This is a genomic window from Agrobacterium sp. B1(2019) (assembly GCF_008274755.1).
Taxonomy (GTDB): Bacteria; Pseudomonadota; Alphaproteobacteria; order Rhizobiales; family Rhizobiaceae; genus Agrobacterium; species Agrobacterium salinitolerans.
Genome location: NZ_VTPB01000001.1, coordinates 173,015 through 283,171 on the forward strand (window position 1 = coordinate 173,015; position 110,157 = coordinate 283,171).

Here is a 110,157-nt window from a genome sequence, read left to right on the forward strand (position 1 = left end):
TGCGTTACGGCGTGGATTTCGACCGCGACGGCCGGATCGATCTCGTCGGCTCGCGCGCCGACGCGCTGGCTTCCACCGCGAACTTCCTCGTCGGCCATGGCTGGCAGCGCGGCGCCGGCTATCAGCAGGGACAGGCCAATTACGCGGCCATCCAGGGCTGGAACGCCGCAAGCGTCTACCAGCAGGCCATCGCCTTCATCGGCAAGGCGATCGACGGCCAATAAGGCCGTCTCGCTCTTCCAGTCAGAAACCTGTTTTCACAGATCCGGGCGGCGAAAGTCGCCCGTTTTGCCGTCCATCACCCACAATTCGCCGGTTGAAATATCGAACCATGCGCCATGCAGTTTCACCTTGCCGGCGGTTTCCTGCGTCTTGACGAAGGGGAACCCGCGCAGGTTTGCGATGGAATTACGGATCGAGACCCGTTCCAGCGCTGTCTGCCGCTCGGAAGCGGTCATGACGTCGTTGCTCTGGATTTGCGAGGCGGCCGATTTGACCATGTTCATCCATTTGCCGATGAAGTCGCCGGGAGACAGCGGCTCGAGATTGGGATCGAGCGCCGCCTGAATGCCGCCGCAGCGGCCGTGACCCATGACGACGATATCCTTCACCTTCAGAACCTGAACGGCGTATTCGATGGCCGCCGAGGTGGCGTGGTACTGGCCATCGGGCTCGAAAGGCGGCACCATGTTTGCGACGTTGCGGACGACAAAAAGCTCTCCCGGTCCGCAGTCGAAAATGGTTTCCGGCGCGGAGCGGGAGTCACAACAGGCAATGAACAGGGTCTGCGGTTTCTGTCCGGTATCTGCCAGAACGCGGTATCTTTCGCGCTCGTCGGCGTAGCGGCCGCTCATGAAGCTCTTGTAGCCGTTGAGAAGGTTTTCCGGAAAATCTTTCATCTATCGCATTACCGTTGTGGTTGGACCGAGATCAAGAGAGGAACTCGGTGCGTTGAAGACCAATCCTTTGGAGCATTCTCGCTGTTCTTCGAACCGCGATATTGCTCCAACTCCTTTTTTGCCGCATTTCCTGACGGAAAACCGAGGTCCACCAGGGAAATGCTCTAGCCGCTATTTGCGCTTGCTGCGCGAAGGATGCAAGAGATGACGCATCTGCACCATGGCCATGGGTGTGGAGAGGCTTGAAGAATCCGTTTCCAGCGTCAGTTCGTTCATGTCGCGTTTTTTGGTGCGGGCCAGAATTTCGAAGACGCTGGCGGTTGCGAGCTGCAGCGCCTTTTCGTCATCCACGCCTTCCAGCAGACGGGCGAGGAATAGCGCCGACATCAGGTCGCCGAGGCCGTTCGGCGCATTCTCGATGGCGCGATGTTCGGCAAGCAGCGCGTGGCGGCCGCTCAGATAAAGATTTCCGGTGCCGCCCGTCATCATCGGGACGGCTGAGGTGACCAGCATTTTCGGGGGGCCGAGTGCGAGCGCGGCATCCATGATGGCATTGTTGGTCTCAAGTTCCGCGCCGCTCATCCACGCCAGTTCATAACGGTTTGGCGTGGCGACGGTGGCAAGCGGGATGAGGTGATCGCGGATGGCTTCGGCAGTCTCAAGCGGAATGTAAAGCCCGCCAAGATCGCCCATGACCGGGTCACAGGCATAAATCAGCGACGGGTTCTTTTCCTTCAGATTGCGGATCAGCCTTGCGACGGAGCGCACCTGCGCCGCGCTGCCGAAATAACCGGTCAGGACAGCCTTGACCTCGCCGATCCATTTGGCGTTTTCGAGGTCGGTCATCGCCTTGTCGAAATCGTCGTCCTGAAAGCGCATGCGGGTGGAAGGGCCGTGGCCGGGATGCCAGGGCATGACGATGGTGGGCACCGCCCAAACCGGATAACCGAGTGTCTCCAGCGCAAAGACAGCGGCACGATTGCCGACGGAGCCACGCATGACATGGCTGGAAATGACGATGACGGCGCCTTGTGTATTTTCCTGCATCACGGCCTTCTTGCTTTCAAACGAGGCAGAAAGCCCGCAAGTGCACCCCGCCTTGCCACTGCCCAAAGATCAAGATGCGCTCTCATGACATATCGCAAGGCCGGTTTCCACCGTTATTCCCGCAAGGGTCTGTCCCGCAAAAGCATGGCGCTGTCGGGTTCTTGTCTCTGCCAGCGCCGCCTGGCTGTCATTGCGAGATTGCCGAAGTACTCTATAGTTGTACTATGCTCGATCTCGTCATTGCCTATTGGCCGCATATCCTTGCCGTTCTCTCGATTTTGATGGGAACCGTGGCGGCCGTGCATGCCACGATGACGAAGGAGGAGGTCCGCTCCGCGCTCGGTTGGGTCGGCGTTATCGTGCTGTCGCCCATCGTCGGCGCGGTCATCTATGCCATTGCCGGCATCAACCGCATTCGCCGGTCCAACATCACGCAGCAGCGGTCCTTCATGCAGGACGAGATCATGGATCGCGTGGCGCGTCTGGACGCCGACGGCGAGACGATAGCCGCGCGCTTCGGACGCCGTTTCGAGGCGATGAAGACGCTGGGTGACCGGGTGACGCGCCATGCGCTGACGACCGGTAACGGCATCGAGCCGCTGGTCACGGGGGATGCCGCCTATGCCGCCATGCTGGAGGCGATCGGGGAGGCGAAGCGGTCGATCATTCTCGAAACATATATTTTCGACAATGACAGGATCGGTGCCCGCTTTGTCGCCGCACTGGAAAGCGCGAAGTTTCGCGGCGTGGAGGTGCGGGTGCTGGTGGATGCGGTGGGTGCGCGTTATTCCGTGCCGAGCATCCTGCCGACGCTCAGGGAAAAGGACATCGTCTGCGATGTCTTCAACGGCAACGTCATCATGGGGCTGCGGCTGCCCTATGCCAATCTGCGTACCCACCGCAAGATCCTCGTGGTGGACGGGCGCATCGCATTCAGCGGCGGCATGAATATTCGCGAGGGTTTCACAGAGGAATTCGGCGGTGAAAACCGGTCGCACGACACGCATTTCAAGATCACCGGGCCGGTTGTATCGGATTTTTTCTCCATCGCGGCGGAGGACTGGCGGTTCACGACAAGGGAGCTTCTGGATGCGCCGGTCTGGGATATCGCCATTCCCGATGGCGTGCCGGGGTCGCAAATCGTCGCCCGCGTCTGCTCCTCGGGGCCGGACAAAAGCATCGAGACCAGTCACAAGATGCTGATGGGCGCGTTTTCCGTCGCCCGTTCCTCCATTCTGATCATGTCGCCCTATTTTCTCCCCGATAGGGAGCTTATTTCAGCGCTCATAACCGCAGCAAGGCGGGGAGTGGTGGTGGATATCATCGTGCCGAAAAGCAACAATCTGGTGCTTGTGGACAGGGCGATGACGGCGCAGTTCGACCAGATGCTGAGGAACTATTGCCGCATCTGGCGGGCGACGGGGACTTTCAATCACTCCAAGCTTCTGGTGATTGACGGGCGCTGGAGCTACATTGGCTCTTCCAATCTCGATCCGCGTTCGTTGCGATTGAACTTTGAGATCGATCTCGAAGTTATGGATGAGGAATTCGCCGCGACAATTGGCGAGCGTATCCGGGATGCACGGGCAACCGCCTTGCCCGTGCGGCTCAGCGAACTGAATGCGCGGCCATTCGTTGTCCGTTTTGTGGAGCGTGTCCTGTGGCTCGCTTCGCCTTATCTTTAGTGTGCGATGCGTCCGGCAGGGCGCTGCGCGAGACCGGAGGCATAAACGCGTGAAAAAGAAAGGTTTGCTGGATGATGAAAAAGCGGCTTTGGCGAAAAACACCAGCCTGTCCGCCTTCGTCATGCAGTCCCTGCGTGACCGCCGCCAGCGCCAGAATGCGGCGCCAGCGACCAAAGATCATTCCTTCCCCGTCATCGCCTCCTACAATGTGCATAAATGCGTCGGCCGCGACCGCAAGTTCGATCCCGACCGCACCAGCCGCGTCATTCAGGAAATCGGCGCTGACATCATCGCCCTTCAGGAAGCGGACAGCCGTTTCGGCGAGCGCACGGGCCTGCTCGATCTCGCCCGGCTGGAGCGGGAAAGCGGCCTCATTCCCGTGCCTATTCAGGCCGGCGTGAAGGCCCATGGCTGGCACGGCAATGTCGTGCTGTTCAAGGAGGGGGCGGTGAGGGATGTGCATACGCTGAAATTGCCGGGGCTGGAGCCGCGCGGTGCGCTCGTCGTGGAGCTGGATCTGAAAAGCGGCGGCACGCTGAGGGTCATCGCCGCCCATTTCGGGCTTCTCAGACATTCCCGCGCCCAGCAGGCAAAAGCACTGATCGGCCTTCTGGAAGCACGCAACGAATGCGCGACCATCCTCATGGGAGACCTGAACGAATGGCGTCTCGGCAATGGGTCGTCGCTCAATACGTTTCGTGATGCTTTTGGAACCCTGCCGCCGGCTGTGCCGAGCTTTCCGTCCAACCTGCCGGTGCTGGCGCTCGACAGGATCATCGCCAATCGTGAAGGATTGATCGAGCAGGTGGAGGCGCATGACAGCGTGCTGGCGCGCATCGCCTCCGACCATCTGCCGTTGAAGGCGGCGGTGCGGACAGACCTGCTTCCGGCCTGATTCCACTGCGGATGATACGCCGCAAGCATGAGGGCAGACCTGAGAAGTGGGAAACCGTTACGCTGCCGTCAGATGGCTGCGCGAACGGGCTTCCAGCAGCGATGTGCGAATGGCTTCCATCAGCCGCTCACGGTTGTTTCTGGTCTTGCTTCTGTCCAGGTTCTGCGCGGAAAGCGCCAGATCCAGACCTTCATGCATCACGATCGAATAGGCAACGGTCGTTGCCCAGTTTTCGTATTCCTGCTCCATCATGCAGCCCCTGAACTAAATCATTTAGTCCGAATCACCCTGTCCTGAGAATTTACCACAAAATTCAAAGCATAAAATAGAATCGTTTCTTGCTGCTCCGTCATTTCGGTGCGGATATATTGATTTTTGACAGGTTAAATTCGGTGAATACGGGAAATTTCTTGCTTAAGTATTTGAAATTGATTCTATTTCAGCGGGATCGCATAAACATTTCCACCCATAAAAAACGCCGCGCATCTGATGATGCGCGGCGGGCTTGCGTCGAAGGTGGCGGTGGATGGGAGTACTGTCTCAGCCGGCCTTTTCGAGCTTGTAGTCCGAATTGGCCGGTTCTTCTCGGCTGTGCTGGATGAGCGGGCGGTTGCCCGACAGCTTGCGCACCAGCACGTAGAAAACCGGTGTCATGAAGATGCCGAAGAACGTCACGCCGATCATGCCGGAGAAGACGGCGACACCCATGGCGGCGCGCATTTCCGCACCGGCACCTGTCGAGACGACCAGCGGCACCACGCCCATGATGAAGGCGAGCGAGGTCATCAGGATCGGGCGCAGACGAAGCCGGCTTGCCTCGATGGCCGCCTGAAGTGGCGTTCGCCCCTCGAATTCCAGCTCCCGGGCGAATTCCACGATCAGGATCGCGTTCTTCGCCGAGAGACCCACAAGGACGACAAGGCCGATCTGCGTAAAGATGTTGTTGTCCCCTCCCGTCAGCCAGACGCCGGTGAGGGCCGCAAGCACACCGAGCGGGACGATCAGGATGATCGCGATCGGCAAGGTGAGGCTTTCATATTGCGCGGCGAGCACGAGATAGACGAGCAGCAGTGCCAGCGGGAAAACCACGATGCTGGAGTTGCCGGCCAGAATCTGCTGGTAGGTCAGATCCGTCCATTCGTAATCGACGCCCGCAGGCAGAGTTTCGGCGAGGATCTTCTCGATCGCGGCTTGCGCCTGTCCCGAGGAGAAGCCCGGCGCCGGGCCGCCGTTGATATCGGCCGCGAGGAAGCCGTTGTAACGGTTGGTGCGCTCCGGTCCCGTCGTTGCATCCACCTTGAGCAGCGTCGACAGCGGGATCATCTGACCCGTTGCGGAGCGAACCTTCAGGCGGCCAATATCTTCGGCGTGGGCGCGGAATTGCGCATCGGCCTGTACACGCACGCTGTATGTGCGACCGAAAGCATTGAAGTCGTTAACATAGAGCGAGCCCAGATAAATCTGCAGCGTCTGGAAGACGTCGCTGACCGAAACGCCCAGCTGTTCGGCCTTGGCGCGGTCGAGATCGGCGAAGAGCTGCGGCACGTTGATCTGGTAGCTGGAGAAGATGCCTGCCAGCTCCGGGGTCTGATATGCCTTGGCGATCACGGCCTTCGCGGCTTCGTCCAGCGTCTGGTAGCCGTAACCGGCGCGGTCTTCGATCTGCAGCTTGAAGCCGCCTGTCTGGCCGAGACCGTTGACCGGCGGTGGCGGGAACATGGCGATGAAGGCATCCTGAATGCCGGCGAACTTCTGGTTTAGCTGCATGGCGATGGCGCCGCCGGAGAGTTCCGGTGTCTTGCGCTTTTCGAAGTCGTCAAGAACCGCAAAGACGATGCCGGAATTGGAGCCGATGGTGAAGCCGTTGATCGACAGGCCGGGGAAGGCAATGGCGTGGCTGACACCGGGTGTTTCCATGGCGATCGCGCTCATCCGCTTGATGACGCTCTCGGTACGGTCGAGCGTTGCGCCATCAGGAAGCTGGGCAAAACCGATCAGATACTGCTTGTCCTGTGCTGGCACGAAGCCGCTTGGGACAGTCGTGAACATGCCATAGGTGGCAGCCACCAATGCCATATAGACGATCATCACGAGGCTCTTGCGTGTCACCAGCCCGCCAACCGTCTTGCCGTAGCCGTTCGAGGCCGCGCCGAAGGCACGGTTGAAGCCACGGAAGAACCAGCCGAAGATTTTGTCCATGAAGCGGGTGAGCCAGTCTTTCGGTGCACCGTGTTCCTTTAACAGCAGGGCTGCGAGAGCGGGTGACAGCGTCAGCGAATTGATGGCCGAAATGACGGTGGAGATGGCGATGGTCAGTGCGAACTGCCGGTAGAACTGGCCGGACAGGCCGGAGATGAAGGCAAGCGGCACGAAGACGGCGACCAGAACCAGTGCAATGGCGATGATCGGGCCGGAGACTTCGCGCATCGCCTTATAGGTGGCATCTCGCGGTGAGAGCCCGTTTTCGATGTTTCGTTCGACGTTTTCGACGACCACGATGGCGTCATCCACCACGATGCCGATGGCAAGCACAAGGCCGAACAGCGTCAAGGCGTTGATAGAGAAGCCGAAGGCATACATCACGGCGAAGGTGCCGATGATCGAGACCGGAACGGCGATCAGCGGAATGATCGAGGCGCGCCAGGTCTGGAGGAAGAGGATGACCACAAGCACCACGAGGCCAACGGCCTCGAGGAGTGTATCGACAACCTTCTCGATGGAGGAGCGCACGAATTTCGTCGTGTCGTAGACGATCTCGTATTTCACGCCATCGGGCATTGCCAATTGCAGATTATCCATGGTCGCGCGGACATTATCGGCGATTTCGATGGCGTTGGAGCCGGGGGCCTGAAGGACAGCGACAGCCACTGCCGGTTCGCCGTCGAGCAGCGAACGCAGCGTGTAATCGGCAGCGCCAAGCTCGATGCGGGCGACATCGCGCAGACGGGTGATTTCGCCGTTCGCGCCGCTCTTGACGATGATATTGCCGAATTCTTCCGGCGTCGTCAGACGGCCCTGGGCATTGACGTTGAGCTGCAAGTCGACGCCGTTCGGGCTTGGCGAAGCGCCGATGACGCCGGCTGCGGCCTGCACGTTCTGCTGGCGGATGGCGTCGGAAACATCGCTTGCGGCCAGATCATGCTCGGCAACCTTCTGCGGGTCGAGCCAGACGCGCATGGAATAGTCGCCTGCGCCGAAGACCTGCACCTGGCCGACACCTTCGATGCGGGCGAGGCGATCCTTGACGTTCAGCGTCGCATAGTTGCGCAGATAGGTGATGTCATAGTCGTCGGTCTTCGAGACGAGGTTGACGACCATGATGAAGTCTGGCGAACTTTTGACGGTGGTGATGCCGAGTGCGCGCACTTCCGCCGGTAGGCGCGGTTCGGCCTGCGACACGCGGTTCTGCACCAGCTGTTGGGCCTTGTCCGGGTCGGTGCCGAGCTTGAAGGTCACGGTCAGCGTCAGCACGCCGTCCGATGTCGCCTGGCTGCCCATATAGAGCATGTCCTCGACGCCGTTGATCTGTTCTTCCAGCGGTGTCGCGACGGTTTCGGCAATAACGGTCGGGTTCGCACCGGGATAGGTGGCGCGCACGACGACGGATGGCGGAACGACTTCGGGATATTCCGAAATCGGCAGGGCGCGCATGCCAAGAAGGCCTGCCACCACAATCAGGATAGACAACACGCCGGCGAATACCGGCCGGTCGACAAAAAATCTGGAAATATTCATATCCAGTCCCTCTCCGGGTCTTTGGGAATGCGAAGGCCGTTCCGGCGGCAATCCTGCCGCCGGTGAAGGCCGGTTCTGTCTGAAGGGGCGTCTCGTGACAGCGCGGGACGCCTGCTGATCAAAGGGGCGGGTTACTGCGAAGCAGCAACCTTGTCTTCCGTCTGCGGTGCGATGGTTGCGCCGGGGCGAATGCGCTGCAGGCCGTTGACGACGATCGTATCACCGGCGGCAAGGCCGCTTTCGATGATACGCTGACCGTCGGCCGGTGCGCCCGGCTTGATCTGGCGATAGCTCACCTTGTTTTCGGCGTCGACCACGAAGACGAAGCGCTTGTCCTGATCCGTGCCGATGGCCCGGTCGCTGATGACGATGCGGTTTTCCGGCTTCGGTTCGCCCATGCGCACCCGCACGAACTGGCCGGGGATCAGCCTGCCGTCCGGATTTTCAAAGACGGCGCGGACACCGATGGTGCCGCTTGCCGAATCCACCTGGTTGTCGATCAGGTGCAGCGTACCCTTGATCGGCGTACCCTCATCCGAAAGCGTGCCGATTTCCACCGGGATCTGTTCGAGAGCGGGCAGGGCGTCATCGGTTTTCGGCAGTTCGGCAAGCGCCCTGGCTACAACGCCTTCGCTGGCGTTGAAGCTGGCATAGATCGGGTTGACCGATACCAGCGTCGTGAGCGCCGGCGAGGTCGAGCCGGCGGCGACGAGGTTGCCGGCGGTGATTTCGATCCTGCCGACACGGCCGGAAACCGGAGCGCGGATTTCGGTGTAACCGAGATCGAGTTGCGCCGTGGTGAGCGCTGCGCGGGCGGCGCGAAGCTGGGCTTCGGCATCCGCAAACGAGCTTTGCCGCTGGTCGAGATCGCTCTGCGAGATGGTGCGATTGTCGGAAAGCCGGCGGCCACGCTCGAGTTCGGTTTTTGCCAGGCTGACCTTGGCTTCGGCGGAAGCGACCTGTCCTTCAGCACCGGCAACAGCGGCCTGATAGGGGGCGGGGTCGATGGTGAAGAGCGGGTCGCCTTCCTTCACCAGCGCACCTTCGCGGAAATGCACGGCCTTGATCTGGCCTGCGACGCGGGAGCGGATCTGCACCCGGTCGACGGCTTCGAGACGGCCGGAAAATTCCTCCCAGCGCATCACGTCACGGCTTTCCACCTTGGCGACGGTGACCGGGATTGCCGGTGTTTCAGCCGGCGTGGAAGCGGCCGTCGCGTCACGGCTGGTGGGGAGGTCGAAAAACAGTGCTGCGGCTGCAACGGACATGGCAAGCCCGATGCCGGCACCCGTCAGGGCCCGGCGCTTTGTGTTCAGCGTCATGGGTATCTCCTTGGCCCCCGATCGGGAGCAGGTCGTTCATCTATCTTTACTTCGTCGCATGATCCGGACGTAAAACCGCTACGCACTTTTACTGGACATGCTCAAAATGCGAATTTTCAGTGTTTTAACTGGTCAACGAAGGTCTTGAACTCCGAACAGACGGATGAGACCCATCCGCCGCCCTCTCCTTGATAAAGCCCCGTCCAGCCGATGCCGGCGGGGAAAACATGGCTCCGGACGCTGACACCGGAGGCGATGAGCCTGTCGGCATAACCGACCGTTTCGTCGCGCAGAGGGTCGTCCTCGGCGGTAAAGATCAGCGCCGGCGCCACCCGGTTCAGCCGCGTGCACTGGCAGGGCGCGGCATAGGGGTGGAAAAACCCGCACGCCTTGGCAAGGTAATGGCTCCAGCCATCGGCCCAGCGCTGGCGCATGCCGATCCTGTCCGCGTTGCGGAAGGATTCCGTCGTCATCATCGGGTCGATCATGGGCGACAGAAGAATCTGGCCTGCGAGTTTGCCCGGCATGCGGTCACGGGCCTTCAAGGCAAGCCCCGCCGCCACATTGCCGCCTGCCTCTTCGCCGGCCACGAATAGCAGCGATTTCGCGCCGCCATAATGCTTGCGATCCCGGCTCAGATGATCGAGCGCTTCATAGGCACAATCGATGACCATCGGAAACTCGTTGCCGGACGGCTGGCTGTAATCGGCTTCCACGACCACCGCGCCGCTTTCCGCAAGCGCGCGGGCCACCGGAAGCTCGGGGCAATTGCCGCCCGGCTCAAGACCGGGTTGCAGAAACGATCCGCCGCGCAGGTAAAGCACCACGGGCGGCTGGCTGCAAAGCTTTGCACCCTCATATCGGCGCACGGAAAGCTGGGATGCGAGGCCCCCGCAGCTTTTGATGTTTTCCCAGTGCGCGTTCATCTGATCCGGTCCCGTGCGCCACGCTCGGCGGTGCACCATATTTGCAAAATCTGAAATTCATATTATTGTTCGGAGAAAAACGATCAAGTACTCTAAAATGAAAACACTATTCCATAAAGACGGATAATCTCATCATGGATCAGCTCTCCGCCATGCGGGTTTTTACGCGGGTCGTGGAAACCGGCAATTTCAGCCGCGCCGCCACAGCGCTGAATATGCCGAAGACCACCGTCACCAACATGGTGCAGGCGCTCGAGGCGCATTTGCACACCACACTTCTCAACCGCACCACGCGCCGGGTGATGCTGACAACGGACGGCGCTCTCTATTATGAGCGGGCCTCACAGATTTTATCGGAAATCGAAGAACTTGACGGCAGCATGTCCAGCGCGCAGGTGCAGCCATCCGGGCGTTTGCGCGTGGAGATGGCCGGTGTCTTCGCGGACCTGGTGGTTATCCCACATCTTTGCGAATTTTACCAGCGTTACCCGCAAATCCGTCTCGACCTCGGTGTCGGTGACCGTCTGGTCGATTATATCGCGGAGAATGTCGACTGTGCGCTGCGCGTCGGCGTGCTGCGCGATCAGTCGCTGATTGCCCGTAAAGTGGGTGAACTCCGGTTCGAGACATTCGCGTCACCTTCCTACATCGAAAATTTCGGCATGCCGCAAGAGCCGGAGGATCTGGAGAAGGAGCATTATTCGGTGGGCTACCTCAATGCCACCACCGGTCAGATCATGCCGGCCTCCTTCGACAACGGCGTGCGCAGCGTCGAACTGACCCCGAATTATGTCGTTTCGGTCAATGACAGTCGCACCTATCTCAACGCCGCGCTGGCCGGCATGGGCATCGTGCAGCTTCCCGTCTTCATGGTGAAGGATGCGCTTTCGCGGGGAGAACTGGTGCCGGTGCTTTCCGAATGGCGGCGCGAGGCCATGCCGATCTATGTGGTCTATCCCCAGACCCGGCATGTAACCAACAAAGTGCGCGTTTTTGTCGACTGGCTGGCCAAGCTGGTGCACGGCCTGGTGTGAGGCCGCCAGTCACCGGCCGACCCTTGCTGCGACAAAATCGATGAAGGCGCGAACGCGGGCGGCCAGGTGTTCATGACCGGCATAAACCGCGTGGATCACTTCCATCTCCTCGGCATTGTAGTCTTCCAGCACCGGCACGAGCAGGCCGGCCTCAATATCCGGCTCGATATGAAATTCGCCGACCCTTCCCAGCCCCAGGCCCGTCAGGCAGAGTCTGCGCATGGCCATGCCGCTGTTGACCGAGACGTTGCCCTTGACAGGCAGGCGGTAGACTTGCGCAGAGCCGGGGTTGCGAAACGGCCATTCGTTGAGGCTGCGGCTGAAATTGAAGCTGAAGCAATTGTGCCGCGCCAGATCCTGCGGTTTTTCTGGCATGCCGTGTCGTTCGATATAGGCGGGGGAGGCGACGATGACGCGACGGACTTCCTTCAGCTTTCGCGCCTTCAGCGATGAATCTCCCATGGCGCCCGAGCGGATGGCGATATCCGTGCGTTCCTCGATCAGCCTGATGACGCCGTCGGTCAGCGAGATATCCAGCTCGATTTCCGGATAAAGCGACAAAAATTCCGGCGCAAGCGGAAGGAGATAACGTTCGCCGAAGCCCAGAGTGGCGTTGACGCGCAAAAGGCCACGCGGCACCACCTTGCCGCCGCTCGCCACGATCTGCTCGGTCTCGGCTATGTCGGCGAGAATCCGCCTTGCCCGCGCAAGATAGACCTCGCCCTCCTGTGTGAGCGTGACAAGCCGGGTGGAGCGGGCGAGAAGGCGGGTGCCGAGGCGGTCTTCGATACGTGTGACAAGCTTGCTCACCGCCGAGGGTGAAAGCTTCAGCCTGCGCCCGGCGGCGGAAAAGCTGCCGAGCTCCGCCGCCGCCATGAAGACTTCCATTTCTCCGGCCCTGTTGTCCATCGCCGCATCACCTGTGAAATCAATTCAAAGGTATTTATCCGATCTTGCCGATTATCATGCAAGTCCCCTTCGCCCATATTGCGTGCATAGATTTGATCCAACCGGACGGCACCGCTGTCCAAATGATCCAACCGGACAGCGTTGCTGTCCAGAACGCCCGCGATCCCGCTCCGGGCGAAGAGGTATTCGTCATGCCATTGGCCATATTTGCCCTGACGATCGCGGCCTATGCGATCGGCACCACGGAGTTCGTGATTGTCGGCCTTCTGCCGACAGTTGCGACCGATCTTCACATCACCCTGCCGCTTGCTGGTCTCATCGTCAGTGTCTACGCGCTGGGCGTCACCTTCGGCGCGCCGATCCTGACAGCGCTAACCGGCAGGATCGAAAGAAAGCCGCTACTGCTCGGCCTCATGGCCCTGTTCATCATCGGTAACAGCGCGGCGGCCCTGTCACCCAGCTATGAGATGCTGCTTGTTGCCCGCGTCATTGCCGCTTTCGCCCATGGCGTTTTCTTCTCGGTCGGAGCGACCATCGCCGCCGATCTCGTGCCGGAAAACCGCCGTGCATCGGCCATTGCGATGATGTTCATGGGGCTCACGGTCGCTATCGTCACCGGGGTTCCGCTCGGCACCTATATCGGGCAGGTCTTCGGCTGGCGCGCCACCTTCTGGGCGGTTGTCGCACTCGGTATCGTCGCCTTTCTGGGCATCGCGACGCTTCTGCCGAACACGCTAAAAAAGGCTCCGCCGGCGAGCCTTCTCGATCAGGTCCGGGTTCTCGGCTCCGGTCGCCTGCTCATCGTTTTCGCGATGACTGCGCTCGGCTACGGCGGCACCTTCGTCGCCTTCACCTTCCTTGCGCCGATCCTGCAGGATGTCACCGGCTTTTCGGAAAAGAGCGTCAGCCTGATCCTCGTGCTTTATGGCGTCGCCATTGCAGCCGGCAATATCGGCGGCGGCAGGATCGCCAACCATAACCCGGCCAAGGCGCTGATCGGTCTTTTCCTGGCGCAGGCCATCGTGCTGCTCGTCTTTTCCTTCACCGCCTTCTCGCCGGTGCTGACGCTTTTCACGCTTGCCGCGCTCGGCTTCCTGTCCTTCGCCAATGTTCCCGGCCTGCAGCTTTATGTGGTGCAGCTTGCCAAGGAACATCGCCCTGGCGCCGTCGATGTCGCCTCGGCGCTCAACATCGCCGCCTTCAACCTCGGCATCGCCATCGGCGCATGGCTCGGCGGTCTGGTGGTGGAATCGCCGATGGGTCTTGCCGCAACCCCGTGGGTCGGCGCCATTCTCGTCGCCGTGGCCCTGCTACTCACCCTCTGGAGCAGCGCGCTCGACCGCCGCGCCGCGCTGACCCTGAAAACCGCCTGAACTTTCCATAAAATTCCCGGCCGCTCCCAAGTCGGCCGGGCCGCTTCAAAGGAGAAAATATATGTTTGATGTCACTGCAAATGGCGCTTCGATCCCGGCACTGGGTTTCGGCACGTTTCGTATTCCCGGTGAGGATGTGCTGCGCATCGTTCCCCATGCGCTGAAAGCCGGTTTCCGCCATATCGATACCGCCCAGATTTACGGCAACGAAGCGGAAGTCGGTGAAGCCATCGCTGCTTCGGATGTGGCGCGTGGCGAAGTGTTTCTCACCACCAAGGTCTGGGTCGAGAACTATAGGCACGATGCCTTCCTCGCCTCCGTCAATGAGAGCCTGAAGAAGCTGAAAACCGATTATGTCGACCTTCTGCTGCTGCATTGGCCGAATGAGGCGGTTTCGCTTGCCGAACAGATCGGCGCGCTGAACGCGGTGAGGCAAGCCGGCAAGGTTCGCCATATCGGCGTTTCCAATTTCAGCACGGCGCTGATGGCCGAGGCGGTGAAGCTGTCCAGGGCTCCAATCGTGACCAACCAGATCGAATACCACCCCTATATCGATCAGGACGTGGTTATCGCCGCGGCAAAGGCCGCCGGCATGTCGGTAACGGGGTATTACGGGATGGCCGATGGCAAGGTGTTTAACGATCCGGTACTGAAGGAAATCGCCGCAGGCCGTGACAAGTCAGTGGCGCAGGTGGTGCTGCGCTGGCTCGTGCAGCAGCAGGGTGCCGTCGCATTGTCGAAAACGGTCAGCGAAGCCCGCGTCGATGAGAATCTCGCCATCTTCGATTTCGAGCTTTCCGCCGATGAAATGGCGGCGATCCGCGCGCTTGCCAGACCGGATGGCCGCATCGTTTCACCGGAAGGGCTTGCACCCGTCTGGGACAAGGCCGCCTGATAATAAGAGCCGGGGAGGGAACGCCCTTCCCGGTTTGCCCATGCGTGAAAAATCCTTGCGCATTTCGCACGGCGATGCGCGTCACAGCCCATGGAAACGACGCGTCTCACATCGGGTGCAGTGAAGATTTATCTGCTATTCTGGAAATTTGGAGCGGGCGAAGGGATTTGAACCCTCGACCCCAACCTTGGCAAGGTTGTGCTCTACCCCTGAGCTACACCCGCTCAAATCCACCGGTCCGGGGTAGTTCGCTGAACCGTGGCCCGCCAAGCGGCGACGGGTGCTATATCGCTCAATCGTTTTTGGAATGCAATAGTTTCTTTTGCGGTTTCGGTGGAAATCCGCCTGTGTGCGGATTTATCCGAAATCTGGCGGCCATTACGGGGGCAAGCGCAGGGAATTTCCGCTGAAGATGTTGTTTCAGCTGGTTTTTATCTCCCTGTCACGGGGGTGGCGGCCGGCGGGAAGGCCAGAAAATAACCTATTTACATTTGGTTAAAATCTGATTCGACAAGTGATTCGTTCGGGTGTACAAATTGCCTGTCCACGAAAAAATCGAAACGATATTGGGAACGATACTTGGCATATCATCATCGGGAGGATGAGCCTTGTCGTACGCAGCTTTTGAAAGAGTTGGCGCACAATTGTCGCCAGAGCAGATCACCGATCTACAGAATATTTTCGATGGCGTATGTTTCGAGTGCCTTCAAGATCGCAGCAGCCATGTTGCCAATGAGTGCGCAGCGGTTTTGATCCGAAGCGCCCAGCGCGGCATTTTGGACCATGAAATGTTGCGCGATATAGGGCTTGCGGTCTTACGTCGGCATTGATTGCGCCATTCCGTTAAAAAAGCGCCCGGGTATCTCGGGCGCTTTGCTGTTTGGGCAGGCGAGAGCCGTTTTCCGCTCAGCTTTTTTCCTGCACATGCGCTTCGAGAAACCAGAGCGACTTGTCGAGATCGCGCGAGGCGGCGGTGAAGATGTCGGCCGTCGTCGGATCACCGGCCTCGTCGGAATCGTCGATCGCCTTGCGGATCATATTTGCGACCTCGCCATAACGCTCGATCAGGGCGTCCAGATGGTCATGGATTTTGTAGATATCGGTCGGATAGGCCTTGAGCTTGGTCGTCGAGGAGACCGATTGCAGGCTGCCGAGCGCCGTGCCGCCAAGCTGGACCACACGCTCGGCAATCGTGTCGCCGTGATTGTCGAGCTGGGCGCGGAAAGTGTCGAGAAGCTCGTGCACGGCGATGAATTGCGGGCCCTTGAGGTTCCAGTGCGCCTGCTTGGTGACGAGCGCAAGGTCGATGACGGAAGCGAGCGATTCATTGAGAATGCCGATCACGGTCGACTTGGCGTTGGAAGGCAGGTCGTTCTTCGTCTTGTGCGTCTTCATCGATGTCTCCTGAAGTTGCGGACGGAATGCCGCTTTGGAAAAGTCCGTCGTTTAACGTCCGGGCCTGCGACCCTGTTCCATGCCAGGCGCTGGGACAGCAAAAATCCCGAACAATCATCGTGTCATTCGTAAAACAGGCAGATGCGCCGGCCGTCTATCTCATTGACGCGGATGGGCATGTCGTAGATGTCCTTGAGGACGTCCGGGCGGATGATCTCTTCCACCGGCCCCTGATGGCGGATGCGGCCTTCGCGCATGGCGATGATGGTGTCGGAATACCAGGAGGCGAAGTTGATGTCGTGCAGCACCAGAACCACGGTCTTCTTCAGCTCGTCAGCCGCCTTGCGCATGATCTTCATCATGCTGGAGGCGTGTTTCATGTCGAGATTGTTGAGCGGTTCGTCGAGCAGCACGTAATCTGTATCCTGGCACAGAACCATGGCCACGAAGGCGCGCTGGCGCTGACCGCCGGAAAGCTCGTCCAGAAACCGGCCGGCAAGGGCTTCGAGATGCAGATATTCCAGCGCCCGGTCGATATGGGCCTTGTCCTCGATGGTGGGGCGGCCCTTGGAATAGGGGTAACGGCCGAAACCGACGAGGTCTCGCACCGTCAGGCGTGAGGAGATGTGGTTGTCCTGCCGCAATATGGAGAGCCGCTTCGCCAGGGTATCGGACGGGGTTTTGGTCACATCCAGCCCGTCCACCGTCACCGTTCCGGCATCCATCGACATCAGCCTCGCGACGATGGAAAGCAGGGTCGATTTTCCAGCACCGTTCGGCCCGATGATGGAGGTGACGCCGCCTGCCGGAATGGAGACGGAGACGCCATCGACGACGAGGCTGTCGCCATAGGATTTGCTGATCTGACTGGCGATGATCATCGCGCACCTCGTTTCAGAATAAGACCGATAAAGACGATGCCGCCGAGAAATTCGATGATGATCGAGAGCGCCGTATCGAAGGCGAAAACCCGCTCCAGCACCACCTGGCCGCCGACCAGGCAGATCACGGCGATGAGGATTGCCGCTGGCAGCACATAGGCGTGTTTGCCGTTGCCGGTAAGATAATGGGCAAGGGCCGCGACCAGCAGGCCGAAGAACATGACGGGACCGACCAGCGCTGTGGAGACGGCGACGAGCACGGAGACCAGCACGAGGATGATTGTCACCGTTCGCTTGTATTCGAGGCCGAGGCTGATGGCCGTCGCGCGGCCGAGCGAGAGGACGTCGAGCGTGTGCGTTAGCCTGAGCCCGATGATGGTCACCACGCCGATGATGACGGTGGAGACGGCAAGAAGCGTCGGATCGATGGAGTTGAAGCTGGCAAACAGTACATCCTGCAGCACGGTATATTCATTGGGGTCGAGCACGCGCTGCATGAAACCCGAGAGGCTGCGGAAGAAAACGCCGAAAACGATGCCGACCAGCACCAGAAGATGCAGGCTGCGTTCCGCGCCGACGAAAAGCCAGCGATAGAGCAGGGCGGAAAAGGCGACGAGCAGGCTGGTTTCGGCGAGAAACTTCAGTTGCGGATCGATCATGACGACGGTTGCGGAGCCGAAGACGAAGATCAGCCCGGTCTGCATCAGCACGTAAAGCGAATCGAAACCCATCACCGAAGGGGTGAGGATGCGGTTGTTGGTGACCGTCTGGAACAGCACGGTGGAGACCGCGATGGCATAGGCCACCAGCAGCAGCGACAGAAGCTTGATGCCGCGAAACGGCAGCACGAAGCTCCAGCTTCCCTTGGCGCCCAGCGTCATGAAGGCGGCCATGGAGATGAGTGCGAATGCCGTAAGCACGATGAGAACGGTTTTTGCACGCCGGTCGGGATGTCTCTCACGCATGGTGGCGTTTCCGCAGCAGGAGATAGAGGAAGAGCGCGCTGCCGATGACGCCGACCACGGTTCCGATGGGTATTTCGTAAGGCGCTCGTATGGTTCGGCCGATGATGTCGCAGGAAAGTACGAAGACCGCGCCGAGCGTTGCCACCCAGGGCACGGAGCGGCGCATATTGTCGCCGATCATCAGGCTGACGACATTCGGCACGATCAGGCCTAAAAAGGGGATCATGCCGACCGTGACGACGACCACGGCGCTCACCAGCGAGACGATGGTGAGGCCGAGCGCCATGACGCGGCGGTAGTTCAGACCGAGATTGGTGGTGAAATCGCGGCCCATGCCGGCCACGGTGAAACGGTCTGCGGCGAGATAGGCGGCGATGGCGAAAAGGAAGCCGACCCAGAGCAATTCATAACGGCCGCGCAGCACGCCGGAAAAATCCCCTGTCATCCATGCGCCCAGCGATTGCAGGAGATCGAAACGATAGGCAAAGAAGGTGGTGACGGCGGCAATGACGCCGCCCAGCATGATGCCGATCAGCGGCACCAGCAGCACGTCGCGCAAAGGCACCTCTCTCAGGATACGCAGAAACAGCGCGGTGCCGGCGAGCGCGAAAACGGCGGCCACCAGCATCTTGCCGAAGATCGGCGTGTCCGGGGCCAGCAGGGTGACGGTGAGCAGGCCGAGGCCGGCGGATTCGGTGGTGCCCGCCGTCGAAGGCTCCACGAAGCGGTTGCGCACCAGCATCTGCATGATGAGCCCGGCAATCGCCATCGAGCTTCCGGCCAGTATCAGCGCCAGCGTGCGGGGGATGCGGCTGACGAGCAGCACGCGCAGCGCGTCCGCGCTGGTATCGGGCGAAAAGAGCGTCGCGAGCGAGACATTGCTGACGCCGACGAACAGGCTGGTGATGGCGAGCGTCAGAGCTAGCAACAGGGCAAGGATGAGAGACAGGGATTTCAAGTTGGCGGTTTTTCGAAAATGGTGAGAGCTCCCCGTGGTTTGGCAGGTTGCCGAAACAGGTGTCCGACCTCTCCTTGGTCATCCTCGGGCTTGGCCCGAGGATCCACAACCTGACGCGTGATGGATCCTCGGGTCAAGCCCGAGGATGACGTCGAGTATGGAGCGGCCTTCAGAAGCGGATGCCTAGAGGCTTTTACGATTTCTTCTCGGAGACGGCCTTGTAGACCTGATCGAGCAGGGTAGAGAGCGCCGTATAACCACTGCTGACGATATAGGCGGCCTGCGGGTCGAGATAAACGATCTGTTTTTTCTTCCAGGCATTGGTCTGGTGCACCAGTTCGTTGTCCAGCACCTGTGCGGCCGCCTTGCCGGGGTCGGTCGCACGGCCGATACCGGCGTCGCGGTCGATCACGAACAGCCATTCGGGATTGACCTCGGCCAGATATTCGAAGGAGACGACATCGCCGCGGTCAAAACGGTCGTCGATGTCGGCCGCAACCGGCTTGAAGCCGATTTCGGTGTGCAGCCAGCCGGTGCGCGAACTCGGGCCGTAAACGCCGACCTTGCCGGCATTGGTGACGAGGATCATCGCCGTGCCGGAATTGGGCGCGATCTCCTTCAGCTTCGCCACTTTTTCATCAATGGCGGCATCGAGCTTCTTGGCTTCTTCCTGCTTGCCGAAGATATCGCCGAGCTTGGTGATGTTGGCTTTCACGCTGCCGATGAATTCCTTGGAATCCACCGACATGTCGATAGCGGGCGTGATCTTCGCAACGTCCGGGTATTTCGCCCGCGAACGGCCGCCGACAATGACGAGATCGGCCTCGGCCGCATTGATCGCCTCATAATCGGGCTCAAACAGCGTGCCGACCTTCAGATATTTTCCGTCGGCATATTTCTGCAGATAGACAGGCAGGTTGGAGCCGACGACACCTGTTGGCTCAACCCCAAGCGCATCGAGATTGTCGAGCGAGGGAATATCGAGAACCAGAACTTTCTCCGGGGCCGCTTTCAGCACGGTCTCGCCCTGGGCGTGCTTGATCGTCATGTCTTCGGCATTTGCCGTCATCGCGCTGAGGCTGAAGGCCGCTGCCGCCAGCAGCCGAACGGGGAAGGTGAAGTTGATGGCCACTTATATGTCCCTTGCAATATAGTTCTGAACCGTGAGGAAGATTTTTCCGCAGGGTTAACTTGATGTTCGCTGTCAGCTTTATTGGCAAGGTCGGCGGAAATCAAAATTATGTTTTAGAATGGTTCTGAATTGCCGTGAGCGGGAAATGTGTGAGCGGGAGAGATGGGTTGCGATCTCTGCGGACGTCATTACCCGGGCTGTGTCCGCACACCTCAATCCGGCGGCCAGTCGCCGACGATTGCGCGCCTTTCCAGTTTCAGCGACCGGTCCGGTTGCACGCGGTAGGTTTCGATCGCCAGCCGCCCGTCGCCCATCACGAATTCATTGCTGAGCGTACTGCCGATGGGGGACTTGGTCAGTTTGGTGTGCGGCTGTCCGCCATAGGTGATGCTGCCGGGAATGGGCTCGACATCAGGGGCGGTGGTGCAGCCGGCAAGCGCCAGAACCATCGTAATCGCGATCGTGCGCATGTCTTTCTCCTGCGGTTGGCGCAAGTCTATCATGGCTGTGCATGCATCACACATCCCTTTGGCGTGAATAAAAAGCCCCGCATCCGAAGATACGGGGCCAGTTACTTTGGAGGCTCGTTGGTTCTCAGTCCTCGTTGGCGGCAAGCTGCGTCAGCACGTCGCCACGGCCGCGGATACGCATGATGAGCGGGATGATGAAGGCTGCTGCCGCCACGATGAAGAGGCCAATGGCGATCGGCGAGGTGAACAGCACCGTCGGGTCGCCTTGGCCGATGGCGAGCGCGCGGCGCAGCTGCTGTTCGGCGAGCGGACCGAGGATGAGGCCGACGACCGCAGGCGCAATCGGATAACCGAAGATGCGCATAATGTAACCGAGGATGCCGAAGGCGAGCAGCATGCCGAGTTCGAAGACCGATGGGTTGGCGCCGATGGTGCCGAGCGTCGCAAACAGCAGGATGCCGGCGTAAAGCCATGGCTTCGGGATGGTCAGCAGCTTCACCCAGAGACCGACGAGCGGCAGGTTCAGAACCAGCAGCATCAGGTTGGCGATGAACAGGCTGGCGATCAGGCCCCAGACGAGCTGCGGATTGGTGGCGAACAGCAGCGGACCGGGCTGCAGGCCATATTGCTGGAAGCCGGCGAGCATGATGGCGGCGGTTGCCGTGGTCGGCAGGCCGAGCGTCAAAAGCGGCACCAGCGTACCGGCGGCGGAGGCATTGTTGGCGGCTTCCGGACCGGCCACGCCTTCGATGGCGCCTTCACCGAATTCTTCCGGATATTTGGTCAGCTTCTTTTCGGTGGCATAGGAGAGGAAAGTGCCGATTTCGGCACCGCCCGCCGGCATGGCGCCGATGGGGAAGCCGATCAGCGTGCCGCGCAGCCAGGCTTTCCAGGAACGCGCCCAGTCCTGCGCGCTCATCCAGACCGAGCCCTTGACGGCCTCGACCTTGTCGGGGCCGCTCTGACCCTGCGCCACGATGAACAGTGTTTCGCCGATGGCGAACATCGCAACCGCAAGCGTCGTCACTTCCACGCCGTCGAGCAGGTCGGGAATGCCAAAGCTCATGCGGGTCTGGCCGGTCAGCTGGTCGATGCCGACGATGGCAAGGGCAAAGCCGATGAATAGCGAGGTGAGGCCGCGTAGCGCCGAATCTCCGAAAGCGGAGGAAACGGTGACGAAGGCGAGCACCATCAGTGCAAAATATTCACGCGGGCCGAAAACCAGCGCCAACTTGACGATATAGGGCGCGATAAAGGCGAGCGCGATGGTGGCGATGAGGCCGGCGACGAAGGAACCGATGGCGGCGGTGGCCAGCGCCGGACCGCCTCTGCCCTTGCGGGCCATCTTGTTGCCTTCGAGCGCGGTCACGATCGAGGCGCTCTCGCCCGGTGTGTTGAGCAGGATCGAGGTGGTCGAGCCGCCATACATGCCGCCGTAATAGATGCCGGCGAACATGATGAGCGAACCGGCGGGATCGAGCCTATAGGTAACGGGCAGAAGCAGCGCCACGGTCAGCGCAGGGCCGATGCCGGGCAGAACGCCGACGGCGGTGCCGAGCGTGACGCCGATCAGCGCATAGAGCAGGTTCATGGGTTGGGCGGCAACCTCAAGACCGTGCAGCAGGAATTCAAAGGTACTCATGGGCAGATGTCCCCCAAGTCGAGCAAATGAGCGGGCGGAACGGCTGGCTTTTGCGTCATTGCGCGCCGGCTGTTCCCGTGATCTCGAATTTTGGTCGGAATGGCTGTCAGAAGAACAGCCGTTCCAGAGGCCCGGCAGGCAGCGAAAGCTGCAGCAGCCGCGCGAAGATGAACCAGATGAAGAAGCTGAGCGCGATGCCGATGGGGATCGAATACCAGAGCTTGCGTTTGCCGAAGGCACGCGCCGTAAAGGCAAAAAGCAGGCCGGTGGCAATGGAGAACCCCGCGACGTTGAGCAACAACATCTGCGCGGCAAGGCCGGCGACGACCCAGATAACCGGGGCGATTTCCTGTTTGTCGCGTGCGGGAAAATCACCGCGCCAGGCCTCGATGGCTGTCCACAGCGCCAGGCCGACAAGACAGAAACCGATGGCGTAAGGCACCGTCGCCGGGCCGACCGGCGAATAACCGGTGACGCTGGCGAGACGGGCGCTGTCCCAGAAGATCACGCAGGCGATGATGACGAGGAAAACGGCGATCGCCAGCGCCGCCCAGTCAGGGCGGCGCTTTTGATGCTGCGAAGGGTTGGAACCCTGACTCATTTTACCAGTCCGATGTCTTTGAGAATGGTTTCGGTGGCGGCGGTATCCTTGGCGAGCTGTTCCTTGAAGGCGTCACCGGCAAGATAGGTGTCCATCCAGCCCTTGGTCTTCAGGGTTTCCTGCCATTTTTCGGATTTTGCCAGTTTCTCGATGTCGGCATTCACCGCCTTTTCCTGATCGGCGGAAAGGCCGGCAGGAGCCGCCACCATGCGCCAGTTCTGCACGACCACGTCGAGGCCGCTTTCCTTCAGCGTCGGCGCGTCCACGCCTTCCAGACGGTTTTCGCTGGTGACCGCGAGCAGACGCAGCGTGCCGGCCTTGATCTGGCCTTCGAATTCGCCGTAGCCGGAAACGCCGGCCGTCACCTGCGAGCCGAGGATCGAAGCAAGCGCTTCGCCGCCGCCGGAATAGGCGATGTAGTTGATCTTGGTCGGATCGACGCCCGCCGCCTTGGCGATCAGGCCGACGGCGATATGGTCGGTGCCGCCGGCGGAGCCGCCGCCCCAGGACACGCTGCCGGGGTCCTTCTTGAGCTGGTCGACGAGGTCGCCAATGGTCTTCAGCGGCGAGGACGCCGGAACGACGATGGCTTCATATTCGCCGGTCAGACGGGCGATCGGCGTTACTTCCTTGAGGGTGACGGGCGCGTTGTTGGTGAGAATAGCGCCGACCATCACGTAACCGCCGACGATGAGGGCGTTAGGGTTGCCCTTCTGCTGGCTGGCGAACTGCGCGAGACCGATGGTACCGCCGGCGCCCGGTACGTTCTGCACCTGCACGCTCTTGGAAATGCCTTCTTCCTGCAGCACGGTCTGCATGGAGCGCGCGGTCTGGTCCCAGCCGCCGCCGGGGTTGGCCGGCGCGATGATGGTGTAATCCGCTGCCGCCGCCGGAAGGGCGATCACGCCCGCCAGAAATGTGCCGATAAGAAAATGCTTCACTTGAAAACCCTCCTCAGGATGCCCTTTTGGGCGTCGTTTTTCGTTTATGCGGGGGGCTTTTTAGACACGCGTGCGCCAGCGCTGAATGCTCAGCGTGGTGACCTGGCAACCGTCCTGAATTTCCTCCCGCATCCTCTTCCGCCTCCACGGAATGAAGAAGGATTGCAGAGCATCACAAAAAGCTGTCATCTAACTGACGCTACGCAAGTCCTTGCGCATTTACTCTCTATTAATTTGTATCGGACGTCTACTGTGGCGTGTGGGATGGCTTTGCTTTGTGCTTTCGATGCTTGTTCCGGGGAACAGGGATGAAGGAGAGTTACGGCGCCCGCATTGGTTTGCGGGAGCAAACCTACTGCGACCGCAAGGCCTCGTTCCAGCGCTCGATCAGGCGGCTGCGCTTAACCTGATCCAGATAGACCATCAGGCCGGGGCTGACGGGCACGGGGCGCAATTGTGCGCCGTGGATGGCCTGCATGGTGTTGGCGGTGTTTTCGCCCGCCACTTCCGGGCTGACGGCGGGGATCTGCAACTGCCGGGCCATGATCGTCTGGCCTTCCTTCGACATGAAGAATTCCAGATAACGGCGACCGAGCGCCGGGTTGGCGGCGGCTTCCGGCACGAGCCCGATGCGCGACATGACCACGGTATAGTCTTTCGGCAGCATGATGCCGACATCCGGGTGGCGCGAGGCCCAGTCCGCTGCATAGGAGCCGAGAATGTTGTAACCCATCACGAAGCGACCGTCCGAGACACGCTCCAGAATGGCGGACGAGGTGGAATAGACTTTTACGCCCGCCGCGCCCATGGCCTTGATGACGCTCCAGATATCGCCGAACTGCTCTTGGTCGCGCGACATGAACAGGAAGCCAACGCCCGAGCGCTCGATGTCGTAGGTGGCGATGCGGCCATGCACCTCTTTGGCGTGGCCTTCCAGATAATCGACGAATTCCGCGCGGGTTGCAGGCGGTTTTTCGGTGGTGAAGCTCGGCTTGTGATAAACGAAAACCGCCGGCTCGAAGGTCAGCGCATAGGCGGTGTTGCGCCAGTTGGCCCAGGCGGGCCAGCGGGCGCTCATGGCCAGATCCGAGCGCTGGGCGTAACCGTCATTGCTGAGCTTCACCTGCAGGTCCATGGCAGAAGAAAAAGCGAAATCGGCGGTTTTTTTACCGGCGTCGGTTTCCTTGACGATGCGATCATAGATTTCGCCGGTCAGCATATCCTCATAATGGACGGCAATATCCGGATTGGCCTTCTGGAAACCCTCGATCATCGGCGTCGCCAGCGGCTCGTCCAGCGAGGAATAGACGACCAGCGTTTCGGCATCCGCCTTGCCAGACGGCGCCGGAAAGATGGCGACCTGGGCAAGTGCCGGCGAGGCCATGCAAAGACAGAGGCAGAGAGGAAGGCGGATACGCATGAAAAGATCATGCCGCAGGCGGTGGCCATTCACAAGCGCTAAGGGTCTGGTTAAACTCGGCAATGCTGTGGGAGGAAGATTTGCGCATTTTGCTGGTCGAGGACAATCAGGTGCTGTCGGAAGGGTTGTCGGCGCTTCTGCGCGGCAGCGGCTATGCCGTGGATGTGGTATCCGACGGCGCTTCCGCCGATGCGGCGATTGCGGCGGAAAGTTTCGATCTGGTCATTCTCGATCTCAACCTGCCGGAAATGGACGGCATCGAGGTGCTGCGCTCCATGCGTTCGCGCCAGGACAAGGCGGCGGTGCTGATCCTGACGGCGCGCGGCACGCCGGAAGAAAAGGTCAAGGGGCTCGATCTCGGCGCTGACGACTACATGATCAAGCCCTTCGATATCACCGAATTCGAGGCGCGGGTACGGGTGCTGCTGCGCCGCAACGCCGGGCTGCGTTCCTCGGCGCTAAGTTTCGGCAAGGTGCTGTTCGATCTCAATTCCCGCACCTTTTCGGCCGATGGGCGCCCGCTCGATATTCCGGCGCGCGAGGTGGCGCTGCTCGAAGTGCTGTTCATGCGGGCCGGCAAGGTCGTCGCCAAGGAGGCCATCGTGCAGTCGCTGACCGGCTTCGACGACGATATTTCCGCCAATGCCATCGAGCAATATGTCAGTCGCCTGCGCAAGCGGCTCGCCCCCCACGGGCTGACGGTGAAGACGGCACGCGGTATCGGTTATTATCTCGAAAAGCTGCCGGAGATGGCTGAATGAGACAGGCCGGCTATTCGCTCAGGCGGCGACTTTTAGGCTGGCTTCTCATTTCCACCGCCATCATCGGTTGCGTCGCGCTGACCGATACATGGCGGGAGGCGATCAACACCGCCAATGTCGTTTCCGACCGCGTGCTTTCCGGTTCCGCACTTGCCATCGCCGAGCGGGTGGTGGTGGCCGAGGACGGTTCGCTGGAAGTGGACATTCCCTATGTCGCGCTGGAAATGCTGACATCGGCCGCGCAGGACCGGGTGTTTTACCGTGTCGACGGGCCGAACGGGCAATTCCTCACCGGTTACCAGAACCTGCCGACGGTGGAGAACAAAAATGGCGATACGCCCGCCTATCGTGATGCGGTGTTCCGCGACGAGCCGATCCGCGTCGCCGCCATCCGCCGTTTCGCTTCCACCGGCATCAATTCCGTGCCCTTTTCCGTAACGGTTGCCGAAACCACCATTGCCCGCAGCCAGCTGGCGCAGGCGATCATCCTGCGATCTGCACTGCGCCTGCTGCTGATGATCGTGGGGGCGGCGATCATTGTCTGGATCGCGGTGACGATTTCGCTCCGGCCGCTTTACCGGCTGAGCGAAGCCATTGCCGAGCGCAGCCCGAACGATCTGCACCCCATCCGTCAATCCGTGCCGGTGGAGGTGGAAAATCTGGTGGAAACGGTCAATTCCTTCATGGTGCGGCTGCAATCGGCGCTTGACGCGCTCCGGCATTTCACCGGCAATGCCAGCCACCAGCTGCGCACGCCGCTTGCCATCATCAGCACCCAGCTGGCTCTTTCCGCCCGCGCCGCCAGTCTTGAAGAAGCGCAGGCCGCGGCACGGAAGGGCGGGGCATCGGTGGCCCATGCCGAACATATCCTCGCCCAGCTGCTGCGCATGGCCAATATCGACGCCGCGGGCTCCAGCGAAAAACATGATTTTTCAGCGATCGATCTCGCGGCTGTGGCGCAGAACGTGACGGCCGATTTCGTGCCGCGCGCCGCAGAGGCGGGTATCGATCTCGGTTTCGAAGGCGAAGGCGAGGCGACAATTCTGGCTGAGCCGCTGCTCATCGGTGAACTGATTGGCAATCTTGTGTCCAATGCCATCAATTATGCCGGGCGCGGCGCGGAAGTTACCGTGCGCGTTGGCGGGCAAGCGGGCGCCGTCTGGCTGGAAGTGGAAGATAACGGCCCCGGCATCCCACCCGAAAAGCGCGCCATGGTGCGCCAGCGTTTTGCACGCGGCGAAGCCAACGCCGCCCCCGGCGCCGGTCTCGGCCTCGCCATCATCGAGGAGATTGCCGGGCTGTTCGGCGGGCGGCTGACGCTAGAGGATGGCACGGACGGGCGTGGGCTGAGGGCGCGGGTGGTGTTTGGTGGTCCGGAAAGAGCGGCGTAGCAGGGCGGCTTGTCAGGCAGCCGTTATCACCCCATCCGCTCGGAAGCATAACTTCCCGGGCTCGGCGGGAAGACGACCGTGCGGTTGCCGTTGATGAAGGTGCGGTGGTGGATATGGGCGTGGATGGCGCGGGCCAGCACCTGGCTTTCGACATCGCGACCAAGCGAGACATAATCGTCGGCCGATTGCGCATGGGTGATGCGCACCGTGTCCTGCTCGATGATCGGGCCTTCGTCCAGATCGGCGGTGACGTAGTGCGCCGTTGCGCCGATCAGCTTCACGCCACGCTCATAGGCCTGCTTGTAGGGGTTCGCACCCTTGAAGCTCGGCAGGAAGGAGTGGTGGATGTTGATGATTTTGCCAGACATCTTCCGGCACAGGTCATCCGAGAGCACCTGCATGTAACGCGCCAATACCACCAGTTCGGTTCCGCTGGTCTCGATCAGCTCCATCAGCTGCGCTTCGGCCTTTGGTTTATTCTCCTTCGTCACCTTGATGTGGTGGAAGGGAATGTCGTGGTTGACGACGACCTTCTGATAATCGAAGTGGTTGGAGACGACGCCGACGATATCGATTGGCAGCGCGCCGATCTTCCAGCGGTAGAGCAGGTCGTTGAGGCAATGGCCGAAACGCGACACCATCAGCATCGCTTTCATGCGCTGGCCGTCCGGGTAGATATCCGCCTCCATGCCGAACTTTTTCGCCACCGGCTGAAAGCCTTCGGTAATGGCCTCGAGCGAGGCGCCCTCTTCGGAGATGAAGGAGACGCGCATGAAGAACTTGCCGGTCTCGAGGTCGTCGAACTGCGAACTATCGACGATGTTGCAGCCTTTTTCCGCCAGATAACCGGAAATCGCGGCCACAATGCCACGGGTCGATTTGCAGGCTACGGTCAGAACATAGGATGTCATTCGTTTTCCCTCACAGACTTGGCGTCGGCATCAGCCAGCGCAGTTCGGCGCGTTCCATAGCGCAGCTCTGCGGCGGTGCAAAGCGTCAAGACGAACGCAGCCAAAGTCATAGGGCGGGAAAGGGCGGCGCGCCGTGCCGGAAGCGACATGGAATGTTCCATGGCCAGCACAGTTGGGCCAGCACAGTTTGGGCCAGCACGGCGACGCAGGGTGTTTCGGCAGGTTGCCGGCCTCAGGCGCGGCGCAGACGCATCGCCGTGCGGCCGCGGCGGTCGAGCAGCTCCAGCGTACCGCGACGCGGCTCAAGCCTGAAGGAGCGGGCCTCTTCCAGGGCTTCAATGAACTGTCGTTCCTGGCGCATGATGTCCGGCGCGCAGGCCATCTGGGTGGAAATCATCCGGCCGAAATCGACACGGTTGCGGCGGATCTTCACCTCGCCGCCGATGCCGTTGCAGCCGGCATTGCCCGAAACGCGACCCTCGCGGGTAATTTCCAGCGTCGCCTGACGGCGGCCGCGAACCCGTTCGCCGCGGATGTCCTGCACCAGCCAGCGCCCGTCGATGCCGGCTTCCGGCTCGGGTCTGCCGGGACCAGCGCCCACACGCTCCAGCACGAGGTCGGTATCGTCGCGGCCGCCGGTCAGCACGGAGTAACGCTGCGTGGTGGTGAAGAGCAGCCGGTCGCGGTCACGGATTTCGGCGCTCAGCGCATAGGAGCGGCGGCCACGGATGTCGCGGTCATCGTAACGCAGCACAAAGGGCACCGGCACCTGACCGCGCGGGCGGACTGTGATTTCGGTAATCGTCTGCGACGGCGCATCCGCCAGCGAAACGTCGATCAGGCGCACGGTGACGGTTGCGCCCGGCGGCAGGGCGATGCGCTCGCGATAGGAAACGCTGCCGCGCAGGCTTGCCGGTGCGGCAGCCGCGCCGCCCGCTGCAAAAAGCGGCACAAGCGCAACAAGCCCGGCAAAACTGCGGCGCGAAAGAAGAGGTTGGCGGTCGGTCATGGTGCTTGCTCCGTGCTGGTGCCGATCAAATTTCAGCGGATGATAGAAAACGGCACTGAACGGGCGATGAACCGTCGATATTTCAGTCGTGTGCAGAGGCCGAGATCAGCGCGGATGGTGGCGGGCGCGATTGTGAGAGTTGTGTCCGCGCGTCCCCATTGCCCTCATTCCTGCGACAAGCACGGGAATGAGGATGGGAGAGGCCGGGCAGCCTCTCCTCCCAGGGTATCAGCCGCGGAAACCGTCCCGCAGCGCTTCGAACCTCGCCAGCTGCTCCGGGCGCAACTCCTTCTTCTCGTCGCGGCGGACGAAAATCTTGAACATGGCGCTGCCGGCGGCGTTCATGAACCAGACGGAACAGGAGCGGCGGCCGTGGAAGCCGCGATCGACGAAGGTGATGCCGGCGCAATTGTCCTTCTTGATGTGACCGCCTATGGGGCTGTCCCCATGGATGTTGAACCAGCCATGGCTTTCCGTGCCTTCCGGCAGGTGGCCGGGCACTTCCAGCACGATATCGCCGGTCTGCACGATCATCAGGACTTCTCCCCAGCCGCGCATCTCGTTCCAGATTGCGTCGAACTGGTCGGCGGCAGCGGAAACGGCCGCACCCTCAGGCAGAATCGCCAGAATTTCGGCAGGCGTCACTTCTGCCTTGGCGGCAATGGCCTCCACGACGCCGTCAGGCTTTTCGGCAAGCGCAGCGGCGGCGCGGGCCCGCCTGTCGTCGTCGATCTTTTGGGCTGCAATGCTCATCGGGCGGTCTCAGGCCGCAATCGAACGGCGTTCGCCATTCTTGTCTTCATGGATGATGACGTCGAAACCTTCGAAATGCGGGCCGGAAAGATATTCCACCTTGCCGCGGTTTTCGCCGGCCTTGGCGTGGGCGGCGCGGAACTGTTCGGATTTCGTCCAGGCAAGGAAGTCGTCCTTGGTGGCCCAGACGGTGTGCGAGGCATAAAGCGTGTGGTCGTCCGCCTTCGGGCCTTTCAGCATGTGAAATTCGATATAGCCCGGCAGTTCGCTCAGGTGCGATTTGCGCTCGCGCCAGATGGATTCGAAGGTTTCCTCATAGCCCGGCACCACGCGAAAGCGGTTCATTGCGATAAACATGAAAGTCTCCCTTTAAGTTTCCAGTTTGAGTCAGGATATCCAGCCGCAGGGAGGTTGGGAAGGGGGGCGCGACAAAGCTAACAAAAATACTCCACTTATCGATTGCGCGGTGTATAAACATGTGTAAATAACTCAAGATTAGTGGCGCGGGCAAACCGGCGCCGGGTCGTGTTTCAGGATAACGCCATGTTGAATTCCCGCCTTCGTTCCTTCGTTTTCGCCGCCCTCGTGCCCGCTGGAATCACTTTTGCCGCGCCGGCTGCCATGGCTTCGGACAAGGGTAATCCGGAGGCGAAACGCATCGTCGCGGTGGGCGGCACGGTGACGGAAATCCTTTATGTGCTGGGTGCGCAGGACCGCATCGTTGCGCGCGACAGCACCAGCAGCTATCCGGCTGATGCGCTTGCGAAGCCGGATATCGGTTACATGCGGGCGCTCTCGTCCGAAGGCATCCTGTCGCAGAAGCCCGATCTCATCCTCTCCGAAGACGGTTCCGGCCCGGCCGATGTCATCGCCATCCTGAAGGCAAGCGCGGTGCCTTTCGTCACCGTCGACACGCCGCCGAGCGGCGACGCCATTCCCAAAAAGATCGAGGATGTCGGCGCGGCTGTGGGCCTCTCCGACAAGGCGAAGGCGCTGGCGGCAGAAACCAGAGCAGGGCTCGATGCACTCGCCAAGGATGTCTCCGCCATACCGGAGAAGGGCAGAAAGCGCGTTCTCTTCGTGCTTTCCACCGCCGGCGGCCGCATCATGGCGGCGGGCAAGGATACCGAAGCGGCCGCGATCATCGAAATGGCAGGCGGCATCAATGCGGCTCAGGAGATCAATGGTTACAAGCCGCTGACGGATGAGGCGGTCATTGCCGCAGCACCCGATGTGGTGCTGACCATGGCGCGCGGCGACCATGCCGCCAAGGCAGAAGAGATTTTCGCGCTGCCGGCCTTCCAGTCCACGCCTGCCGCCGCCAGCAAGGCCCTCATCAGCATGGACGGGCTTTATCTCATCGGTTTCGGCCCGCGCACGCCGGCTGCCGGTCGTGAGCTGGCAAATAAGCTCTATCCCGACGTGGTGAAGCCGTGAGCCTTGCGGCATTGAGTTCCGCTGAAGGCAGGGTCGCGGGCGACAGATCCCGCCAGGGGGCTGTCACCCTTGCCGTGCTTGTCGCCATCCTGCTGTTTGCCTGTGGCGTATCGCTGGTCAGCGGACCCACGGGTGTCGGCATGTCTGAACTCTGGGCTTATTTTACCGGCGGCGCGGATCAGCTCGATGCGCGCGACAGGATCATTCTCGAGGCGGTGCGCCTGCCGCGCACGGCGCTCGGCATGTTGATCGGCGCGGGGCTTGCCGTTTCGGGGGCGATGATGCAGGGCCTGTTCCGCAATCCGCTGGCCGATCCGGGCATTGTCGGCGTCACCTCGGGTGCGGCGCTGTTTGCGGTTGCCGCCATATCTCTTGGGGAAGGCGCGCTTGCTACGGTGGCCGTGTTTTTCGGACCGCATTTCCTGCCGGTCATGGCATTCTTCGGCGGACTGCTGAACACCTGGGTGCTGTATCTGATCGCCACCAAGGACGGCGCAACCTCCACCACCACGCTCATTCTGGCGGGCATCGCGGTGGCGGCAATCAGCGGCGCGCTGACCGGGCTGATGATCTTCGTCGCCGATGACCGGGCGCTGCGCGACATCACTTTCTGGTCGCTCGGTTCGCTCGGCGGGGCCACGCCTGCCAAGGTGCTCGCCACCCTGCCTTTCATCATCGTCGTGCTTGCCATCATTCCCTTCGTTGCCCGCGGGCTTGATGCGCTGATCCTCGGCGATGCTGCCGCCTTTCACATGGGCATTCCGGTGCAGCGGCTGAAACGGATCGTCATTCTCGCCGTTGCCGCCGCCTGCGGCGCAAGCGTGGCGGCGGCCGGTTCCATCGGTTTTGTCGGCATCGTCGTGCCGCATCTGCTTCGCCTCGCCATTGGCCCGTCGCATCGTTTCCTGCTGCCGGCCTCCGCGCTTGGCGGCGCAGCACTTCTGCTTCTGGCCGATAGTTTCGCCCGCACCGTTGCGTCACCGGCGGAACTGCCCATCGGCGTCGTCACGGCGCTCATCGGCGCGCCGGTCTTCCTGTTCCTGCTCTTGGGACGCGGCGGGTTTTCCATGCGGAACATGTCATGATCCGGGCCGAAAACATCACCCTCATCCGCTCCGGCCGCAGGCTTCTCGATGCGGTCAGCGTCGATCTGAAGCCCGGCAAGGTCAATGTCATCATCGGCCCCAACGGTGCTGGCAAATCCACGCTGATGAAGGTTCTCTCGGGTGAGATGCGCCCTGAGGCCGGGTCGGTGACCTATAACGATGTCGACCTGCCGGCCTTCACGCCGGTCCAGCTCGCCCATCTCAGGGCCGTTCTGCCGCAGAGCACCCAGCTGGCGTTTCCTTTCACGGCGCTCGAAATCGTGCGCATGGGAGCGGTTGCACAGGGGGCTCGTACGCCGGAAGAACAGGCCCGCCGGGCGCTTGCCAAGGCCGGGTTGCGCGGTTTTGAGCAGCGGTCCTACAACATGCTCTCCGGCGGCGAGCAGCAGCGGGTGCAGTTTGCCCGGGCGCTGGCACAGGTGCCGAACCCGATGGAAAACGGCGAGGCGCGGGCGCTCTTTCTCGACGAGCCTACGGCCAGTCTCGATATCGGCCACCAGATCGCCGTGCTGGAAACGGCGCGTGACTTTGCAAGCGGCGGCGGGCTGGTGCTCGCCATTCTGCACGACCTCAATCTTGCGGCGGAATTTGCCGATCAACTCATCGTCATGCATGGCGGCCGGGTGACGGCGAGCGGCCCCTCGCTGGAAACGATCAGCGACGAGACGATTGCGCGTGTCTATGGCATCGGCGGTGTCGTCGGCCGGTTGCCGGCGCGGCATATCCCTTACGTGCTGCCGCAGTCGCGGCACCGTTAAGGACCTGTCCTTCGCCTCAGCTTTCCGGACGGGTGGCGATGAAGAGCGCGGAACCCAGCATGATGACGGCGACGATTGTCGCCCGCAGCGGCGGCGGCTCGCTTAGAAACCAGAAAGCGGCGTAACTGACGGACATGGCAGAAAGTGCTGCGACCTTGGCATTGCGGGCAATTGCGCCGCGTTCACGCCAGCGCCGCAGCGAAGGGCCGAATCGGGGGTGGGCCAGCAGCCACGCCTCGAGTTTTGGCGAGGAGCGCGAAAAACACCAGAGCGCCAGAAGCAGGAACGGCGTGGTGGGTAAAACGGGAAGAAACGCGCCGACAATGCCGGTCGCGACCATCACCCAGCCAAGACAGAGGTATAAAAGGCGCATGCCTAGCCGGTATCATGAGTTCGTCACTCAGGATAGAGCGGCGGGCTCAAAACCATGCGGTCCCGTTGCCGCATGCCCCGGCCACACCACAAAAAATCAGGGGTTTCCGTCATCACATTTGCCGTGATATGGCCGCTAGGTCCTGTCGCAGACCGCCTTTAGGGTTGAAAGCGTGACGCTCAATCCTTATTCCCTTGGGCCGCGATGCACGGAGCATAACCGGGCCGTCAACAGGAAGAAGAAGGAAAACACCATGGCCAAGCTGATCCACTCGATGGTCCGGGTGCTGGACGAAAAGCGTTCGGTGGAATTTTACAGGCAGGCTTTCGACCTTGAGATCGCGGAACGCGCCGAGTTCGAGAATTTCACGTTGATCTATCTCAGCAATGCCGAGGGCGATTTCGAGCTGGAACTGACCGTCAACCGGGGTCGCGAAGTGCCCTATGCGCTGGGGGACGGTTACGGCCACCTTGCCGTCAGCGTTGCCGATGTGGACGCCGAACACCAACGTTTCATCGACTTGGGGCTTTCTCCGGGCAAGATCATCGAAGCCGATTATAAGGGCCAGCCCTTCGCGAAATACTTTTTCATCTGCGATCCGGACGGTTACAAGATCGAAGTGCTGCAGCGCGGCAACCGGTTCAAATAAGCGCGACTACAGGAGAGGCGGGCATGGCGGAGGCAGGCGTGAAACTCGAGGATAGCTGGAAACGCGTTCTTTCCGGTGAATTCGCCAGCCCCTATATGCTCAAGCTGAAGGAGTTCCTGCTTGCCGAAAAGACCGCCGGCAAGCGCATCTTCCCCAAGGGCGCGGACTATTTCCGGGCGCTGGATCTCACGCCTCTCGATGAGGTCAAGGTCGTCATTTTAGGCCAGGACCCCTATCACGGGCTCGGCCAGGCGCATGGGCTGTGCTTTTCCGTTCAGCCCGGCGTGCGCATTCCCCCCTCGCTCGTCAATATCTACAAGGAGCTGCAGAGCGATCTCGGCATTCGCCCGGTCGGTCACGGTTTTCTGGAAAGCTGGGCGAAACAGGGTGTGCTTCTGCTCAACAGCGTGCTGACGGTGGAAGAGTCCCGCGCCGCCTCGCATCAGGGGCAGGGCTGGGAAAAATTCACCGACGCCGTCATCCGCGCCGTCAACGATGAATGCGACCCTGTCGTCTTTCTGCTCTGGGGTTCCTATGCCCAGAAGAAGGCGGCCTTCGTGGACCAGCGCAAGCATCTCGTGCTGCGCTCGCCGCATCCGTCTCCGCTTTCGGCCCATAACGGCTTTTTCGGCAATGGCCATTTTTCCAAGGCAAACGCCTTTCTCGTCTCCCATGGCCGTGCTCCCATCGACTGGCAGTTGCCGGAAACGGCGGGCAGCGACAAAAACCTTCTCTAGACACTCATAAAATACCTTTACGCTTTGCGGTTGTCGGGATTAAAGATAACCGGACTACAAAGTGAAGGATTATGCCCGTGTCTCTCCTGTCTGCCGAAACCTCCGTCTCGCTGTCCGATCCGCTGTCGATCGTCGATGCTTTCGAGGATCATTTTTCCGAGCATATGGAGATGGAACGCGAAGGTGCGACGGTGCGGTTCAAGACCGAATATGGCCATGGCAGCTTCAGCGCCGAGAGCGGCCGTTTCGCCGCAAGGGTCAGCTGCATTTCCGAACATATATTGATGTCGGTAAAGGCGATGGTGGCCGAGCATATCGTCGAATTCTCCGGAGAGACGGGGCTGGATTTCCGCTGGAGCGGCCATGGCGCCGAGCAGCGTGAATTGCCCAATCTCTTCGTCGGCAAGGTCGCCCGCGCCTATAATCTGACGCCGCATATGCGCCGGCTGGTGGTTTCCGTCGAAAACGGCATCGAAAGGCTGCTGACCGGCGGCATGCATGTGCGCCTGCTTCTGGTGCCGGATCAGGCCCGCGCGCCGGTCTGGCCTTATCTTGCGCCCACGGGGGCGATCGTCTGGCCGGCGGGCGACGATCTTCTCACACGGCGTGTCTACACCATCCGTTCCGGGGATATCGCGCGCGGTGAAGTCGATATCGACTTCGTCATGCATGAGGGTGAGAACATGCCGGGGGCGACCTTCGGCGCGACGGCGAAGCCCGGCGATGTTCTCGGCATCATCGGCCCGAGCGGTGTTTGCCCGGAAGCCGAGCGTTATGTCTTTGCCGGTGACGAGACGGCGTTGCCGGTGATGCTGCGCATGGCGGCCGAAATGCCGGCCGGGAAAAAGCTTAGCGTCTATGCCGAAATCGATGACGAAGCCGAACGGCAGGAGATCGTCTGCGCGGCCGATGTCGCATGGACGTGGCTTTATCGCCGCGGCAAGCCCGCCGGCACCGCCGGCCTCATCGAAAAGGCGCTGCGTGATCATGGCTGGAGTGCGGATCATGACGGCCTGCATGTCTTTGTCGCCTGCGAAAAATCCGAGGCGAGGGCGGCAAAATCTTTCCTCACTGATGAGATTGCCTTCCCGAAGGCATCGCTGCGCGCCGTCGGCTACTGGACTTTGGGCGCTGCCGACGATCATTGAGGCTGCCTTATCGGGCTCGTTGAACAGTCGAATTTATCGTTCATCATTCGGGAACAATCCGTTCCCGTTGCCCACTCTATGCGCAAGAGCGCTGTTACCCCATCTTTACGCCATGAACAGGGCAGGCCCCAACCGTGAGGCCCGCCAGGCAAAAGGGGTTTATCATGCTCAACCAGATCAAGGGCCTTCACCACGTCACGTCCATGGCGGCGAGCGCGCGCCAGAACAACAATTTTTTCACCGATACGCTCGGCCTGCGCCGGGTGAAGAAGACGGTCAATTTCGACGCGCCTGACGTCTATCATCTCTATTATGGCGATGAGGTCGGCACGCCCGGCTCCGTCATGACCTATTTCCCGTTCCCGCATATCGCTCGTGGCCGTCCCGGCACCGGTGAGGTGGGCACGACGCTGTTTTCCGTTCCGGAAGGATCGCTCGGCTACTGGCAGGACCGTCTTTCGAAAGCCGGCGTGGATGGCCTGAAGGCGGATGAAGTCTTTGGCAACAAACGCCTGCATTTCGCAGGTCCCGATGGCGACGGTTTTGCGCTGGTCGAGGTCAGGGACGACAACCGTGCGCAATGGATCGGCAACGGTGTCGGCGCGGATCAGGCGATCCATGGTTTTCAGGGTGCGTCGCTGCGTCTTCGTGATGAAGGTGCGACGGCCGAGCTTTTGAAATTCATGGGCTATCAGGAAGTGGATCGTCAGGATGGCGTACTGCGCCTCGGTATTCCCGGCGGCAACGGCGCCGACTTCATCGACATCGAAACCATGCCGAATATTTCTGGCGCGCGGCTGGGTGCGGGGTCTGTGCACCACATCGCCTTTGCGGTCGAAAACCGTGAAAAGCAGCTGGAGGTGCGCAAGGCGCTGATGGATACCGGCTATCAGGTGACACCGGTGATCGACCGCGATTATTTCTGGGCGATCTATTTCCGCACGCCGGGCGGTGTGCTGTTTGAAGTGGCCACCAACGAACCCGGTTTCGACCGCGACGAGGATACCGCCCATCTCGGCGAGGCGCTGAAGTTGCCGACCCAGCACGCCCATCTGCGCTCCGTGCTGGAAGAGCAGCTGGAACCGTTGGGGGATGAGAAGGCGGTTTAATTGTCAGGGACTTGGCCGCCCGTTTCTTCTCCCCGCCGGGGAGAAGGTGGCCCGAAGGGTCGGATGAGGGGGCACCGTTGCCGTATCTCACCGCCCTTGCCCCCTCATCCCGCTGCCGCGGACTTCTCCCCGGCGGGGAGAAGAAACGGGCGCCACCCGCTCGCTCCCCATGATTGCTCCGCTTGGCTGAAGAAGCCGCGTGTATCGTTGAACCTTCTTCCTTTCAGAAAGGATTCTCCCATGACCAGGGACAGCTATTTCCACAAATCCCGCGCCGGCGCTGCCGGTGCACCGCTTTTCGTTTTGCTGCACGGCACCGGCGGTGATGAAAACCAGTTCTTCGATTTCGGCTCGCGCCTGCTGCCTGAGGCGACCATTCTCTCACCCGTCGGCGATGTCTCCGAACATGGCGCGGCGCGGTTTTTCCGGCGCACGGGAGAGGGCGTCTACGACATGGCCGACCTTCAACGGGCGACCGTCAAGATGGCGGATTTCATCAAGGCGAACCGGGAGCATTATCAGGCGGGTCCGGTCATCGGCCTCGGTTTTTCCAATGGCGCGAATATTCTTGCCAATGTACTGATCGAACAGCCCGAGCTTTTCGACGCTGCGGTGCTGATGCATCCGCTCATCCCGTTCGAGCCGAAGATTTCTCCCGCCAAGGCCTCGCGCCGGGTGCTGATTACGGCCGGCGAGCGCGATCCGATCTGCCCGGTGCCGCTGACGAAGGCGCTGGAACAGAGCCTCAAGGCGCAGGGTGGCACGGTGGAAACGGTGTGGCACCCGGGCGGGCATGAAATCCGCGCTGGCGAGATCGATGCGGTCAGGGGTTTTCTGGCGACTTATGGGGAATAGGCGTGTGGCTGCACAGGCGTTCTCCGTCTGGCGCGACCATTCCGGCACCATGCCGCTCCCGACAAAACGTCATCCTCGGGCTGACCCGAGGATCCACCGCCCGCCGTGACCATGGATCCTCGGGTCAAGCCCGAGGATGACGGAGGAGGTTGCTACTCCGTCCCTTGTTCTCAAGTGAACTTGTCCAGTCTCGCCTCAGCGATATCCGCATTTCTGCAACTGCGCCTCGTAACGCAGCGCCATGTTGGCGGAGCGGCGGGCGGCTTTCTGGACCGCGGAATTGTTGCGCCAGCTGCCCCTCGCATACCCGGCATGGCCGGAATAATAGGCGAGGTAGAGATTATAGGGGTCGTTCAGCGAAATGCCGTTTTCGCGGCGGCTCTTGGCATGATACCAGCCGACGAAATGGATGGCATCGGTGAAATCGGTGCGGCTTGCCGACCAGCGGCCGGTTTCACGCTGGTAAACGCTCCATGTGCCGTCCAGCGCCTGTGCATAACCATAGGCGCTCGACTGGCGTTTCCAGGGAATGAAGCCCAAGAGTTTGGTGCGCGGCGGCCGTGCATAGGGGCGGAAGGCGGATTCGGTGTAGATCGTCGCCATCATGACCGGCACGGGCACGCCGAATTCGCGCTCGGCCGCCTTGGCATCGCGCCGCCAGTTGTTGAAGATGCCGTTCCGCTGCTCGAAAATCGCACAGGCATTGGTCACCTGCGACGGTGCGGTGGCGCAGCCGGCCAGGACGAGCATCAGGAAAAAAACGACAGATACGCCACGCATAACGGAACCCTTTCGTTCCGTTATTCTTAAATTGCTAACCATTAACGTCGGGTTTTAAGACAAGGTTAATTCAAATGCCGCCGATCGTGCGGCTGTTAACCCGCTGAAAATTCCTGTGGCGGGGATGGGGCGAAACCGCCTTCCGGGCGCCTTTTTCAAGACGCGTTCATCCCCGCGCGTCCACGGTCCCGCCGGCCCGGCTATACTTGGCTCATTCCGGCCATCAGGCGTGCGCGCGGCGCAAGATGGACGGGGCAGGCGGCCGAAACCGGGGAGTTTCCCGATGTCACGGTTCAGGCAGCCGGCATATGCCCATCCTCCAAACATGAACCGGTTTGGCGGGCGGGTCATATGTTTGAAGCCGGGGCCGCATCGTTTGCAAACCCTGCAATACCCTTTTGATACCCCCGCAGCGATGCGGCCCCCTATATCGCTTTCCAACGTTGCCGCGGAATTCGCGGTGACGGTATCGGCGCATATTCGAAAAAAAGCGTCCGCTGTACAAAAATGAAAACCGATAAAATTGTAGCAATCGGCTTAAAGCGCCTGAAAACAGTGCTGTGCCATTGTGGGATCACAGACGGGGAGCGGCCTTTGAAGGAGACGCTTCCACGAAACAGAAATCGAGACCGGCACAAGCCGGCGGATCGCAAACGGGGTATGAAATGCTGAAGAAGATTATCGCTGCCGCCATCTGCGGCATTGCCGTTGCTTCCATGTCCAACCATGCCGATGCTGCTGGCGCTGCCGGTTTTGCCCGCGGTTTCGCCGCCGTGGAGAAGTCTGCGGTAGCGCAGATCGATGTTTCCGCTCCGGGCGGTTTCGGCTGCGTTCTTTCCGCGGGTCAGTGCGTCTCCACCATCGCTGCGCCGCTGACGGTCGAGCGCCGTGAGGAACTGCTGCGCGTCAACCGCGATGTGAACGCCACAATGGGCGCGCTCGACGATTATTTCTCCGGTTTTGCAACCGATGTCCCGGCAACGCCGTCTTTGAGCCTTGGCGATTGCGGTGACTGCGCCGCCATCAAGCGCGCGGCCCTTGCCGGCGCCGGCTGGTCCTCCAGCGCGCTGCGCCTCGCCTTTTCGCTGAACAATGACGGATCGCTCGAAAAAGTGCTGATCGTTACCACAGACAAGGGCGATATCGTCCTTGGCAACGCCGTCTTTTCTCCGGCAGAGCGCGAAACCGCGCTTTGACCTTTCGTTCGAGCATCGGAAACAGTTTGCGATCCGATGCTCCATTCTTTCATGCCTGCCAGACTGCGCCGGTTTTCCTGACCCTGTTGGTTCAGGAAGCCGGCGATTTTTTTCGTTCCGCGACGGCAATGCCCGCCAGCGCCATGATGAGAGCGGCTATCTGATAGGTATGTAGTGTCTCGCTGAGCACGAAGACGGACAGCAGCGTGCCGAAGACAGGCACGAGGTTGATGAAGAGGCCGGCGCGGTTGGCGCCGATCTGTTCCACGCCCTTGATGTACAGGATCTGCGCGACGAGTGAGGCAAAAATGCCGGCATAGACCACCAGCACCCAACCCTTCTGATCCGGCCAGACGACGCTCTCGCGCGAAATTTCCCAGAAGATCAGCGGCACGGAGGTCACGAGGGCGAAGAAGGCAGGGATGGCCATCAGCGTGCGCCAGTCAACCGCCGGTTTCCAGCGCAGGATGACGGTGTAGATGGCATAGACCAGCACGGCAAGGAGCATGATCGCGTCGCCGACATTCATTTCCAGTTGCAGCAGCGAGACCGGATCGCCATGCGAGGCGAGCAGCGCCACACCGGCGATGGTGAGGCAGAAGCCGGCGATCTGGCCGAACAGCACGCGGGTGCGGAACAGTATGAAGTTCAGGACGAAGATGACCATGGGAATGCCGGCCTGGATGACGGCGGCGTTGATGGCTGAGGTGTGTTGCAGGGCCGTGTAGAGAAACACGTTGAAGGCGGTATAGCCGACGCTGCCGAGCACAAGGAAATAGGGCAGGCGTTTTTTCACCACCGGCCAGTCCTTGATGAGCTGCGGCACGGAAATGGCGAAGATGATGGCGACGGCGAAGACCCAGCGCAGGAAGGTGAAGGCCATGGGGCTGATGTGGCCGACGGCCAGCTTGCCGGCAACGGTATTGCCGCCCCAGCAGAGCGTGGCGATGATGAGGGCGATATAGGCTTTCGAAGGCACGCTGATGTTTCGCTTCTTCAATGGGTGGGAAAACGGCTAGGGGGTGAATGGCGGCCTTGCGTCTGCGCTTGGCCCCCACGGGGCGAGATAATGCGGGAAATCCGCGCCTTGTCACGGAAAAAGCAAAATTCTCCATAAGAAACAGGGTCGCTTTCCGTAAAACAACACAGTATACATTCGCGGGTTTGGGTTTCCAATCGGGTTATCGGGCGCGCAAGCGCCATGAGCAGGAAAGCAAGAAATGACGAATGTTGTGGTGGTCGGCTCGCAATGGGGCGACGAAGGCAAAGGCAAGATTGTCGACTGGCTGTCCGAGCGGGCAGATGTCGTCGTGCGGTATCAGGGCGGCCATAATGCCGGCCATACGCTTGTCATCGACGGTGTCAGCTACAAGCTTTCGCTTCTGCCGTCCGGCGTCGTGCGTCCCGGCAAGCTCGCCGTTATCGGCAATGGCGTCGTGGTCGATCCGCATGCGCTGATCGCCGAAATCGGCCGTCTGGAAGCGCAGGGCGTGAAGGTTACCCCGGAAAACCTGCGTATCGCCGACAATGCCACCCTCATTCTTTCGCTTCACCGCGAGCTGGACGGCATGCGCGAAGACGCGGCCTCCAACAGCGGCACCAAGATCGGCACCACGCGCCGCGGCATCGGCCCGGCCTATGAAGACAAGGTCGGCCGCCGCGCCATCCGCGTCATGGATCTCGCCGACATGGAGGCGCTTTCCGCCAAGGTCGATCGCATCCTGACGCATCACAACGCGCTTCGTCGCGGTTTCGGCGCGGCCGAAGTTGCGCATGAAACCATCATGGAGGAGCTGGGCTCTATCGCCGAGCGCATCCTGCCGTTCAGCGAAACCGTGTGGCTGCTGCTCGACAAGAAGCGCCGCGCCGGTGCGCGCATCCTGTTTGAAGGCGCTCAAGGGTCGCTGCTCGATATCGACCACGGCACCTATCCCTATGTAACCTCGTCCAACACGGTTGCTGGCCAGGCCGCTGCCGGTTCGGGCATGGGTCCGGGTTCGCTCGGTTACATTCTCGGCATCACCAAGGCTTACACGACCCGTGTTGGCGAAGGCCCATTCCCGACCGAACTGAACGACGAGATCGGCCAGTTCCTGGGCGAAAAGGGTCATGAATTTGGCACCGTCACCGGCCGCAAGCGCCGCTGCGGCTGGTTCGATGCCGCGCTGGTGCGCCAGTCGGTCGCCACCAACGGTATTACCGGCATCGCGCTCACCAAGCTCGATGTTCTGGATGGTCTCGACGAGCTGAAAATCTGCGTCGGCTACAAGCTGGACGGGCAGGAAATCGATCATCTTCCGGCAAGCCAGGGCGCGCAGGCGCGGGTCGAGCCGATCTACGTCACACTGGAAGGCTGGAAGGAATCTACCGTCGGTGCCCGAAAATGGGCGGATTTGCCTGCTCAGGCAATCAAATATGTCCGTCAGGTCGAGGAATTGATCGGGGCGCCTGTCGCGCTTCTGTCGACAAGTCCGGAGCGTGACGACACCATACTTGTGACTGATCCGTTTGAGGATTAATGTCCTCGGCGATCTAGATTCATAAACCATATCGGGCCGGTACGTCGCCGGTCACGACGAGAAAGTGCTTATGGCGGATTTTGTAGCAGTCATTCGCAAGGCCGTGGATGGCTTGGCGAACAATACTCCCGAAAACCGGGCGAAGGTTTACGACAAGGCGCGCAGTGCTGTTGTGCGCCAGCTCGAGAATATGAAGCCACGTCCGCCGGAAGAATTGTTGCGCCGGCAGATCGCCAAGTTGGACGCCGCCATTGCCGAGGTGGACAGCGAATATGCCGAGGCGCTTCCGGCGCTGGAGGAAGATGACGCTGTCTCTCCCGTTGCGGAAGAGACTGCTGCGTCCTATTACCAGCAGGATGTCGCCGACGAAGACGAGGCCCGCGCCGCTGAACCTATGGAGCAGGCCGAGCGGGAAGAGGAACGGCACGAGCCGGTCTATGAAGAGCCGGCAGCCGCTGAACCCGCGCAATCGGAGCCGGCTTACGAAGAAGCGCCCGAAGAGGAAGAGCCCCGGCACACTGACACCGTCGCCAATGACGAACAGCATCACGACGAACACGAGCCGGAAGAGCTTTATGATGCGCCGGAAACGGTTCATGCCGCTCCCGCCACGGCACAGGCTTCCGACGAAGCCGTCGGCACCTATTTCACACGGGCGGATGAAGAGCCGGCTCAGCAGCCGGAGCCTGAAACGGCGCTCGATGCCGCTGATGATTCCGTTCCCTCCCATTGGGCGCAGCCGGTTGATGAGGATGACTGGCGCAAGCTCGATGAAGCGCAGGACGACGATGTGCGTGCGGCCGGAGAGGAATATGAAGAGGTTCGTAACGAGACCAACGAAGGTCCCCTCGTTGCCGGTTATGCCGCGCAGCATTACCAGGAACCGGAGGTAAGTTTCGAGCCGGCCCCTTACGACGAGCATGAGCGTCGCGAGGCGGACGACCATTTCGGTCCCGCCGCCGTGGAGCACGCGCCCGCCTTTGGTGGCCGGCATGATTTCGACGAACATCGCCAGACGGAAGAGCAGGCCCCTAAAAAGGCAGCCGTGGTCGAGGATTTCTCGTCCTATTTCCAGGATGCTGATATCGCCATTCCGCCGAAGGACGCGCCGGCGCTGCCGCGCGCGGATAACGATCTCTTCGGCGATCAGGCAGCGGCAAAGGACGATAAGGAACGCACGCCCTGGGACGATCTGGACGAGCTGATCGGTTATGATGGCGCGTCGTCGTCCTCCACCCGTCAGGCTCCGGGCGAAACGAATGGCGTGGGCGCTGCCGCCGCGACGCCCGCCTATATGGTCAAGAAGAAGCCGCGCCGCAATTATGCGTCGGTGGTGCTTGCCCTTGCCGGCGTGGCGCTGCTAGCCGGCGGCGGTTATGCCGTGTGGATGAACCGCGATGTGCTGAACGATATGGTCGGCGGGCTGGTCAGCTCCGCACAGAACGGCGGCTCAAGCGAGACGGCTTCGAACGGGACGGGTGAGGAGGCGCAGACCTCGACACCGCCGGCGACCCAGCAGCCGCCCGCCACGGGGCAGCAGCCGACGACCCCGACCAATGGCGATGACGGCTCCGTCACCGGCGCCAAGTTCACCCAGCGGCTTCTGGCCGACGGCACAGAGCGTGACGAGGGACCTGCGCCGGGCGCGAACGGCCAGCCCGTTACCGCCGAAGGCCAGTCGGTCTATGAGCAGAATGTCGCGCCGCCGCCTGCGGGCGAGGCTCCGGCCAATAATGCCGGTGCGCCCGCCGGAACGCCTGCCGGCACGCCGCCGACGCAGCAGCCTGCCGCCGCTGCCGGCGACCGCATGTTCCTTTATGAGGAAGTGCTGGGCCAGACGGTGCCGACCGCCATTCAAGGCAGCGTTTCTTGGTCGCTGCAGCAGGAAAATGACGGGGATGGCAAACCTTCACCCACCGTGCAGGGTCAGATCAACGTTCCCGGCCGTGGCCTCAGCGCGCTGATCACCTTCAAGCGCAATACCGATCCGTCGCTGCCGGCCAGCCATCTGATCGAGATCGTCTTCTCGGTGTCGCCCGGCTTTGAAGGCGGTGCTATCGACAGCGTCCAGCGCATCGCGATGAAGAGCACCGAGCAGGATCGTGGCAATGCTCTGATCGCGGTTCCGGCCAAGATCACTGACGATTTCCACATGATCGCGCTCAACGACTTCCCGGATGCGATGAAGACCAATCTGGAGCTTCTGAAGAGCCGCAACTGGATCGACATTCCGGTCTCCTATCGCAACGGCCGGCGTGCTCTGCTGACCTTGCAAAAGGGCAATGACGGCATCGCCGCCTTCGACAAGGCGCTCAGCGAATGGGCGGCGGCAACGCCGGCCGCTGGCGGTCAGTGATGATCCGGGGGCGTGCCGAGAGCTGGCCCCCTCATTGCCTCGCTACGCTCCGGCACTTCTCCCCGGCGGGGAGAAGAATTTGCCGCGCCTTATCGCCTCTCACAGCATCGATCTGAAGTCCCCTGTGGAATGAGACGGTGCCCCTGCTTCTTCTCCCCGCCGGGGAGAAGTGCCGGAGCGCAGCGAGGCGATGAGGGGGCTCCGCCCACCGTCTTGAATAACGCTAGTTTCAAACAAAAAGCCCGCAGATCTTGCGATCCGCGGGCTTTTTATTGACTAGGACGCGTCCCCATAAACGGGGTTCATGTGGCGAGCGGATTATGATTCACTCCCCTTGAAGGGAGATCGTCATGCGCCGTCACGAACTGAGCGACGAAGAATGGGCCGTCATCGAGCCGCTGCTTCCCACCAAGAGCCGTGGAGTGAAACGCGTTGATGACCGCCGGGTGATCAATGGTATCCTTTGGCGGTTTAGGACGGGTTCGTCCTGGCGCGATGTGCCCGAGCGCTATGGCCCGCGAACGACGCTCTACAATCGCTTCTCTCGCTGGCGAAAGGCAGGTGTCTGGGATCAACTTCTTGATGCCGTGTCAAAGCGTTATGCGGGTGACATCGTGATGATCGACAGCTCGTGCGTTCGCGTTCACCAGCACGGTGCCAACGCTAAAAAGGGGGCTCTGCCGATCCTTGCATGGGACGTTCCCGTGGCGGCCTGACCACCAAAATCCATGCGCTCGTGGATGCCGATGGGCGGCCTGTTCGTATGGAGCTGACCGCAGGTCAGGCTGCCGACGCTCCCATGGCGGAAAAGTTGCTGAGCGGATTGCGGCCCGGTGCGACGCTTCTTGCGGACAAGGCTTATGACACCGACGCGATCCGTCGCTTTGCCAAGCAACGGAAATGCTGGGCAAACATTCCCGCCAAGGCCAACCGCAAACAGACCTTCAGCTTCAGCCGCTGGGTCTATCGTCAGCGCAACCACGTCGAGCGTTTTTTCAATCGTATCAAACAGATGCGCGGACTTGCCACAAGATATGACCGCCGGGCCGACAACTATCTGGCAGCACTCAAGCTCGCAGCAATAAGGATATGGATTGCATCATTTAACGAGTCCGCGCCCTAGTGTTTTAAGGAGCGCTTACGCATCCACCACGCGCAATGCACGGGCGGCTTCGAGCGCTTCCTTCTGTACCGCTTCCTGAACCTTCTCGAAGGCGCGAACCTCGATCTGGCGCACGCGTTCGCGGCTGATGTCGAACTCGGATGAGAGTTCTTCCAGCGTTACCGGATCTTCGGCGAGGCGGCGGGCCTCGAAGATGCGGCGTTCGCGCTCGTTCAGCACGCCCATGGCTTTCGCCAGCATGCGGCGGCGGGTTTCCAGCTCGTCCTGCTCGATCAGCACGTCTTCCTGGCTGTCATGGTCATCCACCAGCCAGTCCTGCCATTGGCCGGACTCGCCTTCGGACGCCTTGATCGGCGCATTCAGCGATGCGTCGCCATGCAGGCGGCGGTTCATCGAGATGACTTCTTCTTCCGACACCTGAAGCTTCGTCGCGATTTCCTTGACGTGTTCCGGCTTCAGATCGCCATCGTCGATTGCCTGGATGCGGCCCTTCAGCCGGCGCAGGTTGAAGAACAGGCGCTTCTGGTTGGCGGTTGTACCCATCTTCACCAGCGACCACGAGCGCAGGATATATTCCTGGATCGAGGCCTTGATCCACCACATGGCATAGGTGGCCAGACGGAAACCGCGCTCCGGATCGAACTTCTTGACCGCCTGCATCAGGCCGACATTGCCTTCAGAGACGACTTCGCCGATCGGCAGGCCGTAACCGCGGTAACCCATGGCGATCTTGGCGACGAGACGCAGGTGGCTGGTGACGAGTTTATGCGCGGCGTCGCGGTCGCCATGCTCGGCGTAGCGCTTGCCAAGCATGTATTCTTCCTGCGGCTCCAGCATCGGAAATTTACGGATTTCGTCGAGATATCTATTGAGGCCGGCTTCGCCGGCTGTAATCGTAGGCAAACTATTGCGGGCCATAAAGCACCCCCTTATCTATGGTCTGGAACGGCACCCTCTTTGATCGGCGATCAACCCGCCGGAGGCGCACCGTAAGCTGCGGGTCGTTACCGACCCCGCACGAACCCATGTGACAGATATGTACGCGCCCGCCGCGTTTCAAGCGAACGCTGCGTTCACACATGCGTTATATTCCAGTCACACCTTCCTTGATCTGTTTAACTTTCGAACGGTAGATTCGTTCCGAGAAGCCGCCAAGGCCGGAGCGCACCATCAGCTCATACATTACCCGTCTGCGCATGGGATTGTGCAGGCGCACAACCTTCGAGCCGAGGAACTGCGTTTCGACATGGGAAAGCGCCTGCAGATCGTGATCGGCGGCGATGGCAGCAGCATAGGTGGCGTGAAATTCCCGGTGACAGACATAGGTCTTGTACTTCGTCATGCCGAAACAGACGAGGCTGTGGCCATGGGTGCGCAGGAAATCGGCGACGCCCACCGTCACTTCCGGCCAGGCGGGGTTGAAAGTGTCGTCGAAGACGATGACGCCATGCGGCGCGATCACCTCCATGGCCAGTTTCGCATCGGCCAGCACATGGTGCAGGGTGTGGCCGCCGTCGATGCTGAAGAAACGGGCGGGGCCGATGCGGGAGGTGATATCGGCGGGCGCCAGCCGGGTGCTGTCGCCCTTGATGATGAGGTTCTCGTTCATTGGAAAGCCCAGCCGGCGGCCGTTTTCCATCAGGCGCTCATATTGGTCGAGGCTGCCGTCTTCCGGCGGGTCGAGATCGAAGAGATCGACGCCCAGCACCTTTTCCTGCGGCTGCGCGAATTTGCGCAGCAGGAAATAGGATCGGCCATAATAAACGCCGATTTCCGCCATGCCGCCTCCAAGGCCGCCCTTGGTCTGGGCCTGTAGCAAAGCCTTGAAGACAAGCGCATCGGGCGGGTCGATATAACCTTCGACGCTACGCAGATCCTGAAATATAAACCGGCGGTCTTCGATGTTCATATGCGATAAATCCCGTCACCATGCCGGTTCCGTTCGGGGCGGATCGAACGAATGGCGTCTCTGCGCTTTATTTGGCAGGCTTGAAATCGTCACGGTTTAATGGCCGCGATTTCAGGCTTTGCGGGGCCGAGGAGGTGCGACGATTGAAGCGAAATTGGGGCGGTCTATAAAAAGGACCGACTACGGAATATCGCTATCCGCTAATCTTTTTTTATTATCCGGGGCTTCCGGCGAAATGCATGGCGCAGTTTTTTGACCGCGCCATGCAGGTTTTTCAACCGCGCAATGCCGTAAGCAGCGCTTCCATGTCATCGGGCAGGTCGGTTTCGAATTCCATCACCTCACCGGTGCGGGGGTGTTCGAAAGCGAGCAGATAGGCATGCAGCGCCTGGCGCGGAAAGCCGCGGACGGTGCTTTTTGCCGGTTCTTCCAGCAGGTTAGCTTTGGTACGGAAGGCCGCGCCATATTCGGGATCGCCGATCAGCGGATGGCCGATATGGGCCATGTGAACGCGGATCTGGTGGGTGCGGCCGGTTTCCAGCCGGCATTCCACCATCGAGGCGAGGCAGGTGGCGTCCGGCCGCTCATGGTAGCGTTCCATCACCTCGTAATGGGTGATCGCCTCGCGGGCATCGTCCGAATCCTCATGCTTGACGGCGCGTTTGGTGCGGTCGGCGCTGCGGCCGAGCGCTGCGTCGATGGTGCCGCGCAGGGTGCGCGGGCGGCCCCAGACGACGGCCTTGTAGGCGCGCTCCAGCGGCCCGGTGCGGCCATGATCGGCAAATTGCGCGGCGAGGTGGCGGTGGGCATTGTCGTTCTTGGCCACGACCATGACACCGGAGGTTTCCTTGTCCAGCCGGTGCACGATGCCCGGTCGCCTGACGCCGCCGATGCCGGAGAGGCTGTCGCCGCAATGGTGGATGAGGGCGTTGACCAGCGTTCCCGTCCAGTTGCCGGCGCCCGGATGCACGACGAGACCGGCGGGCTTGACGAGCACGATCAGGTCTTCATCCTCATATTCCACGTCGAGCGGAATGTCCTCGCCCTTGGGTTCCGGGTCTTCCGGCTCGGGCATGACGATTTCGATACGGTCGCCGGGATGCACCTTCTTTTTCGGCTCCGTCACCGGCTGGCCGTTGAGGGAAACCGCGCCCTGTTCGATCAGCGCCTTCAGGCGGCTGCGGGAGAAGTCGCCGCCCACCTCGCCTGCCAGCCACGAATCGAGGCGGCCTTCGGCATCTTCCCCGGCAATCAGGACTTTCCTTGCGTCTCCGCCTTGTTTAAAGGGGTCGTTCATTCTTATTTTTCCGATCCATCAGCATTTCAGGGAACCCGATGACGCAGATCGAGCAAGACGAACAGGAAGACAAGCCGCTTGATCCGGCCATGGAAAAAGTTCGCCGCAAGATGATCCGTTTGCAGATCGTGTCGGGGTCCGTGATGTTTATCAGCCTTATGGCTGTCTTCGGTGCGGTTGTCTACAAGGCGATGGGGCCGTCGAAAACTGTTCAGACACAGAGCGAAGCGCCGAACCTTGCCGTTCCCACCGGCAATGGCCCGATGGCCGTCACCGCCAGCCTGCCACAGGGCTTCACGATCGACAATGTCAGCTATTCCGGCGGCGACATGCTGTTTTACGGCAGGCTTGCCAACGGCACCCGCAAGGCGCTGGTCTTCAACGTCGCGACCGGCCGGTTCCTCGCCGATGTGACGGTCGATGGCCAGTGAGGCCAATAACCTGCTGGATGGGCGACCGCTGATCCCGGTCGAGGATCCCGCCGATCCGCGCATCGCCGCCTTTCGCGATATTCGCGAGCGGGACATGACCGGGCGTCAGGGCCGCTTCATTGCGGAAGGCACGGTGGTGCTGCGCATGCTGGCCGCCGCCCATAAAGCGGGGGGTGCCTTTGCAGCGGAGAGCATCCTGATCCTGCGCAATCGACTTTCCGGCGTTGCGGATATCCTCGCCGATTTCCCGCCGGATGTGCCGGTTTATGTGGCGGAAGCACCCGTGCTGGACGGCATCGTCGGTTTTCACCTGCATCGCGGCATTCTGGCGCTCGGGCGGCGGGTTCAGGATCGCGGGCTCACCGAAATGATGGCGGCGCTTCCTCCGTCTTCGCTGGTGCTCGTGAGCTGCGGCATTTCCAATCACGATAATCTCGGGGCGATGTTCCGCAATGCGGCGGCCTTTTATGCCGATGCGGTGCTGCTGGACGAGACGTGCTGTGACCCGCTCTATCGCAAGGCGCTTAGGGTTTCCGTGGGCTCGGTGCTGTCAGTGCCCTATCATCGCGGTGGCGGGGCGGTGGAGATGCTGGAACAGCTTTCCGAGGCCGGTTTTGCGATCTGGAGCCTTTCGCCTGGCGGCGAGACCGAGATCCGCGATATTCCCCGATCCGAGCGCATGGCGCTTGTCATCGGCACGGAAGGCGAGGGGTTGCCGCAATCGGTGCTCTCGCGGTTTCATACGGCACGGATCGCGCAGTCGCCGCAGCTGGATAGCTTGAATGCAGGGACGGCTTCGGGGCTGGCGCTTTATCAGATGGCGGGGGTTGTGGGGCGGGTTTAGGCCATCGGTGGGTGTGGTTTACCCCCCTCTGCCCTGCCGGGCATCTCCCCCTCAAGGGGGGAGATCGACTCGCGGTTGGCTCTCGTCCATCTCAATGTTTGCGAACGGAGCGGTGCTAGCGCCTCCTGCTGATCTCCCCCCTTGAGGGGGAGATGCCCGGCAGGGCAGAGGGGGGTAAACCACACCCTCAGTGTTTCCGCTTCTCCATCACCACTTTCGCCCGCGTCGCAAGGCTCTCCCGCCCTGACGAACCGGAGGCCTTGGCCAGCAACCCCGGAATAGGCGAGGCCTCACCTTCGCGTGCTGCCGTCAGCGCGATCATCTCGGCGGCGATCCTTGCGATTTCGCGGCGGATGGGTTCGTCATTGCCGGCGCCGCGCACATTCAGCAGGCGTTCGGTGAGCGCGGCGCCCTGATTACGGATATCCTCGATTTCCTGCTCCAGGCCTTGCGGCGCCGCTGGCTCGGTCGATACCGGGGCGGTTGGTTCCTCTGCGGCCGCAGCCGGTGCCGCCTCTTCTTCGGCGGCGGGTGCGGTTTCAAGCGCGGCGGCTGGGGCAGGGGCCGTCGGTTGCGATGGGCTGACCGTTTTGTCGTCCGAGACGGCGGGGTTCGGCAGGCGGATGATCATGTCGTTGCTGCGGCCGCCGGTTGCCGCAAGTTGTTCCTTAAGCCGGGCGACTTCCTGGTTGCGCAGCGTCAGCATCGTGTCGAGATCGGCGTTTTTCGCCATGACGGTCGCGACCTGCTCCTCGAGCCGTGTGACCTTGCGGCTTTCGCGCGCAACTGCCGTCATCGCCTCCTTGTTGCGGGCGGCCACATCCTGCAATTCGCGGGTGGCGGTCTCGCCCTCCTTGCGGAAACGCGTGGCGCTCTGCTTGGCCTGTTCGGCTTCCAGATCGCGGGTGGCGGCGAGGATTTTCGAATCATCCAGCTCGCGCGTCAGATGGGTGAGGCGGGCGGTGAGATCGGACATCTGGCCGGCGCGCTCGTTGGCGGCCTGCTCCTGTTGCGCGAGGTTCGCCTGTAGGGCGCCGGCGTGTTCTTCGGCGGCATCGAGGGCCGCGCGCAGTTCACCGATTTCCAGCGTCAGCTCCTCGATTTTCAGGGAGAAACCGCGGTTCTGCTCGCCAAGGCGGTAGGCATCGCTGGAGGCGGCCTCGTTGGCGAGGCGCAGGGAGGTGTTTTTTTCCCGTTCCGTATCCAGCTCCTGGCGGATCTTGGCGTTCTCTGCGGCGTAAAGCGCACGCGCCATGTCCTTCTGGGCGCGAACTTCCTGCGGGCTGATGGGCATCGTCGCGCGTATGCGATTTTCCGTATAGGCGACGATGCGGCGGTGGATCGCGGGTGCGATCAACAGGGCCAGCAGGGTTGCGGTGAGAAAACCCAATCCGAAAAGAATGGCATATTCGATCACGCGGGACAGTCTCCGAAACTCAGATACGCGCGCATTCGGAAAGAGGGGCGCGAAAGCACGTTACGCTATTATTGCAACCGTGGGGAGGGGGCTCCCGGCAATTGCAGAGCGGCGAGGGTGCCGCGTATTTCTTCTCCCCGCCGGGGAGAAGTCCGCGGCAGCGGGATGAGGGGGCGAGGGTTGAGATATAAGGAGAGCTAGCCCCCTCATCCGGCCCTTCGGGCCACCTTCTCCCCCTCGGGGAGAAGAAACCTGCAGGCCCCTCATATCAGCAGGCCCCTCATATCATCAGAAGGGGTTCCAGGTCGGCTGCTGGGTGAGCTTCAGATAACCGACGTTGATGCCGAGACGCGCGCCGATGCCGGTGCGGATCGGGGCAAGCGTCACGTCGCTGCTCTTCAGATAGGTCATGCCGACGCCGGCGACGATGAAGGCGGAGCCGCTCACACCACCGTAACGGCGGTAAAGAGCATCGACCGAAGGCAGGTTGTAGACCAGCATCATGGCGCGGGTTCCCTGGCCGCCGTAATCGAGGCCGAGGGAGGGACCCTGCCAGAAGACGGGGTGCTGGCCGGCGTTCTTGGTGTAAAGCGTGCCTTCGCCATAGGTGAGGCCCGCGACGAAGGCGCCGGAGCCTTCCTGGCCGAGAATGTAACCGTTCGGAAGACCGTATTGCTGGAAGGCGCGCTCCACCACCTTGGCAAGGCCGCCGGTGGTTTCACCGAAGAATCCGTGGCCCGCATCAATGACTTCCTGAAAAGAATATTGATCGCTGTTCTGGGCTGCGGCCGGTGCGGCCCATATCAGGAGGCTCGCAAGGAGCGCGACAATCTTTCCCAGTCCCAGGCGTGCAATGGTGCGGGTTTTCGTAAGGCGCATCGTCATGTCCGTCCGTCTGTTTCGTTAGCGCACCAGCCCGAAATCCGAATCGGTTTTCTTGAGGACTGGCGTGCAGAAAAAATTCTACAGCATATTTCGCGCATCCTTGCGGATACACGTGGCTCCAGTGTGGCCTGTTAAGCCATTTGGCATTTTGAAACCATCCTATTAACAATCGGTTTACCAAATATGGTGTCATTATGGCTTAACAATTTCCACACCGTCCGCGCCGCCCTTGCGCAGGAGAGAATTTTATGACCAGCAAACTCAATATCACGCTGTCCGGTCCCGATCTGGCGGCTCTTCTGTGCAGCCGTGTGTGCCATGATGTGATTTCTCCTGTCGGCGCCATCAATAACGGCCTCGAACTCCTGGACGAGGGCGGCACGGATGACGATGCGCTCGATCTCATCCGCACGTCAGCCCTTAACGCATCCGTGCGGCTGAAGTTCGCCCGCCTTGCTTTCGGCGCTTCCGGTTCGGCCGGCGCTTCCATCGACACCGGCGAGGCCGAGAAAGCCGCCCAGGATTTCGCCGCCGCCGAAAAGAAGGCTGAGGTGAGCTGGAATGGCCCGCGCGCCATCGTTCCGAAAAATCGTGTCAAACTTTTGCTCAACCTCTTTCTCGTTGCTTACGGCGCCATCCCGCGCGGCGGCAATGTGGATGTGCTGCTGGAAAACCCCGACGGAGACGCCCGGTTCGAAATCACCGTCAAGGGCCGGATGATGCGGGTGCCGGCCAAGTTCGTGGAAATTTACGAGGGCAGGCTGGAAGAGGCGGTCGACGCCCATTCCGTGCAGCCCTACTACACGCTGCTTCTGGCCGAAGAGGCCAATATGGCGGTGGAATACAAGGTGCATGACGACCGCATCGTGTTTACCGCCACGACGATTACGGCGTGATCGTTTCAATGCGACAAGGATGCCATCAGGGTTGGGTGCGGCTTTAGCCTGCGCCCGGCCTTTTTCTTTTCCGAGGAGAAGGTCTCATGATCCGTGTCGAAACCGCGCGTCTTGTGCTGCGGCCTCACGCCATTGAGGACGAAGCACTTTATTGCTCCTTCTGGGGCGCGGATGTTCGTCCGATACCAGGGGTGAGCTCGATCGCGCCGCTCGATCCCGAACTCGCCTTTGCGCGGCTCCTGCGCTTCATCGGTCACTGGTCCGTCTTCGGTTTCGGCCCCTTCGTGGTTGAGGAGGCCGCCACGGGACGAATCGTCGGCGAGGTCGGTCTTGCCCATATGCGCCGTGGACATGGCGCGGATTTCGACACCGCTCCGGAGGCCATGTGGAAGATCGACAGGGATTTGACAGGCAAAGGCGCGGCCAGCGAGGCCGTGCAAGCCGCGCTCGGCTGGTTTGACGCCGCGGGCATATCGAGCCGTGTCGTCTGCATGATCGACCCGCTGAATACGCCCTCTCTCGCAATCGCCGCCCGCTTCGGCTTCCGTCCTTTCCGGGAGACGACGTTCCGGGAAAGCCCGGTGCGGCTTTTTGAAAGACTTATGGGAACATAAATCTGCGAGGGCGGGAGCCAAGGGATAAAACGGGTTGACGGATAGTAAGGTGGCATACTATATGCCGGCTTATGATGCTGGAAAAGAAATATGAAGCGCTGTTGGCGCGCACATCGCAATCGGGCGTTCCTGAAGCGGGAAAGCCCCTGACAAACGAAATCACCGCAGAGCCCGGCGGGATCAGGCTTTGTTTCGAGCTTCTGTCGCTTGCTGCGGCTATTGACCGGGATTGCGCCGCGCGGCTCTCGCCGCACCGTCTGTCGGAAGGGAAATTTCTGCTTCTTGTACTCTTGCGAGACAGGGCGGAGGGCCTTTCGCCGCATGAACTTGCCGACGCTTCCGGCGTCACGCGCGCCACCATTACCGGCCTGCTTGACGGGCTGGAGAAGGATGGGCTCGTGGCACGCCGACCCGCTTATGACGACCGCCGCAAGCTTCTGGTCTCCCTGACTGTCAGCGGCAAGAAGCTGGTGGAGACATTGTTTGTTGAACATGCCGAATGGATATCCTCGCTGCTTTCCGGTCTCGACCAAAGCGAGCGCTGTTTGTTGAGCAAGCTTCTTTTGAAGGTGCGGACAAAGACGGGCGCGGCCACTGTTCCTGCCCGCCGTCCCGACAATTAATTCCAAATATGGAGACTGATGACATGTCTTATTTTCTCGCTGAACTTTATTCGGCCAAACCAAGCTGGAAGGCCTTGAGCGGCGAGGCGCGGGCAGCGTTTTTTGCCCGGATCGGCGCGGGCATGAACGCGCTTTCTCGGGCGGGTATCGAGGTAATCACAACGGGCGCGGTCGATACCTCGCTGGGCCACGCGTCCGCCCATGAATTCTTCGCGCTGTGGCGTTGCCGCGACCGACAGGCCCTTTCTCTTCTGGTGGAGGCAATCGCTGACAGTGGATGGCATGACTATTTCGACACCGTGAATGCGGGCGGGGAGGGTGCCGGCATGTCAAACCATCTCCAGCAGCTTGCAGCGGTCTGATTCGCCGCCTGATCGAGGCGGCCGCCATGGCGGCCTCGATCGGGTTCGAGGTCTGCTAAGCGTTGCCATATGTTTCGGGACACGTCGTGACCGGGATGGTCTTGAGGTGTCTCACTTTCAAACGGCGTTGACCTGATGATGCCGATAAACGAGGTCTTCGGGATCGGAACGGGGCGCTGCCGGGTCGAGCCTGCCGCCGATTCGCTCGGCGACGGCTGCAGATTTCCGATTCTGCGGCGAGACGTAGCTGACAAGCGAAGGCAGGCTCAGGGTCTTGAAGGCCCAGTCGCGCAGCGCCGAGGCGGCTTCCGCAGCATAGCCGTATCCTTCATGGCCTTCGTAAAGCAGCCAGCCCAGTTCCTTTTCCGGAAACAGCGGACCGTGATTGATGCCGACCTGGCCGATACATTCCCCTGTTTCGCCAAGTTCGATCATCAGCGCGCCATGGCCGAAAAAGTACCAGTTGGCCTGATCGTGGCAGAACACGCCCCATGTCGAGGGTAGGTCGTAAGGCCCGCCGACACCGATGGAGCGCAATGACATCATGAAATCCCGATAGGCCGGAAAGTCTGTGATCATCAGCGGGCGCAGCGTCAGGCGTTCGGTCCTGAGGGTGGGGATAGGGTGGTTCATGTGCCATCATCCTTTTGCGGTGCGTAGCTAGGTCTTTCTCTCCCCCTCATTCCTGTGACAAGCACAGGAATTAGGGAGAATAAATCTTCAAATCACAACAAAAAACCCGCCGTTTCCAGCGGGTCTTTTAAAAACTGTCCTGTCCTCAAAGGGGTCAGGCGGTTTCGAGGAATTCCGTGGCGCCATCTGGCTCGCGCAGAACATAGCCGCGGCCCCAGACGGTTTCGATGTAGTTCGCGCCGCCGGCGGCGTTTGCGCTTCCTGAAAGTGGAAATGCGGTAGGTAAATTTGCTATCCGATTGTTATTCAAGGTGGAAATTTGTGATTTATGAAGTATATAATTTAGAATAAATTGAAACTAAAAGTAATTCAGAATAAATATTCCAATTTATATTCAACGTAGGTAAATATAATCTCTGATCTGTAATAAGTGTATTACTCGACTGAGCGATAATTCGGGGTGCGAACGCGGCACCCTGCTCCCCGCCGCGTCCGCAAGCTGACGAAGGGGTCGTCGGCGTTTGAAGGAGAATGGGCATGGCAGTTATTAAAGGCACATCCTATTCTGACAATCTTCTCGGTACCTCTGGCCCTGATCTTATCTATGGCTACGAAGGCGACGATACTCTTCTGGGTGGATCTGGAAACGACAGCATGTATGGCGGCGCTGGGGATGACACTTTCCTGTTCAATGGCTCTGCCGGGAAGGACTACTTCGACGGTGGTGACGGCGTCGACACTATAGGGATCGCTAACGTCAGCCACATATTCAATTCCGTTGAAGTGGGAATAGGTTCGCTGACGTCCGTCGAGGCTATCGTCAGCGATGGCTCAAAACCGGTGTACCTCAAAACCGAAGGTGTTCTTGATCTGACCGGTATTCAGATGGCCAATATTAACGGCTTTAGAGGTTCTGTTGGTAACGACTATATGACTGCGGAGGTTGTCTATAACACTTCCAGCGGCACAACGACTGGCATGACGATGTGGGGTTATGCCGGTAACGACGAAATCAAGGGTTCCGTTCTCAATGACATCATCGATGGCGGTGAGGGCGATGACACTTTGATTGGTTATGCTGGCGCAGACACGCTTCTTGGCGGGGACGGCGCGGATGTTCTTGCTGGCGGTGTTGGGAACGACACCCTCACAGGGGGATCAGGCGCAGATTGGTTTTGGTTCGAAACTTCCGGTGGCGTAGATACGATCACCGACTATGTTGATGGTGCTGACAAACTCATTGTTGGTTCGTCGCTCTCCAACATAAATTTGTACAATTATCAGAGTACCTCGACTTTGATCGAATTTAACGGAGGCGCCGCATATGCCATATTGCAGGGCGTTGCGGCGTCGAGCATAGATGGCACGGATTTTTTGTGGGCATAAGCCACGGGAAGCGGCCGCAATAGCGGCCGCTTCTTGAAACCGATTTAGTAAAGAGGTCTCATAGACACAACCGTGTTAGAGGGAAGCTTTGAAACTTTCGCTCAAGGATGTCCGTCCGTGGGCGATCAGCAAAGCATCCATTGCTTTGAACTGTTTCGACATTTCGGCTTGAGACGGGCCATTCGCAAGTGCGTCTGCCTTTATTGCTGCCAGATGTTCACCAAATTCGCCAGACATCATTGACTGGTAGAATTCTCCAGTCTTAAAGGCTGCAAATGATGCTTCGAGTGATTGGAATTCATTGATTTTTTCCAACCATGCTGTTTTTTCGGAATTGCTGAGTTCTTTATGGGTTTTAACCAACTCGATCATTTCGTCCCAGGAATCCGCCGATCCCAGTCCGCCAATCACGATTTTTCCGGTGGAAGGGGCCATATCGGTGGCGAATTTTGCTGCGACGGATTCTCCGCTCTTCAGGCCTTGTGACGGTTGACTGGATACGCCGTTCGCTATTTTGACAATGTCTGTTTCGGCCGCATCTGCGGGCGATGCGTTATTCGCTGGTACTGCGCGCTGCAGTATCAGCAAAGCTGTAGTATTTATGGAAGAAATCGACATCTGCGTTATTCCTCACTTGCTCCGCGACAGCATTCATCGTGTCGGGAAGTCATCCGAGGTCTTAGCATCATGCTCTGACAACGTATCTTAAGCTGATTTCCACTTTAAAGATACTGAATGTCTGTTAATAAATCATAAGTTGAATATGCGTGAGTTGTAAATTAGCTCCTGCCAGCCTTGAGCGTTTGGGGAGTTCAGGTTTTTACCATTGAGGCGGTGACATACGATCTTTGACATCACAACAAAAAACCCGCCGTTTCCAGCGGGTCTTTTAAAAACTGCCATACCCTGAAATGGATCAGGCGGTTTCGAGGAATTCCGTCGCGCCATCTGGCTCGCGCAGAACATAGCCGCGGCCCCAGACGGTTTCGATGTAGTTCGCGCCGCCGGCGGCGTTTGCGAGCTTCTTGCGCAGCTTGCAGATGAAGACGTCGATGATCTTCAGTTCCGGCTCGTCCATGCCGCCATAGAGGTGGTTCAGGAACATTTCCTTGGTCAGCGTTGTGCCCTTGCGCAGCGAAAGCAGCTCAAGCATCTGATATTCCTTGCCGGTCAGGTGCACGCGCTGGCCACCCACTTCAACCGTCTTGGCATCGAGATTGACGATGAGTTCGCCGGTGGAGATGACCGATTGCGCATGGCCCTTGGAACGACGGACAATGGCGTGAATGCGGGCAACAAGCTCATCCTTGTGGAACGGCTTTGTCATGTAGTCGTCTGCGCCGAAGCCGAGACCGCGAACCTTGTCCTCAATGCCGGCCATGCCGGACAGGATGAGGATCGGCGTCTTGACCTTGGAGAGCCGAAGCGTTCTCAGTACCTCGTAACCCGACATGTCGGGCAGGTTGAGGTCGAGAAGAATAATGTCGTAATCATAGAGCTTGCCGAGGTCCACGCCTTCCTCACCGAGGTCGGTCGTGTAAACGTTAAAGCTCTCCGACTTGAGCATCAGTTCAATGCTCTGCGCTGTCGCGCTGTCGTCTTCAATAAGTAGAACCCGCATAATTATCCCCTTTGCCGCCCGCGAACCGGTAAATCATTGCCTCGCGCGATGCGGATCCAGACGTTGCCTGATTTGCAGGCTGCCACCAAATGGTTAACAAATTCTAATTGCCTTTGGCAAGGTGTATCGAATTTATTAAGCAAAGTAGGCATTTCGCTGTTTTTGCACGTGAATCCACCATCGCCAAAATTGAAGCTTAACGTGAGGAAATCCCGTTAAGTGATTCAATCGACTCTTACATCGTCGGGTCCATTTTTTTGGACCTGGCATTTACCGACCCTTAAATGATCGTGTTTATCATTAACGATGCCCGTAAACGAAAGGTTAACGGCGGCGGTTTTTTATTAACGCCGGGTAACTTTTGGGAATCATTCCGGGACAGGGGGCAACCCTTACGGAAAAACGGGCGGGTTAAACGGGCCGATCAGGGTGGCATAGTGCCTTTTTGATCCGGGTCTCGCTATCCATGGAGTATTGCGTATGAAGTCGCGTGACAGCCTGGTTCGCCTGAAGGAATTTCAGGTCAATGAAAAACGCCGGCAGCTTAACCAGCTGCAGCAGATGATGTCCGAGTTCGAGCGGATGGCAAAGGAACTGGTGCATCAGATATCTCTGGAAGAAAGCAAGTCGGGCATTACCGATCCGACGCATTTCGCCTATCCGACCTTCGCCAAGGCCGCGCGCCAGCGGGCGGATAATCTTCAGGTCTCGATCCGTGAGCTGAAGGCCCAGCAGGAAGCCGCTGAAGCTTCGCTGGAAGAGGTGCAGGCCGAATATGAAAAGGCCGCTGCCCTCGAAAACCGCGACGGAGCCATCCGCGCCCGCGCCTGACATGTGGCGCAAAAGCTGACGAATGATCGTCCTCATTGACGGCTGCCGGTGGATCAGGAGGCGGCTTTCAATGACGGGACGCCCATGCATTTTTTTTAAAAGGCCGCTCCTCAAGGGCGGCCTTTTGTTTTGGGGTGGTGTCCGGGTCTTCCGGCGGGACGGCGTTTCCCTGATTCTTATTGTCCGGGGTTGGGAAAGGGCGTATTTTAAGCGGGTTCCGACCATGAGCCGGAGGGCTTTACGTGCGCGCCTCAAGCGGGCGCGGACGGCTATGGCAGGGAGGGAAAAATGGCCCGCCAATATATTGATTGCCGCGAATTCCCCAGTGACAGCAAATGCACGATCGCCATCTCCGCCGATTCTCCGGAGGAGTTGATGGAGGCAGCGGTGCACCATGCCGTGACGGTGCACGGGGCCAAGGATACGCCCGAATTTCGCGACGAAATCCGCCACAGCATGCATGCAGGGACGCCGCCGCTGAAGGTGGCGTGACGGGCGAGAGAGTTTATGAATGACGCGATATTTGGAACGGTTGTGAGAGATCGGGCGTAAGCTACTTGTTTCTTCTCCCCGCCGGGGAGAAGGTCGCGGCAGCGGGATGAGGGGGCGAGCTCTCGGTCAATCGCTACCGTAGCCCCCTCATCCGACCCTTCGGGCCACCTTCTCCCCCTCGGGGAGAAGAAATATGCCGCGACGTTTGCGAATATTCTGCTCTTTTACAGAATTAAGCGTCTTACCCCTGGATGACATCCGCCCATTCGGCATGGCGCAACGTCTGGGCCTTGAAGAAGGGGCAGAGCGGAATGATCTTCCAGCCGCCCTTGCGGGCTTCATCGATCGCATGGGCGGCAAGCGTCTGGCCCACGCCTTTGCCGCGTAGCGCATCGGGCACGCCGGTATGGTCGATAATGATGAGGGAAGGGGAGGTGCGCGAATAGGTCATCTCCGCCTTGTGGCCGTCGATGGTCGCTGAATATTCACCGTGCGATCCGGTTTCGGTTGTCTTGATGTCCATGCTGAGCGCCTTCCGCATTGCTGTTCGTAGTCGTCACTGTAACGGCTTCAGCCTGAATTGAAACAGCACGATAGCGAACGCAGCGGACACAAACCGGCGACAATCACCGGCTCTGTGGGGCAGTTCTCAGATGGAAATCCGAAATCAGACCGAAAGCCCCGTCGATGATCCGGCGGGGCGTTCTCTACACTCGGTCTGGGCGCGTTTTCGCGCCGGCGCACTGTTTTAGTGGCGATATTGCTGAATGCGCGTGGTGCGCAGGCCGGCGAGGCCATGATCGGAGATCGAGGACTGCCAGGACAGGAATTCTTCAACGGTGAGCGTATAACGCTCGCAGGCTTCCTCGAGGCTCAGCAGTCCTCCGCGTACGGCGGCAACCACCTCCGCCTTTCTGCGAATGACCCAGCGACGGGTATTGGCAGGCGGAAGATCCGCAATCGTCAGAGGGCTGCCATCGGGGCCGATGACATATTTAACTCGTGGGCGTATCATTTCGGTCATTGGACACTCTATACAAACTCAAGACCATATGACGGGAACTCTAGCCCGGTACCTTTAAAAATTGACTAAGCAGCTCGTGACAATTTATTAAGAATTTGAACGGTTTCGCCTGATTTGTTCGAGTCGCCTTATTTTGCCGGGAAAAAATTTTTCCAAAAATCGCAATTTTTCTCTCTCATCGGTTGTTTCCGTCAAAGTGCCGCAAGCGAAAGGCACGTTTTCCCATTGCCCTGGGTAAATTCCGCCGTTCCCTCGTGCTGCAGCCGCAGGCGGTCGCCGGCATCGAGCGAAAGGATGGAGGTTGCCGATTGCGATGTGCCTGACGTCGATGCATTGCCGGCGATATCGAAGCTGGCCGCCGCGCCATTGATGAAAAGCGTCACCCGGTGGCCGGAGGAAGAAACCACGGCGAGCGTCAGCGCCGCCAGATAAAGGCCCTTTGCCGGAACCACGAGTTCACGTCCGCCGCCGCTCACCGCATCACCGAGCGCAAAGCCGCCCTCGGCGATGGAGAGCACGGAAAAACCTGCCGCCGAGCCATTGGCGGGTTTCGTCGTGCCCGCCGGCAGCCCGGCGACGGCGAGTGCGCGGTTCGGCATCGAGACCCGGCCATCGCCGCTGCACAAAAGCGCCGTGTGCCAGGAGGCGCCATCCTTGCTGGTCTTGATCGAAAACCCGTCATGGCCGGCAAGGCCCATTTCCGCCCGGCCGCTCCAGCCGGACTGGAACAGCAGTGAGGCGGTATCGGCCTTGCCCGCCTTGTTGATCGTCATGCGGTGGCTGCCACCTTCTTCGGCATGGGTGAAGAGGCTGGCGGGGGAGGCAAGCGCCAGCCGGTTGGCGGCATCGGCATCGGCGCCAATGCCCAGCCTTTGCAGCCGGCCGGCGGCCGGCAGCGGCATGTCGCGCCAGCTGCCGTCGTTAAGGATGCGATATTGGCTCTCGGCCGCAAACCACGCCGTCCAGCCAGGCTGCGGGTTGACAGAGAGCCAGGCGCCATCCTGGCGGAAGGCGAGCCTGCCGCCCTTGCCGGCCCAGTCGCCCGCGGCATCGGCGGAGAGGAGGAAACAATCCCCTTCCGCGGCGTTATCGGGCGGTGTCGCGACGATGGCCTTTATGACCAGTTGCACGATCGCATCCAGCCTTTGCAGGGCTTCGTTATGGGTGACGTGTTTCTGGGCCTGCGAAGGCAGGATATAGGGAAGCCGAAGTCTCGCCGTCTGTTCCGTCATGATGTGCCTTCCGCGCTGTGGTGTTTCGTTGCGGGGCATTGTGGGGTGATGGCGTGGGGTGGGGATGAGCGGGGATGGGATTATTTTTTTGGGGGTGGTGATGGGGGATGCCCGGCAGGGCAGAGGGGGGTAAGCCACACACGCCGAAGCAAAGATCGGTCCGCACGTCACAATAACCGCAGGAAACCTCGACCGCCCGTTACCCCGCGTGTTCCACCGCCATCGCCCCTTCGGCAATGAAATCCGGATTGGCCAGCGCATCCTCGCCGTCACCCCGCACCGCATAGGCAAGCGGCTTACCCTCGCAATCGAGCGTCCTGCCGCCTGCGGCGCGCAGCACGGCGTCGCCGGCGGCCGTGTCCCACATCATGGTGCGGCTGAAGCGGGGATAGATATCGGCGGCGCCCTCCGCCAGCATGCAGAATTTCAGTGAGGAGCCGACGGAGATACAGTCCTTCAGCCCGTGTTCGGCCACGAAGGCTTCCGTTTTTGCCGTACAGTGGGAGCGGCTGATCAGCGCCACGGGGGAAGCGCCGCGCTGGCGCGCGCGGATGGGGCGGCGCGAAAGGATGACGCCTTCAACGGAAATAGCGAGCTTTTCGGCAGCATTGTCCTCGCCCGTCCATGCCTGCCCGCGGCAGGGGGCGTAGACCACGCCGACCACGGGTACGCCGTTGCGGATGAGCGCGATGTTGACGGTGAAATCGTCCTTGCCGGAAATGAATTCCTTGGTGCCGTCCAGCGGATCGACGAGGAAGAACTCCGCACCGGTTTCCGGCAGGATGCCGCTCGACACCGCTTCTTCGGCAACCACGGGGATATCGGGAAAATGGGCGGCCAGCGCCGCAAGGATGATCGCCTCGGCCCGCTGATCGGCCTCGGTCACCGGCGAGCTGTCGTCCTTGTACGACACATGCGGGCCGGCACGGTGGACCGCCATGATGGCCTGCCCGGCGTCCAGCGCCGCTTTCGTCAATATGTCGATCATCTCTTTGCCACAGCCAGCCGGCGACGGGGCCATCCCGTCATGGGGTTCTGTCATTACGTTCTTGGCTACTCTTTTGCCCGTCAGCCGTCAAATAACGACATCGAACATTGCTAAAATAAGTATTCGACCGTCATTTTTTCAGCACTTCCTGCCAAAATCATGGCTCTTTTGACCGGGAAAGCGGCAGTCCATGTGGAAATTCCAAATTTTGTGCAGGATCGCCCGTTTTTGACTTCACATTTTTAACGAACACGATATGCATTTTGAGGGTGGGGGTCTGCCTGAAAGGTTTCCCCTATAATTAACATAACGAGGCGTGGCCCATTTGAGGCCATACCCGGGGGAAAGACATGGAGTATTTTATCCAGCAGCTCATAAACGGGCTGACTCTTGGATCGATCTATGGCCTCATCGCTATCGGCTATACGATGGTTTACGGCATCATCGGCATGATCAACTTCGCCCATGGTGATATTTTCATGCTTGGCGGCTTCGCCGCGCTGATCGTTTTCCTGATCGTGACATCCTTTGTCGCCGGCATTCCGGTGGCGCTTCTTCTGCTTTTGATGATGGTCGTCGCCATGTTGATGACCGGCTTGTGGAACTGGGTGATCGAGCGCGTCGCCTACCGCCCGCTCAGAGGGTCGTTCCGTCTCGCGCCGCTGATCACGGCCATCGGTATGTCGATCGTACTGTCCAACTTCATTCAGGTGACGCAGGGTCCGCGCAACAAGCCGATCCCGTCGCTGGTGACGGAGAGCTATCATTTCGGCGACATCACCGTGTCGCTTAAGCAGCTCATCATCATGGTCGTTACCTCGGTGCTGCTCTTCGCCTTCTGGTATATCGTCAACAAGACCCCGCTTGGACGGGCGCAGCGCGCCACGGAACAGGACCGCAAGATGGCCGCGCTGCTTGGCGTCGATGTCGACAAGACGATTTCGATCACCTTTATCATGGGCGCGGCGCTCGCCGCTGTCGCGGGCACCATGTATCTGATGTATTACGGCGTTGCGTCTTTCAGCGACGGCTTCATCCCCGGCGTCAAGGCGTTTACCGCAGCCGTTCTCGGCGGCATCGGCTCTCTGCCGGGCGCCGTGCTCGGCGGTCTGCTGATAGGCCTCATCGAATCGCTGTGGTCGGCCTATTTCTCCATCGCCTACAAGGATGTCGCGGCGTTCGGCATCCTGGCTTTCGTACTGATCTTCAAGCCGACCGGCATTCTCGGTCGTCCGGAAGTCGAGAAGGTGTGATCCCATGACCAATATCGCTTCCGACAATGCTGCTTCCAGCCCGAGCCTGATGGCGACGGCTGTGAAGGAGGGCCTGATTGCGGGCCTCGTATCGCTCGGCATGTTCATTCTTTATGTCGGCATCATCACCTATCAGGATATCAACAACCAGCTGATCTGGGGTACGCGCTGGGGCCTTCTGGCAATTTTCGTCGCCGTTGCCGCCGTCGGCCGGTTCCTGATGGTCGGTTTCATCAAACCGTCGCTGGACCGCCGCAAGCTGGCAAAGGCCAAAAGCGGCGTGCCGGAAATTTCCGAGGAAAAGGGCTTTTTCCACAAGCACTTCCTGAAGCTGGCGCTGGTCCTTCTGCTGCTTTATCCGGTTATCGCCGTGCAGCTCTTCGGCTTTCAGGGCTCGCTGAAATTCGTCGACAATTTCGGGATCCAGATCCTGATCTATGTGATGCTGGCCTGGGGCCTCAACATCGTCGTCGGCCTCGCCGGCCTGCTCGATCTCGGTTATGTGGCCTTTTATGCGGTGGGCGCCTATTCCTATGCGCTGCTCTCCAGCCAGTTCGGCCTGTCCTTCTGGGTGCTTTTGCCGGTCGCGGGCATTCTCGCCGGTTTCTGGGGCATCATTCTCGGTTTCCCGGTTCTTCGTCTTCGCGGCGACTATCTGGCGATCGTGACGCTCGCCTTCGGTGAAATCATCCGCCTCGTACTTTTGAACTGGACGGATGTGACCAAGGGCACCTTCGGTATTTCGGGCATCGCCAAGGCGTCGGTTTTCGGCATCTGGTCCTTCGATATCGGCGCGCCGAACAATTTCGCCAAGGTTTTCGGCCTGTCCATGTCTTCGGCCTATTACAAGATTTTCCTGTTCTACGTGATTCTGCTGCTTTGCATGCTGACGGCCTATGTCACCATCCGCCTGCGCCGCATGCCGGTCGGCCGGGCATGGGAAGCGCTGCGCGAGGACGAAATCGCCTGCCGTTCGCTCGGCATCGATACCGTCATCACCAAGCTCACCGCCTTTGCAACGGGCGCGATGTTCGGCGGTTTTGCCGGTTCCTTCTTTGCCGCGCGCCAGGGGTTCGTTTCGCCGGAAAGCTTCGTGTTCCTGGAATCCGCCGTCATTCTCGCCATCGTCGTGCTCGGTGGCATGGGTTCGCTCACGGGCATCGCCATTGCGGCGTTGGTCATGGTCGGCGGCACCGAGGCGTTACGTGAAATGGAGTTCCTGAAGCATGTCTTCGGGCCTGATTTCACACCGGAACTCTACCGCATGCTGCTCTTCGGTCTTGGCATGGTCATCGTCATGCTGTTCAAGCCGCGCGGCTTCGTCGGCTCGCGTGAACCCACGGCTTTCCTTAAAGAACGCAAGGCCGTCTCCGGCAGCTTTACCAAGGAAGGTCACGGTTGATGGCTTCCGGAACGACAACAATGACAAATGACACGATCCTCAAGGTCGAACATCTCTCGATGCGCTTCGGCGGCCTGATGGCCATCAACGATTTCTCCTTCGAGGCGAAGCGCGGCGAGATCACGGCGCTGATCGGCCCCAACGGTGCGGGCAAGACCACGGTCTTCAACTGCATCACCGGCTTTTACAAGCCGACCATGGGCATGATCACCCTGCGCCAGCAGAATGGCGAGGCGCATCTTCTCGAGCGCCTGCCGGATTTCGAAATCACCAAGAAGGCGAAGGTGGCGCGCACCTTCCAGAACATTCGCCTGTTTTCGGGCCTGACCGTTCTGGAAAACCTGCTGGTGGCCCAGCACAACGTGCTGATGAAGGCCTCGGGTTACACGATCCTCGGTCTTCTCGGCCTGCCCGCTTACCGGCGGGCGGTGGATGCTTCGATCGAAAAAGCTAAGTATTGGCTGGAAAAGGCGGATCTGATCGACCGCGCCGACGATCCGGCCGGCGATCTGCCCTATGGCGCGCAGCGCCGTCTGGAAATCGCCCGCGCCATGTGCACCGGGCCGGAGCTTCTTTGCCTCGACGAGCCGGCCGCCGGCCTCAACCCGAAGGAATCGCTGGCGCTCAACACGCTGTTGCGCGGTATCCGCGATGAAGGCACGTCGTTGCTCCTGATCGAGCACGACATGTCCGTGGTGATGCAGATTTCCGACCATGTGGTGGTTCTGGAATATGGCCAGAAGATTTCCGACGGCACGCCGGACCATGTGAAGAACGACCCGAAGGTCATCGCCGCCTATCTGGGTGTCGAGGATGATGAAGTGGAAGACGTGATTGCGGAAGAACTCGACGGAGGAGCGGCCTGATGTCTGGTGAACCGCTTCTTAAAGTCCAGGGTGTCGAAACCTATTATGGCAATATCCGCGCTCTGGCCGGTGTCGATGTCGAGGTCAAAAAGGGTGAGATCGTCAGCCTGATCGGCGCCAACGGCGCCGGCAAGTCGACGCTGATGATGACCATCTGCGGCAGCCCGCAGGCGCGCGCCGGTCAGGTGATCTTCGACGGCGAGGATATCACCCGGCTGCCGACCCATCTCATCGCCCGCAAGCGTATTGCCCAGTCGCCGGAAGGCCGCAGGATTTTCCCGCGCATGACGGTGCTGGAAAACCTGCAGATGGGCGCCAATCTCGATAATCTGAAATATTTCAAGGAAGACGTCGAGAAGATTTTCGTGATGTTCCCGCGCCTGAAAGAACGTCAAAGCCAGCGCGGCGGCACGCTTTCCGGCGGCGAGCAGCAGATGCTCTCCATCGGTCGTGCGCTGATGGCGCGGCCGAAGCTTTTGCTGCTGGACGAGCCGTCCCTCGGTCTCGCACCGCTGATCGTCAAGGGCATCTTCGAGGCGATCAAGAAACTCAATCAGGAAGAAGGGCTGACCGTCTTCCTCGTGGAGCAGAACGCCTTTGCCGCGCTCAAGCTTTCTGACCGCGCCTATGTCATGGTCAACGGCAAGGTGACCATGAGCGGTTCGGGCAGGGAGCTGCTCGCCGATCCGCAGGTGCGCGCCGCCTATCTCGAAGGCGGACGGCACTGAAAGATTTTACTTGCGCCGGAAATTTTGCGGCGCAAGACTGCAAACGGTGGCCTGTCGTCCTTTCGGCCAAACCTTAAGGATCCATGGCGGGGTGCAAACAATAAAATGCCCGGCGGGAAAACGACGGGACGACAGACAAGGCAGGGTCAGGGCGTTTCAGCCCGGCGCTGATGGGGAAAGAGATGCAGGGCCTTTTTTTCGAAACGGATAACGGCGTGCGGTATGTTCTGCGCGCGCTGGTTGTTCTTCTGGGTTTCTGGACGGCATGGCGCACGGGCAAATCCGTGGCCGACGGCTGGGGCGGTTATACGCGGGTGGTGATCTATACGCTCGCTCTGGGTGTAGTGATGCGGTTTCTGCATTACGCGCTCTTTGCCGGGCCGTTCATCAACGGTTTCTATTACGTGTTTGACGTCGTTCTTCTTCTGGCTTTTTCCAGCGTCGGTTTCCGCATGCGCCGGACGAGCCAGATGGTCAATAACTACTATTGGCTTTACGACCGGACGTCGGCATTTTCCTACAAGAAGAAAGATTGACAGGCGGATTTTTCCGGCTGCACAATGCTCGTCAGAGTGGAACGGTTTCTGTTCGGTTAAGGTGGGTGTCGAACAGGTCCTTGCAATCAACCCATCCAAGGAACTGGGAGTAAAGTAATGAAGAAGTCTCTTCTTTCCGCTGTTGCGCTGACCGCCATGGTCGCGTTTGGCGGTTCGGCCTGGGCCGATGTCGTGATCGCAGTCGGCGCACCGCTGACCGGCCCGAACGCTGCTTTCGGCGCTCAGATCCAGAAGGGCGCCGAACAGGCTGCGAAAGACATCAATGCCGCCGGCGGCATCAATGGCGAGCAGATCAAGATCGTGCTGGGCGACGACGTATCCGACCCCAAGCAGGGTATTTCGGTTGCCAACAAGTTCGTCGCTGACGGCGTGAAATTCGTTGTCGGTCACTTCAACTCGGGCGTTTCCATTCCGGCCTCTGAAGTTTACGCCGAAAACGGCATTCTCGAAATCACGCCTGCTGCAACCAACCCGGTTTTCACCGAACGCGGCCTGTGGAACACCTTCCGCACCTGCGGCCGTGATGACCAGCAGGGCGGCATTGCCGGCAAGTACCTCGCCGATCATTTCAAGGATGCCAAGGTCGCCATCATTCACGACAAGACGCCTTACGGTCAGGGCCTTGCCGATGAAACCAAAAAGGCTGCCAATGCCGCCGGCGTGACGGAAGTCATGTATGAAGGCGTCAATGTCGGCGACAAGGACTTCTCCGCGCTGATCTCCAAGATGAAGGAAGCCGGCGTTTCCATCATCTACTGGGGCGGCCTGCACACCGAAGCCGGCCTGATCATCCGCCAGGCGGCTGACCAGGGCCTGAAGGCCAAGCTCGTTTCGGGCGACGGTATCGTCTCGAACGAACTTGCTTCCATTGCCGGCGACGCCGTCGAAGGCACGCTCAACACCTTCGGCCCCGATCCGACGCTGCGCCCGGAAAACAAGGAACTGGTAGAGAAGTTCAAGGCCGCCGGCTTCAACCCGGAAGCCTACACGCTCTATTCCTATGCCGCGATGCAGGCGATTGCCGGTGCGGCGAAGGCAGCCGGTTCCGTGGATCCGGAAAAGGTTGCCGAGGCCCTGAAGTCCGGCACTTTCCCGACCGCGCTTGGCGAAATCTCCTTCGATGAGAAGGGCGACCCGAAGCTTCCCGGTTACGTCATGTACGAGTGGAAGAAGGGTCCGGACGGCAAGTTCACCTATATCCAGCAGGGAACGTGATTCTGACTGGACGGTAATACGGAGGCCCGGCAGCGATGCCGGGCTTTTTGTTTTTGCGGTGAAAAGACTGTGATCATCTTTTCAAACGGCTTTCGCCAGCCGCTCCAGCACCATTTCGGCGCGCTTCGATACCGGCACCTTCGGTAATATCACTGTTTCATAATCCAGCCGTGCATAGTCCGCGAGCAGGCGCTCATACTCCTCGACTGCCGCATCAAAACCATGCTTGCGCTCATCGTCGTTACGGTAGATTTCCGGCCAGGGCGGGGTGAGGAAAACCACTCGGTTATAACGATGCGTTTGGTGCAGTATATCAATGAAAGTGCCACCGCTGACGTGGCATAAAGCTGAGGCGGCGTCGATCAGGCCGCGATCGAAGAAGACGAGCCCTTCTGATGGGGCTTTTTGCCGGTCTTCGAGCGCCATGGCGATCGCCCGGCGGGCAAAGGCTTCGATATCGATCCATGGCAGGGCGGTGCCGCCAGTTGCGGTTTCTTCGATGACGATGCGGCGGCCCGGTTCCTCGACGGTTGCGAAACCGCGCCGCGCAAGCTCGGCAAGCAGGGTGGACTTGCCGCCACCGGAACAGCCGGACAAGATGATGAAACGGTCCATTGGATTTCCTGTGTTGGGGTTCCGGTGGGTTGGACGGGGATTTTTAGGGTTCGGCGTTGCGGCCAAGTTTCTTCTCCCCGCCGGGGAGAAGGTGGCCCGAAGGGCCGGATGAGGGGGCAACCTTGCCGCATATCTCTACCCTTGCCCCCTCATCCCGCTGCCGCGGACTTCTCCCCGGCGGGGAGAAGAAGCAGGAGGCGATCGCTCGCACATAATTGTGGTTCGGAGGGGATATCGGTGCAAGCTAGCGCATCACGCGCGGAAATTCACCCCTGATGCAGAATATGCGCCGCCTTGACCGCAGCGGAGGCGCGATTTTCGACGCCCAGCTTCACATAAATCTGTTCCAGATGTTTGTTCACGGTTCTGGCGGAAAGGCCGAGGATTTCGCCGATATCGCGGTTGGATTTGCCCTTGGCGATCCAGAGCAGCACTTCGGATTCGCGGGTGGTCAGGGCGAAGTGGTCCTTGAGCAGATGGTCGTCGGATTTCTCGTTGGCGGCAGTCAGGCGGAAAAGAAATTCGTCCGGTCCCATCGCGCCAAGGAAGGAAAGTTGCAGGGCAGGTCGCCCCGCCTCGGTAATCGTCAGCGGCGCGTCGCGGGCGGCATCCACCGTTGCGCGCTCCGTCAGCCAGCCGGCAATATGGGAGACGACGATTTCCAGCCCGTCATCGCGACCGGTGGCGGCATTGACCAGCCTTGTCGCCTGCGGTGTTGACCAGTGGATGGCGCCATTGGCGCGCACGGCAAGCAGGTGGCGGCCGGCGGCATCCAGCGCGACGCGGGCGCTCTGGGCCGAACGGGCGTTGGAGAGATGCACGCGGATGCGGGCGCGCAGCTCGTCGATATTGATCGGCTTGGTCAGATAATCGACACCGCCGGACTCCAGCGCCCGCACCACATGTTCGGTCTCTGTCAGCCCGGTCATAAAGATGACGGGCACCTGCGCCACTGCCGCGTTGGCCTTCAGACGACGGCAGGTCTCGAAACCGTCCATGGTGGGCATGACGGCGTCGAGCAGGATGATATCGGGGGTGATGCGCTCGGCGATGTTGAGCGCTGCCTGACCTGACGTGGCAATGAGGGCGGAAAAGCCGGACTGTTCCAGCGCGTCGGTCAAAAACCCCAGCGCTTCCGGGCTGTCATCCACCAGCAGGACGATGTCTCTTGGAGCCGCTGTCGCCTGACCGCTCATGCCGTGCCGTCTCCTCTGTTTTCATTGTCGGAAAATCGCTCGAGAAATTTGGCATAACCCGTGAGATCGAAGGCCTGCACATAGGCGCCGAGTTCCTGCGTGAAGGGTACATTATCCGTGTTGCGGGCGAGATCGGCGAGTTTCGCCTCAATGCCGCGTATGTAGCCGATTTCGCCGAGTTGCTGCAAATCCTTGATGTGGATTACGCCGGGGTGGATGATCTGCGGTGTTGGCTGCGGGGCAGGTGCCGGGGGCAGGTCCGCCTCGTAAATCCATTTCAGGCCGAGATGCACGGCGAGCCGGTCGCAAAGGTGGCGGATATCGACCGGCTTGGCGATGGCGTCATTGTGGTTGTCCTCCCCCGCACCCGCGACGGCGCCGTCGCCTATATTGGCCGAGAGCATGATGAGCGGGGCCGTCTGCCCTGCCTCGCGAAGCTTCGTCACCAGCTGCCAGCCGGTCATGCCGGGCATGGAAATATCGATGAGGAAAAGGTCTGGCTTCACCCCTTCGATGAGGGTTAGGCATTCGGGGCCGGATTGCGCCGTCAGCACCACAAAATCGAGCGGCGATAGCACCTGCCGCATCAGCTCGCGGTGATCTTCATTGTCATCGACCACGACGATGGTGCGGCGCGGCCCGGAATAGGAGCGGATGGTCTTTTCCGCCGCTGGCGTTGTGCTTGGCCGGTGCACGGCAGACAGCATGAGGCGCACGCGGAAGGTGGACCCTTTGTCCTTTTCGCTGGAAGCGGAAATCTCGCCACCGAGCGTATTGGTGAGAAGCCTTGTAATGGTGAGCCCCAGGCCAAGGCCGGGCATCGGGCGCACGCTTTCTGCCTCGCCGCGCTGGAAGGGTTCGTAGATGCGGGCGAGGTCTTTTTGTGCAATGCCGCGGCCGGTATCGGACACGGTGAAGCTTGCCACCTGGCTTCGATAACCGACATCGAAGGTGACCGCGCCCTCATCGGTGAATTTAATGGCGTTGGAAAGCAGGTTGACGAGGATCTGGCGCAGCCGCTTTTCATCGGTGCGGACATATTGCGGCAAAGCGGGGGAGCGGTCATGGCGGAATTCCAGCCCCTTGGCCTGCGCCTGCGGGCGGAACATGTCGACGATCTGATCGAGGAAATCCTGAATGTTGATCTCGTTGGAATAGACCTGCAGGCGGCCCGCCTCGATCTTGGAAATATCGAGAAGCCCATCGATCAGGCCCGAGAGGTGGTCGGCGGAGCGGCGGATGACCTTGATCGCCGATTGGCGGGGAGGGGGGATGGTCTCGTCGCGCTCGAGGATCTGGGCATAACCGAGAACGGCGTTGAGCGGCGTGCGCAATTCGTGACTGAGACCAACGACATACCGGCTCTTGGCGCGGTTGGCGGCTTCCGCCGTTTCCTTGGCGTCCTGAAGGGCGGCGTCGGTCTTTTTGTGGGCGGCGATTTCCTTCAGCAGCAGCGTGTTCTGGCGGGAGGATTCCTCTTCCGCCACCACCCGGCTGTCATGGGCAAGGACGAGGAACCAGCAGACGATGCCGGCAATGACGGCGAAGACGAAAAACACGATGAGGATGGTGCGGTTGACCACATCGGCCGTTGCCGGCGAGGCGGTGCCGACCTGATGGGCGATCATGGCAAGGATACCGCCGATGGCGGTGACAGCAATCGCCGCCGCCATGCAATAGCGGCCGAGCCGGGTGGCGAGTTTGGCTACCAGTTGATCCGGCAGGAAGGATTTCGCGACGGTCGCTACCTGATAGTTGAGCTTTGCCTTGGGCTTGCACATATCGTGGCAGCGGCTGTCCAGCGAGCAGCAGAGCGAACAGATCGGCGCGGCATAGGCCGGGCACCAGGCCATGTCCTCAGGCTCGAAAGGGTGCTCGCAGATGGAGCAGGTAATGCTGCTTTCTTCGCGCCATTTCTGGCGCGGTTTGCGGGCGAGATAGAATTTGCCCTTGGTGCCCCATGCGATGAGCGGTGAGGCGATGAAAGCGACGATGAGCGTCAGATAGGGCGCGAGCGATGCGGCGAGCGGCCCGAAGGCGCCGAAATGCGCCATCAGCGCGATGGTCGCCGAAAGCGTCATGGAGCCGACGCCGACGGGATTGATATCATAGAGATGGGCGCGCTTGAACTCGATGCCCGGCGGGGCAAGGCCGAGCGGCTTGTTGATGAAGAGATCGGCCGAGATGGTGCAGAGCCACGCCATGGCGATGATCGAGAAGATGCCGAGCGTTTCTTCGAGCAGCCGGTAGATGCCAAGTTCCATCAGAAGCAGGGCGATCGCCACATTGAAGACCAGCCAGACGACGCGGCCGGGGTGGCTATGGGTGAGGCGCGAGAAGAAATTCGACCAGGCGAGGGAGCCCGCATAGGCGTTCATGACGTTGATCTTCAGCTGCGACACGACCACGAAAGCGACCATCAGCAGCATTGCGGCCGTCTGATTGGGGATCATGTAACCGAAGGCGGTGAGATACATCTGTGCCGGATCGGCGGCACGGTCCACCGAGACGCCGGAGCTGAAGGTCAAGACCACGAGGAAGGAGCCGGCGAGCAGCTTCGGCACGCCGACGACGACCCAGCCGGCACCCGCGAGGAAGACGGCGATGCGGTGGCGCAGGCGGCTCTGGCCTTCGGCGGGCAGGAAGCGCAGGAAATCCACCTGTTCGCCGATCTGCGACATCAAAGCCAGAATGACGGCCGAGGCTGCGCCGAATTCCACGAGGTTGAAATCCGCCACGGTGCCGGGCGGGCCGGAGGCGTGGTGAATGCCGGCAAAGGCGCGCCAGAGATCGTATTTTTCCCAGTCCATCAGGGCGATGAAGATGAAGGGCAGGATGTTCAGCACGATCCAGAAAGGCTGGGTGATGATCTGGAAACGACTGATGAGGCGCACGCCATGGGTGACGAGCGGAATGACCATGACGGCGGAGATGATGTAGCCGATCCAGAGCGGTATGCCGAGCGCCAGCTCCAGCGCGCCGGACATGATCGACGCCTCGATGGCAAAGAGCATGAAGGTGAAAGCGGCATAGATGAGCGAAGTGATGGTGGAGCCGATATAACCGAAGCTCGCGCCGCGCGTCAGGAGATCGATATCGACCCCGTGGCGGATGGCGTAACGGCTGATCGGCAGGCCGACGGCGAGCATGGCGACGGCAGCGACGAGGATGGCGTAAAAGGCGTTGGTGGTGCCGTAGGAAAGCGTGATTGCCCCGCCGATGGCTTCCAAAGCCAGGAAGGAGATCGCGCCGATGGCGGTGTGGGAAATGCGGTTGGAGGAAAATTGCCGGGCGCTCTTGGCGGTAAAACGCAGCGCATAATCTTCCAGCGTCTGGTTGGCGACCCAGCGGTTATATTCGCGCCTGACGGGGATGATGCGTTGCCGTGCCGCCATGCCTATCGAGCGCCTTTCCGCAAGGGGCCGCTCACAGCCGCACCGACATGCCGCCATCCACCGTCAGCACATGGCCGTTGACGAAGGAGGCCGCGTCGCTGGCCAGAAACAGGGCGGCGCCGGCGATCTCGTCCGGCCTACCCCAGCGCTCCAGCGGCACACGCAGTTTGGCGAAGGCAACCATCTCAGGATTTTCGGCAAGGGGGGCGTTGGTTTCGGTGGCGAACATGCCGGGTGCGATGGCGTTGCTGGTGATGCCGCGTGCGCCATATTCCACGGCAATGGCGCGCATCAGCCCGGTCAGCCCCTGTTTGGCGACGGGATAGATCGCATCCCCCGGCCGGACGATATGGCCGAGAATGGAGGTGATGGTGATGATGCGGCCGTAGCCATTGATGTTCATGGCCTCCGCGGCATCGCGCGACAGCGAGACGGAGGAGGTGAGATCGGTGCGGATGAGTTCCAGCACGTCCTCGTCGCTGAATTCGGCAAGCGGGCGGCGGTCGCGTGCGCCGACATTGTTGACGAGGATATCGAGATGGCCGGGTTCGCTCATGATGCGGCGGACCAGCGCTGCCCCTGCTTTGGTATCAGCAATATCGAAGGCGGCATAATCCGCCTTTCCGCCCGCTTCTCGCAGCGTGCCGACCGCCCGTTGCAGCGTTTCGGTGTTGCGGCCGGTCAGCCAGACATGGGCGCCCGCTTCGGCAAAGGCTTTGGCGATTTCAAAACCGAGACCGCGGCCGCTGCCGGTGATGATGGCGGTGCGGTTCTTGAGGGAAAATTTGTCGAGAATGCCCATCGTTCACCTTTCTGCTCGAAAGCACACGGCCTGCCTTGAGCACCGGGGCGAACCCTGTCCGGGTCAATTAAACGGCGATACCCTCGCTCAAGGATGCGCAACTCTCTGCGCCTCAATGACTATGTCGCATATGGTGACGGGCGAAAGGTCACCTGTCCGCTTGGGCGTTCGGTGGACAGAAAAATGGCGTCGCCCGGTTGCGGGCGACGCCATGTCTTGGCTTATCAGGCAGCAGCCGACTTTGCGAGCGGCACTTCCGCGATCGTCTTCAGAACGACGGAAGCGATCTGGTAGGGGCAGCCCTGCGAGTTCGGACGACGGTCTTCGAGGTAACCCTTGTAACCGTTGTTGACGAAGGAATGCGGAACGCGGATCGAGGCACCACGGTCGGCAACGCCGTAGGAGAACTTGTTCCACGGAGCGGTTTCGTGCTTGCCGGTCAGGCGCATGTGGTTGTCCGGACCGTAAACGTCGATGTGCTCTTTCCAGTTCTTGGCAAAAGCGGCCATGAGGGCTTCGAAATACTCCTTGCCGCCAACTTCGCGCATGAACTTGGTGGAGAAGTTGCAGTGCATGCCCGAACCGTTCCAGTCGGTGTCGCCGAGCGGCTTGCAATGGAATTCGACGTCGATGCCATACTGTTCGCAAAGGCGCAGCAGCAGGTAACGGGCGATCCAGATCTGGTCGGCGGCGCGCTTGGAGCCCTTGCCGAATACCTGGAATTCCCACTGGCCCTTGGCCACCTCGGCGTTGATGCCTTCGTGGTTGATGCCGGCTTCGAGGCAGAGATCAAGGTGCTCTTCAACGATTTCGCGGGCAACCGAACCGACGTTCTTGAAGCCGACGCCCGTGTAGTAAGGACCCTGCGGAGCCGGGTAACCCTGTTCCGGGAAGCCGAGCGGGCGGCCGTCCTGGTAGAAGAAATATTCCTGCTCGAAGCCGAACCATGCATCTTCGTCGTCGAGGATGGTGGCGCGGCTGTTCGACGGATGCGGGGTGACGCCATCGGGCATCATGACTTCGCACATGACGAGCGCGCCGTTGGAGCGGGCCGGATCCGGGTAGATCGCGACGGGCTTCAGCACGCAATCGGAGGAGTGGCCTTCGGCCTGCTGCGTGGAAGAGCCGTCAAAGCCCCAAAGCGGCAGCTGCTCGAGTGTCGGGAATTCATCGAATTCCTTGATCTGGGTTTTGCCGCGCAGGTTGGGGACCGGCTTGTATCCGTCCAGCCAGATGTACTCGAGTTTGAACTTAGTCATTACGAACCTCTCATAGGTAACAATGCGAAGCCTTGAGGCCTCCCGTGGCTTTCACCACCGGAAGCGCATTCGCGTTCAAGGGCTGACCCCTTAGATGCATGCCGCGTGCCAGATTGGCGATATCAGACGATTTTTTCGAAAAATCTTTCAAGGCCCATGTCGCTCAGGGGCTGCGATATCGCCCACGCGTGCTTCTGCTGCGCTGCGGCAGGCAAATTCACCCCTCATGTTTCATCATTGAATCCTGATAGATAGCCGGCATGCTCTGGGGAAATGCCTTGCTGCGGTGCAATGATTTCGATTGCGCGCGAGGGATTGGCAATTGCCCCAAAAACCGGCGCTTTCGGAATGGTTTTTCTTGTAGAAGAGGCGATTAATGCCTATATTTTTCGCAGGGTGATTTTTTTTTAATCAAACGGAGCGAATCCGGGTTTTAAGGGTTTGCTCCTGATACCAAAGTGCTTCGATGCAAACAGAGTGAGATGACCGAAATGGCGACTGGCTTTCATCGTGAGACGGCGACGATCTATCAATTCCCGAATGGCGGGCGCGCTGGCGTGTCCAAGTTCCGCAACAGCGGGCTGAGTGACCTCGAGCGCGAGGCGCGGGAGCCGCATGTGGATTTCGGCTCGTGGTATCATGACGAGGCGATCCGTGACGAAGAGCGGGACGGCAAGCCGCATTCTTGATAGTTGCATCCCTTATCTGAGACGGTGCCGCGCCTTTCTTCTCCCCGCCGGGGAGAAGGTGGCCCGAAGGGTCGGATGAGGGGGCTAGTGCTCCGTATATCTCTGGCGTCACCCCCTCATCCCGCTGCCGCGGACTTCTCCCCGGCGGGGAGAAGAAACAAGCTGAGACGTCCGCCTCCATAGAGGCAGTTTCGCCCGGAGCTTCAACTTTTCAAAGTTCCCCCTGCACCTTTCGCCACCCCGCCTACGTCAATTGACGTATACGGTTTCGCGCTCGCGAGATCGATAGTCCCTCCCAGCAGCGGCCGGAGATGCCGCTGAGCCTCCACGAGAGGCCAACAAGGAGAGGGGTTCTTCCGATGATATTCCGCAAGACGCTTAGTGCCGCGCTGCTTGGCGCAATCCTGTCCACCACCGCCTTCCACGGCGCTTTTGCCGCCGATGACACGATCAAGGTCGGCGTGCTGCATTCTCTTTCCGGCACCATGGCCATTTCAGAAACCACGCTGAAAGACGCCATGCTGATGCTCATCGATGAGCAGAACAAGAAGGGTGGCGTTCTCGGCAAGAAACTCGAAGCCGTGGTGGTCGATCCGGCCTCCGACTGGCCGCTTTTCGCCGAAAAGGCTCGTCAGCTGATTTCGCAGGACAAGGTCGCCGCCGTTTTCGGCTGCTGGACCTCGTCGTCGCGCAAATCCGTTCTGCCTGTTTTCGAAGAGCTGAACTCGATCCTGTTCTATCCGGTTCAGTACGAGGGTGAAGAATCCTCGCGCAACATTTTCTACACGGGTGCAGCACCCAACCAGCAGGCCATTCCGGCCGTCGATTACCTCGCCAATACCGAAGGCGTCGAGCGCTGGGTTCTGGCCGGCACGGACTATGTCTATCCGCAGACCACCAACAAGATCCTGAAGGCCTACCTGATGTCGAAGGGCGTCAAGGAAGAGGACATCATGATCAACTACACGCCGTTCGGTCATTCCGACTGGCAGACGATTGTGTCCGACATCAAGAAATTCGGCTCGGCCGGCAAGAAGACCGCCGTTGTCTCCACCATCAATGGTGACGCCAACGTGCCCTTCTACAAGGAACTGGCGAACCAGGGCATCAAGGCCGAGGACATTCCGGTCGTCGCTTTCTCCGTGGGCGAAGAAGAGCTTGCCGGTCTCGATACCGCGCCGCTGGTCGGCCACCTTGCCGCCTGGAACTATTTCCAGTCCGTGGATGCGCCCGTCAATGCCGAGTTCATCAAGACCTGGCATGCCTTTACCAAAAACGACAAGCGCGTGACCAACGACCCGATGGAAGCCGCCTATATCGGCTTCAACGCCTGGGTTAAGGCTGTCGAGGCCGCCGGCACCACCGATACGGACCAGGTTCTGGACAGTATCATCGGCGTCTCCGTGCCTAACCTGTCGGGCGGCTATTCGACTGTGATGCCGAACCACCACATCACCAAGCCGGTGCTGATCGGTGAAATCCAGTCAGACGGCCAGTTTGAGATCGTGCAGCAGACACCACAGGTGGTGGGTGACGAATGGTCGGATTACCTGCCGGACTCGAAGGATCTGATTTCGGATTGGCGCAAGCCGATGTCCTGCGGCAACTTCAACGTGGCCACGGGCAAGTGCGGCGGTAAGGGTAGCTGATTAGTGGAGTTGGGCGCCGCCCTCTTTGGTGGGGGTGGTGCTTTAATAGTTGAAAACTGAGCCAGCATTACCCCCCTCTGCCCTGCCGGGCATCTCCCCCTCAAGGGGGGAGATCAGCAAGGCGCTGTTTCGCCACTTCATTCTCAAACGTTGAGGTGGCCGAGACCTCGCCACGGGTCGATCTCCCCCCTTGAGGGGGAGATGCCCGGCAGGGCAGAGGGGGTGGGCCGCATACTCATCGCCAGATAAAATACACCGCCGCTCCAAGGGAACCCACATGACGATCCGATCTTTTCTCGGAGCCATCTTCCTCTGGCTCACCATGGGGATCGCAGCCCAGTCTCTGGCGCAAAGCGATCCAAAGGCATTGATCGACCAGCTTGGCACGGCTGATTTCAAGCAGGCCGAAGTGCTGATCGGCCAGATCGCTGCCACTGGCGATGCGCGCGTGGTTCCGGCGCTGGAGGCATTTGCGGCGGGCGATCTCTACGTGCGCAAATCCGACAATCTCGTTTTCATGACCAAGCCCGCCGGTTCCGATTTCACGCTGATCGACCCGCTGACGGGTGAAAGCGCCGGCGAAGCGCCGAAGGCGGCGGTTTCCAAGATCAGGGTCAACAATAATCTTCGCCGTGTCATCCGCGCCGCGATGGGCGGGCTGACGCTGCTCAGCCCGGAAAAATCCGTGCGGCTTGCAGCGGCTGACGCCGTCCTGAAAGCCCCGAGCGCTGAAAATCTCGAATTGCTGGAAGCGGCCATTTCAAAGGAAACCGACAGTGAGGTGCGGACCCGGATGGAGGAGGCGCGGGCTGTCTCGCTGCTCTCCTCCGACCGCCCCCTAGCCGAGAAGAAGGACGCGATCGCCACCATCAAGGCGCTTGGCGGGCGCGATGCGATCAGCATTCTGATGGCCGCGACGCCATCGGTCGATCCGAGCCTGAAGCCGGATGTGGACGAGGCCATTTCCAGCATCGAAAGCGCGCTTGCCTTCTGGGATTACGCGCAGAATGTCTGGTACGGCCTATCGCTTGGTTCCGTGCTGCTGCTCGCTGCCATCGGCCTTGCCATCACCTTCGGCGTCATGGGCATCATCAACATGGCGCATGGCGAGATGGTGATGATCGGCGCTTACTCCACCTTCATGGTGCAGGAATTAATCCGCAGCCATTTCCCCGGACTTTTCGATTGGTCGCTGGCGATTGCCCTGCCAGCCGCCTTTCTCGTCACGGCCTGCGTCGGCCTCATCATGGAGCGCGGCGTCATCCGCTATCTCTACGGGCGACCGCTGGAAACGCTGCTCGCCACCTGGGGCATCTCGCTGATCCTGCAACAGGGCGTGCGCTCCATCTTCGGCCCCACCAACCGGGAGGTCGGCAGCCCGAGCTGGATGTCCGGCTCCTTCAGCGTCGGTTATCTCAATTTCACCTGGAACCGGGTGTGGATCGTCTGTTTCTCGCTCTCTGTCTTCTTCGCGCTGCTGGTTCTCCTGAAGCGCTCCGCTTTCGGCCTGCAGATGCGCGCCGTCACCCAGAACCGCCGCATGGCGTCTTCCATGGGCATCCGCACGCCTTGGGTGGATGCCTTCACCTTTGCGCTCGGTTCCGGCGTTGCGGGTCTTGCCGGGGTGGCGCTGTCGCAGATCGATAATGTCTCGCCCAATCTCGGCCAGAGCTACATCATCGACAGTTTCATGGTGGTGGTGTTCGGCGGTGTTGGCAATCTCTGGGGAACGCTGGTTGGCGCCCTGTCGCTTGGCGTGCTCAACAAGTTCCTTGAGCCGACGGTGGGCGCCGTGCTCGGCAAGATCCTCGTGCTCGTCCTCATCATCCTGTTCATCCAGAAGCGGCCGCGTGGTCTCTTCGCACTCAAGGGAAGGGCGATCGAAGCATGATTACCGGCTTCCTCCTGCGCGCGCTCGATCGCCGCATTTCCATCGCCATCGGCATCATCCTCGCCATCGCCGTGCTGGTGCCTGCCTCCAACCTGCTTTTGCCTGAAGACAGCGCCTTCCGCATCCCGACCTACATCATGTCGATGCTCGGCAAATATCTGGCCTATGCGCTGCTGGCGCTCGCGCTTGATCTGGTCTGGGGTTACTGCGGCATTCTCTCGCTCGGCCATGCCGCCTTTTTCGCGCTCGGCGGTTATGCCATGGGCATGTATCTGATGCGGCAGATCGGCACGCGCGGGGTCTATGGCCATCCGGTGCTGCCCGATTTCATGGTGTTCCTCAACTGGAAGGAACTGCCGTGGTTCTGGCAGGGCTTCGACATGTTCTGGTTTGCAGCGGTGATGGTGCTTGTCGTGCCGGGGCTGCTCGCCTTCGTCTTCGGCTGGTTTGCCTTCCGCTCGCGCGTCAATGGCGTTTATCTCTCGATCATTACGCAGGCCATGACCTATGCGCTGCTGCTTGCCTTCTTCCGCAACGATATGGGCTTTGGTGGCAATAACGGGCTGACCGATTTCAAGGATATTCTTGGGTATTCCGTGCAGGCTGATGGCACCCGCGCCGTGCTTTTTGCCATGACGGCGGTGATGCTGGCTATCTCGCTTTTGATTGCGTCGGGCATCGTCAATTCCAAATTCGGCAAGGTGCTGGTGGGCGTGCGCGATGCCGAAAGCCGGGTGCGCTTTCTCGGCTTCCGGGTGGAAAACATCAAGCTCTTCACCTTCGTCGTGTCTGCCATGATGGCGGGCATTGCCGGCGCCCTTTTTGTGCCGCAGGTGGGCATCATCAATCCGGGCGAATTTTCCCCGGCCAACTCCATCGAAGTGGTGGTGTGGACGGCGGTAGGCGGGCGCGGCACGCTGATCGGGCCGATCATCGGGGCGCTGCTCGTCAACGGCGGAAAAAGCTATTTCACCGGCGCTTTCCCCGAATTCTGGCTGTTTGCGCTCGGCGGCCTCTTCATCGCTGTAACCCTGTTCTTCCCCAAGGGCATCGTCGGCACGGTGCAGCATTATCTGGCCGGGCGTCGCGAAAAGCGGGCGGCGGGCGCGGCGCGTGATGCTGGCAACGACAGCGCAGTGGCGCAACAGGCGGCGGAGTAAGCCCATGAATACGATTGCCGAAAACAGAACGAAAAGCCTGCTTTACCTCGACGGTGTTTCCGTTTCCTTCGATGGGTTCAGGGCGCTGAACTCTCTCTCCTTCGTGGTGGAGCCGGGCGAGCTTCGCGCCATCATCGGCCCGAACGGAGCTGGCAAGACGACGATGATGGACATCATCACCGGCAAGACGCGGCCGGACACGGGCACGGTGCTGTTCGAAGACAGCATCGACCTCACCAAAAAGGACGAGGCGGACATCGCCCAGCTCGGCATAGGCCGAAAGTTCCAGAAACCGACCGTGTTCGAAAGCCATACCGTCTGGGACAATCTGGAACTGGCGCTGAACCGCAAGCGCGGCGTGTTCGCCACGCTGTTCTACCGGCTGACGGATGAGGACAAGGCGCGCATCGAGGAAATCCTCGCCACCGTGCGCCTTTCCCACCGCTGCGGCGATCTCGCCGCCAATCTCTCCCATGGGCAGAAACAGTGGCTGGAGATCGGCATGCTGCTCGCGCAGGAGCCGAAGCTGCTGTTGGTGGACGAGCCGGTGGCGGGCATGACGGACGCGGAAACCGCCGAAACCGCCGTGCTCCTGAAGGAAATCGCCAAGACCCGTTCGGTCGTGGTGGTGGAGCACGACATGGGCTTTATCCGCGAGTTGGGGGTGAAGGTGACGTGTCTTGCCGAAGGCTCGGTGCTGGCCGAAGGGTCGATCGATTTTGTGTCGAGCGATCCGAAGGTGATTGAGAATTATTTGGGGCGGTGATGGTGGTGTTTGCGCTCGTGATACCCCCCTCTGCCCTGCCGGGCATCTCCCCCTCAAGGGGGGAAATCAGATGCCGCACCCACTCGTTCCAACTCCAAGCTGTTGTGGAGCAGGGTGTTCGCCGCTTGCCGATCTCCCCCCTTGAGGGGGAGATGCCCGGCAGGGCAGAGGGGGGGGCCGCCGCCCACGAAACCATCATTGGAGCTTCACCATGCTGAACGTCGAAAACATCAACCTCCACTACGGCGCAGCCCAGGCGCTCCGCGGCGTTTCGCTGAATGCTGAAATGGGCAAGATCACCTGCGTTCTCGGCCGCAACGGCGTCGGCAAAAGTTCGCTTTTGCGCGCGGTCACAGGCCAGCATGCCATCAGTGGCGGTTCGATCAGCTTTGAAGGGGCGACGCTGGATGGGCTGGCGCCTTACCACCGGGCCAAGCGCGGCGTCGGTTACGTGCCGCAGGGGCGGGAAATCTTTCCGCTGCTCAGCGTTCAGGAAAACCTGGAGAGCGGTTATGCGCCGCTGCCGCGCAGGGAACGGTTCATTCCGGACGATATTTTCAGCCTGTTTCCCGTGCTGCAATCCATGCTGGGAAGGCGCGGCGGCGATCTTTCCGGCGGCCAGCAGCAGCAGCTCGCCATTGGCCGGGCGCTGGTGACGCGGCCGAAGATCCTCGTTCTCGACGAGCCGACCGAGGGCATTCAGCCGTCGATCATCAAGGATATCGGCAGGGCGATTAAATATCTGCGCGATTCCACCGGCATGGCGATCCTGCTGGTCGAGCAATATCTGGATTTCTGCCGCGAGCTCGCCGATTACGTCTACATCATGGATCGCGGCGAGATCGTGCATCAGGGCCTGGCCGAGACGCTGGATACGCCGGAAGCGCGGCGTCACCTGACAGTATAAATCGAGACTAAAACCTTTGCGCGCCGATCACGATGTGCAAACGGCCGATTAATATTTTGAAAGTCTATGCGTGCCTGCATGGCTTTTATGCGCAATCTTAGCATTTCGTTGAATAAAAGCCTGTGATATTGGCAGCGCAAATGCTGCATGCGGGACACAGGAAAAGTCTATTCGCACGCCGCGACAGTTGATCCCTTACATTCCACGCACGTCCGACGTATCGTCGGGAAAACCGTGCCCAATAAAGGCGTGTCAATGCATCAAGATTTTGCCATTGGCCGGGCCGCCCGGCTGTTCCGCTCCGCACGCACCCTCTTTCTGGGTCTGGCGATGTGCGCGAGCGCCGGTGTCGCAGCGTCGGCATCGACCTGCGGTCAATTGCCCGGACCCGGCATGGAACCGGGCAGGCATGATTTTTCCATTCTCTCTAACGGCCAGAAACGCGACGGCGTCTATTTTGTTCCATCCGCTTATGATGGAAAAAAGCCGCTGCCCGTGGTGTTCGATTTTCATGGCTCCAACAGCAATCCGCACGGCCAGTTGAACCGCAGCGGCTGGGACAAGCTTGCCGAGCGTGACGGTGTGGTGGTGGTGGCGCTGGCGGGTAGCCTCAATGGCGAATTGCCCGGCACCCATGCCTGGAATGTTCCCGGCGTCACCAAGCGCCCGGGCGGGCTGGACGAGGTCGGTTTCATCCGCGATGCCATCACCATGGTGAAGGGCAGGTTCTGCGTGGATGAGGAGCGTTTTTACGGCTCCGGTTATTCCGGCGGCGGGCGCATGCTGTCGCAATTCATCTGCAATGGCGGCGCGGATTTCACCGCTGCCGGTTTTGTGGCCTCGCTGCGTGCGGGTTATCCGCTGGAGACCGAAGGCAAATGGGGACCGGATGCGGCAAGCTGCCAGCCTGTGCGGCCGATGTCGATCATCGCCTTTGCCGGGTTGAAGGATCCCGCCAACCCCTATCAGGGCGGCGGCAAGTCCTATTGGCAATATGGCGGCGAGACGGCGCTGAAGCGCTGGGCCGAAATGGACGGCTGCAAAGGCGCCGCAAAAAGCAAGGTGGGCGAGAGCTTCACCGTCAATTCCTATGATGTCTGTAAGGCTGGCGCACGCATCCAGTCCTATGTCATCAACGATTGGGACCACGCCTGGCCGCGCGCCACCATGAAGGCGGAAGTGCTGGCCGCGGCCGCCGTCGTCACCCGCAAGCCGGGCGGCGAACAGACGCCGAAGGCGGAACCGGCCGTGGAGCGCAAGATGCCCACAGGCGAAGTGATGCGCACGGTTGATGCGGCCGAAAGAATGTGGGATTTCTTCCGCAATACGGAAGGGCAGCTGGTGGTGGACGCCGTCGTCAAGAAGGATTGCGGCGCAAAAGCCTCGTCCGCTTCCGCAACCGTTTCGGAGACCGCGTGCAGCATCAACAGCAAGCCATCGGCCCTTCCGGTCGTAAAGACGCTCAACCTGTCCGGCAGCAGCGCGCCCGTGGCAGAGGGCGCATTGTAACCAAAGCGGTTGAGGGGCGCAGCCGGCTGGAGGAGCTGTTCCAGGAAGGCTGCGCCAAAATCCGCCTGCCGGACACTTTTTCCAATGAGGCCGAGGCCATCCTCATCAATTCCTCCGGCGGCCTGACCGGCGGGGACGAACTCGAATGGCAGGCGGTCGCCGGTGCCGGCACTTCGCTCGTGGTCACCACGCAGGCCTGCGAAAAGGTCTACAAGGCGTCATCGGGCACCGCCACCGTGACCGCGCGTGTTTCCGCCGGGTCGGGGGCGAGGCTGCACTGGCTGCCGCAGGAAACCATTCTCTTCGACCGGGCCTCGCTGACCCGCCGGCTGGAAGCCGATCTCGACAAATCCTCCGAATTCATCGCCGTCGAAGCCGTGTTGCTCGGTCGGCAGGCCATGGGCGAGGCGATGACGAATGGCCTTTTCCGTGACCGCTGGCGCATTCGCCACGGGGGCAAGCTTGTGCATGCCGAAGAGCTTCTGCTTTCGGGCGAGGTGGCGGCGCTGACGGCGAAACCGGCGGTTCTCGCCGGCCAGGTGGCGTTTGCCACGCTGCTTTATATCGGGCCTCTCTCCGAGGCGCTTCTGCCTAAAATCCGGGCGATTGCCGGGGAAAGCGGCGGCGCCAGCGAATGGCAGGGCAAGCTTGTGGTGCGCGTATCCGCCGCAGACGGTTTCTCGCTCAGAAAATTGCTTTTTCCGATCATTTCGCTCTTGCGAAACGGCGCGCCAGTGCCGAAAGTCTGGAATCTGTAAACCCTTCGGATCGCTTCGTAACAGGCGTCCCTCGGGGTCTGTCAACACGTCGGATCTGCTTGCCGCAACCATGCCTGCGGAACAGATTCCAAGCTGCGGGACCACGATGAACCTTAGCCCAAGAGAAAAAGACAAGCTGCTGATTTCCATGGCCGCCATGGTGGCGCGCCGCCGGCTGGAACGCGGCGTGAAGCTGAACTATCCCGAAGCGATTGCGCTGATTACCGATTTCGTGGTCGAGGGCGCCCGCGACGGTCGCGCCGTGGCCGAGCTGATGGAGGCGGGCGCGCATGTCATTTCCCGCGATCAGGTGATGGATGGTATCGCCGAGATGATCCATGATGTGCAGGTGGAAGCGACCTTTCCCGATGGCACCAAGCTGGTGACCGTTCACGAACCGATCAGGTGAGGGGCAAAGGCTGCATGGCGGCCAACGTTGCCTGAGACAAAAGGAGAAATTCCATGAAACCAGGCGAAATCATTGCCGCAGAAGGTACCATCGAACTCAATGCCGGCCAGCCGACCGTGACGATCGAGGTGGCCAATTCGGGCGACCGGCCTGTGCAGGTGGGCAGTCATTACCATTTTTTCGAGACCAATGCGGGTCTCCTGTTCGACCGCGACAAGGCGCGCGGCATGCGCCTCGATATTCCAGCCGGCACGGCGGTGCGTTTCGAGCCCGGCCAGAAGCGGGAAGTGACGCTGGTGCCGCTTTGCGGCAAGCGCGAGGTTTATGGTTTCCGTCAACAGGTCATGGGGAGGTTATGAAATGGCGACGGCGCATTATCATGGAAGCTGCCAGTGCGGTGATGTGAGCTTCGAGGTCGATGCCGATCTTGATCACACCGTCGTCTGCAATTGCTCGCGCTGCAAGCGTCTCGGTTCCACGCTCGCTTTTGCGCCGCGTGAGAAATTCACGCTGCTTTCCGGCGAGGACAAGCTCAGCGAATATCTCTTCAACAAACACAAGATCCATCATCTTTTCTGCTCCACCTGCGGCATCGAGAGCTTTGCTTATGCCGATGGGCCGGATGGAACGCCGATGGTGGCTGTAAACGCCAATTGTCTCGATGGGGTCGACCCCCGGGCGCTGAAGCCGCAGGCTTTCGATGGCGCGGCGGCCTGAGCGATGGAGATGAGCCGGAAAAACGTTCTTATGGCGGCCGTGCTTCTCTGCGCGACCGTCGGCCTGTCCCTGCCGGCCGCCGCGCAAAGCGAGCCGGATTGCAAGGCCCCGCAGACGCAGGCGGATATGACCATCTGTGCCGGCAAGGATTACGAAAAAGCCGACAAGAAACTCAACGCTGAATATCAGAAGCTGCGCAAGCTCGTGACCGAGCGCGACAGAACGGCGGATGCCGACGGCAAGGGTGCGGCCGATGCTCTGGTGACTGCCCAGCGCGCCTGGGTGGCGTTTCGTGACGCCAATTGCGCGCTTTCAGGCTTTCAGGCGCGCGGCGGTTCGATGGAGCCGATGCTGATTTCGTCTTGCCTTGCCGACATGAGCCGTAAGCGGGCGGAAGAACTAAAAGCGCTAACTGACCAATTTTGAGTACAGTCCGAGCCCATGACCAACGAACATATTTTATATATTCCGCGCCGCGCCAAGATCGTCATAACGGTGCTCGCGATATTTTTTTTCCTGCTTTCGATAGCGGTCGTTTTAGTTCTTTTGAATGAAAAAGCCGATGCGGGGGTGGTGACCACCGGGTTGACGCTTGCGCAGACGTGCGCCGCCGGACTGGGCGTCATCGCGATTGTTTTTTATACGCGATTTAACGTAAACGTGTCCTTTTTGAAAAAAAGAACCGAAGATTTTCTTATCCGGGAAATCCCTGACGCCTTGCGCATCGTTGACTACAAGGACAATCTCTTTACGGAGCTCACTCGATCCTATCGGCCGAATCCACTTGTGACCAAGACGCGGATAATGGCGAGTTACGACCACGGCAATCATTATTGCCAGTACCGCGTGCTTGCTTACGGCGTGGAGCAGAAAATATATGTTCAGGTGAATGTAAAGCGCTTCGTCGTATCGTATTTTCTGGATGCCGGCCCGGCCAGTATACAGCATAGATTGACGTACGTCGTGGGAGCGGCAGAAGCGGCAGGCTATAGTTACAAATATGAAGATGTTCATGATACCGCTCATGGAAGCGTCTCGGCTCAGCTCCGATTGTTTAAAACTCTGCCGGATGATTTTCTGGTGAATGCCAGCGAACGCCTTTTTCTTGCCAACGACTTTGCCAGCATGACGCGCGCGCTCATCAGAGCTTTGCGGGGGTGCGTGGTCGATTTACCAATAAAAAACGATGTCACTGAAACGCATGAAGTTGCCTGAGCCGCTTCTGCGCCCGTTGCCGTGTTTCCAAGGAGCCTGAGCCCATGCCTTACAAGATTTCCCGCGCCGCTTATGCCGGCATGTTCGGCCCGACTGTCGGCGACAAGGTGCGTCTGGCCGATACCGAACTCTTCATCGAGATCGAGAAGGACCACACCACCTATGGCGAGGAAGTGAAATTCGGTGGCGGCAAGGTCATTCGCGACGGCATGGGCCAAAGCCAGGCGACGCGGGCCGAAGGCGCGGTCGATACCGTCATCACCAATGCCGTCATCGTTGACCATAGCGGCATCTACAAGGCGGATGTGGGCCTGAAGAACGGCCGCATTCATGCCATCGGCAAGGCCGGTAACCCCGACACGCAACCTGGTGTGACCATCATCGTCGGCCCTTCGACGGAGGCGATTGCCGGCGAAGGCAAGATCCTGACGGCCGGCGGCATGGATGCGCATATCCACTACATCTGCCCGCAGCAGATCGAGGAAGCGCTGATGAGTGGTGTGACCTGCATGCTGGGCGGCGGTTCCGGCCCGGCGCACGGCACGCTCGCCACCACCTGCACCGGCGCATGGCATATCGAGCGGATGATCGAGAGCTTCGATGCTTTTCCCATGAACCTCGCGCTGGCCGGCAAGGGCAATGCCTCGCTGCCTGCGCCGCTGGAAGAGATGATCCTCGCCGGCGCATCGTCCCTGAAGCTGCATGAAGACTGGGGCACGACGCCCGCCGCCATCGACAATTGCCTGACAGTCGCCGACGAATACGACGTGCAGGTGATGATCCACACCGATACGCTGAACGAAAGCGGTTTCGTGGAAGACACGGTCGCCGCGATCAGAGGCCGAACCATCCATGCTTTCCACACCGAAGGCGCAGGCGGCGGGCACGCGCCTGACATCATCAAGGTCTGCGGCAACCCGAACGTCATTCCGTCCTCAACCAATCCGACGCGGCCCTACACCGTCAATACGCTGGCGGAACATCTCGACATGCTGATGGTGTGCCACCACCTGTCGCCGTCCATTCCCGAGGATATCGCCTTCGCCGAAAGCCGCATCCGCAAGGAAACCATCGCGGCGGAGGATATTCTCCACGATATCGGTGCTTTTTCGATCATCTCTTCCGACAGCCAAGCCATGGGCCGCGTCGGCGAGGTGGCGATCCGCACCTGGCAGACCGCCGACAAGATGAAGCGCCAGCGCGGCCGCCTGAAGGAAGAGACCGGCGAGAACGACAATTTCCGTGTTCGTCGTTACATCGCCAAATATACCATCAACCCGGCCATCGCCCAGGGTGTAAGCCACGAGATCGGCTCCGTCGAAGTCGGCAAGCGCGCCGATCTGGTGTTGTGGAACCCGGCGTTTTTCGGCGTGAAGCCGGAAATGGTCTTGCTCGGCGGTTCCATCGCCGCGGCACCGATGGGCGATCCGAACGCCTCCATTCCCACACCGCAGCCGATGCATTACCGGCCGATGTTTGCGGCTTACGGCAAGCTGCGCACCAATTCCTCGGTTACCTTCGTCTCGCAGGCGTCGCTCGACGGTGGCCTTGCCCAGCGCCTTGGCGTCGCCAAGAAGCTTTTGGCGGTTAAGAACGTGCGCGGCGGTATCTCGAAAGCGTCGATGATCCACAATTCGCTGACGCCGCATATCGAGGTCGATCCGGAGACCTACGAGGTGCGGGCGGATGGCGAGCTTCTGACCTGTGAACCGGCAACGGTGCTGCCGATGGCGCAGCGATACTTCCTGTTCTAACGGCAGCCGGTCTTGAGACGTCTCGCACGGTGGATCGGCGGCGGCATGCTGCTGATCCTTCTCCTGCTTCTGCTGGGTACGGTCGTGCCGCGCCCGTTTTTTTGCCCGGTATGGGGGCGATGGAGAAAAGAGCAGGGAAATCCTGCTCTTATCCAACCCGATCCATACCGATATCGCCCTTTTGGTTGACGACGATCTGCGGCGGGACTTTTCCGAGTTCCTGGAGGGCGGCATTGCCGTCAACCATCCGGCGGCCGCCTATCTGGTGTTCGGCTGGGGCGGCCGGTCGTTTTATACCGAGACGCCCACCTGGGCCGATCTGAAACCCATGCCGGTCCTGCGTTCGCTGACGCTCGACCGGTCGGTGATGCATGTGGATGTGACGGGGGATTTTTCCGTCGATCTTGCCGGGGTAGAGCGCCTTCGCATTTCCGAAGCGGGCTATCAGCGCCTCGTGGCCGTCATTCGCGCAAGCTTCCTGCGGGACGATGACGGGGGCGGAATCGGGGACAGGGTGCGGCCGATACCTGGCGTTTCTTATGGTCTGACGGATGCGTTTTTCGAGGCGCACGGCCGGTTCAACGCCCTTGCCGGCTGCAACACATGGTCGGCGGCGATGCTTCGGGAAGCCGGCGTTCGCACCGGCTGGTGGACACCGTTGCCGCCATTTTTGCGCTGGTCGGTGGCGCTGCATAATTGATCGTCGCAAGTCGCGGTTTTCCTCCGGCAAAGCCTATTTTTATGCTGCACCGCAGCGCATCTTGCGCTATGGAAACGGCAAAAGAATTCCGCGCGGATCGATCCCAGGCGATCCTCGCAAAACGCCAGAACAGGAGACAAGACATGCTCGGCAAAAAAGTGCCCGCCGTAACCTTCCGCACGCGCGTTCGCGATGAGGCCGTTGGTGGCCCCAACCCGTTCCGTTGGCAGGACATGACCTCCGACGATTATTTCAAGGGCAAGAAGGTCGTTCTGTTTTCGCTGCCCGGCGCCTTCACGCCGACCTGCTCGACCTACCAGCTTCCCGATTTCGAAAAGCTGGCGGGCGAGTTCCGCGCGCTTGGCGTCGACGAAATCTATTGCCTGTCGGTCAATGACGCCTTCGTCATGAACGCCTGGGCAAAGGGCCAGAACCTCGAAAACGTCAAGGTCATTCCGGACGGTTCGGGTGAGTTCACCCGCAAGATGGGCATGCTGGTCGCCAAGGACAATCTCGGTTTCGGCATGCGCTCCTGGCGTTACGCCGCCGTTGTCAACGATGGCGTCGTCGAGCAGTGGTTCGAGGAAGAGGGTTATTCGGATAATTGCGAATCCGACCCCTATGGCGTTTCCGCGCCGCAGAACATTCTGGAAAACCTGAAGGCGCGCGCTGCGGCCTGATCCCGGTTTTACGATTTTGTGAAGGCCCGGCGGCATTGCCGGGCTTTTTTCGCTTCGGCTGTGCGCATGCCCGGAATCGCGCCTTGAAATCACCCCGCCTATCCGGCAAAAATCAGGCTCCCGAGACTGTTTCTGAAACGGATCATTTCATGCTGCGCGTCACCTCCTATCATCCGGCCGGAACCCCTGCCGACGAAGCTTCCGGCTATGTCACTCTGGCGCATGATCAGCGGCATCTGCGCCGCAAGCTGCTGCATCTGCAAAATGACGAAATGGTGATGCTGGACCTGAAGGAAGCCGTGCTGTTTGCCCATGGCGATCTTCTGGTGGTGGAAAACGGCGACCTGATCGAGGTCCGTGCGGCGGATGAAAAGCTGTTCGAAATCAAAGCGAAGGATCGTCTTCACCTGATCGAGCTTGCCTGGCATCTGGGTAACCGGCATCTTTCGGCGCAGATCGAGGAAGAGCGAATCCTCATCCTGCGCGACCACGTCATTCGCGCCATGCTGGAAGGTCTGGGCGCTACCGTGCGGGAGGTCGAAGAACCGTTCCAGCCGGCACGCGGCGCTTACCACGCCCATGGCGGCCATTCCCATGGTCATGACCACGGGCATCACCGTCACGATCACGGTTGAGCCGTGAGTGAAGACCGCGGCGTCGCCGCGCTGCTGCGGTTGATGGCCTGGATGTCGCCGGCTTTTCCCGTCGGTGGTTTTTCCTATTCCGGCGGGCTTGAAAAGGCGGTGGAGGATCGGCGCGTCGGCGATGCGGCGGCCCTGCGCGACTGGCTCGAAACGCTGCTGCGCCACGGCAGCCTGTGGAACGATGCGGTTTTTCTGGCGCATGCCTGGCGCAGCGCCGGGGATGCGGCCATCTTGAGCGAAACGGCCGATCTGGCGCGGGCGCTGGCCGGTTCGGCGGAGCGATACCGCGAGACGGTGCTTCTGGGCGATGCTTTCGTTGCCGCCGCTGGCGCATGGCCGCATGCGGTTCTGGAGCTGTTGCCGAAAGACGTTCCCTATCCCATCGCCGTCGGGGCGGTTGCTTCCGGCCATGCGGTGCCGCTCAGGGAAACGATTGCCGCCTTTTTGCATGCCGGCGCTTCGCAGATCGTTTCAGCGGGCATCCGTCTCGGGGTCGCGGGACAGAAGGATGGCGTCGCCATTCTGGCCGCAAGCGAGGCGGGGATTGTCGAGGTGGCGGCACGGGCCGTCCAATCCACGCTCGATGACCTCGGCAGCGCCACGATCATCGCCGATACGGCGGCGATGCGTCATGAAACACAGGGCACGCGGCTTTTCCGGTCCTGAAGAGCGAGCGGGGGCCACGAGTTTCTCTTTCCCGGCGGGAAAAGAAAGGCGCGGCACGATCCTTGCATATCTTGAAGCGTCCCGTTCAGGGACTATGGTGGAAATACCAAAGCATATTGAAGGGAACAGAGTGATGAAATCGGGTAACGGGCCTCTGCGCGTCGGCATTGGCGGGCCGGTGGGTTCCGGCAAGACGGCGCTGACGGAGAAACTCTGCAAGGCGATGAGCGGGGATTATTCCGTCGCCGTCGTCACCAATGATATCTATACCAAGGAAGACGCCGAGGCGCTGGTGCGCATGCAGGCGCTGCCGTCCGAGCGTATCGTCGGGGTGGAGACGGGCGGTTGCCCGCATACCGCCATTCGTGAGGACGCCACGATCAATCTGCAAGCGATTGCCGGGCTCAATGCGCGGTTTCCCGATCTCGATGTGGTCTTCATCGAATCCGGCGGCGACAATCTCGCCGCGACCTTTTCGCCCGATCTCGCCGATATCACCATCTATGTCATTTCCGTCTGCCAGGGCGAGGAAATTCCGCGCAAGGGCGGGCCGGGCATCACCCGCTCGGACCTGCTGGTCATCAACAAGAAGGACCTTGCGCCCTATGTCGGCGCCGATCTGACCGTCATGGACAGCGATGCGACCCGCATGCGCAACGCCATGCCCTTCGTCTTTACCGACATGAAGCGCGGCGACGGCGTGGATCGCATCGTTGGTTTCCTGAAAGAGCAGGGCGGTTTGTAAGAGAAAGGCGGAACGCCCTGAGGCATCCCGCCCTCCATCCTCTCCCCGTATGTCAGATTTGCTTTAATGCGGCCACGTCGTTGACCTGCACGATGCGGCCGCGCACGGTGACGCCGGCCTTTTTCAGGGTGGAAAAGGCGCGTGACAGCGCTTCCGGCGCGAGGCCGAGCTTGCCGGCGAGCAGGCTTTTCTGGAATGGCAGCCGCAGTGAAAAGGATGTCGCGTCACGCGGGCCCTGATTGATGAGGTAATTGGCGACACGTTGCGGCGCCGTCTGCAGCCGGTCGTTGGCGATGCATTCCATGGTGGCCAGCAGGCTGTTGGACAGGCAGCGCATGACGGCCCTGGCGATTGCCGGCTCCTGGTCGATCAGGCTGCGGATTCTCGTGAGTTCAAACCGCGCCACGGTGCAGGCTTCGGCTGCCTGCGCGTTGTAACGATAGGTATCGCTGCCGAAGATCAGGCACTCATTGAAAGTATCGCCGGGGCCGCTGACGCGCACATCCGCTTCGCGTCCGTGCCGGTCCAGCCGGTAAAGCCTGATATAACCCGACAGCACGCAGTAAAAATGCTGCGCCGCTTCACCTTCCTTGAAGAGGACGTGGCGGGCGCTCACATTGGTGATGGTCGCCGCCTCCATCAGCTTCAGCGCCGCTGCGTCATCCGCTATCCCAATCAAGGGTGCACGCAGCAGAATGTTCCTGTCCCTGTTGCTCAGCTTTACGGTCTTGTTCACGTCCATCCGGCTCCCGCTTAAACCTTTTGCCGGGCTGTCCGAAGCGATACGAAACCGGGGAAGTTCCTTCTCCCTCATGCCTATCTGCAAAGAACCCATAGCATTAACCCTCAACCGGCAATTCCCGATGCGAGGGAGACTAGCAGTTCATCTGGAAAGCGAATTGATTTCGATCAAATGGGATTTGAGTTGTCATTTGGGACAGCGGGAATGCGGCGAGACCATTCTTGCTCGAGAATGTGAGGAGGAATATGGAGCAGCCGAGTGCCACATATTTCTTCTCCCCGCCGGGGAGAAGTCCGCGGCAGCGGGATGAGGGGGCAAGGGTAGCGATGTCCGGAGAGCTTGCCCCCTCATCCGACCCTTCGGGCCACCTTCTCCCCCGGCGGGGAGAAGAAACCAGCGGCGACGCTTTGCGCCTAAACGTCCGCCTAAAAAGAAACGCCGGGCAGATGGCCCGGCGTCTCAATCGTTACGCTGCAAACTTCACTCCGCAGCAAGCGGCGGCAGTCGTAATATATTGCTGCCCTTGTCTCCGGCCTTGTCGCCGGTGCCCTTTTCCATGCCGGCGACACGCGCCTCCAGGGAGGAAAGCGCCAGGCTGTTTTCGCGGGCGATCTCCGAGAGTTTCTCGTTGGAGAGGGCCTCTTCCTCCTCTTCTTTCTTGCCGACGAAGCGGCCGAAGAGGTGGGCGAGCAGGCGCGACAGGTCGTCCATGATGAGGAAGAAGGCCGGCACCACGATTAGCGACAGTACGGTCGAGACGATGATGCCGCCGATCACCGCGATCGCCATCGGCGCGCGGAACGAGCCGCCTTCGCCGACGCCGAGCGCGGAGGGCAACATGCCCGCCGACATGGCGATGGAGGTCATGATGATCGGGCGGGCGCGCTTGCGGCCGGCCTCCACCATGGCATGCACCCGTTCCATGCCGTGCCGGCGCATTTCGATGGCGAAATCCACCAGCAGAATGGCGTTTTTCGTCACGATGCCCATCAGCATCAGGATGCCGATGAGAACCGGCATCGAGAGCGCGTTCTGCGTGATGATGAGCGCGACGGCCACGCCGCCAATGGCAAGGGGCAGCGAGAACAGGATGGTGAAGGGCTGGATGACATCCTTGAACAGCAGGATGAGCACGACCAGCACCAGCATCAGGCCAAGCAGCATGGCGTTGACGAAGCCCTGCTGCATTTCGCCCTGCACCTTGGCGTCGCCGCTTTCGGCAAGGCGAACGCTCGCCGGCAGTTCGGTTTCCGACACGATGCGCTTGAATTCGGCCGTCGACGTATCGAGCGCCGTGCCGAAGGGAACGTCCGAGCCGATGGAGACCACCCGGTTGCGGTCGTTGCGCTTGATCGAGCTTGGACCTTCCGAGTAATCGATATCGGCAACGCTATAGAGCGGCACCAGCGATCCGGAGGCGGTCTTGATCTTCAGCGCGCGGATGGTGGCGAGGTCGCGGCGGGTATCGAGCGAGGCCTGCACGCGGATCGGAATCTGCCGGTCATCCAGTGAAATCTTCGTCAGCTGCGCATCGGTATCGCCGATGGTGGCGACACGCACGGTCTGCGAAATCTGCTGCGGGGTGATGCCGAGGCGGGCGATTTCATCCTTGCGCGGGCGAATCTGCAATTCCGGCCGGGGCAGGGCGCCTTCCGAGCTGACATTGGCAAGGATCGGCGAGGCCCGCAGGCGGCTCTCGAGAATGCCGACGGCGTCGTTCAGGTCCTTCTCGTTTGAGGAGAGGAAGTTGAAGGAGAGCTCGCGTTCCGCGCGGTCGTTAAGCTTGATGATGCGCACATCGGGAATGCCGCGCACCTGCGCGAAAATATCCTGCTCCACATCCCATTGCGGACGCGTGCGGCCCTTCTCCTCCACCTTCGGCAGATATTGACCGATGAGCGGAATGGAGCCGAGGCCCTTGTTGACAAGGGTTTTCAGCAGCGAATGGTCGATATGCTGCAGGATGACGTTGACCGTGGCGCGGCGCAGTTCCAGGTCTCCCTTGGGCGAAGCGCCGCCGAGGATGAAGACGCTTTCCACGCCATTGATGTCGCGGATGGCGTGATAAATCTGCGTTGTCGTGCGGTCGGTTTCGTCGAGCGTCGCATTGGGCGGCAGTTCCACCGAAAGCGTCACGCGCGAGGCGTCGTCCGGCGGCAGGAAGCTCCCCGGAACGCCGGCGAGCAGAATGACGGAAGCGACGAGGAAGCCGATGGCGCCGAGCAGCGTCAGATATCGCGCCCACCACTTGCGGGTGGTGGCGGTGACCATACGCGTATAGGCCTTCATCAGCCGGCTGTCATTGTCGTGGTGATCGTCCATCGCATCTTCGGCGCGCATCAGATAGGCCGCCATCAACGGTGTGATGAGGCGGGCGACGGCGAGCGAGAAGAACACCGAGAAGGCGACGGTGAGGCCGAACTGGATGAAGTACTGGCCCGGAATACCAGGCATGAACGAGACGGGCACGAAAACGGCGATGATGGTGAAGCTGGTGGCGATGACGGCGAGGCCGATTTCATCCGCCGCTTCCAGCGCTGCCCGATAGGGCGTCTTGCCCATCTTGATATGGCGGGCGATGTTCTCGATTTCCACGATGGCGTCATCCACGAGAATACCCGTGGCGAGGGTCAAGGCCAGGAAGCTGACGAGGTTGAGCGAGAAGCCCATGATATCCATGATCCAGAAGGTCGGGATCGCGGAAAGCGGCAGCGCCACGGCGGCAATCAGCGTTGCACGCCAGTTGCGCAGGAAGAGCAGGACGACGATAACGGCGAGGATAGCGCCTTCGATCAGCGTATGCAGCGCCGCCTCGTAATTGCCATAGGTGAAATAGACGGCGTCATCGACCATTTCGATCGAGACGTCGGGATGATCCTTGCGCACCTGATCGAGGCTTGCCGCCACGGTTTCGGCGACCGAGACCTCGCTCGCGCCCTTGGAGCGGAACACCGCGAAGGTGACGGCGGGATTGCCGTTGAAGCGCGAGAAGGATTTCTGCTCCTCATAGGTGTCGGTGACCGTGCCGAGTTCGGAAAGCTTGACGAAACGACCGTTGGACAGCGCTATCGTGGTATTGGCAAGCTGGCTCACATCGCGCGTATCGCCGAGCGTGCGGATGGTCTGTTCGTTGCCGCCCACCTGGCCTCGGCCCGAGCCGAGATCGACGTTCGTGCCGCGCAGCTGGCTGTTCACCTCGGTTGCGGTAATGCCATAGGCATCGAGCTTTTCGGGGTTCAGCGAAACGCGCACTTCGCGGTCAGCGCCGCCATAACGGTCCACCTTGCCGATGCCCGACTGGCCCTGGAGCGAACGCTTGATCGTGTCATCCACAAACCAGGACAGTTCTTCCAGCGTCATGTTGGGCGAGGAGACGGCGAAGGTCTGGATCGCCTGACCCTCGACGTCGATCTTGCTGACAATCGGCTCCTCGATATCGGCGGGAAGATCGCTGCGGATCTTGTCGATGGCGTCCTTCGTATCCTGAACCGCCTCTTCCGTCGGCTTTTCGATGCGGAAGACGACCGTGGTGGTGGACTGGCCATCGACCACGGTGGACTGGATTTCGTCGACGCCGCTGATGGCGGCGACGGCATCCTCTATTTCCTTCGTCACCTGCATTTCCAGCTCGGACGGCGAAGCGCCGCTCTGGGTGACCGTGACGGCCACGACGGGAACGTCGATGTTCGGAAAACGGGTGATGGGCAGGGTGTTGAACGCCTGCATGCCGAGGATCATCAAAAGCGCGAAGCCGAGCAGCGGCGCAATCGGGTTACGGATTGACCATGCGGAAAAGTTCATCTCATTCCCTCAGTCAGTTGGACGCAGCCGTCTGGGCTTCCACCGGTCTGATCCGGTCCCCATCACGCACGAATGCCCCAGCTTTCTCGACAACCTTGTCTCCAGCGGCGAGACCGCTGACAATCTCGATAAAACCGCCGTCTTCGATGCCGGTCTCGATCTTCACCTGTTTGACGACGTCGCCTTCCACCTTGCGGGTGGTCGAACCTTCACGCCCGGAGGTGACGGCCGACAGCGGCAAGGCGAGCGCATTCGTCTCCTCGACGATAATCGCCGCGCTGGCATACATGCCGGATCGCGCCGGGCTACCTTCGGGCAACACCACATGCACGGAACCGAGGCGCGTGGTGGGATCGACGGTGGGCGACACGAGGCGCACCTTGCCCTCTATTTTCTCAGCTCCGCCGGCAACCGTCAAATAGGCTTTCTGACCGGGTTTCACCTTAAGGATATCCGTCTCGGACAGATCGGCGACAAGTTCGATCGCGCCATCCTTGATGACGGTGAACAGCGGATCACCGGCACCGCTGGCAATCGCGCCGACCTTGGCATTCTTGGCCGAAACAATACCGGCGACCGGGGTTTTCACGCCGGTGCGCGTCAATTTCAGGTCGATATCGGCAATCTGCGCATCCACAACCTTGATATCGGCTTCGCCGGCGAAAACGGCCTGGCGGGCGGCGTTCAGCTTGGCGGCGGCGACTTCCGCCTGCGCCTGCGTCTGCTCCACCTGTGACACGGAGCCGGAACCGCTCTGGCCGAGCTTTGCGGCGCGGTCACGCTGGCGGTTCGCGTCGTTGGCGCTCGCCTCCGCTTCCAGAACCTGTGCCTTGGCCTGCGCAACAGCGGCCTGTGCCTTGGCCTTATTGGCCTCAAGCTGGCTTTTCTGGAGGATCAGACTGTCCGATGAAAGGACCGCGAGAACCGCATTCGCTTCCACCCGGTCGCCGATATCGGCGTTCAGCGTGTCGATCGACAGACCGTCGACCAGCGGCTGGACGTAAATCTCGTCCACGGGGCGGATCGTGCCGGTAGCGATGATGCGGTCCACGAGATCGCGTTTTGCCGCATGCGCGACGATGATCGAGGGCAGGTTCTGCTGTTTGGCCGGCGCCTGCGTCTCTCCCTCGGCGGTGGCGGAGAGGGGAAGCGCCGCTGCCGAAAGAAGAAGGAATACAAAGCGGTTAAACGTGACTTTATGCTGCATGTGTCTTGGCTCGCGCAATATCCGATCGCATGTCCTGCAGCCTAGGGCGTGTCTTAAAAGGTCATGCGATAGCGAATGTGAAACAAGGGATCACAATACTTCCTTTTCGATCCTCCCGATTCAAACGCCCCTCAACGCGAATCTTAAGCACCTTTGCCCTGTGCTTATTTTACAAGATCAAAGTTGGCAGTCTTGTAGGCGGGACTGTAATTCCTGTTGCCGTGCAAATCAATCCGCATAGCCGCGATGGTTGATATACATTTTTGTATGGGTCTGGATATTGTAATTCTTCAAATGGGTTACCACGACGTTGGGCGGTCTGGAATTTTGAGAACGCCCAATACGCCGTCATCCTCGGGCTTGACCCGAGGATCCAAGCACATCACCACAATCAAAACGTCGGTAGATCCTCGGGTCAAGCCCGGGGATGACGGAGGAGAGGTTGCCGTTCACCAAGATCGCGCGGTCATCGCCGCGCGATCTTATCTTCCCGCCCCAGACTATTTCAGCGCCGCATCGGTGATTTCAGTGGTGTAGGCGCCTGTCGGTTCCTTGGTAATGACCGGATCGGAGCCGCCGCCGAGCAGGGTTTTTACCGTTCGCTCGTAGTCCGCCTTGTCAAGCGCACCCTTTGAGCCGGCGGTGAGTTTGGCAACCTCGCCCATCATGCGTTTCTGGTGCTTTTCCGTCTGCGCGCCGGAGGCGTCGTTTTCGAGAACGATATCGGCGGCGTCGTCAGGGTTTTCTTCGGCCCATTTCCAGCCTTTCATGGAGGCGCGGACGAATTTGACCATGTCCTCCTTGAACTTGGCGTCATTCAGCTTGTCTTCGAGAACGTAAAGCCCGTCTTCCAGCGTCGCCACGCCTTCGTCTTCATATTTGAAGGTGACGAGTTCTTCCGGCTTGATGCCGGCGTCAATCACCTGCCAATATTCATTATATGTCATGATGGAAATGCAGGCGGCCTGTTTCTGCAAAAGCGGATCGACGTTGAAGCCCTGTTTCAGCACGGTAACGCCATCCGCGCCGCCGGTGGTCGGGATTTTCAGATGCGCCATCCACGACAGGAACGGATATTCATTGCCGAAGAACCAGACGCCCAGCGTCTTGCCCTTGAAGTCCTCGGGCTTGGTGATGCCGGTTTCTTTCAGGCAGGTCAGCATCATTCCTGACGATTTGAACGGCTGCGCGATGTTGACGAGCGGAACGCCCTTTTCACGGGTGGCGAGTGCTGACGGCATCCAGTCGACGATGACATCCGCACCGCCGCCGGCCAGCACTTGCGCCGGTGCGATATCCGGGCCGCCCGGCTTGATATCGACATCGAGACCTTCGGCTTCATAAAAGCCCTTGTCCTTGGCGACATAATAACCGGCGAACTGCGCCTGGGTGACCCATTTCAGCTGCAGGGTGATCTTGTCGGCGGCCTGGGCGCTAAATGCGGTCAGAAGTGACGCGCCGGCAAGAAGCATGGATGCAAGTTTCATTTTCATCGCTGTTCCCTTTTTCGTTATTTACGTTCGTCCCCCACGGACGGACGGATGCCAGAAGGTGACGGCCCGCTCGGCGAGCGCCACAAGACCGTAAAAGCCCGAGCCGGCGAGCGCGGCGACCGCGATTTCGGCCCAGACCATATCGACATTGCTGCGGCCCATTTCCGCCGAGATGCGGAACCCCATGCCGACGATAGGCGTGCCGAAGAATTCCGCGACGATGGCGCCGATCAAGGCGAGCGTGGAATTGATCTTCAGTGCGTTGAAGATGAAGGGCCAAGCGGCGGGCAGGCGCAGCTTTATCAGCGTCTGCCACCAGCCGGCGGCATAGGTGCGCATCAGGTCGCGCTCCATGTGGCTGGCGGCGGCAAGCCCCTGCACCGTGTTCACCAGCATCGGGAAGAACGTCATGATGACGACGACGGCGACTTTCGACTGCCAGTCGAAACCGAACCACATGACCATGATGGGTGCCACGCCGACGACCGGCAGGGCGGAGACGAAATTGCCGATGGGTAAAAGTCCGCGTTGCAGGAAAGGCGAGCGGTCGATGAGGATGGCGACGAGAAAGCCGAGGCCGCAGCCGAGCACATAACCCGTCAGCACGGATTTGAGGAAGGTCTGGCGGAAATCCGCCCAGAGGATCGGTAGCGAGCTGAGAAGACGGGCGAGAATGGCGCTTGGGGCCGGCAGCAGGATGGGCGGCACGGAAAAGCCGCGCACAACTCCTTCCCAGAGCACGATAATGGCAAGGCCAAAGAGGATTGGTACGGCAAGGCGGCTTATGTGTTTCGCTGTCGGAGAAATAAAGGCATGGCGCACCAGCCATTCGTTAAAGGCCCAGGCGGCAAGCCAGAACAGGATCGCGCCGATAAACCAGCCGGGATTTGTCATGGCCGTGCTCCCATTCTCTTGAGGACGGCAGCGTGGGCGATGCCGATGATGGACACCAGAAGCGCCGCCACCCCGGCTGCCATGAACAGCGCCGCCCATATCTGCACCGTCTGGCCATAATAGGAGCCAGAGAGCAGGCGCGCGCCGAGGCCGGCCACCGCGCCCGTCGGCAGTTCCCCGACGATGGCACCGACCAGCGCAATCGCAATGGCGATCTTCAGCGATGTGAAAAGATAAGGCAGTGCGGAGGGCCAGCGCAGCTTCCAGAAGATCTGGGCCGGTGAGGCATTATAGGTGTGCATCAGGTCAAGCTGCAGCGTTTCGGGGCTTCTCAGGCCCTTCACCATGCCGACGACGATGGGGAAGAAGGATAGATAAGTCGAGATCAGCGCCTTCGGCAGCAGCCCGGAAATGCCGATGGAGTTCAGCACCACGATGATCATCGGCGCGATGGCGAGAATGGGGATCGTCTGGCTGGCAATGATCCACGGCATGACGGAGCGATCCATGGCGCGGTTATGGATGATTGCGACCGCGAGCAGGATGCCCAGCACCGCGCCGATGGCAAAACCGAGCAGGGTGGCCGAAAGCGTGACGCCGGCGTGGTAGACGAGGCTGCGCTTGGAGGTGATGGCCTTGTTGACGGTCGTGTCCCAAAGTTCGGCGGCGATCTGATGCGGGGCGGGGAGGACCGGGCGCTCCTGTGCGAAGGTTTGCGGCAGGAGCTCGAGGAAGCCCGGTGTCTGCCCGGCGCGCGTGGCCTGGTCGCGGGCGAAGGGCATGTTGAGGTAGATGACGGCGAGGTGCCATAGGATGAGGATGGCGAGGAGGACGGTGAGGATGGGGAGGATGCGGTGGCGGAGGAGGGTCATTGCAGCGCCCTCGGTGGGTGGGGGTTACGTTTGCTCCGAGGGTGCGGCTTACCCCCCTCTGCCCTGCCGGGCATCTCCCCCTCAAGGGGGGAGATCGACTCGCGGTTGGGTCTCGCCCATCTCAAAGCTTGGGAATGGAATGGAGGTAGGGCCGCCTGCCTTCTTCTCCCCGAGGGGGAGAAGGTCGCGGCAGCGGGATGAGGGGGCGAGGGTAGCGGTAGGCCACAACCTTGCCCCCTCATCCGACCCTTCGGGCCACCTTCTCCCCGGCGGGGAGAAGAAACGTGGGGCAACCTCCCGCCAAATGAGCCAATGCCGGCGCTGACCTCACCCCTCATAGCCATGCCCCGTCTTCAACCCCTCACGCACCCGATGGGCAATGGCCAGAAACTCCGGCGTCTCCCTGATCTCCAGCGGCCTTTCCCGCGGCAACGTGGATGTAATCACATCAGTCACTCTCCCCGGCCGCGGCGACATGACGACGATTTTCGTCGAGAGATAAACCGCCTCCGGTATGGAGTGGGTGACGAAACAGATGGTCTTGCCGGTCGTATCCCAGAGTTTCAGCAGCTGTTCGTTGAGATGATCGCGGACGATCTCGTCCAGCGCGCCGAAGGGTTCGTCCATCAAAAGCAGGTCGGCATCAAAGGCGAGTGCGCGGGCGATGGAGGCGCGCTGCTGCATACCGCCGGAAAGCTGCCAGGGGTATTTCTTGCCGAAACCGTTGAGGTTGACGAGGTCCATCGTGCGGTCGATGCGCTCGCGCTGTTCGGCCTTGCTGTAACCCATGATTTCAAGCGGCAGGGCGATGTTCTTTTCGATGCTGCGCCAGGGATAAAGGGCGGCTGCCTGGAAAACATACCCGTATGACCGGTCCTTGCGGGCATTTTCCGGGGTCGTGCCGTTGACGGTGATGTCGCCTGACGTGTGTTTTTCCAGATCGGCGATGACCCGCAGAAAGGTGGTCTTGCCGCAGCCGGAAGGGCCGATGAAGGAGACGAAGTCGCCCTTTTTCACGTCGAGATCGACATTGGACAGCGCGTGGACCGGGCCATCCCCCGTTTCGAAAGTGAGGCCCAGTTTTCTGGCGGAAACGACGGAATAGGAAGAGGCCTGGTTCATCGGGGCTTGGTTTCACTTTCCGTAAGTGCGGCGCGCGCCAGCGGCAGCATCTGGGTTTCCGTCAGTCTGGCGATGGTGACGCCGGGGGTGCGGTCGAGATCGAGCCAGCGGACTTCCTCGATTTCCGCCTGCGGTGTGACCTCGGTATGAAGCCGGGCGGTGAAGGCATGGGCGACGACATCGGCGCCCGGTTCATTGGCCGCCTCCTCGCGAAAGACGCCCTCATAACGCGCGGCGTTTTCGGGCAGCCTCAGGCCGATTTCCTCGGCCAGTTCGCGGTGAAGCGCCTGCTCCGGCGTTTCACCCGGATCGATCTTGCCGCCCGGCTGCATGAACTGCGTGGTGCCGCGCTTGCGCACCACAAGCATCTGCCGCTTCTCGTTGAGCAGGATGGCGGCGGCGATGAGGATTTCGCGTTTTGGCGCATCGCTCATGGTCATACGCCCGATGCCGGAATGCCGCTGCGTTCCACCTTGCGCGGCGACACGAGTTCCTTCCAGGTGGAAAGCGCCCGGCTGACGGCGGGGTAGGGGTCGCGGGCGACGAACTGGCCGTGGCCGGCCTGGGTCTCGATGGTCCCTTCCTCGACGCTGACAAGACCGCGCGAGAGGGTATAGCGCGGCAGGCCCTTCACTCTCTGCCCTTCGAAGACGTTGTAATCGATGGCCGATTGCTGGCTCGCCGCACTGATGGTCTTTGTGAGCGCCGGGTCCCAGACGACGATATCGGCATCGCTGCCGACGAGGATCGCGCCTTTTCTCGGATAGATATTGAGGATCTTGGCGATGTTGGCGGAGGTGACGGCGACGAATTCGTTCATCGTCAGTCGGCCGGTCGCCACGCCATGGGTCCACAGCAACGGCATGCGGTCTTCAAGCCCACCGGTGCCGTTCGGTATCTTGCGAAAATCGCCGAGGCCGAAGCGTTTCTGCTCGGTCGTGAAGGCGCAATGGTCGGTCGCCACGCATTGCAGCGAGCCGGAGGCGAGACCGGCCCAGAGGCTGTCCTGATGCTGGCGGTTGCGGAAGGGCGGCGACATCACCCGGCGGGCGGCGTGATCCCAGTCGGGATTGGCATATTCGCTTTCATCGAGGATCAGGTGCTGGATCAGCGGTTCGCCATAGACCCGCATGCCGTTTTGCCGGGCGCGGCGGATGGCTTCATGGGCCTGCTCACAGGAGGTGTGGACGACATAGAGCGGAGCGCCGGCCATATCGGCGATGATGATGGCGCGGTTGGTGGCCTCGCCTTCCACGGAAGGCGGTCGGGAATAGGCATGCGCCTCCGGCCCGACATTGCCTTCCGCCATCAGCTTTTCCTGCATCTGCGCGACGATATCGCCGTTTTCCGCATGCACGAAGGGAATGGCGCCCAGTTCGGCGCAGCGCGAGAAGGAGGCGAACATCTCGTCGTCATTCACCATCAGCGCGCCTTTATAGGCCATGAAGTGCTTGAAGGAGTTGATGCCCTTTTCCTGAACCACCGTCTTCATCTCATCGAAGACCTGCTCGCCCCACCAGGTGACGGCCATGTGGAAGGAATAATCGCAATTGGCGCGTGTCGCCTTGTTGTCCCAGCGTTGCAGGGCATCGAGAAGCGATTGCCCCGGCTCCGGCAGGCAGAAATCCACCACCATGGTCGTGCCGCCAGCCAGCGCCGCCCGCGTGCCGCTCTCGAAATCATCGGCGGAATAGGTGCCCATGAAGGGCATTTCCAGATGCACGTGCGGATCGATGCCGCCGGGCATGACGTAACATCCGGTGGCATCCAGCACGGTGCCGCCGGTGAGGTCAGGTCCGATCTCGGTGATCCTGCCGTCTTCTATCTTCACATCGGCCTTGTAGGTGAGGTCGGCGGTGACGATGGCGCCGTTCTTGATGATGGTGGCGGTCATTGGACTGTGCTCCCGGTGGCAAGGGCAGGCGAATAACGGTCGGGATGATCGGGCGCGAAAGTCTCGGCGTTCAGGACGGCGAGGATGGTGTTCAGCGTAGAGGAGAGTTCTTCGGAAATCTCTTGGTTCCAGAACCGGAGCACCGCATAACCCTGCCCGTTTAGCCAAAGCGTCCGTTGCCGGTCGTGTGGGGAAGAGGCGTGCTGCGATCCGTCGAGTTCGACGACCAGCATTTTTTCCCGGCAGACGAAATCGGCGATGTAAGCGCCCAGAGGGACTTGCCGGCTGAATTTGAAACCGTTCAGTCTACGGCCCTTGAGTTCATACCACAGGCGATATTCGGCGTCGGTCTCATCGCGGCGGAGTTTTCTCGCCTGCGCGGTTTTGCCGGGACGGCGTTTCGATGGTTTTTTACCGGTGTGATCGATCATGACCCTTGCCCCCTCATCCGGCCCTTCGGGCCACCTTCTCCCCGGCGGGGAGAAGAAATGAGAGGCACCGTCGCAGGTTTCTACGACGCTGGTGAGAGTGGCAAAAACATCGCCGCAAGTTTCTTCTCCCCGCCGGGGAGAAGGTGGCCCGAAGGGTCGGATGAGGGGGCCTGCCCTCGTGGGCACGATCATTCCACGATCTCCGCCGTCTCCAGCACCGCATGCAGCAGCACATCGCAGCCGGCCTTTGCCCATTCCGGTGAAATTTCCTCGGCCTCGTTGTGGGAAAGCCCGCCGACGCAGGGGCAGAAGATCATGGTGGAGGGAGCGACCCGTGCCGTCCAGCAGGCATCGTGGCCGGCGCCGGAGATGATGTCCATGTGGCTGTAGCCCAGTCTTTCGGCAGCGGAGCGCACGCGGCCGACCAGCACGGGATCGAAGGTGACGGGGTCGAAATGGCCGATGGCCTCGATGGAACAACCGACCCCGAGTTCTTCGGCGATTGCTGGCACCTCGCGCTCGAAGATGGCGCGCATGCTGTCGAGTTTTGCCTGCGAGGGGGTTCTGAGGTCGATGGTGAAGACCACTTTGCCGGGCAGCACGTTGCGGGAATTGGGGGTGAAGATCATCTGGCCGACGCCGGCCACCGCGCCCGGCTGGTGGGCCATCGCCACTTCCTGCACCTTTTCGAGAATGCGGGCGCTAGCAAGGCCGGCATTGACGCGCATGGCCATGGGGGTGGAGCCGGTATGGGCTTCCTTGCCAGTCAACGTCACTTCCAGCCACCAGAGGCCCTGGCAATGGGTGACGACGCCGATCTGCTTGTTTTCGGCCTCCAGAATCGGGCCCTGTTCGATGTGATATTCGAAATAGGCGTGCATTTTGCGCGCGCCGACCTCTTCCTCGCCCAGCCAGCCGATGCGTTTCAGCTCCTCGCCATAGGTCTTGCCGTCGGTATCGGTGCGGCTATAGGCGTAGTCGAGATCATGAACACCGGCAAAAACGCCGGATGCCAGCATGGCGGGAGCAAAGCGCGCGCCTTCTTCATTCGCCCAGTTGGTGACAACGATCGGATGTCTGGTTTTGATATTGAGGTCGTTCAGGCTGCGCACCACTTCCAGCCCGGCCAGCACGCCAAGCACGCCGTCGTATTTGCCGCCGGTCGGCTGGGTGTCGAGATGGCTGCCGATATAGACCGGCAGCGCGTCCGGGTCTTCGCCGGCGCGGGTGGCGAACATGGTGCCCATGCGGTCGACGCCCATCGTCAGGCCCGCCGCCTCGCACCAGCGCTGGAACAGGTGGCGGCCTTCCGCATCCTCATCCGTTAGTGTGCGGCGATTATTGCCGCCGGCAACGCCGGGGCCGATCTTCGCCATCTCCATCAGACTATCCCACAGACGGTCGCCATTGACCGTCAAGTTCTTACCCGCCGCCATGCAGTGTCGTCCTCACCTGTTTTGTTTTTATCAAAGCAAAGCTTGTGCCGTTCCCTTTTTTGCCGGTTAAGATAACAGCCATTGCCTTGTGGCGGCGATGGTGGATAAATTGACCGGCTGGTAAACATTGCAAATTCGCACTGGCGTCAGCAAGGGATTTTGTGACGAATCACAGTAATTTTGCCTAAGCTATGAACGGCGATTATTTTTTAAGCATACTGTAGCGGCAATTGCATTGAAAAGAAACAGAGAGCTGAGAATGGCCATACCGCGCGCAGCGAAAACACAGAAGCGGACCCGCATTCAGGAAGAAAAGCAGGAGGCGATTCTTGAAGCGGCGCTCAGTGTTTTTTCCACGAATGGGTTCCGCGGCTCCACCATCGACCAGATTGCGGAAGCGGCCGGCATGTCGAAACCGAACGTGCTTTATTATTTTCGCACCAAGGAGGCGATGCATCGCGCGCTGATCGAGCGAGTGCTGGATACCTGGCTCGACCCGCTGCGCGCCTTTGACGCCGAGGGTAATCCCGAAAGCGAAATCCGCTCCTACATTCGCCGCAAGCTGGAAATGTCGCGGGATTTTCCGCGTGAAAGCCGCCTGTTCGCCAATGAGATCCTGCAGGGCGCGCCCCATATCGAGGACGAACTGAAAGGCCCGCTGAAACAGCTGGTGGATGAGAAGGCAGAGGTGATCCGCGCTTGGGTGAAGGCCGGGCGGATGGCCAAATGCGACCCCTACCACCTGATTTTCTCTATCTGGTCGACCACTCAGCACTATGCGGATTTCGATGTGCAGGTGCGGGCGGTGCTGGGGGACAGACACGGCGGCGACGGGCGTTTCGAAGATGCGGCCCGCCATCTCGAGCAGCTTTTCATGGGTGGATTGCGGATAACCGGCTGAGCATCGCCGGATTCTCAGCGCCTGAGCGCGCTGCGAAAAACATGATGAAAATTATCACCTTTATACTTTACTAGAAAACTCATCTTTATTATGGTGCCGGCATCCCGAATGTCGGGGCCCAATATCGGGGTATCAAAAACCAACCGGCAGGTGAGGGAATGGCACGCAAGGAAAAGAAGAAGGCCGAACGCGGCGGCAAGCAGGGCAAGGCCGCGCCGCAGACCGAAAAGGCCGTGGCCGAAGAGCAGCTTTCCGGTCCGAAAAGCTTTCTTTATGTCGGCGGCCGTGACTGTCAGGTTGCCCATCTTCGCCAGATCGCCAGCAATTTTGGCGCGGAGCTCATTCATCACGACGGCGGCCTGCGTGAAGCCGTCTCCCGCATCGATACCGTTCTTCCCTCAGTCGACTGCGTTTTCTGCCCGATCGACTGTATCAGCCACGATGCGTGTCTGCGGGTGAAGTCCGGTTGCAAGAAATTCGGCAAGACCTTCGTTCCGTTGCGCAACGGCAGCAAATCCAGTCTGGAGCGGGCGCTGCAGACGATGAATGAACGGACCTCCAGCGATGAGCGACGAGCGCAATGAAGTGACTGAAGACTATCCGGCGGCAGTGGAAGCCTGCCGCGCGGAACTGCACAAGATGGCCGAGCAGGCAGCGGATTCCGCCCTGACGGATATTTACGAGATGGTTGGGGAGCGGGAAGAACGCGCCCGTGCTGCAAATGTCGTTGTTTTCCCTCATTTGAACGCCCGCCAGCCGGGCCGGACGCCTTCTTTTATAGAAGGTGCACCGGGCAAGTGCGGCCGCAACGTCCTGCCGTTTCGCAGGAAAGGGCGCTAACGTTGCGACAGGACGAAGGCGGCTCAGTTCATCGAATTGAAACCAATCAGATTGCCCTCGGTGTCCTGCGCGAGGCACACGAACCCAAAGTGACCGATTGAAAATTTCGGTCTGATCAATAGCCCGCCAGCTTCTGCGATGGCGGCTTGCTGAGCGGCGCAATCATCGACCGAGAAATAGAGCGTCGTTCCGCCTCGACCTGAGGTTGCGTTGGCCGTTTTCACAAGCGCCCCGGCTGCTCCGTAAGATGCCATGTCGGCCGGAAAACTCATCATTTCGGTTTCCCCAGTCGGATCGATCATTGGCTCGAGTTTGACGTTCAAGACGCGCTCATAAAAGAGGACAGCGCGCTCCATATCACCCACATAGATATCGAACCATCCCACAGCGTTCATTTTACTCATGGCAATCACCTGCTCCTGTTAATTTGGACAGGCGATTTCTAGGTCAAATAGCGTGGTGGATATTGTATAATTCAGACATCGAATTTCTTTGCGTAACGCCCCGGCGTGTAGCCAGTCGCTTTGCGGAAGGAATGGATGAAATGCGATTGATCGACATAATAATCGCCGTAGTGCTCACCCCTGAGCGCTTTTTGTAGCTTTAAAATCTTGAGCAGATCGTGCGGCGCGAATCCCGTCGCACGCTTCAGTATCCGCTGGAGCTGACGGGTTGAGACGGAAAGTGCCGAGGCCATGTCAACGACGGAATGGATGGCGTCGAGGCGCGACAGGATGACATTGACCACGGGGTTTGGCGCGACAACGCGCTGATTCATCAATGTGTCCATCAGTTC

111 protein-coding genes, 1 tRNA gene and 2 pseudogenes (2 of these 114 only partly in view) are annotated in these 110,157 nt (G+C 60.4%); 58 read left to right on the forward strand and 56 right to left on the reverse strand.

The window, feature by feature from the left end; translation table 11 throughout:
- Positions 1–224 carry the 3' end of a lytic transglycosylase domain-containing protein gene (locus AGR1_RS00785; protein WP_080789839.1) on the forward strand. It extends 592 nt beyond the left edge of the window, so the window shows 224 of its 816 coding nt (coding positions 593–816); its start codon lies beyond the left edge, outside the window; it ends in the stop codon at positions 222–224.
- Between the two features lie 33 nt (positions 225–257).
- On the opposite strand, the gene AGR1_RS00790 is transcribed toward AGR1_RS00785, so the two are convergent.
- Both AGR1_RS00790 and pdxY read right to left on the reverse strand, forming a co-directional pair.
- On the reverse strand, positions 258–899 hold the full coding sequence (locus AGR1_RS00790) for a carbonic anhydrase (protein ID WP_149145923.1): 642 nt from the start codon (positions 897–899) through the stop codon (positions 258–260).
- A gap of 171 nt (positions 900–1,070) precedes the next feature.
- On the reverse strand, positions 1,071–1,946 hold the full coding sequence (gene pdxY, locus AGR1_RS00795) for a pyridoxal kinase PdxY (protein WP_077981374.1): 876 nt from the start codon (positions 1,944–1,946) through the stop codon (positions 1,071–1,073).
- A 224-nt stretch (positions 1,947–2,170) separates the two neighbouring features.
- On the opposite strand from pdxY, the gene AGR1_RS00800 reads away from it, so the two are divergent.
- Together AGR1_RS00800 and AGR1_RS00805 are read left to right on the forward strand one after the other, a co-directional pair.
- The gene (locus tag AGR1_RS00800) at positions 2,171–3,631 is read left to right on the forward strand and encodes a phosphatidylserine/phosphatidylglycerophosphate/cardiolipin synthase family protein (RefSeq protein ID WP_080789841.1); all 1,461 of its coding nucleotides are present in this window, start codon (positions 2,171–2,173) and stop codon (positions 3,629–3,631) included.
- Between the two features lie 49 nt (positions 3,632–3,680).
- Entirely contained in the window at positions 3,681–4,526 is an 846-nt protein-coding gene (locus AGR1_RS00805; RefSeq protein WP_149145924.1) for an endonuclease/exonuclease/phosphatase family protein, read from the forward strand.
- 57 nt (positions 4,527–4,583) lie between these two features.
- Here the strand turns inward: AGR1_RS00805 and AGR1_RS00810 are convergent, their stop codons facing one another.
- The 4 genes from AGR1_RS00810 to AGR1_RS00825 form a co-directional block, all read right to left on the reverse strand.
- Positions 4,584–4,778, reverse strand: coding sequence for a hypothetical protein (locus AGR1_RS00810; RefSeq protein ID WP_003522620.1), 195 nt, complete (start codon positions 4,776–4,778; stop codon positions 4,584–4,586).
- A gap of 288 nt (positions 4,779–5,066) precedes the next feature.
- Positions 5,067–8,261 (reverse strand): multidrug efflux RND transporter permease subunit, encoded by a 3,195-nt coding sequence (locus AGR1_RS00815; protein ID WP_149145925.1) that lies wholly within the window; start codon positions 8,259–8,261, stop codon positions 5,067–5,069.
- 131 nt (positions 8,262–8,392) lie between these two features.
- Positions 8,393–9,583 carry an efflux RND transporter periplasmic adaptor subunit gene (locus tag AGR1_RS00820; protein WP_080789844.1) on the reverse strand — a complete coding sequence of 397 codons (1,191 nt, stop codon included), beginning with the start codon at positions 9,581–9,583 and terminating at the stop codon, positions 8,393–8,395.
- Between the two features lie 116 nt (positions 9,584–9,699).
- Positions 9,700–10,509, reverse strand: coding sequence for an alpha/beta hydrolase (locus AGR1_RS00825; RefSeq protein ID WP_080792677.1), 810 nt, complete (start codon positions 10,507–10,509; stop codon positions 9,700–9,702).
- Between the two features lie 134 nt (positions 10,510–10,643).
- Here AGR1_RS00825 and AGR1_RS00830 point away from each other — a divergent pair, with 134 nt between their 5' ends.
- Positions 10,644–11,543: a LysR family transcriptional regulator gene (locus AGR1_RS00830; RefSeq protein ID WP_003522616.1), complete on the forward strand. Its 900-nt coding sequence runs from the start codon at positions 10,644–10,646 to the stop codon at positions 11,541–11,543.
- 9 nt (positions 11,544–11,552) lie between these two features.
- Here AGR1_RS00830 and AGR1_RS00835 read toward each other — a convergent pair whose 3' ends face one another.
- Positions 11,553–12,452: a LysR family transcriptional regulator gene (locus AGR1_RS00835; RefSeq protein ID WP_149145926.1), complete on the reverse strand. Its 900-nt coding sequence runs from the start codon at positions 12,450–12,452 to the stop codon at positions 11,553–11,555.
- Between the two features lie 191 nt (positions 12,453–12,643).
- Here AGR1_RS00835 and AGR1_RS00840 point away from each other — a divergent pair, with 191 nt between their 5' ends.
- Both AGR1_RS00840 and AGR1_RS00845 read left to right on the forward strand, forming a co-directional pair.
- Positions 12,644–13,825 carry an MFS transporter gene (locus tag AGR1_RS00840; RefSeq protein ID WP_149147249.1) on the forward strand — a complete coding sequence of 394 codons (1,182 nt, stop codon included), beginning with the start codon at positions 12,644–12,646 and terminating at the stop codon, positions 13,823–13,825.
- Positions 13,826–13,886: 61 nt separating this feature from the next.
- The gene (locus AGR1_RS00845) at positions 13,887–14,720 is read left to right on the forward strand and encodes an aldo/keto reductase (protein WP_149145927.1); all 834 of its coding nucleotides are present in this window, start codon (positions 13,887–13,889) and stop codon (positions 14,718–14,720) included.
- Positions 14,721–14,869: 149 nt separating this feature from the next.
- Here the strand turns inward: AGR1_RS00845 and AGR1_RS00850 are convergent.
- A tRNA-Gly gene (locus AGR1_RS00850) sits at positions 14,870–14,944 on the reverse strand.
- Positions 14,945–15,328: 384 nt separating this feature from the next.
- Between AGR1_RS00850 and AGR1_RS29445 the strand changes: the two genes are divergently transcribed.
- A complete protein-coding gene (locus AGR1_RS29445) occupies positions 15,329–15,550 on the forward strand; it encodes a hypothetical protein (RefSeq protein ID WP_004443464.1) in 222 nt (73 codons plus the stop codon).
- A gap of 76 nt (positions 15,551–15,626) precedes the next feature.
- On the opposite strand, the gene dps is transcribed toward AGR1_RS29445, so the two are convergent.
- From dps to AGR1_RS00910, 10 genes are all read right to left on the reverse strand, one after another.
- Positions 15,627–16,115, reverse strand: coding sequence for a DNA starvation/stationary phase protection protein Dps (dps, locus tag AGR1_RS00865; protein ID WP_080789849.1), 489 nt, complete (start codon positions 16,113–16,115; stop codon positions 15,627–15,629).
- A 122-nt stretch (positions 16,116–16,237) separates the two neighbouring features.
- Positions 16,238–16,996 carry an ABC transporter ATP-binding protein gene (locus AGR1_RS00870; protein WP_149145928.1) on the reverse strand — a complete coding sequence of 253 codons (759 nt, stop codon included), beginning with the start codon at positions 16,994–16,996 and terminating at the stop codon, positions 16,238–16,240.
- The gene (locus tag AGR1_RS00875) at positions 16,993–17,961 is read right to left on the reverse strand and encodes an iron chelate uptake ABC transporter family permease subunit (RefSeq protein ID WP_149145929.1); all 969 of its coding nucleotides are present in this window, start codon (positions 17,959–17,961) and stop codon (positions 16,993–16,995) included. Before AGR1_RS00875 ends, AGR1_RS00870 begins: the two co-directional genes overlap by 4 nt.
- Complete coding sequence (locus AGR1_RS00880; protein ID WP_149145930.1) at positions 17,954–18,919, reverse strand: ABC transporter permease; 966 nt, start codon at positions 18,917–18,919, stop codon at positions 17,954–17,956. Before AGR1_RS00880 ends, AGR1_RS00875 begins: the two co-directional genes overlap by 8 nt.
- A 193-nt stretch (positions 18,920–19,112) precedes the next feature.
- Positions 19,113–20,051 (reverse strand): siderophore ABC transporter substrate-binding protein, encoded by a 939-nt coding sequence (locus AGR1_RS00885; protein ID WP_149145931.1) that lies wholly within the window; start codon positions 20,049–20,051, stop codon positions 19,113–19,115.
- Between the two features lie 212 nt (positions 20,052–20,263).
- Positions 20,264–20,521: a hypothetical protein gene (locus AGR1_RS00890; protein WP_149145932.1), complete on the reverse strand. Its 258-nt coding sequence runs from the start codon at positions 20,519–20,521 to the stop codon at positions 20,264–20,266.
- 124 nt (positions 20,522–20,645) lie between these two features.
- Positions 20,646–22,163, reverse strand: coding sequence for a tripartite tricarboxylate transporter permease (locus tag AGR1_RS00895; protein WP_080789855.1), 1,518 nt, complete (start codon positions 22,161–22,163; stop codon positions 20,646–20,648).
- Positions 22,164–22,269: 106 nt separating this feature from the next.
- On the reverse strand, positions 22,270–22,764 hold the full coding sequence (locus AGR1_RS00900) for a tripartite tricarboxylate transporter TctB family protein (protein WP_077981388.1): 495 nt from the start codon (positions 22,762–22,764) through the stop codon (positions 22,270–22,272).
- Positions 22,761–23,705, reverse strand: a complete 945-nt coding sequence (locus AGR1_RS00905; protein WP_149145933.1) for a tripartite tricarboxylate transporter substrate binding protein — start codon at positions 23,703–23,705, stop codon at positions 22,761–22,763. Before AGR1_RS00905 ends, AGR1_RS00900 begins: the two co-directional genes overlap by 4 nt.
- Before the next feature lie 352 nt (positions 23,706–24,057).
- Positions 24,058–25,125, reverse strand: coding sequence for an ABC transporter substrate-binding protein (locus AGR1_RS00910; protein ID WP_080792690.1), 1,068 nt, complete (start codon positions 25,123–25,125; stop codon positions 24,058–24,060).
- A gap of 80 nt (positions 25,126–25,205) precedes the next feature.
- Here AGR1_RS00910 and AGR1_RS00915 point away from each other — a divergent pair, with 80 nt between their 5' ends.
- Entirely contained in the window at positions 25,206–25,886 is a 681-nt protein-coding gene (locus AGR1_RS00915) for a response regulator transcription factor (RefSeq protein ID WP_003491888.1), read from the forward strand.
- A complete protein-coding gene (locus tag AGR1_RS00920; protein WP_149145934.1) occupies positions 25,883–27,277 on the forward strand; it encodes a sensor histidine kinase in 1,395 nt (464 codons plus the stop codon). Before AGR1_RS00915 ends, AGR1_RS00920 begins: the two co-directional genes overlap by 4 nt.
- Positions 27,278–27,303: 26 nt before the next feature.
- Here the strand turns inward: AGR1_RS00920 and purU are convergent, their stop codons facing one another.
- The 4 genes from purU to AGR1_RS00945 all read right to left on the reverse strand — a co-directional run bounded on the left by purU (position 27,304) and on the right by AGR1_RS00945 (position 30,307).
- Positions 27,304–28,188, reverse strand: a complete 885-nt coding sequence (gene purU / locus AGR1_RS00925) for a formyltetrahydrofolate deformylase (RefSeq protein WP_080789859.1) — start codon at positions 28,186–28,188, stop codon at positions 27,304–27,306.
- Between the two features lie 232 nt (positions 28,189–28,420).
- Positions 28,421–29,197, reverse strand: coding sequence for a YbaY family lipoprotein (locus AGR1_RS00935; RefSeq protein ID WP_149145935.1), 777 nt, complete (start codon positions 29,195–29,197; stop codon positions 28,421–28,423).
- Positions 29,198–29,425: 228 nt separating this feature from the next.
- Positions 29,426–29,950, reverse strand: coding sequence for a heme utilization cystosolic carrier protein HutX (gene hutX, locus AGR1_RS00940; RefSeq protein WP_149145936.1), 525 nt, complete (start codon positions 29,948–29,950; stop codon positions 29,426–29,428).
- A gap of 9 nt (positions 29,951–29,959) precedes the next feature.
- Complete coding sequence (locus AGR1_RS00945; protein ID WP_003522597.1) at positions 29,960–30,307, reverse strand: antibiotic biosynthesis monooxygenase; 348 nt, start codon at positions 30,305–30,307, stop codon at positions 29,960–29,962.
- Positions 30,308–30,493: 186 nt separating this feature from the next.
- On the opposite strand from AGR1_RS00945, the gene AGR1_RS00950 reads away from it, so the two are divergent.
- The 3 genes from AGR1_RS00950 to AGR1_RS00960 are packed head-to-tail and all read left to right on the forward strand — an operon-like array spanning position 30,494 to position 33,251.
- A complete protein-coding gene (locus AGR1_RS00950) occupies positions 30,494–31,387 on the forward strand; it encodes a hemin ABC transporter substrate-binding protein (protein WP_149145937.1) in 894 nt (297 codons plus the stop codon).
- Positions 31,384–32,472, forward strand: a complete 1,089-nt coding sequence (locus AGR1_RS00955) for an iron ABC transporter permease (RefSeq protein WP_149145938.1) — start codon at positions 31,384–31,386, stop codon at positions 32,470–32,472. The genes AGR1_RS00950 and AGR1_RS00955 overlap by 4 nt, the downstream gene beginning before the upstream one ends.
- Positions 32,469–33,251 carry a heme ABC transporter ATP-binding protein gene (locus AGR1_RS00960; protein ID WP_149145939.1) on the forward strand — a complete coding sequence of 261 codons (783 nt, stop codon included), beginning with the start codon at positions 32,469–32,471 and terminating at the stop codon, positions 33,249–33,251. The genes AGR1_RS00955 and AGR1_RS00960 overlap by 4 nt, the downstream gene beginning before the upstream one ends.
- 16 nt (positions 33,252–33,267) lie before the next feature.
- Here the strand turns inward: AGR1_RS00960 and AGR1_RS00965 are convergent, their stop codons facing one another.
- Positions 33,268–33,624, reverse strand: a complete 357-nt coding sequence (locus tag AGR1_RS00965; protein WP_080789864.1) for a YbaN family protein — start codon at positions 33,622–33,624, stop codon at positions 33,268–33,270.
- A gap of 253 nt (positions 33,625–33,877) precedes the next feature.
- Between AGR1_RS00965 and AGR1_RS00970 the strand changes: the two genes are divergently transcribed.
- The 5 genes from AGR1_RS00970 to AGR1_RS00990 all read left to right on the forward strand — a co-directional run bounded on the left by AGR1_RS00970 (position 33,878) and on the right by AGR1_RS00990 (position 38,122).
- A complete protein-coding gene (locus AGR1_RS00970) occupies positions 33,878–34,273 on the forward strand; it encodes a VOC family protein (protein WP_080789865.1) in 396 nt (131 codons plus the stop codon).
- A 23-nt stretch (positions 34,274–34,296) separates the two neighbouring features.
- A complete protein-coding gene (gene ung, locus AGR1_RS00975) occupies positions 34,297–35,010 on the forward strand; it encodes a uracil-DNA glycosylase (RefSeq protein WP_149145940.1) in 714 nt (237 codons plus the stop codon).
- Positions 35,011–35,081: 71 nt separating this feature from the next.
- The gene (locus AGR1_RS00980) at positions 35,082–36,158 is read left to right on the forward strand and encodes a DUF2218 domain-containing protein (RefSeq protein ID WP_149145941.1); all 1,077 of its coding nucleotides are present in this window, start codon (positions 35,082–35,084) and stop codon (positions 36,156–36,158) included.
- A gap of 164 nt (positions 36,159–36,322) precedes the next feature.
- Positions 36,323–37,267, forward strand: a complete 945-nt coding sequence (locus AGR1_RS00985; RefSeq protein ID WP_149145942.1) for a VOC family protein — start codon at positions 36,323–36,325, stop codon at positions 37,265–37,267.
- Positions 37,268–37,507: 240 nt separating this feature from the next.
- On the forward strand, positions 37,508–38,122 hold the full coding sequence (locus tag AGR1_RS00990; RefSeq protein ID WP_149145943.1) for an alpha/beta hydrolase: 615 nt from the start codon (positions 37,508–37,510) through the stop codon (positions 38,120–38,122).
- A gap of 195 nt (positions 38,123–38,317) precedes the next feature.
- On the opposite strand, the gene AGR1_RS00995 is transcribed toward AGR1_RS00990, so the two are convergent.
- Positions 38,318–38,902: a transglycosylase SLT domain-containing protein gene (locus AGR1_RS00995; RefSeq protein WP_149145944.1), complete on the reverse strand. Its 585-nt coding sequence runs from the start codon at positions 38,900–38,902 to the stop codon at positions 38,318–38,320.
- Between the two features lie 665 nt (positions 38,903–39,567).
- Here AGR1_RS00995 and AGR1_RS01005 point away from each other — a divergent pair.
- Complete coding sequence (locus AGR1_RS01005; RefSeq protein ID WP_149145945.1) at positions 39,568–40,098, forward strand: transglutaminase-like cysteine peptidase; 531 nt, start codon at positions 39,568–39,570, stop codon at positions 40,096–40,098.
- A 91-nt stretch (positions 40,099–40,189) separates the two neighbouring features.
- Here the strand turns inward: AGR1_RS01005 and AGR1_RS01010 are convergent, their stop codons facing one another.
- Positions 40,190–41,077: a DMT family transporter gene (locus tag AGR1_RS01010; RefSeq protein WP_187772009.1), complete on the reverse strand. Its 888-nt coding sequence runs from the start codon at positions 41,075–41,077 to the stop codon at positions 40,190–40,192.
- Between the two features lie 241 nt (positions 41,078–41,318).
- Between AGR1_RS01010 and AGR1_RS01015 the strand changes: the two genes are divergently transcribed.
- The 3 genes from AGR1_RS01015 to AGR1_RS01025 all read left to right on the forward strand — a co-directional run bounded on the left by AGR1_RS01015 (position 41,319) and on the right by AGR1_RS01025 (position 46,096).
- A complete protein-coding gene (locus AGR1_RS01015; protein ID WP_080789874.1) occupies positions 41,319–42,617 on the forward strand; it encodes an adenylosuccinate synthase in 1,299 nt (432 codons plus the stop codon).
- A gap of 70 nt (positions 42,618–42,687) precedes the next feature.
- Positions 42,688–44,973 carry a hypothetical protein gene (locus AGR1_RS01020; RefSeq protein WP_187772010.1) on the forward strand — a complete coding sequence of 762 codons (2,286 nt, stop codon included), beginning with the start codon at positions 42,688–42,690 and terminating at the stop codon, positions 44,971–44,973.
- Positions 44,974–45,317: 344 nt separating this feature from the next.
- Positions 45,318–46,096 (forward strand): IS5 family transposase gene (locus AGR1_RS01025; RefSeq protein WP_246666603.1). Its coding sequence is split into 2 segments (ribosomal slippage): positions 45,318–45,644 and positions 45,647–46,096, totalling 777 coding nucleotides; the frame shifts between segments, so codons are not numbered across the junction.
- Between the two features lie 15 nt (positions 46,097–46,111).
- Here the strand turns inward: AGR1_RS01025 and rpoH are convergent.
- The 3 genes from rpoH to AGR1_RS01045 form a co-directional block, all read right to left on the reverse strand.
- Positions 46,112–47,014, reverse strand: a complete 903-nt coding sequence (rpoH, locus tag AGR1_RS01030; protein ID WP_080789876.1) for an RNA polymerase sigma factor RpoH — start codon at positions 47,012–47,014, stop codon at positions 46,112–46,114.
- Between the two features lie 166 nt (positions 47,015–47,180).
- On the reverse strand, positions 47,181–48,005 hold the full coding sequence (locus tag AGR1_RS01035) for a class I SAM-dependent methyltransferase (protein WP_149145948.1): 825 nt from the start codon (positions 48,003–48,005) through the stop codon (positions 47,181–47,183).
- Positions 48,006–48,279: 274 nt separating this feature from the next.
- Complete coding sequence (locus AGR1_RS01045; RefSeq protein ID WP_080789878.1) at positions 48,280–49,302, reverse strand: RluA family pseudouridine synthase; 1,023 nt, start codon at positions 49,300–49,302, stop codon at positions 48,280–48,282.
- 38 nt (positions 49,303–49,340) lie between these two features.
- Here AGR1_RS01045 and AGR1_RS01050 point away from each other — a divergent pair, with 38 nt between their 5' ends.
- Together AGR1_RS01050 and AGR1_RS01055 are read left to right on the forward strand one after the other, a co-directional pair.
- Entirely contained in the window at positions 49,341–49,733 is a 393-nt protein-coding gene (locus tag AGR1_RS01050) for a hypothetical protein (RefSeq protein ID WP_080789879.1), read from the forward strand.
- A complete protein-coding gene (locus AGR1_RS01055) occupies positions 49,723–50,577 on the forward strand; it encodes an RNA methyltransferase (protein ID WP_149145949.1) in 855 nt (284 codons plus the stop codon). The genes AGR1_RS01050 and AGR1_RS01055 overlap by 11 nt, the downstream gene beginning before the upstream one ends.
- 187 nt (positions 50,578–50,764) lie before the next feature.
- Here AGR1_RS01055 and AGR1_RS01060 read toward each other — a convergent pair whose 3' ends face one another.
- The gene (locus AGR1_RS01060) at positions 50,765–51,994 is read right to left on the reverse strand and encodes a hypothetical protein (protein WP_080789880.1); all 1,230 of its coding nucleotides are present in this window, start codon (positions 51,992–51,994) and stop codon (positions 50,765–50,767) included.
- Positions 51,995–52,282: 288 nt separating this feature from the next.
- Positions 52,283–52,879, reverse strand: a complete 597-nt coding sequence (locus AGR1_RS01065) for a DUF1134 domain-containing protein (protein ID WP_162520559.1) — start codon at positions 52,877–52,879, stop codon at positions 52,283–52,285.
- 248 nt (positions 52,880–53,127) lie between these two features.
- On the opposite strand from AGR1_RS01065, the gene AGR1_RS01070 reads away from it, so the two are divergent.
- The 4 genes from AGR1_RS01070 to AGR1_RS01085 all read left to right on the forward strand — a co-directional run bounded on the left by AGR1_RS01070 (position 53,128) and on the right by AGR1_RS01085 (position 55,374).
- A complete protein-coding gene (locus tag AGR1_RS01070; RefSeq protein WP_080789881.1) occupies positions 53,128–53,775 on the forward strand; it encodes a histidine phosphotransferase family protein in 648 nt (215 codons plus the stop codon).
- A gap of 86 nt (positions 53,776–53,861) precedes the next feature.
- A complete protein-coding gene (locus AGR1_RS01075; protein WP_080789882.1) occupies positions 53,862–54,389 on the forward strand; it encodes a GNAT family protein in 528 nt (175 codons plus the stop codon).
- Positions 54,390–54,463: 74 nt separating this feature from the next.
- Complete coding sequence (locus AGR1_RS01080; RefSeq protein WP_080792706.1) at positions 54,464–55,012, forward strand: MarR family transcriptional regulator; 549 nt, start codon at positions 54,464–54,466, stop codon at positions 55,010–55,012.
- Between the two features lie 23 nt (positions 55,013–55,035).
- Positions 55,036–55,374 (forward strand): DUF6616 family protein, encoded by a 339-nt coding sequence (locus AGR1_RS01085; RefSeq protein WP_080789883.1) that lies wholly within the window; start codon positions 55,036–55,038, stop codon positions 55,372–55,374.
- A gap of 117 nt (positions 55,375–55,491) precedes the next feature.
- Here the strand turns inward: AGR1_RS01085 and AGR1_RS01090 are convergent, their stop codons facing one another.
- Positions 55,492–56,007, reverse strand: a complete 516-nt coding sequence (locus AGR1_RS01090; protein WP_149145950.1) for a GNAT family N-acetyltransferase — start codon at positions 56,005–56,007, stop codon at positions 55,492–55,494.
- A gap of 154 nt (positions 56,008–56,161) precedes the next feature.
- Positions 56,162–56,263, reverse strand: a pseudogene (locus AGR1_RS01095) (DNA-binding response regulator); the annotation flags it as partial.
- 281 nt (positions 56,264–56,544) lie between these two features.
- On the opposite strand from AGR1_RS01095, the gene AGR1_RS01100 reads away from it, so the two are divergent.
- Positions 56,545–57,393, forward strand: coding sequence for a calcium-binding protein (locus AGR1_RS01100; RefSeq protein WP_187772011.1), 849 nt, complete (start codon positions 56,545–56,547; stop codon positions 57,391–57,393).
- Between the two features lie 75 nt (positions 57,394–57,468).
- Here AGR1_RS01100 and AGR1_RS01105 read toward each other — a convergent pair whose 3' ends face one another.
- Together AGR1_RS01105 and ctrA are read right to left on the reverse strand one after the other, a co-directional pair.
- Positions 57,469–58,011, reverse strand: coding sequence for a hypothetical protein (locus AGR1_RS01105; RefSeq protein WP_149145952.1), 543 nt, complete (start codon positions 58,009–58,011; stop codon positions 57,469–57,471).
- Between the two features lie 298 nt (positions 58,012–58,309).
- Complete coding sequence (gene ctrA, locus AGR1_RS01110; protein ID WP_003491823.1) at positions 58,310–59,014, reverse strand: cell cycle two-component system response regulator CtrA; 705 nt, start codon at positions 59,012–59,014, stop codon at positions 58,310–58,312.
- A gap of 480 nt (positions 59,015–59,494) precedes the next feature.
- Between ctrA and AGR1_RS01115 the strand changes: the two genes are divergently transcribed.
- The gene (locus AGR1_RS01115) at positions 59,495–59,845 is read left to right on the forward strand and encodes a flagellar export protein FliJ (protein WP_003491821.1); all 351 of its coding nucleotides are present in this window, start codon (positions 59,495–59,497) and stop codon (positions 59,843–59,845) included.
- 288 nt (positions 59,846–60,133) lie between these two features.
- Positions 60,134–60,337, forward strand: coding sequence for a DUF1059 domain-containing protein (locus AGR1_RS01120; protein WP_080789885.1), 204 nt, complete (start codon positions 60,134–60,136; stop codon positions 60,335–60,337).
- Between the two features lie 241 nt (positions 60,338–60,578).
- Here AGR1_RS01120 and AGR1_RS01130 read toward each other — a convergent pair whose 3' ends face one another.
- The 4 genes from AGR1_RS01130 to cysQ form a co-directional block, all read right to left on the reverse strand.
- The gene (locus AGR1_RS01130) at positions 60,579–60,860 is read right to left on the reverse strand and encodes a GNAT family N-acetyltransferase (protein WP_080792710.1); all 282 of its coding nucleotides are present in this window, start codon (positions 60,858–60,860) and stop codon (positions 60,579–60,581) included.
- A gap of 225 nt (positions 60,861–61,085) precedes the next feature.
- Positions 61,086–61,361, reverse strand: coding sequence for a DUF1153 domain-containing protein (locus tag AGR1_RS01135; protein WP_004430042.1), 276 nt, complete (start codon positions 61,359–61,361; stop codon positions 61,086–61,088).
- Between the two features lie 191 nt (positions 61,362–61,552).
- Positions 61,553–62,593 carry a DUF2793 domain-containing protein gene (locus AGR1_RS01140; protein ID WP_149145953.1) on the reverse strand — a complete coding sequence of 347 codons (1,041 nt, stop codon included), beginning with the start codon at positions 62,591–62,593 and terminating at the stop codon, positions 61,553–61,555.
- A 199-nt stretch (positions 62,594–62,792) separates the two neighbouring features.
- Positions 62,793–63,581: a 3'(2'),5'-bisphosphate nucleotidase CysQ gene (gene cysQ / locus AGR1_RS01145; protein ID WP_121459673.1), complete on the reverse strand. Its 789-nt coding sequence runs from the start codon at positions 63,579–63,581 to the stop codon at positions 62,793–62,795.
- A gap of 350 nt (positions 63,582–63,931) precedes the next feature.
- On the opposite strand from cysQ, the gene AGR1_RS01150 reads away from it, so the two are divergent.
- From AGR1_RS01150 to AGR1_RS01175, 6 genes are all read left to right on the forward strand, one after another.
- Positions 63,932–64,834: a branched-chain amino acid ABC transporter permease gene (locus AGR1_RS01150; protein WP_077981416.1), complete on the forward strand. Its 903-nt coding sequence runs from the start codon at positions 63,932–63,934 to the stop codon at positions 64,832–64,834.
- Positions 64,835–64,838: 4 nt separating this feature from the next.
- Complete coding sequence (gene livM, locus AGR1_RS01155; protein WP_080789888.1) at positions 64,839–66,236, forward strand: high-affinity branched-chain amino acid ABC transporter permease LivM; 1,398 nt, start codon at positions 64,839–64,841, stop codon at positions 66,234–66,236.
- Positions 66,236–67,102: an ABC transporter ATP-binding protein gene (locus AGR1_RS01160; protein ID WP_149145954.1), complete on the forward strand. Its 867-nt coding sequence runs from the start codon at positions 66,236–66,238 to the stop codon at positions 67,100–67,102. The genes livM and AGR1_RS01160 overlap by 1 nt, the downstream gene beginning before the upstream one ends.
- On the forward strand, positions 67,102–67,830 hold the full coding sequence (locus AGR1_RS01165) for an ABC transporter ATP-binding protein (RefSeq protein ID WP_077981419.1): 729 nt from the start codon (positions 67,102–67,104) through the stop codon (positions 67,828–67,830). Before AGR1_RS01160 ends, AGR1_RS01165 begins: the two co-directional genes overlap by 1 nt.
- 182 nt (positions 67,831–68,012) lie before the next feature.
- Positions 68,013–68,366 carry a DUF6867 family protein gene (locus tag AGR1_RS01170; RefSeq protein ID WP_077981420.1) on the forward strand — a complete coding sequence of 118 codons (354 nt, stop codon included), beginning with the start codon at positions 68,013–68,015 and terminating at the stop codon, positions 68,364–68,366.
- Between the two features lie 117 nt (positions 68,367–68,483).
- Entirely contained in the window at positions 68,484–69,602 is a 1,119-nt protein-coding gene (locus AGR1_RS01175) for a branched-chain amino acid ABC transporter substrate-binding protein (RefSeq protein WP_077981421.1), read from the forward strand.
- An 81-nt stretch (positions 69,603–69,683) separates the two neighbouring features.
- Here the strand turns inward: AGR1_RS01175 and AGR1_RS01180 are convergent, their stop codons facing one another.
- From AGR1_RS01180 to AGR1_RS01200, 5 genes are all read right to left on the reverse strand, one after another.
- Entirely contained in the window at positions 69,684–70,217 is a 534-nt protein-coding gene (locus AGR1_RS01180) for an AAA family ATPase (protein WP_149145955.1), read from the reverse strand.
- 266 nt (positions 70,218–70,483) lie between these two features.
- A complete protein-coding gene (locus AGR1_RS01185; protein ID WP_149145956.1) occupies positions 70,484–71,413 on the reverse strand; it encodes a response regulator in 930 nt (309 codons plus the stop codon).
- Positions 71,410–74,808 (reverse strand): ATP-binding protein, encoded by a 3,399-nt coding sequence (locus AGR1_RS01190; protein WP_149145957.1) that lies wholly within the window; start codon positions 74,806–74,808, stop codon positions 71,410–71,412. Before AGR1_RS01190 ends, AGR1_RS01185 begins: the two co-directional genes overlap by 4 nt.
- A 31-nt stretch (positions 74,809–74,839) precedes the next feature.
- Complete coding sequence (locus AGR1_RS01195) at positions 74,840–75,610, reverse strand: SDR family oxidoreductase (RefSeq protein ID WP_149145958.1); 771 nt, start codon at positions 75,608–75,610, stop codon at positions 74,840–74,842.
- Between the two features lie 224 nt (positions 75,611–75,834).
- A complete protein-coding gene (locus AGR1_RS01200) occupies positions 75,835–76,869 on the reverse strand; it encodes a glutamine synthetase beta-grasp domain-containing protein (protein WP_077981426.1) in 1,035 nt (344 codons plus the stop codon).
- Between the two features lie 482 nt (positions 76,870–77,351).
- On the opposite strand from AGR1_RS01200, the gene AGR1_RS01205 reads away from it, so the two are divergent.
- From AGR1_RS01205 to ureG, 19 genes and pseudogenes are all read left to right on the forward strand, one after another.
- A complete protein-coding gene (locus AGR1_RS01205; RefSeq protein WP_162520560.1) occupies positions 77,352–77,558 on the forward strand; it encodes a DUF2735 domain-containing protein in 207 nt (68 codons plus the stop codon).
- Between the two features lie 359 nt (positions 77,559–77,917).
- Positions 77,918–79,207 (forward strand): urea ABC transporter substrate-binding protein, encoded by a 1,290-nt coding sequence (gene urtA / locus AGR1_RS01210; protein WP_080789894.1) that lies wholly within the window; start codon positions 77,918–77,920, stop codon positions 79,205–79,207.
- Positions 79,208–79,484: 277 nt separating this feature from the next.
- A complete protein-coding gene (gene urtB / locus AGR1_RS01220) occupies positions 79,485–81,098 on the forward strand; it encodes an urea ABC transporter permease subunit UrtB (RefSeq protein ID WP_149145959.1) in 1,614 nt (537 codons plus the stop codon).
- Positions 81,095–82,258, forward strand: a complete 1,164-nt coding sequence (gene urtC / locus AGR1_RS01225) for an urea ABC transporter permease subunit UrtC (RefSeq protein ID WP_149145960.1) — start codon at positions 81,095–81,097, stop codon at positions 82,256–82,258. The genes urtB and urtC overlap by 4 nt, the downstream gene beginning before the upstream one ends.
- Positions 82,259–82,262: 4 nt before the next feature.
- Positions 82,263–83,024 carry an urea ABC transporter ATP-binding protein UrtD gene (urtD, locus tag AGR1_RS01230; RefSeq protein WP_149145961.1) on the forward strand — a complete coding sequence of 254 codons (762 nt, stop codon included), beginning with the start codon at positions 82,263–82,265 and terminating at the stop codon, positions 83,022–83,024.
- A 211-nt stretch (positions 83,025–83,235) separates the two neighbouring features.
- A complete protein-coding gene (gene urtE, locus AGR1_RS01240; protein WP_149145962.1) occupies positions 83,236–83,931 on the forward strand; it encodes an urea ABC transporter ATP-binding subunit UrtE in 696 nt (231 codons plus the stop codon).
- 255 nt (positions 83,932–84,186) lie between these two features.
- Positions 84,187–85,440, forward strand: coding sequence for a polyhydroxybutyrate depolymerase (locus AGR1_RS01245; protein WP_080789899.1), 1,254 nt, complete (start codon positions 84,187–84,189; stop codon positions 85,438–85,440).
- Positions 85,347–86,198: an urease accessory protein UreD gene (locus tag AGR1_RS01250; protein ID WP_187772012.1), complete on the forward strand. Its 852-nt coding sequence runs from the start codon at positions 85,347–85,349 to the stop codon at positions 86,196–86,198. Before AGR1_RS01245 ends, AGR1_RS01250 begins: the two co-directional genes overlap by 94 nt.
- Before the next feature lie 106 nt (positions 86,199–86,304).
- On the forward strand, positions 86,305–86,607 hold the full coding sequence (locus tag AGR1_RS01255; protein WP_003520609.1) for an urease subunit gamma: 303 nt from the start codon (positions 86,305–86,307) through the stop codon (positions 86,605–86,607).
- A 53-nt stretch (positions 86,608–86,660) separates the two neighbouring features.
- Positions 86,661–86,966, forward strand: coding sequence for an urease subunit beta (locus tag AGR1_RS01260; RefSeq protein WP_080789900.1), 306 nt, complete (start codon positions 86,661–86,663; stop codon positions 86,964–86,966).
- A 1-nt stretch (position 86,967) separates the two neighbouring features.
- Positions 86,968–87,324, forward strand: a complete 357-nt coding sequence (locus AGR1_RS01265; protein WP_080789901.1) for a GFA family protein — start codon at positions 86,968–86,970, stop codon at positions 87,322–87,324.
- A gap of 3 nt (positions 87,325–87,327) precedes the next feature.
- Complete coding sequence (locus AGR1_RS01270; protein WP_162927302.1) at positions 87,328–87,750, forward strand: lysozyme inhibitor LprI family protein; 423 nt, start codon at positions 87,328–87,330, stop codon at positions 87,748–87,750.
- A gap of 15 nt (positions 87,751–87,765) precedes the next feature.
- Entirely contained in the window at positions 87,766–88,539 is a 774-nt protein-coding gene (locus AGR1_RS01275) for a hypothetical protein (protein WP_149145963.1), read from the forward strand.
- 44 nt (positions 88,540–88,583) lie between these two features.
- Positions 88,584–90,293 (forward strand): urease subunit alpha, encoded by a 1,710-nt coding sequence (gene ureC / locus AGR1_RS01280; RefSeq protein WP_006315008.1) that lies wholly within the window; start codon positions 88,584–88,586, stop codon positions 90,291–90,293.
- Positions 90,294–90,338: 45 nt separating this feature from the next.
- Positions 90,339–90,993, forward strand: a pseudogene (locus tag AGR1_RS01285) (TIGR02117 family protein).
- A 143-nt stretch (positions 90,994–91,136) separates the two neighbouring features.
- Positions 91,137–91,673 carry a peroxiredoxin gene (locus AGR1_RS01290; protein ID WP_080789905.1) on the forward strand — a complete coding sequence of 179 codons (537 nt, stop codon included), beginning with the start codon at positions 91,137–91,139 and terminating at the stop codon, positions 91,671–91,673.
- A 149-nt stretch (positions 91,674–91,822) separates the two neighbouring features.
- Positions 91,823–92,308: an urease accessory protein UreE gene (ureE, locus tag AGR1_RS01295; protein ID WP_187772013.1), complete on the forward strand. Its 486-nt coding sequence runs from the start codon at positions 91,823–91,825 to the stop codon at positions 92,306–92,308.
- Positions 92,309–92,311: 3 nt separating this feature from the next.
- Positions 92,312–92,983: an urease accessory protein UreF gene (locus AGR1_RS01300; RefSeq protein WP_187772014.1), complete on the forward strand. Its 672-nt coding sequence runs from the start codon at positions 92,312–92,314 to the stop codon at positions 92,981–92,983.
- A 133-nt stretch (positions 92,984–93,116) separates the two neighbouring features.
- Entirely contained in the window at positions 93,117–93,728 is a 612-nt protein-coding gene (ureG, locus tag AGR1_RS01305) for an urease accessory protein UreG (protein WP_006315013.1), read from the forward strand.
- Positions 93,729–93,780: 52 nt separating this feature from the next.
- Here the strand turns inward: ureG and AGR1_RS01310 are convergent, their stop codons facing one another.
- From AGR1_RS01310 to AGR1_RS01370, 11 genes are all read right to left on the reverse strand, one after another.
- A complete protein-coding gene (locus AGR1_RS01310; RefSeq protein WP_149145965.1) occupies positions 93,781–94,470 on the reverse strand; it encodes a Crp/Fnr family transcriptional regulator in 690 nt (229 codons plus the stop codon).
- A gap of 480 nt (positions 94,471–94,950) precedes the next feature.
- Positions 94,951–98,271, reverse strand: coding sequence for an efflux RND transporter permease subunit (locus AGR1_RS01320; RefSeq protein WP_149145966.1), 3,321 nt, complete (start codon positions 98,269–98,271; stop codon positions 94,951–94,953).
- Positions 98,272–98,284: 13 nt separating this feature from the next.
- Positions 98,285–99,478, reverse strand: a complete 1,194-nt coding sequence (locus tag AGR1_RS01325) for an efflux RND transporter periplasmic adaptor subunit (protein WP_149145967.1) — start codon at positions 99,476–99,478, stop codon at positions 98,285–98,287.
- Between the two features lie 500 nt (positions 99,479–99,978).
- Positions 99,979–100,971, reverse strand: coding sequence for an ABC transporter substrate-binding protein (locus AGR1_RS01330; RefSeq protein WP_149145968.1), 993 nt, complete (start codon positions 100,969–100,971; stop codon positions 99,979–99,981).
- 21 nt (positions 100,972–100,992) lie between these two features.
- Complete coding sequence (locus AGR1_RS01335; protein ID WP_149145969.1) at positions 100,993–101,865, reverse strand: ABC transporter permease; 873 nt, start codon at positions 101,863–101,865, stop codon at positions 100,993–100,995.
- Positions 101,862–102,737 carry an ABC transporter permease gene (locus AGR1_RS01340; RefSeq protein WP_149145970.1) on the reverse strand — a complete coding sequence of 292 codons (876 nt, stop codon included), beginning with the start codon at positions 102,735–102,737 and terminating at the stop codon, positions 101,862–101,864. The genes AGR1_RS01335 and AGR1_RS01340 overlap by 4 nt, the downstream gene beginning before the upstream one ends.
- A gap of 327 nt (positions 102,738–103,064) precedes the next feature.
- The gene (locus AGR1_RS01345) at positions 103,065–103,859 is read right to left on the reverse strand and encodes an ABC transporter ATP-binding protein (RefSeq protein WP_149145971.1); all 795 of its coding nucleotides are present in this window, start codon (positions 103,857–103,859) and stop codon (positions 103,065–103,067) included.
- Positions 103,856–104,299, reverse strand: coding sequence for an NUDIX domain-containing protein (locus AGR1_RS01350; RefSeq protein ID WP_187772015.1), 444 nt, complete (start codon positions 104,297–104,299; stop codon positions 103,856–103,858). Before AGR1_RS01350 ends, AGR1_RS01345 begins: the two co-directional genes overlap by 4 nt.
- Positions 104,296–105,753, reverse strand: a complete 1,458-nt coding sequence (hydA, locus tag AGR1_RS01355; RefSeq protein ID WP_149145973.1) for a dihydropyrimidinase — start codon at positions 105,751–105,753, stop codon at positions 104,296–104,298. The genes AGR1_RS01350 and hydA overlap by 4 nt, the downstream gene beginning before the upstream one ends.
- On the reverse strand, positions 105,750–106,184 hold the full coding sequence (locus AGR1_RS01360; RefSeq protein WP_149145974.1) for an endonuclease domain-containing protein: 435 nt from the start codon (positions 106,182–106,184) through the stop codon (positions 105,750–105,752). The genes hydA and AGR1_RS01360 overlap by 4 nt, the downstream gene beginning before the upstream one ends.
- A 188-nt stretch (positions 106,185–106,372) precedes the next feature.
- Entirely contained in the window at positions 106,373–107,620 is a 1,248-nt protein-coding gene (locus AGR1_RS01370; RefSeq protein ID WP_149145975.1) for a Zn-dependent hydrolase, read from the reverse strand.
- A 259-nt stretch (positions 107,621–107,879) separates the two neighbouring features.
- Between AGR1_RS01370 and rutR the strand changes: the two genes are divergently transcribed.
- The 3 genes from rutR to AGR1_RS01385 all read left to right on the forward strand — a co-directional run bounded on the left by rutR (position 107,880) and on the right by AGR1_RS01385 (position 109,361).
- Entirely contained in the window at positions 107,880–108,521 is a 642-nt protein-coding gene (rutR, locus tag AGR1_RS01375) for an HTH-type transcriptional regulator RutR (protein ID WP_077981450.1), read from the forward strand.
- A gap of 158 nt (positions 108,522–108,679) precedes the next feature.
- Positions 108,680–109,105: a DUF2325 domain-containing protein gene (locus tag AGR1_RS01380; protein WP_149145976.1), complete on the forward strand. Its 426-nt coding sequence runs from the start codon at positions 108,680–108,682 to the stop codon at positions 109,103–109,105.
- Positions 109,086–109,361, forward strand: a complete 276-nt coding sequence (locus tag AGR1_RS01385) for a hypothetical protein (protein WP_149145977.1) — start codon at positions 109,086–109,088, stop codon at positions 109,359–109,361. The genes AGR1_RS01380 and AGR1_RS01385 overlap by 20 nt, the downstream gene beginning before the upstream one ends.
- Positions 109,362–109,384: 23 nt before the next feature.
- Here AGR1_RS01385 and AGR1_RS01390 read toward each other — a convergent pair whose 3' ends face one another.
- Both AGR1_RS01390 and AGR1_RS01395 read right to left on the reverse strand, forming a co-directional pair.
- Positions 109,385–109,765 (reverse strand): VOC family protein, encoded by a 381-nt coding sequence (locus tag AGR1_RS01390; protein WP_149145978.1) that lies wholly within the window; start codon positions 109,763–109,765, stop codon positions 109,385–109,387.
- A gap of 71 nt (positions 109,766–109,836) precedes the next feature.
- On the reverse strand, positions 109,837–110,157 hold the end of the coding sequence (locus tag AGR1_RS01395; RefSeq protein WP_210248729.1) for a helix-turn-helix transcriptional regulator. It continues 429 nt past the right edge of the window; the window shows 321 of its 750 coding nt (coding positions 430–750); its start codon lies off the right edge, out of view; it ends in the stop codon at positions 109,837–109,839.

What these genes read in the sequence shown, in the direction of transcription:
- AGR1_RS00790 (WP_149145923.1), bottom strand. Translation starts at nt 899, where the DNA reads ATGAAAGATTTTCCGGAAAACCTTCTCAACGGCTACAAGAGCTTCATG.
- pdxY (WP_077981374.1), bottom strand. Translation starts at nt 1,946, where the DNA reads ATGCAGGAAAATACACAAGGCGCCGTCATCGTCATTTCCAGCCATGTC.
- AGR1_RS00800 (WP_080789841.1), top strand. Translation starts at nt 2,171, where the DNA reads ATGCTCGATCTCGTCATTGCCTATTGGCCGCATATCCTTGCCGTTCTC.
- AGR1_RS00810 (WP_003522620.1), bottom strand. Translation starts at nt 4,778, where the DNA reads ATGATGGAGCAGGAATACGAAAACTGGGCAACGACCGTTGCCTATTCG.
- AGR1_RS00815 (WP_149145925.1), bottom strand. Translation starts at nt 8,261, where the DNA reads ATGAATATTTCCAGATTTTTTGTCGACCGGCCGGTATTCGCCGGCGTG.
- AGR1_RS00820 (WP_080789844.1), bottom strand. Translation starts at nt 9,583, where the DNA reads ATGACGCTGAACACAAAGCGCCGGGCCCTGACGGGTGCCGGCATCGGG.
- AGR1_RS00825 (WP_080792677.1), bottom strand. Translation starts at nt 10,509, where the DNA reads ATGAACGCGCACTGGGAAAACATCAAAAGCTGCGGGGGCCTCGCATCC.
- AGR1_RS00830 (WP_003522616.1), top strand. Translation starts at nt 10,644, where the DNA reads ATGGATCAGCTCTCCGCCATGCGGGTTTTTACGCGGGTCGTGGAAACC.
- AGR1_RS00835 (WP_149145926.1), bottom strand. Translation starts at nt 12,452, where the DNA reads ATGGACAACAGGGCCGGAGAAATGGAAGTCTTCATGGCGGCGGCGGAG.
- AGR1_RS00840 (WP_149147249.1), top strand. Translation starts at nt 12,644, where the DNA reads ATGCCATTGGCCATATTTGCCCTGACGATCGCGGCCTATGCGATCGGC.
- AGR1_RS00845 (WP_149145927.1), top strand. Translation starts at nt 13,887, where the DNA reads ATGTTTGATGTCACTGCAAATGGCGCTTCGATCCCGGCACTGGGTTTC.
- dps (WP_080789849.1), bottom strand. Translation starts at nt 16,115, where the DNA reads ATGAAGACGCACAAGACGAAGAACGACCTGCCTTCCAACGCCAAGTCG.
- AGR1_RS00870 (WP_149145928.1), bottom strand. Translation starts at nt 16,996, where the DNA reads ATGATCATCGCCAGTCAGATCAGCAAATCCTATGGCGACAGCCTCGTC.
- AGR1_RS00875 (WP_149145929.1), bottom strand. Translation starts at nt 17,961, where the DNA reads ATGCGTGAGAGACATCCCGACCGGCGTGCAAAAACCGTTCTCATCGTG.
- AGR1_RS00890 (WP_149145932.1), bottom strand. Translation starts at nt 20,521, where the DNA reads ATGCGCACGATCGCGATTACGATGGTTCTGGCGCTTGCCGGCTGCACC.
- AGR1_RS00895 (WP_080789855.1), bottom strand. Translation starts at nt 22,163, where the DNA reads ATGAGTACCTTTGAATTCCTGCTGCACGGTCTTGAGGTTGCCGCCCAA.
- AGR1_RS00900 (WP_077981388.1), bottom strand. Translation starts at nt 22,764, where the DNA reads ATGAGTCAGGGTTCCAACCCTTCGCAGCATCAAAAGCGCCGCCCTGAC.
- AGR1_RS00910 (WP_080792690.1), bottom strand. Translation starts at nt 25,125, where the DNA reads ATGCGTATCCGCCTTCCTCTCTGCCTCTGTCTTTGCATGGCCTCGCCG.
- AGR1_RS00920 (WP_149145934.1), top strand. Translation starts at nt 25,883, where the DNA reads ATGAGACAGGCCGGCTATTCGCTCAGGCGGCGACTTTTAGGCTGGCTT.
- purU (WP_080789859.1), bottom strand. Translation starts at nt 28,188, where the DNA reads ATGACATCCTATGTTCTGACCGTAGCCTGCAAATCGACCCGTGGCATT.
- AGR1_RS00935 (WP_149145935.1), bottom strand. Translation starts at nt 29,197, where the DNA reads ATGACCGACCGCCAACCTCTTCTTTCGCGCCGCAGTTTTGCCGGGCTT.
- hutX (WP_149145936.1), bottom strand. Translation starts at nt 29,950, where the DNA reads ATGAGCATTGCAGCCCAAAAGATCGACGACGACAGGCGGGCCCGCGCC.
- AGR1_RS00945 (WP_003522597.1), bottom strand. Translation starts at nt 30,307, where the DNA reads ATGTTTATCGCAATGAACCGCTTTCGCGTGGTGCCGGGCTATGAGGAA.
- AGR1_RS00950 (WP_149145937.1), top strand. Translation starts at nt 30,494, where the DNA reads ATGTTGAATTCCCGCCTTCGTTCCTTCGTTTTCGCCGCCCTCGTGCCC.
- AGR1_RS00960 (WP_149145939.1), top strand. Translation starts at nt 32,469, where the DNA reads ATGATCCGGGCCGAAAACATCACCCTCATCCGCTCCGGCCGCAGGCTT.
- AGR1_RS00965 (WP_080789864.1), bottom strand. Translation starts at nt 33,624, where the DNA reads ATGCGCCTTTTATACCTCTGTCTTGGCTGGGTGATGGTCGCGACCGGC.
- AGR1_RS00970 (WP_080789865.1), top strand. Translation starts at nt 33,878, where the DNA reads ATGGCCAAGCTGATCCACTCGATGGTCCGGGTGCTGGACGAAAAGCGT.
- ung (WP_149145940.1), top strand. Translation starts at nt 34,297, where the DNA reads ATGGCGGAGGCAGGCGTGAAACTCGAGGATAGCTGGAAACGCGTTCTT.
- AGR1_RS00980 (WP_149145941.1), top strand. Translation starts at nt 35,082, where the DNA reads ATGCCCGTGTCTCTCCTGTCTGCCGAAACCTCCGTCTCGCTGTCCGAT.
- AGR1_RS00985 (WP_149145942.1), top strand. Translation starts at nt 36,323, where the DNA reads ATGCTCAACCAGATCAAGGGCCTTCACCACGTCACGTCCATGGCGGCG.
- AGR1_RS00990 (WP_149145943.1), top strand. Translation starts at nt 37,508, where the DNA reads ATGACCAGGGACAGCTATTTCCACAAATCCCGCGCCGGCGCTGCCGGT.
- AGR1_RS00995 (WP_149145944.1), bottom strand. Translation starts at nt 38,902, where the DNA reads ATGCGTGGCGTATCTGTCGTTTTTTTCCTGATGCTCGTCCTGGCCGGC.
- AGR1_RS01005 (WP_149145945.1), top strand. Translation starts at nt 39,568, where the DNA reads ATGCTGAAGAAGATTATCGCTGCCGCCATCTGCGGCATTGCCGTTGCT.
- AGR1_RS01015 (WP_080789874.1), top strand. Translation starts at nt 41,319, where the DNA reads ATGACGAATGTTGTGGTGGTCGGCTCGCAATGGGGCGACGAAGGCAAA.
- AGR1_RS01020 (WP_187772010.1), top strand. Translation starts at nt 42,688, where the DNA reads ATGGCGGATTTTGTAGCAGTCATTCGCAAGGCCGTGGATGGCTTGGCG.
- rpoH (WP_080789876.1), bottom strand. Translation starts at nt 47,014, where the DNA reads ATGGCCCGCAATAGTTTGCCTACGATTACAGCCGGCGAAGCCGGCCTC.
- AGR1_RS01035 (WP_149145948.1), bottom strand. Translation starts at nt 48,005, where the DNA reads ATGAACATCGAAGACCGCCGGTTTATATTTCAGGATCTGCGTAGCGTC.
- AGR1_RS01045 (WP_080789878.1), bottom strand. Translation starts at nt 49,302, where the DNA reads ATGAACGACCCCTTTAAACAAGGCGGAGACGCAAGGAAAGTCCTGATT.
- AGR1_RS01050 (WP_080789879.1), top strand. Translation starts at nt 49,341, where the DNA reads ATGACGCAGATCGAGCAAGACGAACAGGAAGACAAGCCGCTTGATCCG.
- AGR1_RS01055 (WP_149145949.1), top strand. Translation starts at nt 49,723, where the DNA reads ATGGCCAGTGAGGCCAATAACCTGCTGGATGGGCGACCGCTGATCCCG.
- AGR1_RS01065 (WP_162520559.1), bottom strand. Translation starts at nt 52,879, where the DNA reads ATGACGATGCGCCTTACGAAAACCCGCACCATTGCACGCCTGGGACTG.
- AGR1_RS01070 (WP_080789881.1), top strand. Translation starts at nt 53,128, where the DNA reads ATGACCAGCAAACTCAATATCACGCTGTCCGGTCCCGATCTGGCGGCT.
- AGR1_RS01075 (WP_080789882.1), top strand. Translation starts at nt 53,862, where the DNA reads ATGATCCGTGTCGAAACCGCGCGTCTTGTGCTGCGGCCTCACGCCATT.
- AGR1_RS01080 (WP_080792706.1), top strand. Translation starts at nt 54,464, where the DNA reads ATGCTGGAAAAGAAATATGAAGCGCTGTTGGCGCGCACATCGCAATCG.
- AGR1_RS01085 (WP_080789883.1), top strand. Translation starts at nt 55,036, where the DNA reads ATGTCTTATTTTCTCGCTGAACTTTATTCGGCCAAACCAAGCTGGAAG.
- AGR1_RS01090 (WP_149145950.1), bottom strand. Translation starts at nt 56,007, where the DNA reads ATGAACCACCCTATCCCCACCCTCAGGACCGAACGCCTGACGCTGCGC.
- AGR1_RS01100 (WP_187772011.1), top strand. Translation starts at nt 56,545, where the DNA reads ATGGCAGTTATTAAAGGCACATCCTATTCTGACAATCTTCTCGGTACC.
- AGR1_RS01105 (WP_149145952.1), bottom strand. Translation starts at nt 58,011, where the DNA reads ATGTCGATTTCTTCCATAAATACTACAGCTTTGCTGATACTGCAGCGC.
- ctrA (WP_003491823.1), bottom strand. Translation starts at nt 59,014, where the DNA reads ATGCGGGTTCTACTTATTGAAGACGACAGCGCGACAGCGCAGAGCATT.
- AGR1_RS01115 (WP_003491821.1), top strand. Translation starts at nt 59,495, where the DNA reads ATGAAGTCGCGTGACAGCCTGGTTCGCCTGAAGGAATTTCAGGTCAAT.
- AGR1_RS01120 (WP_080789885.1), top strand. Translation starts at nt 60,134, where the DNA reads ATGGCCCGCCAATATATTGATTGCCGCGAATTCCCCAGTGACAGCAAA.
- AGR1_RS01130 (WP_080792710.1), bottom strand. Translation starts at nt 60,860, where the DNA reads ATGGACATCAAGACAACCGAAACCGGATCGCACGGTGAATATTCAGCG.
- AGR1_RS01135 (WP_004430042.1), bottom strand. Translation starts at nt 61,361, where the DNA reads ATGACCGAAATGATACGCCCACGAGTTAAATATGTCATCGGCCCCGAT.
- AGR1_RS01140 (WP_149145953.1), bottom strand. Translation starts at nt 62,593, where the DNA reads ATGACGGAACAGACGGCGAGACTTCGGCTTCCCTATATCCTGCCTTCG.
- cysQ (WP_121459673.1), bottom strand. Translation starts at nt 63,581, where the DNA reads ATGATCGACATATTGACGAAAGCGGCGCTGGACGCCGGGCAGGCCATC.
- AGR1_RS01150 (WP_077981416.1), top strand. Translation starts at nt 63,932, where the DNA reads ATGGAGTATTTTATCCAGCAGCTCATAAACGGGCTGACTCTTGGATCG.
- livM (WP_080789888.1), top strand. Translation starts at nt 64,839, where the DNA reads ATGACCAATATCGCTTCCGACAATGCTGCTTCCAGCCCGAGCCTGATG.
- AGR1_RS01160 (WP_149145954.1), top strand. Translation starts at nt 66,236, where the DNA reads ATGGCTTCCGGAACGACAACAATGACAAATGACACGATCCTCAAGGTC.
- AGR1_RS01165 (WP_077981419.1), top strand. Translation starts at nt 67,102, where the DNA reads ATGTCTGGTGAACCGCTTCTTAAAGTCCAGGGTGTCGAAACCTATTAT.
- AGR1_RS01170 (WP_077981420.1), top strand. Translation starts at nt 68,013, where the DNA reads ATGCAGGGCCTTTTTTTCGAAACGGATAACGGCGTGCGGTATGTTCTG.
- AGR1_RS01175 (WP_077981421.1), top strand. Translation starts at nt 68,484, where the DNA reads ATGAAGAAGTCTCTTCTTTCCGCTGTTGCGCTGACCGCCATGGTCGCG.
- AGR1_RS01180 (WP_149145955.1), bottom strand. Translation starts at nt 70,217, where the DNA reads ATGGACCGTTTCATCATCTTGTCCGGCTGTTCCGGTGGCGGCAAGTCC.
- AGR1_RS01185 (WP_149145956.1), bottom strand. Translation starts at nt 71,413, where the DNA reads ATGAGCGGTCAGGCGACAGCGGCTCCAAGAGACATCGTCCTGCTGGTG.
- AGR1_RS01190 (WP_149145957.1), bottom strand. Translation starts at nt 74,808, where the DNA reads ATGGCGGCACGGCAACGCATCATCCCCGTCAGGCGCGAATATAACCGC.
- AGR1_RS01195 (WP_149145958.1), bottom strand. Translation starts at nt 75,610, where the DNA reads ATGGGCATTCTCGACAAATTTTCCCTCAAGAACCGCACCGCCATCATC.
- AGR1_RS01200 (WP_077981426.1), bottom strand. Translation starts at nt 76,869, where the DNA reads ATGACTAAGTTCAAACTCGAGTACATCTGGCTGGACGGATACAAGCCG.
- AGR1_RS01205 (WP_162520560.1), top strand. Translation starts at nt 77,352, where the DNA reads ATGACCGAAATGGCGACTGGCTTTCATCGTGAGACGGCGACGATCTAT.
- urtA (WP_080789894.1), top strand. Translation starts at nt 77,918, where the DNA reads ATGATATTCCGCAAGACGCTTAGTGCCGCGCTGCTTGGCGCAATCCTG.
- urtB (WP_149145959.1), top strand. Translation starts at nt 79,485, where the DNA reads ATGACGATCCGATCTTTTCTCGGAGCCATCTTCCTCTGGCTCACCATG.
- urtC (WP_149145960.1), top strand. Translation starts at nt 81,095, where the DNA reads ATGATTACCGGCTTCCTCCTGCGCGCGCTCGATCGCCGCATTTCCATC.
- urtD (WP_149145961.1), top strand. Translation starts at nt 82,263, where the DNA reads ATGAATACGATTGCCGAAAACAGAACGAAAAGCCTGCTTTACCTCGAC.
- urtE (WP_149145962.1), top strand. Translation starts at nt 83,236, where the DNA reads ATGCTGAACGTCGAAAACATCAACCTCCACTACGGCGCAGCCCAGGCG.
- AGR1_RS01245 (WP_080789899.1), top strand. Translation starts at nt 84,187, where the DNA reads ATGCATCAAGATTTTGCCATTGGCCGGGCCGCCCGGCTGTTCCGCTCC.
- AGR1_RS01255 (WP_003520609.1), top strand. Translation starts at nt 86,305, where the DNA reads ATGAACCTTAGCCCAAGAGAAAAAGACAAGCTGCTGATTTCCATGGCC.
- AGR1_RS01260 (WP_080789900.1), top strand. Translation starts at nt 86,661, where the DNA reads ATGAAACCAGGCGAAATCATTGCCGCAGAAGGTACCATCGAACTCAAT.
- AGR1_RS01265 (WP_080789901.1), top strand. Translation starts at nt 86,968, where the DNA reads ATGGCGACGGCGCATTATCATGGAAGCTGCCAGTGCGGTGATGTGAGC.
- AGR1_RS01270 (WP_162927302.1), top strand. Translation starts at nt 87,328, where the DNA reads ATGGAGATGAGCCGGAAAAACGTTCTTATGGCGGCCGTGCTTCTCTGC.
- AGR1_RS01275 (WP_149145963.1), top strand. Translation starts at nt 87,766, where the DNA reads ATGACCAACGAACATATTTTATATATTCCGCGCCGCGCCAAGATCGTC.
- ureC (WP_006315008.1), top strand. Translation starts at nt 88,584, where the DNA reads ATGCCTTACAAGATTTCCCGCGCCGCTTATGCCGGCATGTTCGGCCCG.
- AGR1_RS01290 (WP_080789905.1), top strand. Translation starts at nt 91,137, where the DNA reads ATGCTCGGCAAAAAAGTGCCCGCCGTAACCTTCCGCACGCGCGTTCGC.
- ureE (WP_187772013.1), top strand. Translation starts at nt 91,823, where the DNA reads ATGCTGCGCGTCACCTCCTATCATCCGGCCGGAACCCCTGCCGACGAA.
- ureG (WP_006315013.1), top strand. Translation starts at nt 93,117, where the DNA reads ATGAAATCGGGTAACGGGCCTCTGCGCGTCGGCATTGGCGGGCCGGTG.
- AGR1_RS01310 (WP_149145965.1), bottom strand. Translation starts at nt 94,470, where the DNA reads ATGGACGTGAACAAGACCGTAAAGCTGAGCAACAGGGACAGGAACATT.
- AGR1_RS01320 (WP_149145966.1), bottom strand. Translation starts at nt 98,271, where the DNA reads ATGAACTTTTCCGCATGGTCAATCCGTAACCCGATTGCGCCGCTGCTC.
- AGR1_RS01325 (WP_149145967.1), bottom strand. Translation starts at nt 99,478, where the DNA reads ATGCAGCATAAAGTCACGTTTAACCGCTTTGTATTCCTTCTTCTTTCG.
- AGR1_RS01330 (WP_149145968.1), bottom strand. Translation starts at nt 100,971, where the DNA reads ATGAAAATGAAACTTGCATCCATGCTTCTTGCCGGCGCGTCACTTCTG.
- AGR1_RS01335 (WP_149145969.1), bottom strand. Translation starts at nt 101,865, where the DNA reads ATGACAAATCCCGGCTGGTTTATCGGCGCGATCCTGTTCTGGCTTGCC.
- AGR1_RS01340 (WP_149145970.1), bottom strand. Translation starts at nt 102,737, where the DNA reads ATGACCCTCCTCCGCCACCGCATCCTCCCCATCCTCACCGTCCTCCTC.
- AGR1_RS01345 (WP_149145971.1), bottom strand. Translation starts at nt 103,859, where the DNA reads ATGAACCAGGCCTCTTCCTATTCCGTCGTTTCCGCCAGAAAACTGGGC.
- AGR1_RS01350 (WP_187772015.1), bottom strand. Translation starts at nt 104,299, where the DNA reads ATGACCATGAGCGATGCGCCAAAACGCGAAATCCTCATCGCCGCCGCC.
- hydA (WP_149145973.1), bottom strand. Translation starts at nt 105,753, where the DNA reads ATGACCGCCACCATCATCAAGAACGGCGCCATCGTCACCGCCGACCTC.
- AGR1_RS01360 (WP_149145974.1), bottom strand. Translation starts at nt 106,184, where the DNA reads ATGATCGATCACACCGGTAAAAAACCATCGAAACGCCGTCCCGGCAAA.
- AGR1_RS01370 (WP_149145975.1), bottom strand. Translation starts at nt 107,620, where the DNA reads ATGGCGGCGGGTAAGAACTTGACGGTCAATGGCGACCGTCTGTGGGAT.
- rutR (WP_077981450.1), top strand. Translation starts at nt 107,880, where the DNA reads ATGGCCATACCGCGCGCAGCGAAAACACAGAAGCGGACCCGCATTCAG.
- AGR1_RS01380 (WP_149145976.1), top strand. Translation starts at nt 108,680, where the DNA reads ATGGCACGCAAGGAAAAGAAGAAGGCCGAACGCGGCGGCAAGCAGGGC.
- AGR1_RS01385 (WP_149145977.1), top strand. Translation starts at nt 109,086, where the DNA reads ATGAGCGACGAGCGCAATGAAGTGACTGAAGACTATCCGGCGGCAGTG.
- AGR1_RS01390 (WP_149145978.1), bottom strand. Translation starts at nt 109,765, where the DNA reads ATGAGTAAAATGAACGCTGTGGGATGGTTCGATATCTATGTGGGTGAT.